Annotated in this window: 112 protein-coding genes, 1 tRNA gene and 1 riboswitch (2 of these 114 running past the window's edge); of the genes, 34 read left to right on the forward strand and 79 right to left on the reverse strand. The window is 64.3% G+C overall.

Features of this window, described 5'->3' with window-relative positions; all coding sequences use genetic code 11:
• The 12 genes from oppB to HUI96_RS06200 all read right to left on the reverse strand — a co-directional run.
• Positions 1 to 373, reverse strand: the start of a protein-coding gene (gene oppB / locus HUI96_RS06145; protein ID WP_188253773.1) for an oligopeptide ABC transporter permease OppB. Its footprint begins 551 nt before the window's first position; the window shows 373 of its 924 coding nt (coding positions 1-373); the start codon lies at positions 371 to 373; its stop codon lies off the left edge, out of view.
• A gap of 69 nt (positions 374 to 442) precedes the next feature.
• Positions 443 to 2,041 (reverse strand): peptide ABC transporter substrate-binding protein, encoded by a 1,599-nt coding sequence (locus tag HUI96_RS06150; protein ID WP_188253774.1) that lies wholly within the window; start codon positions 2,039 to 2,041, stop codon positions 443 to 445.
• Between the two features lie 184 nt (positions 2,042 to 2,225).
• Positions 2,226 to 3,857: an alpha-glucosidase family protein gene (locus HUI96_RS06155; RefSeq protein ID WP_188253775.1), complete on the reverse strand. Its 1,632-nt coding sequence runs from the start codon at positions 3,855 to 3,857 to the stop codon at positions 2,226 to 2,228.
• A complete protein-coding gene (gene glgX / locus HUI96_RS06160) occupies positions 3,854 to 5,854 on the reverse strand; it encodes a glycogen debranching protein GlgX (protein WP_188253776.1) in 2,001 nt (666 codons plus the stop codon). Before glgX ends, HUI96_RS06155 begins: the two co-directional genes overlap by 4 nt.
• 167 nt (positions 5,855 to 6,021) lie before the next feature.
• A complete protein-coding gene (locus tag HUI96_RS06165; RefSeq protein WP_188253777.1) occupies positions 6,022 to 7,644 on the reverse strand; it encodes an alpha-D-glucose phosphate-specific phosphoglucomutase in 1,623 nt (540 codons plus the stop codon).
• Entirely contained in the window at positions 7,641 to 9,092 is a 1,452-nt protein-coding gene (glgA, locus tag HUI96_RS06170) for a glycogen synthase GlgA (protein WP_188253778.1), read from the reverse strand. Before glgA ends, HUI96_RS06165 begins: the two co-directional genes overlap by 4 nt.
• Before the next feature lie 80 nt (positions 9,093 to 9,172).
• A complete protein-coding gene (gene glgC, locus HUI96_RS06175; RefSeq protein ID WP_188253779.1) occupies positions 9,173 to 10,435 on the reverse strand; it encodes a glucose-1-phosphate adenylyltransferase in 1,263 nt (420 codons plus the stop codon).
• A 14-nt stretch (positions 10,436 to 10,449) separates the two neighbouring features.
• Positions 10,450 to 12,657 (reverse strand): 1,4-alpha-glucan branching protein GlgB, encoded by a 2,208-nt coding sequence (gene glgB, locus HUI96_RS06180; protein ID WP_188253780.1) that lies wholly within the window; start codon positions 12,655 to 12,657, stop codon positions 10,450 to 10,452.
• Positions 12,658 to 12,710: 53 nt separating this feature from the next.
• Entirely contained in the window at positions 12,711 to 15,167 is a 2,457-nt protein-coding gene (locus tag HUI96_RS06185) for a glycogen/starch/alpha-glucan phosphorylase (RefSeq protein ID WP_188253781.1), read from the reverse strand.
• Between the two features lie 134 nt (positions 15,168 to 15,301).
• A complete protein-coding gene (locus tag HUI96_RS06190; protein ID WP_188253782.1) occupies positions 15,302 to 16,084 on the reverse strand; it encodes an ATP-binding cassette domain-containing protein in 783 nt (260 codons plus the stop codon).
• Positions 16,081 to 17,169 (reverse strand): ABC transporter permease, encoded by a 1,089-nt coding sequence (locus tag HUI96_RS06195; protein WP_188253783.1) that lies wholly within the window; start codon positions 17,167 to 17,169, stop codon positions 16,081 to 16,083. The genes HUI96_RS06190 and HUI96_RS06195 overlap by 4 nt, the downstream gene beginning before the upstream one ends.
• Positions 17,170 to 17,259: 90 nt before the next feature.
• On the reverse strand, positions 17,260 to 18,291 hold the full coding sequence (locus HUI96_RS06200; protein WP_188253784.1) for a substrate-binding domain-containing protein: 1,032 nt from the start codon (positions 18,289 to 18,291) through the stop codon (positions 17,260 to 17,262).
• Between the two features lie 195 nt (positions 18,292 to 18,486).
• Here HUI96_RS06200 and HUI96_RS06205 point away from each other — a divergent pair, with 195 nt between their 5' ends.
• The 3 genes from HUI96_RS06205 to HUI96_RS06215 all read left to right on the forward strand — a co-directional run bounded on the left by HUI96_RS06205 (position 18,487) and on the right by HUI96_RS06215 (position 21,105).
• Complete coding sequence (locus HUI96_RS06205) at positions 18,487 to 19,713, forward strand: ROK family transcriptional regulator (RefSeq protein WP_188253785.1); 1,227 nt, start codon at positions 18,487 to 18,489, stop codon at positions 19,711 to 19,713.
• Between the two features lie 88 nt (positions 19,714 to 19,801).
• The gene (locus tag HUI96_RS06210) at positions 19,802 to 20,725 is read left to right on the forward strand and encodes a PfkB family carbohydrate kinase (protein WP_188253786.1); all 924 of its coding nucleotides are present in this window, start codon (positions 19,802 to 19,804) and stop codon (positions 20,723 to 20,725) included.
• A 95-nt stretch (positions 20,726 to 20,820) separates the two neighbouring features.
• Positions 20,821 to 21,105, forward strand: a complete 285-nt coding sequence (locus HUI96_RS06215; protein ID WP_188253787.1) for a hypothetical protein — start codon at positions 20,821 to 20,823, stop codon at positions 21,103 to 21,105.
• Between the two features lie 28 nt (positions 21,106 to 21,133).
• On the opposite strand, the gene HUI96_RS06220 is transcribed toward HUI96_RS06215, so the two are convergent.
• On the reverse strand, positions 21,134 to 22,231 hold the full coding sequence (locus HUI96_RS06220; RefSeq protein ID WP_188253788.1) for a right-handed parallel beta-helix repeat-containing protein: 1,098 nt from the start codon (positions 22,229 to 22,231) through the stop codon (positions 21,134 to 21,136).
• Between the two features lie 177 nt (positions 22,232 to 22,408).
• On the opposite strand from HUI96_RS06220, the gene HUI96_RS06225 reads away from it, so the two are divergent.
• Entirely contained in the window at positions 22,409 to 23,659 is a 1,251-nt protein-coding gene (locus HUI96_RS06225) for a glycosyltransferase family 87 protein (protein ID WP_188253789.1), read from the forward strand.
• A gap of 20 nt (positions 23,660 to 23,679) precedes the next feature.
• Here HUI96_RS06225 and HUI96_RS06230 read toward each other — a convergent pair.
• Both HUI96_RS06230 and HUI96_RS06235 read right to left on the reverse strand, forming a co-directional pair.
• A tRNA-Gln gene (locus tag HUI96_RS06230) sits at positions 23,680 to 23,754 on the reverse strand.
• Between the two features lie 262 nt (positions 23,755 to 24,016).
• Positions 24,017 to 24,361 (reverse strand): VOC family protein, encoded by a 345-nt coding sequence (locus HUI96_RS06235; protein ID WP_188253790.1) that lies wholly within the window; start codon positions 24,359 to 24,361, stop codon positions 24,017 to 24,019.
• Positions 24,362 to 24,542: 181 nt separating this feature from the next.
• Here HUI96_RS06235 and ppdK point away from each other — a divergent pair, with 181 nt between their 5' ends.
• Positions 24,543 to 27,206 (forward strand): pyruvate, phosphate dikinase, encoded by a 2,664-nt coding sequence (gene ppdK / locus HUI96_RS06240; protein ID WP_188253791.1) that lies wholly within the window; start codon positions 24,543 to 24,545, stop codon positions 27,204 to 27,206.
• A gap of 184 nt (positions 27,207 to 27,390) precedes the next feature.
• Here the strand turns inward: ppdK and HUI96_RS06245 are convergent, their stop codons facing one another.
• Both HUI96_RS06245 and HUI96_RS06250 read right to left on the reverse strand, forming a co-directional pair.
• Positions 27,391 to 27,759: a DUF427 domain-containing protein gene (locus tag HUI96_RS06245; RefSeq protein ID WP_188253792.1), complete on the reverse strand. Its 369-nt coding sequence runs from the start codon at positions 27,757 to 27,759 to the stop codon at positions 27,391 to 27,393.
• Positions 27,760 to 27,836: 77 nt separating this feature from the next.
• Positions 27,837 to 28,250 (reverse strand): hypothetical protein, encoded by a 414-nt coding sequence (locus HUI96_RS06250; protein WP_188253793.1) that lies wholly within the window; start codon positions 28,248 to 28,250, stop codon positions 27,837 to 27,839.
• Between the two features lie 331 nt (positions 28,251 to 28,581).
• Between HUI96_RS06250 and HUI96_RS06255 the strand changes: the two genes are divergently transcribed.
• Positions 28,582 to 29,373, forward strand: a complete 792-nt coding sequence (locus tag HUI96_RS06255) for a DUF1499 domain-containing protein (RefSeq protein WP_188253794.1) — start codon at positions 28,582 to 28,584, stop codon at positions 29,371 to 29,373.
• A gap of 3 nt (positions 29,374 to 29,376) precedes the next feature.
• On the opposite strand, the gene HUI96_RS06260 is transcribed toward HUI96_RS06255, so the two are convergent.
• Positions 29,377 to 30,282: an MBL fold metallo-hydrolase gene (locus HUI96_RS06260; RefSeq protein ID WP_188253795.1), complete on the reverse strand. Its 906-nt coding sequence runs from the start codon at positions 30,280 to 30,282 to the stop codon at positions 29,377 to 29,379.
• A gap of 104 nt (positions 30,283 to 30,386) precedes the next feature.
• Here HUI96_RS06260 and HUI96_RS06265 point away from each other — a divergent pair, with 104 nt between their 5' ends.
• Entirely contained in the window at positions 30,387 to 30,980 is a 594-nt protein-coding gene (locus HUI96_RS06265; RefSeq protein ID WP_188253796.1) for a biotin transporter BioY, read from the forward strand.
• 251 nt (positions 30,981 to 31,231) lie between these two features.
• On the opposite strand, the gene smc is transcribed toward HUI96_RS06265, so the two are convergent.
• From smc to HUI96_RS06285, 4 genes are all read right to left on the reverse strand, one after another.
• On the reverse strand, positions 31,232 to 34,690 hold the full coding sequence (gene smc, locus HUI96_RS06270; protein ID WP_188253797.1) for a chromosome segregation protein SMC: 3,459 nt from the start codon (positions 34,688 to 34,690) through the stop codon (positions 31,232 to 31,234).
• Between the two features lie 60 nt (positions 34,691 to 34,750).
• The gene (locus tag HUI96_RS06275) at positions 34,751 to 35,482 is read right to left on the reverse strand and encodes a DsbA family protein (protein WP_188253798.1); all 732 of its coding nucleotides are present in this window, start codon (positions 35,480 to 35,482) and stop codon (positions 34,751 to 34,753) included.
• A 130-nt stretch (positions 35,483 to 35,612) separates the two neighbouring features.
• Positions 35,613 to 36,113, reverse strand: a complete 501-nt coding sequence (locus tag HUI96_RS06280; RefSeq protein ID WP_188253799.1) for a DciA family protein — start codon at positions 36,111 to 36,113, stop codon at positions 35,613 to 35,615.
• The gene (locus HUI96_RS06285; RefSeq protein WP_188253800.1) at positions 36,110 to 36,565 is read right to left on the reverse strand and encodes a methyltransferase family protein; all 456 of its coding nucleotides are present in this window, start codon (positions 36,563 to 36,565) and stop codon (positions 36,110 to 36,112) included. Before HUI96_RS06285 ends, HUI96_RS06280 begins: the two co-directional genes overlap by 4 nt.
• Positions 36,566 to 36,618: 53 nt before the next feature.
• On the opposite strand from HUI96_RS06285, the gene mutY reads away from it, so the two are divergent.
• Both mutY and HUI96_RS06295 read left to right on the forward strand, forming a co-directional pair.
• A complete protein-coding gene (gene mutY, locus HUI96_RS06290) occupies positions 36,619 to 37,734 on the forward strand; it encodes an A/G-specific adenine glycosylase (protein ID WP_188253801.1) in 1,116 nt (371 codons plus the stop codon).
• 7 nt (positions 37,735 to 37,741) lie between these two features.
• The gene (locus tag HUI96_RS06295) at positions 37,742 to 38,353 is read left to right on the forward strand and encodes an HAD family hydrolase (protein ID WP_188253802.1); all 612 of its coding nucleotides are present in this window, start codon (positions 37,742 to 37,744) and stop codon (positions 38,351 to 38,353) included.
• Positions 38,354 to 38,745: 392 nt separating this feature from the next.
• Here HUI96_RS06295 and HUI96_RS06300 read toward each other — a convergent pair whose 3' ends face one another.
• Positions 38,746 to 39,876 carry a site-specific DNA-methyltransferase gene (locus HUI96_RS06300; protein ID WP_188253803.1) on the reverse strand — a complete coding sequence of 377 codons (1,131 nt, stop codon included), beginning with the start codon at positions 39,874 to 39,876 and terminating at the stop codon, positions 38,746 to 38,748.
• Between the two features lie 277 nt (positions 39,877 to 40,153).
• Between HUI96_RS06300 and HUI96_RS06305 the strand changes: the two genes are divergently transcribed.
• Positions 40,154 to 40,843, forward strand: coding sequence for an HAD family hydrolase (locus tag HUI96_RS06305; protein WP_188253804.1), 690 nt, complete (start codon positions 40,154 to 40,156; stop codon positions 40,841 to 40,843).
• Positions 40,844 to 40,853: 10 nt separating this feature from the next.
• Here the strand turns inward: HUI96_RS06305 and HUI96_RS06310 are convergent, their stop codons facing one another.
• Entirely contained in the window at positions 40,854 to 41,432 is a 579-nt protein-coding gene (locus tag HUI96_RS06310) for a hypothetical protein (RefSeq protein WP_237683993.1), read from the reverse strand.
• Between the two features lie 121 nt (positions 41,433 to 41,553).
• Here HUI96_RS06310 and thrC point away from each other — a divergent pair, with 121 nt between their 5' ends.
• Genes thrC through HUI96_RS06330 form a run of 4 tightly spaced genes read left to right on the forward strand, consistent with a single transcriptional unit; the run spans position 41,554 to position 47,774 of the window.
• Positions 41,554 to 42,957, forward strand: a complete 1,404-nt coding sequence (gene thrC, locus HUI96_RS06315; RefSeq protein WP_188253805.1) for a threonine synthase — start codon at positions 41,554 to 41,556, stop codon at positions 42,955 to 42,957.
• Between the two features lie 4 nt (positions 42,958 to 42,961).
• Positions 42,962 to 44,254, forward strand: a complete 1,293-nt coding sequence (locus HUI96_RS06320; RefSeq protein WP_188253806.1) for a M16 family metallopeptidase — start codon at positions 42,962 to 42,964, stop codon at positions 44,252 to 44,254.
• A gap of 38 nt (positions 44,255 to 44,292) precedes the next feature.
• The gene (locus tag HUI96_RS06325) at positions 44,293 to 44,889 is read left to right on the forward strand and encodes a GNAT family N-acetyltransferase (RefSeq protein WP_188253807.1); all 597 of its coding nucleotides are present in this window, start codon (positions 44,293 to 44,295) and stop codon (positions 44,887 to 44,889) included.
• Positions 44,890 to 44,912: 23 nt separating this feature from the next.
• Entirely contained in the window at positions 44,913 to 47,774 is a 2,862-nt protein-coding gene (locus HUI96_RS06330) for an EAL domain-containing protein (protein ID WP_425299204.1), read from the forward strand.
• Here HUI96_RS06330 and HUI96_RS06335 read toward each other — a convergent pair.
• Complete coding sequence (locus HUI96_RS06335) at positions 47,765 to 48,373, reverse strand: YqgE/AlgH family protein (RefSeq protein ID WP_188253808.1); 609 nt, start codon at positions 48,371 to 48,373, stop codon at positions 47,765 to 47,767. The genes HUI96_RS06330 and HUI96_RS06335 overlap by 10 nt on opposite strands.
• A 113-nt stretch (positions 48,374 to 48,486) precedes the next feature.
• Between HUI96_RS06335 and HUI96_RS06340 the strand changes: the two genes are divergently transcribed.
• Both HUI96_RS06340 and HUI96_RS06345 read left to right on the forward strand, forming a co-directional pair.
• The gene (locus HUI96_RS06340; RefSeq protein WP_237683995.1) at positions 48,487 to 49,326 is read left to right on the forward strand and encodes a protein-disulfide reductase DsbD domain-containing protein; all 840 of its coding nucleotides are present in this window, start codon (positions 48,487 to 48,489) and stop codon (positions 49,324 to 49,326) included.
• An 86-nt stretch (positions 49,327 to 49,412) separates the two neighbouring features.
• Positions 49,413 to 49,895, forward strand: coding sequence for a peroxiredoxin (locus tag HUI96_RS06345; RefSeq protein ID WP_188253809.1), 483 nt, complete (start codon positions 49,413 to 49,415; stop codon positions 49,893 to 49,895).
• Between the two features lie 195 nt (positions 49,896 to 50,090).
• Here the strand turns inward: HUI96_RS06345 and rnhA are convergent, their stop codons facing one another.
• From rnhA to coxB, 11 genes are all read right to left on the reverse strand, one after another.
• Complete coding sequence (rnhA, locus tag HUI96_RS06350) at positions 50,091 to 50,561, reverse strand: ribonuclease HI (protein ID WP_188253810.1); 471 nt, start codon at positions 50,559 to 50,561, stop codon at positions 50,091 to 50,093.
• Between the two features lie 2 nt (positions 50,562 to 50,563).
• A complete protein-coding gene (locus HUI96_RS06355; RefSeq protein ID WP_188253811.1) occupies positions 50,564 to 51,523 on the reverse strand; it encodes a homoserine kinase in 960 nt (319 codons plus the stop codon).
• Complete coding sequence (gene ispH, locus HUI96_RS06360) at positions 51,523 to 52,539, reverse strand: 4-hydroxy-3-methylbut-2-enyl diphosphate reductase (RefSeq protein WP_188253812.1); 1,017 nt, start codon at positions 52,537 to 52,539, stop codon at positions 51,523 to 51,525. The genes HUI96_RS06355 and ispH overlap by 1 nt, the downstream gene beginning before the upstream one ends.
• Positions 52,540 to 52,809: 270 nt before the next feature.
• Positions 52,810 to 53,562: an SURF1 family protein gene (locus HUI96_RS06365; RefSeq protein ID WP_188254160.1), complete on the reverse strand. Its 753-nt coding sequence runs from the start codon at positions 53,560 to 53,562 to the stop codon at positions 52,810 to 52,812.
• Positions 53,563 to 53,566: 4 nt separating this feature from the next.
• Positions 53,567 to 54,007 carry a DUF983 domain-containing protein gene (locus tag HUI96_RS06370; RefSeq protein WP_188253813.1) on the reverse strand — a complete coding sequence of 147 codons (441 nt, stop codon included), beginning with the start codon at positions 54,005 to 54,007 and terminating at the stop codon, positions 53,567 to 53,569.
• Between the two features lie 96 nt (positions 54,008 to 54,103).
• Positions 54,104 to 54,991 carry a cytochrome c oxidase subunit 3 gene (locus HUI96_RS06375; RefSeq protein ID WP_188253814.1) on the reverse strand — a complete coding sequence of 296 codons (888 nt, stop codon included), beginning with the start codon at positions 54,989 to 54,991 and terminating at the stop codon, positions 54,104 to 54,106.
• Positions 54,992 to 54,993: 2 nt separating this feature from the next.
• Complete coding sequence (locus HUI96_RS06380; protein WP_188253815.1) at positions 54,994 to 55,608, reverse strand: cytochrome c oxidase assembly protein; 615 nt, start codon at positions 55,606 to 55,608, stop codon at positions 54,994 to 54,996.
• Positions 55,609 to 55,611: 3 nt separating this feature from the next.
• The gene (locus HUI96_RS06385) at positions 55,612 to 55,767 is read right to left on the reverse strand and encodes a hypothetical protein (RefSeq protein WP_188253816.1); all 156 of its coding nucleotides are present in this window, start codon (positions 55,765 to 55,767) and stop codon (positions 55,612 to 55,614) included.
• A gap of 5 nt (positions 55,768 to 55,772) precedes the next feature.
• On the reverse strand, positions 55,773 to 56,717 hold the full coding sequence (locus HUI96_RS06390) for a heme o synthase (RefSeq protein WP_188253817.1): 945 nt from the start codon (positions 56,715 to 56,717) through the stop codon (positions 55,773 to 55,775).
• A gap of 70 nt (positions 56,718 to 56,787) precedes the next feature.
• The gene (ctaD, locus tag HUI96_RS06395) at positions 56,788 to 58,440 is read right to left on the reverse strand and encodes a cytochrome c oxidase subunit I (protein ID WP_188253818.1); all 1,653 of its coding nucleotides are present in this window, start codon (positions 58,438 to 58,440) and stop codon (positions 56,788 to 56,790) included.
• A 41-nt stretch (positions 58,441 to 58,481) separates the two neighbouring features.
• Positions 58,482 to 59,345 (reverse strand): cytochrome c oxidase subunit II, encoded by an 864-nt coding sequence (gene coxB / locus HUI96_RS06400; RefSeq protein WP_237683996.1) that lies wholly within the window; start codon positions 59,343 to 59,345, stop codon positions 58,482 to 58,484.
• A gap of 341 nt (positions 59,346 to 59,686) precedes the next feature.
• Between coxB and HUI96_RS06405 the strand changes: the two genes are divergently transcribed.
• Together HUI96_RS06405 and fae are read left to right on the forward strand one after the other, a co-directional pair.
• Positions 59,687 to 60,199: an invasion associated locus B family protein gene (locus tag HUI96_RS06405; RefSeq protein ID WP_188253820.1), complete on the forward strand. Its 513-nt coding sequence runs from the start codon at positions 59,687 to 59,689 to the stop codon at positions 60,197 to 60,199.
• A 103-nt stretch (positions 60,200 to 60,302) separates the two neighbouring features.
• The gene (gene fae, locus HUI96_RS06410) at positions 60,303 to 60,842 is read left to right on the forward strand and encodes a formaldehyde-activating enzyme (protein ID WP_188253821.1); all 540 of its coding nucleotides are present in this window, start codon (positions 60,303 to 60,305) and stop codon (positions 60,840 to 60,842) included.
• 31 nt (positions 60,843 to 60,873) lie between these two features.
• Here the strand turns inward: fae and HUI96_RS06415 are convergent, their stop codons facing one another.
• Together HUI96_RS06415 and HUI96_RS06420 are read right to left on the reverse strand one after the other, a co-directional pair.
• A complete protein-coding gene (locus tag HUI96_RS06415) occupies positions 60,874 to 61,155 on the reverse strand; it encodes a type II toxin-antitoxin system RelE family toxin (protein ID WP_188253822.1) in 282 nt (93 codons plus the stop codon).
• Positions 61,145 to 61,390, reverse strand: a complete 246-nt coding sequence (locus HUI96_RS06420) for a type II toxin-antitoxin system Phd/YefM family antitoxin (protein ID WP_188253823.1) — start codon at positions 61,388 to 61,390, stop codon at positions 61,145 to 61,147. The genes HUI96_RS06415 and HUI96_RS06420 overlap by 11 nt, the downstream gene beginning before the upstream one ends.
• 203 nt (positions 61,391 to 61,593) lie before the next feature.
• Between HUI96_RS06420 and tldD the strand changes: the two genes are divergently transcribed.
• Entirely contained in the window at positions 61,594 to 63,009 is a 1,416-nt protein-coding gene (gene tldD, locus HUI96_RS06425; protein ID WP_188253824.1) for a metalloprotease TldD, read from the forward strand.
• Positions 63,010 to 63,108: 99 nt separating this feature from the next.
• The gene (locus HUI96_RS06430; protein ID WP_188253825.1) at positions 63,109 to 63,993 is read left to right on the forward strand and encodes an MBL fold metallo-hydrolase; all 885 of its coding nucleotides are present in this window, start codon (positions 63,109 to 63,111) and stop codon (positions 63,991 to 63,993) included.
• A gap of 53 nt (positions 63,994 to 64,046) precedes the next feature.
• Here the strand turns inward: HUI96_RS06430 and HUI96_RS06435 are convergent, their stop codons facing one another.
• The 9 genes from HUI96_RS06435 to HUI96_RS06475 form a co-directional block, all read right to left on the reverse strand.
• Positions 64,047 to 65,285 (reverse strand): class I SAM-dependent RNA methyltransferase, encoded by a 1,239-nt coding sequence (locus tag HUI96_RS06435; protein ID WP_188253826.1) that lies wholly within the window; start codon positions 65,283 to 65,285, stop codon positions 64,047 to 64,049.
• Complete coding sequence (locus HUI96_RS06440; RefSeq protein WP_188253827.1) at positions 65,282 to 66,052, reverse strand: TlyA family RNA methyltransferase; 771 nt, start codon at positions 66,050 to 66,052, stop codon at positions 65,282 to 65,284. Before HUI96_RS06440 ends, HUI96_RS06435 begins: the two co-directional genes overlap by 4 nt.
• 79 nt (positions 66,053 to 66,131) lie before the next feature.
• Positions 66,132 to 68,051, reverse strand: coding sequence for a 1-deoxy-D-xylulose-5-phosphate synthase (gene dxs / locus HUI96_RS06445; RefSeq protein WP_188253828.1), 1,920 nt, complete (start codon positions 68,049 to 68,051; stop codon positions 66,132 to 66,134).
• 75 nt (positions 68,052 to 68,126) lie between these two features.
• Complete coding sequence (locus HUI96_RS06450) at positions 68,127 to 69,047, reverse strand: pirin family protein (RefSeq protein ID WP_188253829.1); 921 nt, start codon at positions 69,045 to 69,047, stop codon at positions 68,127 to 68,129.
• A gap of 47 nt (positions 69,048 to 69,094) precedes the next feature.
• Positions 69,095 to 69,370 (reverse strand): DUF2277 family protein, encoded by a 276-nt coding sequence (locus tag HUI96_RS29310; RefSeq protein ID WP_188253830.1) that lies wholly within the window; start codon positions 69,368 to 69,370, stop codon positions 69,095 to 69,097.
• A gap of 17 nt (positions 69,371 to 69,387) precedes the next feature.
• On the reverse strand, positions 69,388 to 69,597 hold the full coding sequence (locus tag HUI96_RS29315; protein WP_188253831.1) for a hypothetical protein: 210 nt from the start codon (positions 69,595 to 69,597) through the stop codon (positions 69,388 to 69,390).
• Positions 69,594 to 69,884: a plasmid mobilization protein gene (locus HUI96_RS06465; protein ID WP_188253832.1), complete on the reverse strand. Its 291-nt coding sequence runs from the start codon at positions 69,882 to 69,884 to the stop codon at positions 69,594 to 69,596. Before HUI96_RS06465 ends, HUI96_RS29315 begins: the two co-directional genes overlap by 4 nt.
• A gap of 74 nt (positions 69,885 to 69,958) precedes the next feature.
• Positions 69,959 to 70,210 (reverse strand): exodeoxyribonuclease VII small subunit, encoded by a 252-nt coding sequence (locus tag HUI96_RS06470; protein ID WP_188253833.1) that lies wholly within the window; start codon positions 70,208 to 70,210, stop codon positions 69,959 to 69,961.
• A 4-nt stretch (positions 70,211 to 70,214) separates the two neighbouring features.
• On the reverse strand, positions 70,215 to 71,141 hold the full coding sequence (locus tag HUI96_RS06475) for a histone deacetylase family protein (RefSeq protein WP_188253834.1): 927 nt from the start codon (positions 71,139 to 71,141) through the stop codon (positions 70,215 to 70,217).
• A 122-nt stretch (positions 71,142 to 71,263) separates the two neighbouring features.
• Positions 71,264 to 71,446: riboswitch (cobalamin riboswitch) on the forward strand.
• Between the two features lie 46 nt (positions 71,447 to 71,492).
• On the opposite strand from HUI96_RS06475, the gene bluB reads away from it, so the two are divergent.
• A complete protein-coding gene (bluB, locus tag HUI96_RS06480) occupies positions 71,493 to 72,233 on the forward strand; it encodes a 5,6-dimethylbenzimidazole synthase (RefSeq protein WP_188253835.1) in 741 nt (246 codons plus the stop codon).
• A 20-nt stretch (positions 72,234 to 72,253) separates the two neighbouring features.
• Here bluB and HUI96_RS06485 read toward each other — a convergent pair whose 3' ends face one another.
• The 3 genes from HUI96_RS06485 to aroC form a co-directional block, all read right to left on the reverse strand.
• Complete coding sequence (locus HUI96_RS06485) at positions 72,254 to 73,153, reverse strand: NAD(P)-dependent oxidoreductase (RefSeq protein ID WP_188253836.1); 900 nt, start codon at positions 73,151 to 73,153, stop codon at positions 72,254 to 72,256.
• A 58-nt stretch (positions 73,154 to 73,211) separates the two neighbouring features.
• Entirely contained in the window at positions 73,212 to 74,312 is a 1,101-nt protein-coding gene (gene ribB, locus HUI96_RS06490) for a 3,4-dihydroxy-2-butanone-4-phosphate synthase (protein WP_188253837.1), read from the reverse strand.
• Positions 74,313 to 74,433: 121 nt separating this feature from the next.
• A complete protein-coding gene (gene aroC / locus HUI96_RS06495; protein WP_188253838.1) occupies positions 74,434 to 75,525 on the reverse strand; it encodes a chorismate synthase in 1,092 nt (363 codons plus the stop codon).
• Positions 75,526 to 75,692: 167 nt separating this feature from the next.
• Here aroC and HUI96_RS06500 point away from each other — a divergent pair, with 167 nt between their 5' ends.
• The gene (locus tag HUI96_RS06500; RefSeq protein ID WP_188253839.1) at positions 75,693 to 75,941 is read left to right on the forward strand and encodes a DUF1344 domain-containing protein; all 249 of its coding nucleotides are present in this window, start codon (positions 75,693 to 75,695) and stop codon (positions 75,939 to 75,941) included.
• Between the two features lie 7 nt (positions 75,942 to 75,948).
• On the opposite strand, the gene HUI96_RS06505 is transcribed toward HUI96_RS06500, so the two are convergent.
• From HUI96_RS06505 to HUI96_RS06520, 4 genes are all read right to left on the reverse strand, one after another.
• Positions 75,949 to 76,536, reverse strand: a complete 588-nt coding sequence (locus tag HUI96_RS06505) for a histidine phosphatase family protein (RefSeq protein WP_188253840.1) — start codon at positions 76,534 to 76,536, stop codon at positions 75,949 to 75,951.
• Positions 76,537 to 76,570: 34 nt separating this feature from the next.
• A complete protein-coding gene (gene fabI, locus HUI96_RS06510; RefSeq protein ID WP_188253841.1) occupies positions 76,571 to 77,389 on the reverse strand; it encodes an enoyl-ACP reductase FabI in 819 nt (272 codons plus the stop codon).
• 108 nt (positions 77,390 to 77,497) lie between these two features.
• Positions 77,498 to 78,433, reverse strand: a complete 936-nt coding sequence (locus HUI96_RS06515) for a DnaJ C-terminal domain-containing protein (RefSeq protein ID WP_188253842.1) — start codon at positions 78,431 to 78,433, stop codon at positions 77,498 to 77,500.
• A gap of 94 nt (positions 78,434 to 78,527) precedes the next feature.
• A complete protein-coding gene (locus HUI96_RS06520; RefSeq protein WP_188253843.1) occupies positions 78,528 to 78,944 on the reverse strand; it encodes an RT0821/Lpp0805 family surface protein in 417 nt (138 codons plus the stop codon).
• An 84-nt stretch (positions 78,945 to 79,028) separates the two neighbouring features.
• Between HUI96_RS06520 and pdxH the strand changes: the two genes are divergently transcribed.
• Complete coding sequence (gene pdxH / locus HUI96_RS06525; RefSeq protein WP_188253844.1) at positions 79,029 to 79,643, forward strand: pyridoxamine 5'-phosphate oxidase; 615 nt, start codon at positions 79,029 to 79,031, stop codon at positions 79,641 to 79,643.
• 22 nt (positions 79,644 to 79,665) lie between these two features.
• On the opposite strand, the gene HUI96_RS06530 is transcribed toward pdxH, so the two are convergent.
• The 3 genes from HUI96_RS06530 to HUI96_RS06540 are packed head-to-tail and all read right to left on the reverse strand — an operon-like array spanning position 79,666 to position 83,208.
• Positions 79,666 to 80,607, reverse strand: a complete 942-nt coding sequence (locus HUI96_RS06530; RefSeq protein WP_188253845.1) for an adenylate/guanylate cyclase domain-containing protein — start codon at positions 80,605 to 80,607, stop codon at positions 79,666 to 79,668.
• Positions 80,608 to 80,666: 59 nt separating this feature from the next.
• The gene (locus HUI96_RS06535; RefSeq protein ID WP_188253846.1) at positions 80,667 to 81,422 is read right to left on the reverse strand and encodes a crotonase/enoyl-CoA hydratase family protein; all 756 of its coding nucleotides are present in this window, start codon (positions 81,420 to 81,422) and stop codon (positions 80,667 to 80,669) included.
• Positions 81,423 to 81,435: 13 nt separating this feature from the next.
• Positions 81,436 to 83,208 (reverse strand): acyl-CoA dehydrogenase, encoded by a 1,773-nt coding sequence (locus HUI96_RS06540; protein ID WP_188253847.1) that lies wholly within the window; start codon positions 83,206 to 83,208, stop codon positions 81,436 to 81,438.
• 116 nt (positions 83,209 to 83,324) lie between these two features.
• Between HUI96_RS06540 and HUI96_RS06545 the strand changes: the two genes are divergently transcribed.
• On the forward strand, positions 83,325 to 83,549 hold the full coding sequence (locus tag HUI96_RS06545) for a hypothetical protein (RefSeq protein WP_188253848.1): 225 nt from the start codon (positions 83,325 to 83,327) through the stop codon (positions 83,547 to 83,549).
• An 18-nt stretch (positions 83,550 to 83,567) separates the two neighbouring features.
• On the opposite strand, the gene purD is transcribed toward HUI96_RS06545, so the two are convergent.
• The 4 genes from purD to HUI96_RS06565 form a co-directional block, all read right to left on the reverse strand.
• A complete protein-coding gene (purD, locus tag HUI96_RS06550) occupies positions 83,568 to 84,851 on the reverse strand; it encodes a phosphoribosylamine--glycine ligase (protein WP_188253849.1) in 1,284 nt (427 codons plus the stop codon).
• 113 nt (positions 84,852 to 84,964) lie between these two features.
• Positions 84,965 to 85,237, reverse strand: coding sequence for a Txe/YoeB family addiction module toxin (locus HUI96_RS06555; protein WP_188253850.1), 273 nt, complete (start codon positions 85,235 to 85,237; stop codon positions 84,965 to 84,967).
• Complete coding sequence (locus HUI96_RS06560; protein ID WP_188253851.1) at positions 85,234 to 85,488, reverse strand: type II toxin-antitoxin system Phd/YefM family antitoxin; 255 nt, start codon at positions 85,486 to 85,488, stop codon at positions 85,234 to 85,236. Before HUI96_RS06560 ends, HUI96_RS06555 begins: the two co-directional genes overlap by 4 nt.
• 165 nt (positions 85,489 to 85,653) lie before the next feature.
• Entirely contained in the window at positions 85,654 to 85,884 is a 231-nt protein-coding gene (locus tag HUI96_RS06565; protein ID WP_188253852.1) for a hypothetical protein, read from the reverse strand.
• A 157-nt stretch (positions 85,885 to 86,041) separates the two neighbouring features.
• On the opposite strand from HUI96_RS06565, the gene ubiA reads away from it, so the two are divergent.
• On the forward strand, positions 86,042 to 87,031 hold the full coding sequence (gene ubiA, locus HUI96_RS06570) for a 4-hydroxybenzoate octaprenyltransferase (RefSeq protein WP_188253853.1): 990 nt from the start codon (positions 86,042 to 86,044) through the stop codon (positions 87,029 to 87,031).
• Positions 87,032 to 87,055: 24 nt separating this feature from the next.
• Here the strand turns inward: ubiA and HUI96_RS06575 are convergent, their stop codons facing one another.
• From HUI96_RS06575 to HUI96_RS06590, 4 genes are all read right to left on the reverse strand, one after another.
• On the reverse strand, positions 87,056 to 87,622 hold the full coding sequence (locus tag HUI96_RS06575) for a DUF6101 family protein (protein WP_188253854.1): 567 nt from the start codon (positions 87,620 to 87,622) through the stop codon (positions 87,056 to 87,058).
• A gap of 406 nt (positions 87,623 to 88,028) precedes the next feature.
• Positions 88,029 to 89,459, reverse strand: a complete 1,431-nt coding sequence (locus HUI96_RS06580; RefSeq protein ID WP_188253855.1) for an FAD-binding oxidoreductase — start codon at positions 89,457 to 89,459, stop codon at positions 88,029 to 88,031.
• 2 nt (positions 89,460 to 89,461) lie between these two features.
• Positions 89,462 to 90,433 (reverse strand): L-threonylcarbamoyladenylate synthase, encoded by a 972-nt coding sequence (locus HUI96_RS06585; RefSeq protein WP_188254161.1) that lies wholly within the window; start codon positions 90,431 to 90,433, stop codon positions 89,462 to 89,464.
• A 125-nt stretch (positions 90,434 to 90,558) separates the two neighbouring features.
• Entirely contained in the window at positions 90,559 to 91,002 is a 444-nt protein-coding gene (locus HUI96_RS06590) for a hypothetical protein (protein ID WP_188253856.1), read from the reverse strand.
• A gap of 283 nt (positions 91,003 to 91,285) precedes the next feature.
• On the opposite strand from HUI96_RS06590, the gene HUI96_RS06595 reads away from it, so the two are divergent.
• Positions 91,286 to 91,699 carry a hypothetical protein gene (locus HUI96_RS06595; protein ID WP_188253857.1) on the forward strand — a complete coding sequence of 138 codons (414 nt, stop codon included), beginning with the start codon at positions 91,286 to 91,288 and terminating at the stop codon, positions 91,697 to 91,699.
• 18 nt (positions 91,700 to 91,717) lie between these two features.
• Here the strand turns inward: HUI96_RS06595 and glyS are convergent, their stop codons facing one another.
• From glyS to HUI96_RS06625, 6 genes are all read right to left on the reverse strand, one after another.
• Entirely contained in the window at positions 91,718 to 94,126 is a 2,409-nt protein-coding gene (glyS, locus tag HUI96_RS06600; RefSeq protein ID WP_188253858.1) for a glycine--tRNA ligase subunit beta, read from the reverse strand.
• A gap of 91 nt (positions 94,127 to 94,217) precedes the next feature.
• Complete coding sequence (locus HUI96_RS06605; RefSeq protein WP_188254162.1) at positions 94,218 to 95,189, reverse strand: glycine--tRNA ligase subunit alpha; 972 nt, start codon at positions 95,187 to 95,189, stop codon at positions 94,218 to 94,220.
• A 155-nt stretch (positions 95,190 to 95,344) separates the two neighbouring features.
• Positions 95,345 to 95,806: an RES family NAD+ phosphorylase gene (locus tag HUI96_RS06610; protein WP_188253859.1), complete on the reverse strand. Its 462-nt coding sequence runs from the start codon at positions 95,804 to 95,806 to the stop codon at positions 95,345 to 95,347.
• A complete protein-coding gene (gene parS / locus HUI96_RS06615) occupies positions 95,806 to 96,249 on the reverse strand; it encodes a type II RES/Xre toxin-antitoxin system antitoxin (protein WP_188253860.1) in 444 nt (147 codons plus the stop codon). Before parS ends, HUI96_RS06610 begins: the two co-directional genes overlap by 1 nt.
• A 246-nt stretch (positions 96,250 to 96,495) precedes the next feature.
• Positions 96,496 to 98,268, reverse strand: coding sequence for a tetratricopeptide repeat protein (locus HUI96_RS06620; RefSeq protein WP_188253861.1), 1,773 nt, complete (start codon positions 98,266 to 98,268; stop codon positions 96,496 to 96,498).
• Positions 98,269 to 98,394: 126 nt separating this feature from the next.
• Complete coding sequence (locus tag HUI96_RS06625; protein ID WP_188253862.1) at positions 98,395 to 99,408, reverse strand: polyprenyl synthetase family protein; 1,014 nt, start codon at positions 99,406 to 99,408, stop codon at positions 98,395 to 98,397.
• 150 nt (positions 99,409 to 99,558) lie between these two features.
• Here HUI96_RS06625 and HUI96_RS06630 point away from each other — a divergent pair, with 150 nt between their 5' ends.
• The 6 genes from HUI96_RS06630 to moaB all read left to right on the forward strand — a co-directional run bounded on the left by HUI96_RS06630 (position 99,559) and on the right by moaB (position 103,303).
• Positions 99,559 to 99,783 carry a DUF2007 domain-containing protein gene (locus HUI96_RS06630; RefSeq protein WP_188253863.1) on the forward strand — a complete coding sequence of 75 codons (225 nt, stop codon included), beginning with the start codon at positions 99,559 to 99,561 and terminating at the stop codon, positions 99,781 to 99,783.
• A 14-nt stretch (positions 99,784 to 99,797) separates the two neighbouring features.
• The gene (locus HUI96_RS06635; RefSeq protein WP_188253864.1) at positions 99,798 to 100,598 is read left to right on the forward strand and encodes a tRNA1(Val) (adenine(37)-N6)-methyltransferase; all 801 of its coding nucleotides are present in this window, start codon (positions 99,798 to 99,800) and stop codon (positions 100,596 to 100,598) included.
• Between the two features lie 56 nt (positions 100,599 to 100,654).
• Positions 100,655 to 101,539, forward strand: coding sequence for a S49 family peptidase (locus tag HUI96_RS06640; protein WP_188253865.1), 885 nt, complete (start codon positions 100,655 to 100,657; stop codon positions 101,537 to 101,539).
• Between the two features lie 82 nt (positions 101,540 to 101,621).
• On the forward strand, positions 101,622 to 101,807 hold the full coding sequence (locus tag HUI96_RS06645) for a hypothetical protein (RefSeq protein ID WP_188253866.1): 186 nt from the start codon (positions 101,622 to 101,624) through the stop codon (positions 101,805 to 101,807).
• A gap of 10 nt (positions 101,808 to 101,817) precedes the next feature.
• Positions 101,818 to 102,720, forward strand: a complete 903-nt coding sequence (locus tag HUI96_RS06650; protein ID WP_188253867.1) for a 4-(cytidine 5'-diphospho)-2-C-methyl-D-erythritol kinase — start codon at positions 101,818 to 101,820, stop codon at positions 102,718 to 102,720.
• Between the two features lie 31 nt (positions 102,721 to 102,751).
• A complete protein-coding gene (moaB, locus tag HUI96_RS06655) occupies positions 102,752 to 103,303 on the forward strand; it encodes a molybdenum cofactor biosynthesis protein B (RefSeq protein WP_188253868.1) in 552 nt (183 codons plus the stop codon).
• Between the two features lie 30 nt (positions 103,304 to 103,333).
• Here the strand turns inward: moaB and HUI96_RS06660 are convergent, their stop codons facing one another.
• Positions 103,334 to 103,840 carry a glycosyltransferase gene (locus tag HUI96_RS06660; RefSeq protein WP_188254163.1) on the reverse strand — a complete coding sequence of 169 codons (507 nt, stop codon included), beginning with the start codon at positions 103,838 to 103,840 and terminating at the stop codon, positions 103,334 to 103,336.
• Between the two features lie 198 nt (positions 103,841 to 104,038).
• Between HUI96_RS06660 and HUI96_RS06665 the strand changes: the two genes are divergently transcribed.
• Together HUI96_RS06665 and HUI96_RS06670 are read left to right on the forward strand one after the other, a co-directional pair.
• Positions 104,039 to 105,190 (forward strand): PA0069 family radical SAM protein, encoded by a 1,152-nt coding sequence (locus HUI96_RS06665; protein ID WP_188254164.1) that lies wholly within the window; start codon positions 104,039 to 104,041, stop codon positions 105,188 to 105,190.
• A gap of 163 nt (positions 105,191 to 105,353) precedes the next feature.
• Complete coding sequence (locus HUI96_RS06670) at positions 105,354 to 106,052, forward strand: ribonuclease HII (RefSeq protein ID WP_188253869.1); 699 nt, start codon at positions 105,354 to 105,356, stop codon at positions 106,050 to 106,052.
• A gap of 187 nt (positions 106,053 to 106,239) precedes the next feature.
• Here the strand turns inward: HUI96_RS06670 and HUI96_RS06675 are convergent, their stop codons facing one another.
• From HUI96_RS06675 to der, 7 genes are all read right to left on the reverse strand, one after another.
• Positions 106,240 to 106,719: a F0F1 ATP synthase subunit B gene (locus HUI96_RS06675; protein WP_188253870.1), complete on the reverse strand. Its 480-nt coding sequence runs from the start codon at positions 106,717 to 106,719 to the stop codon at positions 106,240 to 106,242.
• 9 nt (positions 106,720 to 106,728) lie between these two features.
• Positions 106,729 to 107,394, reverse strand: a complete 666-nt coding sequence (locus HUI96_RS06680) for a F0F1 ATP synthase subunit B (RefSeq protein ID WP_188253871.1) — start codon at positions 107,392 to 107,394, stop codon at positions 106,729 to 106,731.
• Positions 107,395 to 107,456: 62 nt separating this feature from the next.
• Positions 107,457 to 107,681, reverse strand: coding sequence for a F0F1 ATP synthase subunit C (locus HUI96_RS06685; protein ID WP_188253872.1), 225 nt, complete (start codon positions 107,679 to 107,681; stop codon positions 107,457 to 107,459).
• A gap of 73 nt (positions 107,682 to 107,754) precedes the next feature.
• Positions 107,755 to 108,504, reverse strand: coding sequence for a F0F1 ATP synthase subunit A (locus HUI96_RS06690; RefSeq protein ID WP_188253873.1), 750 nt, complete (start codon positions 108,502 to 108,504; stop codon positions 107,755 to 107,757).
• A gap of 40 nt (positions 108,505 to 108,544) precedes the next feature.
• The gene (locus HUI96_RS06695; RefSeq protein ID WP_188253874.1) at positions 108,545 to 108,952 is read right to left on the reverse strand and encodes an AtpZ/AtpI family protein; all 408 of its coding nucleotides are present in this window, start codon (positions 108,950 to 108,952) and stop codon (positions 108,545 to 108,547) included.
• Between the two features lie 231 nt (positions 108,953 to 109,183).
• Positions 109,184 to 110,320, reverse strand: a complete 1,137-nt coding sequence (locus HUI96_RS06700) for a cell wall hydrolase (RefSeq protein WP_237684020.1) — start codon at positions 110,318 to 110,320, stop codon at positions 109,184 to 109,186.
• Positions 110,321 to 110,919: 599 nt separating this feature from the next.
• Positions 110,920 to 111,697: the 3' portion of a ribosome biogenesis GTPase Der gene (gene der / locus HUI96_RS06705; protein ID WP_188253876.1), read on the reverse strand. Its footprint extends 650 nt past the window's final position; only the last 778 of its 1,428 coding nucleotides appear in the window; its start codon lies beyond the right edge, outside the window; its stop codon occupies positions 110,920 to 110,922.

Raw genomic sequence — 111,697 nt, forward strand, 5'->3', positions numbered from 1 at the left:
GATTCTGGTTGAGCGCAGCGATCACGCCGAGCGTGCCGCCGACGATCAGGGCTAGGATCAGCGCCGAGGTGCCGATCTGTATCGAGACCGGCAGACCCTTCTCGAACAACTCGCGAACGGTGAAATCCGGCAGGTTGTAGCTCGGGCCGAAATCGCCTTTCAGCAGATTGCCGAGATAGCGGAGGTATTGCTCCCAGAGCGGATCATCGAGCCCGTAGGCCCTCTCGAGATTGGCCTTCACTTCCGGCGAAAGGCCGCGTTCCTGGTTGAACGGCCCGCCGGGCGCGACCCGGATCAGGAAGAAGGACAGGGTGATGATGACGAAAAGCGTCGGAATGGCCGTGAGCAGCCGCCGGACGACGAAAATCAGCATGATCGCAAGACCTTGGAATGAAGTCCGCAAGCCGCCCCGCGAGAGCGGGGCGGCGATGCTGCGGACATCCTATTCGGTCTTGCTGATGAAGCGCGAGGGGTGGACGTCCATGACGTTGTCCTCGAAGCCCACAAGCTTCGGCGAGACGATGTTGTGGAAGCTGTAGTAGAGCAACGGAATGTTGCCGACCTCGTCGATGAGGATGCGCTCGGCTTCGGACAGCAGCTTCAGCCGTTCTTCCGGATTGCCCCCGGCGGCAGCGGCCTTAGCCATTGCCTCCTCGTACTTCGGGCTGTCGTAGTTCGAATAGTTGTTGCCGCTTGCCTTCAGCGAAATGCCGAGGAAAGTCTCGGGATCCTGGTAGTCGGCGATCCAGCCGGCGCGAGCGACGTCGTAGTCGCCCTTCTGCTCAAGATGGCCGTAATGGGTCTTGGTGTCGGTGTTGAGCAGCGTCACTTCGATGCCGAGCGGCTTCAGTTGCTCCTGGATGGCGACCGCCGTGTTCTTGTGGTTCTCCGAGGTGTTGTAGCGGATTTCCATCTTCAGCGGCTTTTCCGGCGTGTAGCCGAGCTTCTCGAGAATCTTCTTGGCCTCGTCCTCGCGGTCGATCTGCGACATCTCGGCGAACTTGGCCATCGCCGGGGTGTAGCCCTCGATGCCCGGGGGCACCATGGAATAGCCAGGGAACATCGAATTGCCCCAGACCTTCTCGGCCAGGAAGTCGCGATCGATCGCTTCCGAAATGGCCGTCCGCAGTTCGACATTATCCCACGGCGCCTTGTCGGTCTTGATCGCGTAATAGTAGGTGCCAAGATAGGGCGCGACGCGAATCTGGTCGCCGAACTTGGCTTTCAAGTCTGAAAGCTGCTCGGTCGGCAGGTCGTCATAGCTGTCGAGTTCGCCAGCTTCGAAGCGCTTCATCGCCGAGGAACGGTCCTCGGTCGGGATGAAGTTGACCACGTCGATCTTGACGTTGTCCGCATCGTGGAATTTCGGGTTCTTGACCATCTTGATGTGGTCGTTCGGGACCCATTCGGCGAGCGTGTAGGCGCCGTTCGAAATCAGATTGCCGGGCTTGATCCAGTCGGCGCCCAGCTTCTCGATCGAGGCCTTGTTCACGGGGTAGGCCGCCTGGTGGGTGAGCATCTCCAGGAAATACGGCGTCGGAGCCTTGAGCGTGATCTCCAGCGTGTTGGCATCGACCGCCTTGACGCCCATGTCTTCCGGCTTGCCTTTGCCGGCGTTGACCTCCTCGGCGTTCACAATCGGATAGAGCATCGAGGCATATTCGGCGCCCGTGGCGGGATCCTCGAGGCGGCGGAAGGAATAGACGAAATCTTCCGCAGTCACCGGGCTGCCGTCAGACCAGGCAGCACCCTGCCGAATCTTGAAGATGTAGACCTTGCCGTCGTCCGAGACGGTCCAGCTCTCCGCGGCGCCGGGGATCAACTCGGCCTTGGCGTCCTGCATCACCAGGCCTTCGAACAGATCGCGCAGGACATGCGCTTCATAGACCGTCGAGGTCTTGTGCGGATCGACGGTTTCCGGCTCGGCGGCACTGCCGCGATTGTAAACGACTTCAGCCCAGGCCGGCGCAACGATGACGCCATTGGCCAATACAAGACCGGCCGCGAAGACCGATGCTTTCAGCAGGTTCCTGATTTGCATGCTGTTGAACTCCCATTTTTGCCAGAGCCCCCTCTGCCCCGGCGGTTTCCTCCGACGCTGGCATCTTTGCCTAGCGTTACCAATCTTCGCCGGTACTTGCCGGACGTTTTCGTGGCGCCGACAGTAACACCGACATATCTCATTTCAACTGCGACGAATCTAACGTTACGGAAACCGACTTCTTTCAGGGCGTGCAACCAGTTCGTCCGACGAAAACGCCCAGTCCCGCCAAGCTCAAGAGACCCGCCTCGACGCGCCCATGCGCGCCCGGAAGGGGCAGTGCCGCGATGCCTACGGCCTCCGCCGGGACTGCGAAATCCACAGGCGATTGCGAGAAGTTAAAGACGCAGAGCAGCCTCTCGTTCTCGAAGCTGCGCAGGAACATTAGAACGCCCTTGGGAGAGTCCAGCAGATGGATCGAACCCTTGACGAGCGGAAGTTCCTGCTTACGGAAAGCAAACACCTGCCGATAAAGCGAAAGCACGGAGTCCGGATCGCCGTCCTGCCGATCCACGGCGCGCGAGCGGTGCTGGTCCGGAACGGGCAGCCAAGGCAGCCCGCTCGTAAAGCCTGCGTGTCCGGCGCCGCTTTCCCACGGCATCGGCGTGCGGCAGCCGTCGCGCCCCTTAAACCCAGGCCAGAAGCGGATGCCGTAGGGATCACGCAGGTCCTCGAACGCCAGTTCCGCTTCCTCCAGCCCAAGTTCCTCGCCCTGGTAGATGCAGATCGAGCCGCGCAGGCAGGCGAGAAGCGCAATGGCGAACCTGGCGATTGCCTCCGGCGAGCCGCCCGGCTTGGTCCAGCGCGTCACGTGCCGGTTCACGTCGTGATTGGAGAAGGCCCAGCAGATCCAGCCATCCTTCACGATGGCTTCGAACGCCCTGATGCGCTTCGCCACGAACTCGGCGGAGAAATCCGGTCCAAGCATGTCGAAGGTGTAGCACATGTGGAGCTTGTCGCCCCCGGAAGTGTAAGCGGCCACCGTCTTCAGCGAACGCCTGCCGTCGCCCACCTCCCCCACCGACGTGCGGTCCTCATACTCGTCGAGCAGAGCGCGGAAGCGCCTGAGGAAGGCGAGGTTCTCCGGTCGGGTCTTGTCGTAGAGGTGGTTCTGGTACTCGTAGGGGTTGGTCTGCCGCGCCTTCTGCGCGTCGGTCATGCGGAGGGGCGGATTGTCGCGAAGCCGCCGGTCGTGAACGTAGAAGTTCACCGTGTCCAGCCTGAACCCGTCTACCCCGCGGTCCAGCCAGAACCGCACGGTGTCGAGCAGCGCCTCCTGGACCTTCGGATTGTGGAAGTTGAGGTCCGGCTGCGAGGTCAGGAAATTGTGCAGATAGTACTGCTTGCGTACCGAGTCCCATTCCCAAGCCGGCCCTCCGAAGTTCGACAGCCAGTTGTTCGGCGCCCCGCCGTCAGGCTTCGGGTCGGCCCAGACGAACCAGTCAGCCTTCGGGTTGGTGCGGCTGGCGCGGCTTTCGACGAACCAGGGATGCCGGTCGGAGGTGTGGGACAGCACCTGGTCGATGATGATCTTCAGGCCAAGCCTGTGTGCTTGCGCGACCATCTCGTCGAAGTCGTCCAGCGTGCCGAACATCGGATCGACGGCGCAATAGTCGGACACGTCATAGCCCATGTCCGCCATCGGCGACTTGAAGAAGGGCGACAGCCAGATCGCCTCTACGCCGAGCGACGCGATGTGCGGGAGTCGCCGCGAGATGCCCTTGAGATCGCCCAGCCCGTCGCCATTGGTGTCCTGATAGGATCTTGGATAGACCTGATAGATTGCGGCGCCCCGCCACCAATCCGGATCGCTCATTCGGCCTCCTCGATCAGGCAGTAGACGGTCCGGCCCTGCGCGAGGAAGGGTTTTTCCGAATGCCGCTCACAATCCGGCAACAGGTTCTTCCAGACAAAACCCGGCCGCTCCGGCAGGCCCATCACCGACGCGCGCCGGTCGCCATTGATGACCACGGCGACACGCCGTCCATCATCGTCGGCAAGCAGCATGGTGACCCGGCGCCGGTCCGGATCGTGCCAGTCCGCCACGGTCAGCGGCGCGCCGGTTTCCTTCAGCCATTCCACGTCCGGGAATTGCGGACTGCCCGCCTCTCCGGTCAGGAGAGCGCAACTGCTAAGGACAGGCAGCGCGTTTCGTATCTCGGCAAGCCGCGCGACGAAGGCTTCGAGTTCCCGGTCCCGCCCAGCCCAATCGAGCCAGATGGTCTCGTTGTCCTGGGCGTAGGCGTTGTTGTTGCCGTGCTGGGTGCGGCCGAATTCGTCGCCAGCGCTCAGCATGATGGTGCCGCGCGAGAAGAACAGGGTTGCCAGCAGCGCGTGCAAATCCTTGCGACGTTCCCCTGCAATCCTATCGTTGTTGGTCCCGCCCTCAATGCCGTTGTTCCACGCGATCTCGTGGCTGTGGCCGTCGCGGTTCATCTCGCCGTTGGGCTCGTTGTGCTTGCTGGCGTAGCTCACGAGGTCGGCGAGCGAAAAACCGTCATGGGCCGCGACGAAGTTGACCGTGCGCGTAGAGGCTTCCCTGAAGATGTCGAATGAGCCGGCGAGCCGCGTCGCCAGCGTGCCGACCGTTCCATCATCGCCCCGCCAGAAGCGACGGACATCGTCGCGAAAACGGTCGTTCCATTCGAGGAACGGCGGAGGAAACCGACCAAGCTGGTAGCCGCCCGGCCCAGGATCCCACGGCTCGGCAATCAGCACGCGGTCCTTCAGCACCGGATCCTCGGCAATCAGGCGCAGAAGCGGCGCGTCTGGCGCAAAACCCGCTGCCGACCGTCCCAGCACCGGCGCGAGGTCGAAGCGGAAGCCACCCACCCCTGCGTGGCGCACGAAGTGGCGGAGCGTGTCGAGCACGAGGCGCATGACAGCCGGCTGGCCACAGGCGAGCGTATTGCCGGTGCAGGTATCGTTGACCAGGCGCGCCGGTTCGCCCGGCTCATGGCGGTAGTAGGCGCGGTTATCGAGGCCGCGCAGGCTCAGCGTCGGCCCCTTCTCGTCGCTCTCGCCGGTGTGGTTGAAGACCACGTCGAGGATGACGCCGATGCCCTCGCGCCGCAGCGCGGCCACTAGGTCCCGCAGTTCCTGGAATCCCCCCGGCGCGACGCGCGGATCGAGCGCCATGAAGGAGACGGGATTGTAGCCCCAGGCGTTCCTCAAGCCCAACGGCGGCAGGTGCCGTTCGTCGATCCAGGCAGCGATCGGCATCAGTTCGATCGCGCTGACCTTAAGCTTCTTCAGATGCCTTATCACCGCCGGCTGCGCGATTGCGACCAGCGTCCCCCGCAGGTGCTCCGGCACCTCCGGGTGCAGCTTTGTGAAACCTCTTGGCAAGACTTCATAGACGAGGCCGCCGGGTCGGAAGATCGGCGGCTCAGGCGCGACCGGTTCGGCAAGCGCCGTGACAATGGCCTTGGGCATCAATGGCGCAGTGTCGACGGCTGAACCTCGCGGCAACGCCAAACGCGAATCGTAGGCATATTGCCGGTCGATCGCCAGCGCGTACGGGTCCATCAGGATCTTGTCGGGATCGAACCACAGCCCCTGCTCGGGCGCATATGGGCCGTCCGCGCGGAACCCATACCGCGTCCCTGTTCCGATACCCGGGACTTCGACCGCAAAGACCCCGCCCTCCCCTCGCGCCATCTCGAAGCGCGCGGTCTCTGCCTCTCCTTGCTCATCGAAGAGGCAGAGCCACATGCGCTCCGCAGCGCCCGACCAGACGGAGAAGCGAACGCCCGAGCCGGTGGGGACGGCACCGAGGGGGTAACTTTCGGACTGGGTAAAGAAGCTGGGCACGGAGACTTAGACGTGGGGTAGAGGCAGCGCGCCAGGCTCGCGGCCGGCGCTTCCTCTCCCCCGTCGATCTGGGGAGAGGTGGTCGGCGAAGCCGACCGAAGTGGGGGTCGAACCCAAATGCAATTGACCTGCCCCACCAGGGGGAAGATTCGCCGTCACTGCCATCCTCACGTAATCACGCTCGGCTTGTCCCTGCCGGTATGCCGCCGGATGCCGGCGATCTCGTCGGCCGCCCGAACGAGATCCGCCAGCGCCTCCTGCGTATCGAGGTCGAGACGCGAGCCCTCGTAACGCTCCACATAGAGGCGCAGCGTCGCTCCCGCCGTGCCAGTGCCGGAGAGACGGATGACGACGCGCGAGCCGCCTTCGAACATCACGCGGATACCCTGATTCTTGCTGACCGAGCCGTCGACCGGGTCGCGATAGGAGAAGTCGTCGGCGTTCTCGATCCTGAGGCCCGCTACTTCGGTGCCGGGCAGCGAGGGCAGCCGCTCCCGCAGCTGGCTCACCAGCCGGTTGGCGGCGTCCGAGTCCACTTCCTCATAGTCGTGGCGCGAGTAGTAGTTGCGCCCAAAAGTCTGCCAGTGCTTTGTGACGATCTCCTTCGCGCTCTCCTTCCGCACAGCAAGGATGTTGAGCCAGAGCAGCACGGCCCACAGCCCGTCCTTCTCGCGCACGTGGTCGGAGCCGGTGCCGGCGCTCTCCTCGCCGCAGATCGTCGCCATGCCGGCATCGAGCAGGTTACCGAAGAACTTCCAGCCGGTAGGGGTCTCGTACATGCCGATGCCGAGCTTTTCCGCCACGCGGTCGGCCGCGGCACTGGTCGGCATGGAGCGGGCGATGCCCTTCAGCCCGCCCTTGTACCCCGGCGCCAGATGCGCATTGGCGGCGAGCACCGCGAGCGAGTCCGAGGGCGTCACGAAGATGCCGCGGCCGATGATCAGGTTGCGGTCGCCGTCGCCATCCGATGCGGCGCCGAAATCGGGCGCATCGGCACCCATCATCTCGTCGTAGAGATGCTTTGCATGGACAAGGTTCGGGTCGGGGTGGTGGCCGCCGAAGTCCGGCAACGGCACACATTTGCGCGCGGTGCCGGCCGGGGCACCCAGCCGGTTCTCCAGGATCTCCTTGGCGTAGGGACCGGTGACCGCGTGCATGGCGTCGAAGGCCATGCGGAACCCTCTCCTGAACAACGCGCGGATTGCGTCGAAGTCGAAGAGGCTCTCCATCAGCTCGGCATAGTCCTTCACCGGATCGACGACCTCGACGGTCATTCCACCCGCCTCGAAGGTACCGATCTGGTCCAGGTCTACCTCGCCGATGTCGGCTATTCTGTAGCTGGAGATCGTCTTCGAGCGGGCGAAGATCGCGTCGGTGATCTTCTCGGGCGCCGGGCCGCCGTTGCCGATATTGTACTTGATGCCGAAATCCTCGTTCGGCCCGCCGGGATTGTGGCTCGCCGACAGGATGAGCCCGCCGAAAGCCTTGTACTTGCGGATGATGTTGGAGGCTGCCGGCGTCGACAGGATGCCGCCCTGACCGACGATCACCTTGCCGAAACCGTTGGCCGCAGCCATCGCGACCGCCTTCTGGATCACCTCGCGATTGTAGTAGCGGCCGTCCCCGCCGATCACCAGCGTCTGGCCGGAAAACCCCGCCAGCGCGTCGAACACCGACTGGATGAAGTTCTCGGCATAGTTCGCCTGCTGGAAAACCGGCACCTTCTTGCGCAGGCCGGACGTCCCCGGCTTCTGGTCCGAATACGGCGTGGTTTCCACGGTTCTGATCATGCGCTGTCAGCCTTGTTTGCGAGCAATGATTTGTAGAGTTCGGCGTATTTCGCGGCGCTGCCTTCCCACGAAACGTCGGACTTCATGCCTTGTTTCTGGATCGTCGACCACACCGCCTTGTTGGCGTGGAGCTGGCACATGCGCCTGACGGCGTGAAGCAGCGCCGCGCCGCTCTCGGGCGAGAACTGCAGGCCGGTTGCCACCCCTGCCGAAACCGCGGCCTGGTTGGCGTCGATGACTGTATCGGCGAGCCCGCCGGTACGGGCGACGATCGGCACGCAGCCATAGCGTAGCCCATAGAGCTGCGTCAGGCCACAAGGCTCGAAGCGCGACGGCACCACGATCGCGTCGCAGCCGCCCTGCATAAGGTGGGACAGCGCCTCGTCATAGCCGATGACGACGCCGAGGCGGCCCCGGTGCCGCGCCGCGCCTGCCAGCAGCACACCCTCTATCCCCGCATCGCCGGTGCCGAGGATGGCGATCCTGACGCCTGCGTCGACGATCTGGTCGACGACGCTGGCAAGCACGTCGATGCCCTTCTGCCAGGTGAGCCGGCTGACCACGCAGATCAGCGGTCCGCCGTCGGGAGCAAGGTCGAAGCGCTCCTCTACCGCACGACGGTTCGGTTTGCGGGCCTTCAGGTTTCCGCGAGCGTAGTTCGACACCAGATAGGGATCGGTTTCCGGATTCCAGACCTCGACGTCGATGCCGTTGACGATCCCGTGCAGATCGGCTTCCCGCCCATTGAGCAAGCCGTCCAGTCCCATGCCGAACTCCGGCGTCCTGATCTCCTGAGCATAGGTCGGACTGACCGTGGTGATGGCCGTGGCCGCTTGCAGGCCGGCCTTCAGGAAACCGACCCCGCCAAAATACTCGACGCCGTCCAGCGCCATCGCCTCCGGCGGCAGGCCCAGACCCGGAAAGATGGAGGCGCTGAACTGGCCCTGGTAGGCCAGGTTGTGAACGGTGATGAGGGAGGGCACGGATCGCGCCTGGCCGTAGCGCATATAGGCCAATGCCAGCGCCGCCTGCCAGTCGTGTACGTGCAGCAGGTCCGGTGCGTAGGCCGGTATTGCCCCTCCGGCTACATCGGCACCCACCCGGCTCAGGGCGGCAAAACGCTGCCAGTTGTCCGGCCAGTCCCTTCCGCCCGCATCGCCGTAGGGACCGCCGATGCGATCGAAGAGATGCGGCGCATCGAGGACCAGAAGGTCGAGTTCGCCGACCTGCGCCACATGGACCGCAGCCGGCCCGCCATACAGATCATCGTACTGATGGAGCGGCCGCTTCTTTCTGAAGGCCGTCATCACGCCGGGATAGCCGGGCACCAGCGTCCGCACGCTGACCCCATGCTCGGCGAGCGCGATCGGCAGGGCGCCGGTCACATCCGCCAGCCCCCCGGTCTTGATCAGCGGATAGATTTCCGGCGTGACCGCTAGCACCTGCATCGATGGGCGCCCCCTTTCCCTTCAAATCCGATTTCCTCCCCTCACCCAGGTGAGGGGGGACCTAAATTCATTCGTGAGGATCAAGCCAGCCTGTCGATCATAGGCTGGGTGATCAGGCACACGCCTTTCTCCGAGACCCGGAACCGCTTGGCGTCCAGCTTCGGATCCTCTCCAACGACCAGCCCCTCAGGAATTATCACGCCGTGGTCGAGGACCGCCCGTCGCAGCCGGGCGCTCCGGCCGATCACGCAATCGGGCAGCATCACGACTTCCTCGAGCTCGGCATAGGAGTGGATGCGGGCGCCGGTAAAGAGAAGGCTGCGCCGCAGCGATCCGCCCGAAATGATGCAGTCGCCGGAAACCAGCGATGACACCGCCATGCCGCGCCGGCCCTCTTCGTCATGCACGAATTTCGCCGGCGGCTTCAGTTCGGAATAGGTCCAGATCGGCCAGTCCCGATCGTAGAGGTCGAGCTCCGGGGTGACGTCCGTGAGGTCGATGTTGGCTTCCCAATAGGCGTCGATCGTACCGACGTCGCGCCAATAGGCCTCGTTCTCTGCGGTCGAGCGCACACAGGATTTGGTGAACCTGTGGGCGACGGCTTTGCCGTGTGTAACGATATAGGGAATGATGTCCGTGCCGAAGTCGCGGCTGGAATTTGGGTCGACCGCATCTCGCCGCAACTGGTCCATCAGGAATTTTGTCCTGAAGACGTAGATGCCCATCGAGGCCAGCGCCATCTCGGGGTTGCCGGGTATTCCCGGCGGATCGACGGGCTTTTCCACGAAGGCGACGATGTTATCCTTGTCGTCGACATGCATGACGCCGAAGCCCGACGCCTCCATGCGAGGCACTTCCAGGCAGCCGACGGTTACGTCCGCCTCGGCCTCGCAGTGCTGGCGCAGCATCAGCTCGTAGTCCATCTTGTAGACGTGGTCTCCCGCGAGAATCACCATGTACTCGGGGTTGTATGACTCAATGATGTCGATGTTCTGATAGACGGCGTCGGCCGTCCCCTCATACCACTGCGTCTCGGAGACGCGCTGGCTGGCGGGCAGGATGTCGAAGCTCTCGTTGCGCTCCGGCCTCAGGAAATTCCAGCCCCGCTGCAGGTGGCGGATCAGCGAGTGCGCCTTGTACTGCGTCGCCACCGCCAGCCTGCGGATGCCGGAGTTCAAGGCGTTGGACAGCGCGAAGTCGATGATGCGGGTCTTGCCCCCGAAATAGACCGCGGGCTTGGCCCGCCGGTCGGTCAGTTCCTTCAATCGGCTGCCGCGTCCTCCCGCCAGCACATAGGCCATGGCGTCGCGCGCCAGTGGCTGATTCCTCCTCGGCTCGAGCATCACTTCCTCCCTGTCTATTCCCCTACGAACTCCAGCAGGACCGTCGACAACGGCGGCACGACCATGGTCGCGACGGGTCCGTGTTCCTCCTCCAACGCGGACACCTCGCCTCCATTTCCCATGCCCGAGCCGCCATATTGCACGGCATCCGTGTTGATGATCTCGCGCCACCTGCCGGCCTTCGGCATCGGCACACGGTAGTCCGGGCGCGGCACCGGCGTGAAGTTGCTGATGACCACGATCGGCTCGTGGCCGGGCGCGACGCGATACCAGGCGAAGACTGAATTCTCGCGGTCGTCCACGACCAGCCACTTGAAGCCCTCCGGCTCGCAGTCGCGCGCATGCAGCGATGGCTTCTCGCGGTAGACGCGGTTGAGGTCGCGGATCACCTCCTGCACGCCACGATGCGCACCATGCTCGAGCAGGAACCAGTCGAGGCCCCTTGCTTCACTCCACTCACGCCGCTGGGCAAACTCCTGCCCCATGAACAGCAGCTTCTTGCCGGGATAGCCCCACATGAAGGCGTAGTAGGCGCGTAGCGTCGCGAATTTCTGCCAGTCGTCGCCGGCCATCTTGGAGATGAGCGAGCCCTTCCCGTGCACCACCTCGTCGTGGCTGAGCGGCAGCACGAAATTCTCACTGAAGGCGTAGACGAGGCCGAAGGTGATCTGGTCGTGATGGTGCTTCCTGTGCACCGGCTCCTTGGACAGGTACTCCAGCGTGTCGTGCATGAAGCCCATGTTCCACTTGAAGCCGAAGCCGAGCCCGCCCTCATAGACGGGCTGCGAGACTTTTGGCCAGGAGGTGGACTCCTCGGCGATCGTGACGACACCCGGATGGTGGGCGTAGACGGCCGCATTCATCCTCTGTAGGAAGCTAACGGCCTCCAGGTTCTCGCGCCCTCCCCGCTCGTTGGGGATCCACTCGCCCTCGCGGCGCGAATAGTCGAGGTAGAGCATCGAGGCCACGGCATCGACCCTCAGCCCGTCGATGTGGAATTTTTCCGCCCAGTAGAGCGCGTTGTTGACCAGGAAGGACACGACCTCGCGGCGGCCGAAATTGTAGATCGCCGTGTTCCAGTCAGGATGAAAGCCTTTCCGCGGATCGGCATGCTCGTAAAGCGCAGTGCCATCGAACCAGGCGAGACCATGCGCGTCGACGGGAAAATGCGCCGGAACCCAGTCGAGGATGACGCCGATGCCGGCCCGGTGCGCGCCATCGACGAAGCGGGCAAAGCCTTCTTGGTCGCCGAAGCGGGCGGTCGGGGAATAGAGGCCCGTCGTCTGATAACCCCACGACGGATCGTAGGGATGCTCGGTGATCGGCAGGAACTCGATATGCGTGAAGCCGGTGTCGACGACATAGGGGATCAGTCGATCGGCCAGTTCGTCCCATGAAAGGAAGCCGCCGTCGGCGGGGCGCTGCCATGAGCCGGCATGGACCTCGTAGATCGACATCGGCTGGCGGCGCACGTCCGCCTTCCGCCAGAACGCGCGATGCGCCTCGTCGCCCCACTCGTGGCTGAGCGGGGCCGTGGTCACCGAGGCGGTCGCTGGCCGCAGTTCGGAATGGAAGGCAAAGGGGTCCGCCTTGAGCGGAAGCGCTTGGCCCTTCGGCCCGATGATCTCGTATTTGTAGGGTCTTCCGGGCCCGATATCCGGCAGGAAAATCTCCCAGATGCCGGTGTCCTGACGCAGACGCATCGGATGGCGCCGCCCATCCCAAGCATTGAAGTCGCCGACTACCGACACGCGCCGCGCATTCGGCGCCCAGACCGCGAACTGGACGCCCGTGGCGCCCTCATGATCGATCAGATGCGCGCCGAGCTTGTCGAAGAGCCTGAGGTGCGAGCCTTCCGCGATGTAGTAATCGTCCATCGGCCCGAGCACCGGACCGAAGGAGAAGGGATCGGTCACCCACCAGTCGCCACCCTGATTGCGCGCATGATATTTGATCGGCTGCCGTTTGCTGATGGAGATCGGCCCCTCGAAAAGGCCCTCCGCGCGCCGGCGCGCGAGGTCGCCTATGAAGGCTCCGTCCAGGGTGAAGGCCGCGACCTCCTCTGCGTTCGGGATGAAGCAGCGGGCGACGAAGCCGGTATCGGACTGCTGCACCCCGAGGACTGCGAAGGGATCGCGATGGCTGCCGGCAAGAATGGCGGAAACGTCCCTATCAGGGGCCGAGCCGGCCTTCCTGGTCGTCACGGCTGAGGGGCGTGTCATCGTCCGTTGGTTCCTCCCAGCTACGCTTCTCGCCGGCCTTTCGGTCGATCTCTTTAGACCGGCACTCCCCAGATTTCCTCAGCATACTGCCTGATTGTGCGATCGGACGAGAACCATCCGACGCGCGCCACGTTGTGGATCGCCTTGCGGTGCCACTCCGGGCTGTTACGCCACAACGCATCGACCTGCCTCTGCGTTTCGGCAAAGCTGTCGAAATCCGCCGCCACCATGAACCAGTCGTGCTGGTAAAGCCCATCGATCAGCCCGCGATAGCGCTCCGGCTCGTCGGGCGAAAAGACGCCGGACGAGATCGCCGCCAGCGCCTGCCTGAGCTCATGCGACCGTTCGATCACCTGGCGCGGCTCGTAGCCCTGGCTGCGGTGCCTGGCGACTTCCTCGGCGGCCAATCCGAAGATGAAGATGTTGTCGTCGCCGACGCACTGCTTGATCTCGACATTGGCGCCGTCGAGCGTGCCGATGGTGAGCGCCCCATTCAGCGCGAACTTCATGTTGCCAGTGCCGGAGGCCTCCATGCCCGCGGTCGAGATCTGTTCCGACAGATCGGCCGCCGGTATCATCACCTCGGCAAGGCTGACATTGTAGTTCGGCATGAACACGACCTTGAGCAGGCCCCGGACAGCCGGATCGCGATTGATGACCCGCGCTACGTCGTTGGCGAGCTTAATGATCAGCTTGGCGTTGTGGTAGCTGGGCGCTGCCTTGCCGCCGAGGAATTTGACGCGTGGCACCCAGTCCCGCTCGGGATGTGAGCGGATCTGATCGTACAGCGCCACGGCCTCGATGATGTTGAGAAGCTGGCGCTTGTATTCGTGGATGCGCTTGATCTGGATGTCGAACATGGCCGACGGGTCGAGGCGGATGCCGAGCCGCTCGGCCGTCAGTGCCGCAAGCCGCTCCTTGTTCGCCCGCTTCACCGCCGCGAATTTTTCGCGGAACGACGCATCGTCGGCAAAGGCGTCGAGGTCCTTCAGCGCCGCCGCATCGTCCATGAACCTGTCGCCGATGGCCTCGCGGATAAGACCCGTCAGTCCCGGGTTGCTCTGGAACAGCCAGCGGCGCGGCGTGATCCCGTTTGTCTTGTTGTTGATGCGACCGGGATAGAGCCTGTGCAGGTCGGCGAACACCGTCTCCTTCATGAGGTCGGTGTGCAGCGCCGAGACGCCGTTCACGCTGTGCGATCCGACGAAGGCGAGATTGCCCATGCGCACACGCCGCCCGCCCTCCTCATGGATCAGCGAGATGCGGCGTATCTGCTGGTCGTTGAAATTGCCGGTGGCGCGGGCCTCGAGCAGGAACTCGGCGTTGATCGCGTAGATGATCTGCATGTGCCGCGGCAGCAGCCGCTCGAACAGTTGCACCGGCCAAGTCTCGAGCGCCTCCGGCAGCAGCGTATGGTTGGTGTAGGCGAAGGTGCCGCGGGTCAGGCGCCAGGCCTTGTCGAAGTCCATGCCGTGGACGTCCATCAACAGCCGCATCAGTTCCGGGATGGCGATCGCCGGGTGCGTGTCGTTCAGATGGATCGCCACCCTGTCGGGCAGCGACGACAGATCGCCGTGCGAGCTGATGTGCCGCTGCAGGATGTCCTGGAGCGACGCGGCCGAGAAGAAATATTCCTGCCGCAGCCGCAGTTCCTGACCCGCCTCGCTCGAATCCGCTGGGTAGAGCACGCGCGACAGCGCATCCGCCTTGTTGCTCTCGCGGAGGGCGCCGATGTGGTCGCCGGCGTTGAAGGCGTCGAGCAGGATCGGGTCGACCGGATGGCCGGACCAGAGCCGCAGGGTGTTGACGCGATTGCCGCGCCAGCCGACCACCGGGGTGTCGTATGCCACGGCGAGGAGACGCTCCTGCGGCTTCCAGACGTGCCGCTCCAGCCGCCCGGCCTTGTCGGTGATCGATTCCACCGAGCCGCCGAAGCCGATCTCGAAGGCCCGCTCGCGCCGCTCGAACTCCCACGGATTGCCGTGCTCCAGCCAGGTCTCCGGAAGCTCGACTTGCCAGCCGTCGTGGATCTCCTGGCGGAACATGCCGTTCTTGTAGCGGATGCCGTAGCCGTGCGCGGGGATGCCGACAGTCGCCATGCTCTCCATGAAGCAGGCCGCCAGCCGACCCAGGCCGCCATTGCCGAGCGCCGCGTCCGGCTCGAGCGTCGCGATGAGGTCGATGTCAACGCCGAGCGTCGCGAGCGCGGCCCGCATGTCCTCCATCAGGCCCATGTTCGAAAAAGCGTCGCGCATGAGCCTTCCGATCAGGAACTCGAGCGACAGGTAGTAGACCCGCTTCTCGTCCTGCTCGTAGGTCTCCTTCGTAGACTCGATCCACTGGTCGATGATGCGGTCGCGCACCGCCTTGATCGACGCCGCAAGCCAGTCATAGGGCGTTGCGACGGTCGGGTCTTTGCCCGACCGGTATCGCAGCGCACTCAGTATATCCGCGGCTAGCGACTGGGGATCGGTCTTTAGCTCGAAAGGATTTTGCAGTTCCGTGGTCATCGCTCAAGTCTACCGTCAAGCGCTCGACCCCAAGCGCTGGTTGATCTGCCCTCTTCCCTATTCTCAATGCTAGCCGAAACGGAAGGATGCACAATCGTTCGAACGATTGGCGTCGCGCACGGGAGCGCCCTTGGCTATGCGGCCAGCACATTCTCCGGCGGCCGCTTCGCGCCCGTCATGAAGGCGACGGCGTCCGACATGCTGTATTCCTTCGGGTCGATCACCACGAGCCGCCGTCCCAGCCGGTGGATGTGTATCCGGTCGGCCACCTCGAACACATGCGGCATGTTGTGCGAGATCAGCACGATCGGCAGGCCGCGGCGCTTCACGTCGAGGATGAGCTCCAGCACGCGCCGGGATTCCTTGACGCCCAGTGCAGCGGTCGGCTCGTCCATAATGATGACTTTCGAGCCGAAGGCGGCGGCGCGCGCCACCGCCACGCCCTGGCGCTGCCCGCCCGAAAGCGTCTCCACCGCCTGGCCGATGTTCTGGATCGTCATCAGCCCGAGTTCGGTGAGTTTTTGGCGGGCCCGCCGCTCCATGGCGGTGCGGTCGAGCAGCCGGAGCCATCGGCCGAGCGCGCCGGTCTTACGTATCTCCCGCCCAAGGAACATGTTGTCGGCGATCGACAGCGCCGGCGACAGCGCAAGGTTCTGGTAGACGGTCTCGATGCCTGCCTCCCGCGCCTCCATCGGCGACTTGAAGTGGACCGGCCTGCCGTCGAGCAGGATTTCGCCGCCATCCGGAATGACGGCGCCGCAGAGCGCCTTGATCAGCGTCGACTTGCCGGCGCCGTTGTCGCCGATCACCGCCAGGATCTCGTTCGGCATCAGCTGGAAATCGGCGTGGTCGAGAGCCACGACCCGGCCGTAGCGCTTGGTGAGGCCTCTCGCCTCCAGGACAGGAACGACGCTCATGCCGATATCTTCCTTATCCACTGGTCGATGGTGACCGCGATGATGATCAGGGCGCCGACCGCGAACTCCTGCCACAGGACCTCGACGCCCGACAGCGCCAGCCCGTTGCGGAAGGTACCGACGATGAGCGCGCCGACCAGCGTCCCGATGATCGAGCCGCGCCCGCCGAACAGCGAAGTGCCGCCGATCACCACAGCGGTGATGGCATCGAGGTTGGCGTTCTGGCCGGCGAGCGGGCTGACGGCACCGATGCGCCCGATGGTCACCCAGCCGGCGATCGCGCAGATCAGTCCCGCCGCCGTATAGGTGGCTATCAGCGTCCGCTTGGTGTTGATGCCGGCAAGCCGTGCCGATTCCGAATCGTCGCCGGTCGCGTAGACGTGGCGACCGAACGCCGTGCGGTTGAGGACGTACCAGATCAGCACCGCGAGCAGGATCATCAGCACCGATCCATAGGTGATGATGGCCGTGCCCCAGCCAGGGATCGGTACCTTGAAGGAGGACCCCAGCCATTGCAGCAGCGGCGCGGCGGCGGCGACGTCCTGCTGGCGAAGCGTTTCCGAACGCGAGACGAAGATCACCATCGCGCCGTACATTGACCAGGTGCCGAGCGTCACGATGAAGGGCGGCAGCCGCACCAGCGCGACGAGCAGGCCGTTTATGAGACCGCAGATCAGGCCTGTCAGAAGTCCGAGCAGGAAGGCGAGTTCCGGCGGAACGCCATAGACGACCGCGAGCCGGCCCATGACGATCGAGGACAGGATCATGATCGCGCCGACGGAAAGGTCGATGCCGGCGGTGAGGATGATCATGGTCTGCGCGATGCCGAGCACCGCGATGATCGTCACCTGCTGCAGCACCAGCGACAGGTTAAGGATCGCGAAGAAGCGCGAGCCGGCCGCCACAGAGAAGATCAGGACGCCGATCAGCAGGACGATGAAGGGAACCGTCGTCGGATACTTATGAAGGAAGTGCTGAAGCTGTCGGAGCGGACCGCGGTGATCGACCTCGAAGCTCGCCACATCGGCGCCGCCGCCAACAAATCCACGCTCGGCCGCCTTGACGCCTACAACATCGTCGCTCATTCATCCCCTCCCAAGGATGGGGGAGACGCGCCAGCGGTGCGTCTCCCGCTTCAGTCGACTTTATACCTGCAGGATCAGGTCAGGAAGAGATCAGCCCCAGCAGAGCTTGGCGCCCTCTTCCGAAGTGATCGACTCCACGCCCTTCACCGGCTTGTCGGTGATCAGCGTCGCGCCGGTATCGAGGAAGCCGAGCTTGGGATCGACCTGCGGCTTCGTGCCGTCCTTGGCGAATTTCGCGATCGCTTCCATCGCCATCGCGGCCATCTTCAGCGGATATTGCTGGGAGGTCGCGCCGATCACGCCGGCCTTCACGTTGGCCACGCCCGGGCAGCCGCCGTCGATCGAGGTGACCAGCACAGAGCCGTCATCCTTGCCGAGGGCCTTCAGGGCCTCGTAGGCGCCGGCAGCCGCCGGCTCGTTGATGGTGTAGACGACGTTGATGTCCGGGCACTTCTGGAGCAGCGTCTCCATCGCGGTGCGGCCGCCGTCTTCCGCGCCGCCGGTCATTTCGTGGCCGCAGATGCGGGCGTCGTCTTCGTCGCCGTAGCGCTTGGGATCCTTGATGTCGATGCCGAAGCCCTTCATGAAGCCCTGGTCGCGCAGGTAGTCGACCGTCGGCTGGTTTGCCGCGAGATCGAGGAAGGCGATCTTGGCGTCGGCGGCCTTGTCGCCCAGCGTGTCCTTGGCCCAGGTGCCGATCAACTCGCCGGCCTTGAAGTTGTCGGTGGCGAAGGTCGCGTCGGCCGCATCCATTGGATCGAGCGGCGTGTCGAGCACGATCACCAGCAAGCCGGCGTCGCGGGCCTTCTTGATGGTCGGGACAATAGCGCTGGAATCCGAAGGAACGATCGCAAAGCCCTTCGCACCGGCCGAGATCAGGTTCTCGATAGCCGCGACCTGGCTGTCATTGTCGCCGTCGAACTTGCCGGCAGCGGTCCGGAGCTCAAGGCCAAGCTCCTGGGCTTTCGTCTGCGCGCCCTCGCGCATCTTGACGAAGAAGGGGTTGCCTTCGGTCTTGGTGATCAGCCCGACGATCTCGGCGGCGTGAGCCGGAGCGACGAAAGCGACGAAAGCCGCAGCCGCGGCGGCGAAGACGGACGTCCTCAGTGTTGTCCTTTTCACGGTAACCTCCCAGTGGAACACCACGAACCCACTCTCCCAGCGGGCCGAGATCGAGGCACCTCCCGCCTCCAAATCTCACCCGAGCAAATCAGGATCGATGCAGGCTGTCAATAATTAAATCAGTCTGATTTATTATTGACTCTGTCTGCGACCATGGACAATCATACCGGGAAAAGCATGTCTCAGGAGGAAATATTGGAGACTGGCAGCGCCAGGCAGAACGCGCCCGAGGCTTCAGCAAATCTCCTGCAACTCGGCACCAACCAGAGCGGGATGCGGGCCCAAAACGAGCGCCTGGTGCTTTCGCTCGTCCGCCAGCATGGCAGCCTCTCCAAATCCGACATCGCGCGCATGACCAAGCTGTCGGCGCAGACCATCTCGGTGATCATGCGCGAATTGGAGCAGGACGGGCTGCTGCTCAAGCAGGAGCCCGTCCGCGGCAAGATCGGCCAACCCTCGGTGCCGATATCGCTCAATCCCGACGGCGCATTCTTCCTCGGCCTAAAGATCGGACGCCGCAGCGCCGAGCTGGTGCTCATCGACTTCGTCGGCGAAGTCCGTGGAATGCTCCAAAGCTCCTACCTCTATCCGGCCACCGAAAGGACTGTCGCATTCGCCCGCGACGGCATCGAGACGCTGCGCAGCCGCCTGACCCCGGACCAGCAACGCCGCATTGCCGGGCTCGGCATCGCCATGCCGTTTCAGCTCTGGAACTGGGCGGACGCGATCGGCGCGCCGCGCGACGACATGGAGGAGTGGCGGCGGCTGGACATCCGCGGAAAGCTGCAGGCGGACCTCGACTTCCCCGTCTATCTGCAGAACGACGCCACCTCGGCCTGCGGCGCCGAACTGGTGTTCGGCCGCGGCAGCCCGATGCGGAACTTCGTCTATTTCTACATCGGCGCCTTCGCCGGCGGCGGCGTGGTGCTCAATGGCAAGCTCTATGTCGGGCCGACCGGCAATGCCGGCGCGCTCGGTTCGATGCCGGTCCCCGGACCGCGCGGCAAGCCGGCGCAACTGATCGACGTCGCCTCCATTGCCGTGCTCGAATCGACCCTCACGGCAGGAGGCACCAACGCCTCGTTCCTGTGGACCTCTCCGGAGAATTGGGGCGACATCGGACCGGAGCTCGACCGCTGGATCGAACAGGCGGCAGGGGCACTGGCCTATGCCATCGTCGCAGCCTCGGCGGTCATCGACTTCGAGACGGCCGTGATCGACGGCTGGATGCCGGCCGAGGTGAAGTCTCGCCTGGTCGAGAGCGTGGCGGCCGCCTTGACGTCGATCGACATCGAAGGCCTCGAGATCCCGAAAGTGCGGGAGGGGACGGTCGGCATCCATGCCCGCGCGCTGGGCGGCGCAAGCCTCGCCCTTTCGGAGCGCTTCCTGGTGGGTGGGGCGATGCCGGCCAGGGAGGCATAGGGGGTGTCGGCCGGCACTTTGCGCTAGCCCGTCCTTCCGCGCCATCGCCCGGGATGCTAAGCGCGCGGCGGGAAGCTGGAGAACAAATGTGATTGTCTGCTGCGGCGAAGCGCTGATCGACATGCTGCCGAGACTGAGCATGGCGGGCGAGTCCTGCTTCGCTCCCTATGTCGGCGGGGCCGTGTTCAACACGGCGGTCGCGCTCGGCCGCCTCGACGTCCCGGTCGGCTTCTTCACCGGCATCTCCACCGACTTCTACGGCGACATGCTGCGGGACGCGCTGGTCGCGAGCAAGGTCAAGCTGGATCATGTGCGGTTTTCGGACAGTCCGACCACGCTTGCCTTTGTGCGCCTTTCCGGCGGGCACGCCAGCTATCTCTTCTACGACGAGAACACGGCGGGCCGCATGCTCACCGAGGCCGACCTGCCCACCATCGGCGACGACGTCGAGGCGATGCATTTCAGCTGCATCAGCCTGATCGCGGAGCCCTGCGGCTCGACCTACGAGGCGCTCATGCGCCGCGAGCACGAAAAGCGCGTGATGATGTTCGATCCGAACATCCGCGAGAACTTCATCAAGGACAAGGCCGTGCATCTGGCGCGCATGAAGCGCATGCTGGCCATGGCCGACATCGTGAAGCTGTCGGACGAGGATCTTGCCTGGTTCGGCGAGGGCGTGAACACGCAAGAGGTCGCGGCGCGGTGGCTGGAGCTCGGGCCAAAGCTGATCGTGGTGACCAGGGGCGGCCAGGGTGCCGTCGCCTACTCGAAGCGGCATTCGGTGTCGGTGCCGGCGGAGCGCGTCGAGGTGGTCGACACGGTCGGCGCCGGCGACACCATCAACGCCGGGATCCTCGCCTACCTGCGCGAGCAGCGGCTGCTCGACAAAAGGTCTATCGCCTCGTTGAGCGAGGAACAGATCCGGGCGGTGCTCACGTTCAGCGGCAGGGCCGCGGCGATCACCGTCTCGCGCGCCGGCGCCAATCCACCCTGGCGCCACGAGATGGGGTAGTCCCGACGACTTGGGCCAGCGCAGATTCCCGGCTGCGATGTTCTTGTTTTGTTTCTTTCGTTGACGGGATAGGTATAGGTTCCTAGACCGGAACCATGACTCGGACGATCGACACGCTCGGCAAGGCGGCCCGCCACGGCATGATCCTGCGGGCTGAGTGCGGCTGCGGCAATCTCCGCTACTACCGCTGCAGCGATCTGGCCTCGGTGCTCGGCGGCGGCCGCGACCCGCGCTCGGTAAAATTCCGCTGTGAGGCGTGCCGGCCGAAGGTGAAGGTAACCGTGCTGGAACTCGACCGCGACCGCATGCCGAAGATCACGGTCTGGAAGCCGGACACGGCCGGTGGCAACCTGAAGTGGCGGCCGGAACAGCTGAAGTAGCAGACTGGGCTAGGCCGGACCGCGCCGGTCACGGCTGCGCCGCGACCTGTTTGTTGCCGGATATCACCGTGTCCGCTTCGCTCGTCCTGATCGCATCGTCAGGTTTCCGGCCGACGAAGCGGTTGTTCACCACGCGGTTGCGCGTCGCGTGATCGAGGTCATCGATGCCGCTTCCGAGTTGGATAGAACTGTCCTGCCCGCAATAGCTGCGCCGGCCCTGCCTCGAGCCGATCCAAATGGCAGGTTGTGCAAAAAACCAGCCGCCCTTCTCGAAGACGTTCTCCGCGATCAGATTGTCGCTCGGGGTCTGGTGCCGCGCCAATCCACCCTCCCCGCAATTGCGGTAGACGAACACACCGCCCTTGCCCCGGTCGGAGAAGCGGTTGCCGACGATCCGATTGTTTGCCGAACCGTCGATCGCCAGTTGTTCGCGTTTCGTCGTTTCGACCTCGATCCGGTTATTCTCGATCGCGTTCCCTGCCGATTCGGCATCGAGATAGATGCCAGGCCCGTTCGACACCCCTGAGATCCTGGATCCGGACAGCGAGACCCGCGTCGCTCCCACCGCCACGTAGAACGGCACACGCCCCTGGCCGACGATCTCCATCTTCTCGAAGCGGATGTCGCGAGGCGCCGCCGCCTGCGCCCGCTCGGTATAGCTTTTGGACCGGGACCATTCGCGAAGGTTTTCATCCTGCCCATTAACCCCGGCGCCTTTGATCCGAACCGACCCGAGCACGCGGCAGCCGGTGACCGTGACCCCGGCCGGCACCGACCACTCGGCCCGGTCGCCCTTCGGCGGCAAGGAGCCAACGACGATCATGTCGCGCCCCTTGTTGGGCGTGCCGTCGCGGCCGTCCAGCGTCGCGCCGTTGCAGGCAAGCGTGGCACCGCTCGCCTGGGCGCCGACCAATTGAAGGCTTTTGGTGACGACGTCGCCCGGTTTCAGCGTCAGATCGCAGTCGATCCGGACCGACCGGTCCTGCTTGGTAGCGGGCGCAAGCACCTTGCGGATAAGCGCGGGGGTGCAGGCTTTCTGCTCGGCGGCGAGCGCCGGCTGGAAGGAAAGCCCTGCTAAGGACAATGTAACAAGGCCCAAGCTGCCCAGAGTCTTCAAACCGACCATTGCCTGACATCCAAACCATTCTGATTTTGTGACTCACCGCCCGCAACCAATGCCTCTCGAAATGAAAGAGACACAGGTCAAGGGCAGATTCGTCGCCGCCCCGGCAAGAGCATATCCTAGGCTTTTCTTGACAATCATGGAGTAGGCGTCTTGCAAAGGCGTTTGCAGGAGGGCTGCTTGAGCTTTGTCACGGATGTTTCCGATGCAAGTCGGCTAGCCTGGATTGGCTGGATTAACCACACATTGCTGTTATTGGCCTCGCTTGCCAGTGCTGTATTCTCAATTGATGCTCTTTGGATGGCCTATGTAGAGGCCGATGGTTTTTTTATCGGGCCACACCAGCCATTCGGCGGGGATTTCATCAATCTATGGACGACGGCGCGGATGATGCTTGAGGGTAAGGTCGGCGATATATATCGCCACGAAGCCTTCATGGCCTACCAGCACGGATTTCTCGACCAGCATATTGGGCTGAGGCTTTGGGCTTATCCGCCGCATTCCCTATTCATGGCATGGCCAGCCGGCTTGGCTGGCTATTTCGTTTCCTTCACGGTCTTCTCGCTATTTGGGTTGATGATTCTCGCTGCTGGCGCGCGCTGGTTCGGCTTCTCTTGGGGCGAGACGCTGATGCTTGTTTGCTCGCCGGCCGCCATGACTTGCTTAACGCTCGGTCAAACAGGAAGTATAGCATGTGGACTGCTCCTTATTGCGCTGTCACCGCGTAGATCCAATGCAAGCGGTCTAACGATAGCGTCGGCTACGATACTGACCATAAAGCCGCAAATTGGAGTGCTTTTGCCACTGCTGTGGCTGATCCAGCGGCGTTGGTTGTCGATAGGAGCGACGGCTGTCACCGTGCTGCTTATTGTTGGCTTGTCGGCCGCTGCATTCGGCTGGCAAGCAGGGCGGGACTATCTTGGCAATACACTGGTTGCCTTGTCGGCCCTTGAGCATCGAGGAACTGGACCGTTCCTTGGCATGATACCTAGCGTGTTCGTCGCAATGCGGCTCGTTGGCTTTGATGGACAGACGGCTTCGCTGATCCATCTCGCTTTTGCTCTCGCAATAATTCCTGTCCTGATCTGGCGGTTAGTTGCAGCGCAAACGGCCATGCAGCAGGCTGCGTTGGTTCTTATCGCCACTTGTTTGGTTGCGCCGTATTTGCATGTTTACGACCTAACTATCTTGCTCTCCGGCGTGCTTGCTGTTGCCCGCCTCGACAAATCGACCGATCCTGTGCGGCAAGCATTAGTAAAATTGGCCGTGTGGGCAGGATGGGGATTACCTCTTTTACTTATGCCAATGAACATGAGCGGCATGCCGCTGGCGCCTGTGTTTATTGGTCTGATTTTCATCACAGCGTGCAGAGTGCAACTATTCGCCGGGCGCCCCAGCAATGGGCGCACCTATCTACAGACGAGTGATTGAAACATAAGAAAAAAGGAGGCTGGCTGGGGCGCCAGGATTCGAACCTGGGAATGGCGGTACCAAAAACCGCTGCCTTACCGCTTGGCTACGCCCCACCACTCCGGCGCGACGGCCGGCGAGGCCGCCTTATAGGCAGAACCGAGGCGTGAGCGCAATCCGGTTATGTCGTCCAAGAAGGCGCGATCTGCTTGCTCCAGCGTAATCCCTTCGATCGAGCGAGCCCTTCCGCAGGGCAATTTCATTTAGACGCCTTGGCGAACTTAGCCGGTGAATATGAAGCGCCGCGTTCCTCCCCCTCCGTCCTGCCGGACGTCTCGCCCCTCAGGGGGAGATTGGCAGGTTCGGCCGTCACGCTTCCTACTCTCCCCAGACCGCCAGCTCATTCCCGGCTGGATCGATGAAGTGAAAACGCCGGCCGCCGGGAAAGGAGAAGATCGGCCTGACGATCTTTCCGCCCCCCTCCTCGACGGCGGCAAGGGTCTCCTCCAGCGCCTCCGAGTAGAGCACCGGCAGCGGCTTCGCCGGCGCTTCCGCGCCGTCCGCCTGGAAACCGCCCTCTAGTCCTTCGTCGAAGGCCGCGTAGGTCGGGCCGTAGTCGGTGAACGACCACCCGAAGGCCGCGCTGTAGAACGCCTTGGCGCTGTCGAGCGTGCCGCCCACGGCGGGCAGTTCCAGATAGTCGAGCTTGCCAGTGAGTCGCATCTCGGACCCTCCAATGTTCCTGAAACGTTCTACATCCGGATGACGCTTCCGGACAAGTCCCTTCGAGCCGGGAACTTGTAATCGATTGTATAGGTTTGTTGGCCCGCTGCGCATCTTGTTTTCCGCAATGCAGCACCATAACGCTGCCTTGCGCGGCGGGAGTTTTCCTAAGGGAGATCGCATGACCAAGTGGGTCTACACGTTCGGTGACGGCTCGGCAGAGGGCCGGGCCGGGGACAAAAGCCTTCTCGGCGGCAAGGGTGCCAACCTCGCCGAAATGTGCAACCTGGGCCTGCCGGTGCCGCCGGGGTTCACGATCACGACCGAGGCCTGCAACTGGTATTACGCCAACGGCAAGACCTATCCGGACGACCTGCGCGAGCAGGTGGAGGCCGCGCTCGGCCACATCGCCCGCATCACCGGGCGGCGCTTCGGCGATCCGGAGAGATTGCTGCTGGTCTCGGTGCGCTCCGGCGCGCGTGCCTCGATGCCAGGCATGATGGACACGGTGCTCAATCTCGGCCTCAACGACGTCACCGTCGAGGCGCTGGCGCGCGATTCCGGCGACGAGCGCTTCGCCTATGACAGCTACCGGCGCTTCATCCAGATGTACTCCAACGTCGTGCTCGGGCTGGACCACGAGATGTTCGAGGAGATCCTCGAGGAGGAGAAGGCCCGCATGGGCTACGAACTCGACACCGAGTTCTCGGCCGGCGACTGGCGGGTCGTCGTCGATTCCTACAAGGCGCGCATCGAGGAGGAACTGCCGGACGGCTTCCCGCAGCAGCCCGAGGAGCAACTGTGGGGCGCGATCGGCGCCGTGTTCTCGAGCTGGATGAACGCGCGGGCAATCACCTATCGTCGGCTTCACGACATCCCCGAGAGTTGGGGCACGGCGGTTAACGTCCAGGCGATGGTATTCGGCAATATGGGCGACACCTCGGCCACCGGCGTCGCCTTCACCCGCAATCCGTCCACCGGCGAGAAGGCGCTCTACGGCGAGTTCCTCGTCAATGCCCAGGGCGAGGACGTGGTGGCCGGCATCCGCACGCCGCAGAACATCACCGAAAGGGCTCGTATCGACGCGGGCTCGGACAAGCCGTCACTGCAGAAGCTGATGCCACAGGTCTTCTCGGACTTCGTCGGCATCTGCGAGCGGCTGGAAAAACACTACCGCGACATGCAGGACGTCGAATTCACCATCGAGCGCGGCAAGCTCTGGATGCTGCAGACGCGTTCGGGAAAGCGCACGGCCCGCGCCGCCTTGAAGATCGCGGTGGACATGGCCAATGAGGAACTGATCAGCCAGGAGGAAGCGGTCGCGCGGATCGATCCGGCCTCGCTCGACCAGTTGCTGCATCCGACCATCGACCCGAAGGCGAAGCGCGACGTTATCGGCGTTGGCCTGCCCGCCTCCCCCGGAGCCGCCACCGGCGAGATCGTATTCACTTCCGAGGAAGCGGAGGACGCCCGGCAGTCGGGGCGCAAGGTCATCTTGGTCCGGGTGGAGACCAGCCCGGAGGACATCCACGGCATGCATGCGGCCGAGGGCATCCTCACCACGCGTGGCGGCATGACCAGCCACGCTGCCGTCGTTGCTCGCGGCATGGGCAAGCCCTGCGTGTCCGGCGCTGGGTCGCTTCGGGTCGACTATCGCTCTGAAACACTCATCGCGGCCGGCCGCACGTTGAAGAAGGGCGACATCATCACCATCGACGGCGGCAACGGGCAGGTGCTCGCCGGCGCGGTCGACATGCTCCAGCCGGAGCTCTCCGGCGACTTCGCCGCGATCATGGAGTGGGCCGACAAGGCGCGGCGCATGAAGGTGCGCGCCAATGCCGAGACGCCGGCCGACGCGCGCATGGCGCGCTCCTTCGGAGCCGAGGGCATCGGGCTCTGCCGCACCGAGCACATGTTCTTTGAGGGCGACCGCATCATCGCCATGCGCGAGATGATTCTTGCTGCGGACGAGAAGGGACGGCGCGCCGCGCTCGCCAAGCTCCTGCCCATGCAGCGCTCCGACTTCGTCGAGCTTTTCGAGATCATGGCCGGCCTGCCGGTGACGATCCGGCTTCTCGACCCGCCGCTGCACGAGTTCCTGCCCAAGACCGAGAAGGAATTCGAGGAAGTCGCCCATGTGCTCGGCGTTCCCGCCGAGACATTGCGCCACCGCAGCGAGGCGCTGCACGAATTCAACCCGATGCTCGGCCACCGCGGCTGCCGCCTCGCCGTCTCCTATCCCGAGATCGCGGAGATGCAGGCGCGCGCCATCTTCGAGGCGGCGGTGCAGGCAGGCAGGGACACCGGAAAGCCCGTGGTGCCGGAGGTCATGGTGCCGCTGGTCGGGCTGAAGACCGAACTGGATTTCGTGAAGGCCCGCATCGACGAGGTCGCCAGGAACGTCATGGAAGAGACCGGCGAGACAATCGAGTACCTCACCGGCACGATGATCGAGCTGCCGCGCGCGGCCGTTCGCGCCCATGTGATCGCCGAGAGCGCGGAGTTCTTCTCCTTCGGCACCAACGACCTCACCCAGACGACGTTCGGCATTTCACGCGACGACGCGGCGATGTTCCTAGAGACCTACCGCAAGAAGGGCATGCTGGAGCAGGATCCGTTCGTCTCGATCGACGTGGACGGCGTCGGCGAACTCGTCCGGATGGCTACGGAGAAAGGGCGAACCACCAGGCCTGCCATAAAACTCGGCATCTGCGGCGAACACGGCGGCGATCCGGCATCGATTCGCTTTTGCGAAGAGGTCGGGCTCGACTACGTGTCCTGCTCGCCCTTCCGGGTGCCGATCGCGCGGCTCGCGGCGGCGCAGGCGGCTGTCGGGAAGGGATAGTTTTAGATTCGGAAGTCCGTTTCGGTCGACTATGAAAATGGCCCCCCAACCCTACCCTCTCCCCTCGGACCCCGGGGAGAGGGGGGTCGGCAGGATGAGGGGCAACTCGGCCCCCAGTAGACGTTGAGCACCCGACCTCGCTCGTCCCAGCGTGGCGCCTGTGGGGCGGTAATTTGACGTAACCCTACGCCGCGCTGATCGTTACCCGACCTGGATAGAAGGCGCCGTGGTCCTTGATCGCGGCGACCTGCTCAAAAGGCTGCAGATAGGCCCACATCGCATTCTGCCCCACTTCTCCGGCGTGATCCGCGCTCCAATAGCTGGCGTCCCCCTTGTAGGGACAATGAGTGGAATGCTCGGTCGCGCTCAGCCGGCTGAAGTCGATGTCGGCGAAGGGGATGTAGAAGACCGGCGGATAGGGCGTTTCCGAAAGCACCTTGGCGCGCGTGGAGCGAGCGATCTCCACGTCGCCGGTGCTCACGACCACCTCTCCCTCATAGGGTTCGACGGTGATGACTTTTGTCGGCTTGTGGCCGGGGGCTGGATCGGTCATGGCTGCATCCTCGTGATGCCTCAACCGATCGCCGGCCGAGCAATAGGCCCGCCGCACGGGAGTTGAAGCAACGCAAGTTATGCAGCGTCGTCGAGCTTCTCGGCAATACCGGCGTAAGACGCCGCGATCTTGGCGACCGGATTGGCGCTCTCCGCCGCCTCCTCGACCTGAAGCTCGCCGCCTTCCAGGGGCATGGAGAGGATGAGGAAATGCTGGTCGTCCCCCTCCCCCACGGCCGCAGCGGCGACATGCTCCCCGCCCGGCTCTCCGTCTATCCGCATCTTGAAGAGCATCTTGCCGCCGACGGTGTCGAGGGTCTCGCTCACCATCTGCTCGAATCGGCCCTCGCTCACTGACTCCAACTCGGCGGGAGCGGCCTCCGCCTCAGCGGCTGCGACCTGCTCGTCCGACGAATTCAGCAGTTTCTCTGCTTTTTCCGAATCGTCGCGCGCGACGTCACTCGCTTTGGTGCCTCGCTTCTTCGCGCCCATGACAACCTCTTTAGGTATTGCAAAACCGCCCACCCCGCCGCGGTTTTGCATCGAGATTGGCCGGGAATGTGGCGTGCCGCGCGCGGCAAGATCAAGCTCTGGACAGCAAGTCGCACCGGTCTCAATGTGGGGTTGAGGCGCGTCACCACCTGGGAGGGAAATCATGCTTGGACGGCACGTCAAAGGGTGGCTGCCGGAAGACGCGGCCGGCAAGATTCAGAAGAGAAGGCTGCGGGAGCAGTTCCGGGACTACCGCCTGGCTACGGATGTTTGATCTGCCTGCCCTCCTGTGAGATGGCTCCGACCGATATATGATCTGGTTCGCTAGACGATGGCTGCTGTACTGACGACGAGGCGAGAGACACATGCCGCACCATGGGCGCGGCGCGCGGGGGCTTTGTCCGTCGCCCTGCTGATCACGGCCGGCCTTTCGCATCGCTACGGACTGCTCGACACGCCGGGCCTCCTTGCCGTGCTTGCGGTCGTCCCCGCCTTCTCGATACTGGCGCTCATTCTCGCGGCGCTCGCCTTCCGCCGGGTGTGGGAGTACGACGATTACGGCGCCGGCGACCTTGCCGTCGGAGCAATGCTCGCCCTGCTTTCGCTCGCCCCCTATTTCGCCGGCGGATTCTTCTATGCGACCCGTCCGATGCTGGTCGACGTTGCGACTGACACGGACAATCCGCCTCCGATGCCCAAGGCGGCCAAAGAGCGAACCCCGGGCATGAACCCGCTCGTGCCGATTTCGGCCGCCAGTGCGGCCAGCCAGGCCCAAGCCTATCCGTTAGTGGCGGGTCGTAGCTACGACCTGCCGCTCGATCAGACGCTGGAGACGGTCCGCACCCTGCTCGACGAGAGAGGCTGGGAGATACGGGCGGAGAATGTGGGCGTGCCGAGCAACGAGGTGACCATCGAAGCACGGGCGAGGACCCGGGTCTTGTCGCTGCCGGTCGACATCGGAATCAGGTTGATCGAGGACGATGGCTCCACCTTCGTCGACATGCGCTCCGCCTGGCTCTATGGGCGTCATGATCTCGGCGATAACGCCGCGCGGATAGCCAACTTCCTCACCGAGCTCGATGCGGCGGTGCTGCGCAGGTCCTCCGCCGCCCCGTCCGGGTGAGGCTCAGGCCGGTCGGAACTCGCCTTCCAGCGAAGGCAGCCCGTCCGTGGCGACCGAACCCTTCGAGACAAGGTCCTCCAGATGGGCGAGCACCGAGAGGCTGGCAGCGCCGAACAGGCGCGGATCGGTGTCGCGGTAGATGGCCGCGACCATCTCGGAAATCGTCCGGTCTCCCTGCGCGATGCGCTCCAGGATCGCCCGCTCGCGCATCTTGCGATGAGCCTTCAGGCCCCGCACGAAGGCGGCAGGATTGTCGATCGTTCCGCCATGGCCGGGAAGGTAGAGCCGGTCCTCGCGCTCCTGCAGCTTGTCCAGCGAAGCCATATAGTCCGTCATCGAGCCGTCCGGCGGCGCCACGACCGTAGTCGACCACCCCATGACGTGGTCTCCGGAAAACAGGATGTCCGTCCCCTCCAATGCCAGGGCGGCGTGATTTGCCGCATGGCCCGGCGTGAGGACAGCGCGCAAAGCCCACCCTTCCCCTTCCACCAATTCTAGGTCTGCCAGGGCCTGGTCAGGCCGGAACTCCATATCGTTGCTGGCGTCGAGGCGGGCCATCTCATCCAGATTGACGGCGCGAGCCGGCCGGTGCGGCCCTTCGGCCACGACAATCGCGCCGGTCGCTTCGGCCAGCGGGCGCGCCAGCGGCGAATGATCGCGATGGGTGTGCGTCACGAAGATGTGGCTGACTGGCCGCCCGCCGATCGCGCGCAGCAGCGCCGCCAGATGCGATTCGTCGGCGGGACCGGGATCGATCACAGCCAGCCGGTGCTCGCCCACGACATAGCTGTTGGTGCCATGAAAGGTGAACGGGCTCGGATTGGGCGCCGTGATCCGCAAAACGCCTTTGGCGAGATCTACCGCTTCGCCGTACTTGGGGTCGAAGTTCGTATCCAATTCCAGCGTCATTGGGTTAGGCCATAGGTCGGGGAGCCCCCGAAGAGCGGGTTGCCGCTTAGCACGGAAGCCCATATAGCGGAAGCCGAACCGACCTCCTGGAGAATGGGATAGCCATGGCAACCGAAATCACAGCCCGTCCGCTCGTCGAACTGACACTGCCCGAAAACCGCGCGATGAGGCTGGTGACACAAGCATTCCTGGCCGTCGCCGGAACGGTATTCCTCGCGATGTCGGCCAAGACCAAGGTGGTGCTCGGCCCCGTCGACATGTCGCTCCAGACGCTTGCGGTCTTCCTGCTTGCCGCAGCCTACGGAAGCCGGCTCGCCGTCGCCACCGTGCTGCTTTACCTCGCCGAAGGAGCCTTCGGCCTGCCGATCTTCCAGAGCACGCCCGAGAAGGGCATCGGCCTTGCCTACATGCTCGGCACGACGGGCGGCTATCTCGCCGGCTTCGTGGCCATGGCCGCGATCGTCGGCTACGCGGCAGACCGCGGCTGGGACCGCAGCTTCTTCAAGATGCTCGGCGCAGTCCTCGTGGCGGAAGTCGTGATGACGGCCATGGGCTTCGCCTGGCTCGCCTACCTGATCGGAGCCGAGAAGGCCTGGCAGTTCGGCGTCGTGCCCTTCATCGTGCCGGACCTGATCAAGGTCTTGCTCGCCGCCGCAATCGCCCCGGCGGCCTGGTCGCTGCTGCCGAAGCACCGCTGATATATCCAGGCCCCCGCCGCGCGCCCCGCGCGGCGGGCTTCTACGCCTCCGTCATCCTAGAGCGGAGGAGCCGCGAAGCGGCGTCGCGGAGACCGTGGGATCCATGCGGTGACGACACGGCAATGCTCCTGCGATGCAGAATCGGCTTTGGGCTCATACCGAAGGCAAAACAGCGCTGGCACTCGGCCGAGCTGTTCCGGCATGGATCCTCGGGTCAAGCCCGAGGATGACGAATGCCCGGCAGCGAAACCCTACCCCGCCTCGCGCATCCGTTCCGCCGCCTGCAGATCGACCGAGACGAGCGTGCTGACGCCCTGCTCGGCCATCGTCACCCCGAACAGCCGGTCCATGCGCGCCATGGTGATCGGGTTGTGGGTGATGATGACGAAACGCGTCTCGGTGGTGCGCGCCATCTCGTCCATCAGGTTGCAGAAGCGCTCGACATTGTGATCGTCGAGCGGGGCGTCCACCTCGTCGAGCACGCAGATCGGCGCAGGATTGGTCAGGAACACCGCGAAGATCAGCGCCATCGCGGTCAGCGCCTGCTCGCCGCCTGACAGCAGCGTCATAGTCTGCGGCTTCTTGCCTGGCGGGCGCGCCAGGATCTCCAGGCCGGCCTGCAGCGGATCGTCCGATTCGATCAGTTGCAGTTCGGCCGTGCCGCCACCGAAGAGATGCGTGAACAGCCGCTTGAACTCGGCGTTCACGACATCGAAGGCGGCGAGCAGCCGTTCGCGCCCCTCTCGGTTGAGGCTCTGGATCGCCTGCCGCAGCTTGCGGATCGCCTCGAGCACGTCCTCGCGCTCCGAGACGATCGTCTCCAGCCGATCCGAAAGCTCCTTCTGCTCCTCCTCCGCGCGCAGGTTGACGGCGCCGAGGCGCTCGCGCTCCGACTTGGCCCGCTCAAGCTGGCGCTCGACCTCGGCGATCTCCGGCAGTTTCGCGCCGGGCTCCGACTCGATCATCCGAGCCACGAGATGCGGCTCGATATTGAGCGCCTCGCGGATACGCGCCTCCACCTCGCGGCGGCGATCATCCGCAGCGGTCAGGCGCTCCTCGGCGCGCCCCCGCTCCTCGCGGGAAGCGGCCAGCGCCTGGATCGCCTCGGTCGCGGCCTTGTCCAGCGTGACCTGGCGGCTCTCGGCGTGCTGGAGGGCGTCGGCGGCCTGCTTGCGCGCCTCGTCGGCCTTGCTCAGTTCGGACAGAAGCGAGCGGCGGCGCTCCTCGATCTCGCCGGGAGCCTCGGCAACCTGCTGAAGCTCCGCATCCGTCTCGGCGCGCCGCTCGGCCAGCGAGGCGATCTGCGCTTCGGCGTTCTCGGCGCGGCTGATCCAGCTTTTTCGCTCCGCGGCGATCGTCTCGAGACGACGCGCACGGACCGCGGCTTCGCGCTTCAGCCCATCATGGCTCGCACGTGCATCGGAGACGGCGGCGCGATCCCTCGCCACGGTTCTTGCCGACTCGTCCAGCTTGGCCTGCAGCGCCGAGACAACAGGCAAGGCGGCTCGCCTCTCCCCCGCTTCGGTCAAGGCGTTTTCCGCCTCGGCGAGATCGGTGGAAATGCGGCTGCTGGTTTCGGCGATCGCGGCCCGGCGCGCCGACAGTTCGCCAGCCGCCCGCTCGGCGCGCACCAAGTCGTCGCGAGCGTCGGCAACCGCCTTCTGCGCGTTGCGCCACTTATCCCGCGCGTGTTTCTCCGACTCGACATTCGCCTTCACCGCGGCCTCCACCGCGGCCAGCGAGGACTCGGCGGCCTTGACCCGCTCGGCCGCTTGGTCGGCTTCGGCCTCGAGCTCCAGCAGTCGGTTCTTCTGGGCAAGCCGCTGGGCCGCCGCTGTGGGTGCGTCCGCCCCGGCGACAAAGCCGTCCCAACGCCACAAGGCCCCTTTGCGGGTGACGACGCGCTGGCCGGGCTTGAGAAGCCGCTGAATTCGAGCCCCTTCCGCCTCCTCGACGATGCCGATCTGGGCAAGGCGGCGGGCAAGCTGCGCCGGCGCTCGGACGAAGCCAGCGAGGCTCGCGATTCCTTCCGGCAAAGCGGGATCATTATCGGCGTCAGAACTCTCGCCCCAGTAGGCCGGCGCGCGCGAATCGAGCGGGATGTCGAGGTCCTCACCCAGCGCCGCGCCCAGAGCGGTCTCGTAGCCCCGATCGGCAGCGATCTGTTCCAGAACCGCCGGAAACTCTCCGCTGCTCGCTGCGCTCAGCACCTTCGCCAGGGTGCGCGCTTCAGTCTCGATGCGGGCGAACGCCGCGCGCGCTTCCTGCACCGGCGGCCGTGCCGCAGCTTCAGCGCCACGCGCCTTCGTCACTTCCGTCTCTGCGCCAATGACCGCCTCCTCCGCGGCCTCCGCCTCCTCGGCGGCGTACTCAGCGGCGGCGCGCTTCTCGGCCGGATCAGCGAGAGCACCGATCCGGGCTGCGACCTCGGTCTCCTCGCGCGCAACCTCAGCCAGCTGCCGCGCCAGCCGGTCGCGACGCTCCGTCGCCTCCCGCAGCGCCCGGTCGGCCTGTCCGATCGCGGCCACCGCCTCGGCGCGCTCGGAGGTGAGCGCCGAAAGCGCCGCCTCGCTCTCCGTCAGCGCCTCGGTCGCACGCTCCAGCGCCTCCTGGCGCTCCTCCTCGCGCTCGCTCGACCCATCCTCTTCCGCACGAAGGGTTTCTTCTTCGGCCGACAGCTTGGCGAGCACGTCGGCATTGTCGCGGACCATCTGGTCCTCGCGCGCAATGTCGGCCGCGAGTTGGGCGAGCCTGCGCTCCAGTTCCGCCATGCGGGCACCGATACGCTGCGCCTCCTCGTCCAACTGAGTCCTGGCGATCGACAGGCGCTGGTAGGTGGCGGAGGCGGCGGCCGAAGCGTCCCGCAGCGCCGGCAGGTGATGCGCGCCGACAGCCTGTGCCTTGGCGGCCTCCATCTGCGCGGCGGCGCACTCGGCAACGCGGGAGGTCGCGGCCGTCAGCGCGGACTGGGCCTCGGCCTCCTGCGCCTTGGCCGCGGTCCAGCGAAGATGCAGCAGGGTCGCCTCGGCCTTGCGGATCTCGGCCGACAAATTCTTGAAGCGCGTCGCCTGCCGTGCCTGCCGCCTCAGATTGTCGATCTGCGACTCGAGCTCCGCCACGACGTCATCGAGCCGTTCGAGATTCTGCTCGGCCGCGCGCAGCCGCAGTTCCGCTTCGTGCCGTCTGGTGTGCAGGCCCGAAATGCCGGCCGCCTCTTCGAGCAGGGCGCGCCTCGCCTGCGGCTTTGCCTGGATCAGCTCGCCGATGCGGCCCTGCCCCACCATGGAGGGCGAGCGTGCGCCGGTCGACTGGTCGGCGAAGAGCAGTTGGACGTCCCTCGCCCGCGCCTCCTTGCCGTTGATGCGGTAGACCGACCCCGCCTCCCGCTCGATGCGGCGCGACACCTGCAGTTCGTCGGCGTCGTTGAACGGCACCGGGGCCGTACGGTCCGTATTGTCGAGGAAGAGCGTGACTTCGGCAGTGTTGCGGGCGGGCCGCGTGCCGGAGCCGGAGAAGATCACGTCGTCCATGCCGGACGCGCGCATGTTCTTGTATGAGCTCTCGCCCATCACCCAGCGCAGCGCCTCGACGAGGTTCGATTTGCCGCAGCCATTCGGCCCGACGATCCCCGTCAGGCCGCGCTCGATGACGAATTCGCCGGGTTCGACGAAGGATTTGAAACCGAGCAGGCGCAGGCGGCTGAACTTCATTGGCGCCACCGCCCGCGCAAACGGGAACCCCGGCCGGCGTTGCGCGGCCGGACGCCGAGATCAGAGCATGCCGTCGATAATCGCCGACATTTCGTCAATCGACAGGGCCCCCTTGTATTGCTTTCCATTGATGAAGAAGGTCGGAGTCGAGTCGACCTTGAATTCCTGCTCTCCGCGCGTCCGTACGGCCCTGATGTCATCCAGAAGCTTCTGGTCGGTCAAGCAAGCTTCGAAGCTCTGCTGTGTAAAACCTGCGAGCTTTGCAATCTGCAGCAGCGCATCGCGGGCGTTTTCCGCCGAGGCCCAAGTCCTCTGCTGCTGGAACAGCACGTTCACCATCGGGAAGTAGTTGTCCTTGGAGCAGCGGGCCAGCATGAAGCCTGCCTCGGCGCGCGGATCGAACGGGAACTCGCGCAGGATCAACCGCGCCTTGCCGGTGTCGATATACTTGGTCTTCAACTCGGGCAGCGTGGTCTCATGGAAGTGGGCGCAGTGCGGGCAGGTCATCGAGGCATATTCGACGATGGTGACCGGCGCATCGGCCTTGCCGAGCATCATGTCGGGGATCGGCCCCGGCTCCAGCAACTTCGCCATGTCGACCGTGCCGGCTGCCTCGGGTGCCTTCGTGGCAGCGCCAGGAGCCGGTGTCGACTGCGCGGCAGGCTGCTCGGCCGGCGCAGGAGTTTCGGCGCTCGGCTGATCCCCTTCGTCGCTGCAGGCAGCGAGGATGCCGGCGGCGGAAACGACCGCGACGGTGGAAAGAAAATGTCTGCGCGACAGAGGCCGATACATGCGAATCACCTGCAACAACTCTGGATGATGGGATGGGTGCGAAACAGAAAGCGAGGGTTGTTGGCAATTAAGGCATCATTCATGGCATTCCAAGCGGCCTTGCAGCCGGGACTTTCACGAATGTGGGATTTCAGCGCTTCCTCGATCCGATCACGGACGCCCCGAGGCGCTCCAGGGCGGCGCGAAGATCATCATTCTCAATCGCACGGACCTTCGTCTGGATCGCGTTCTTCTCGGACGAGGTGAGTGGGCGAGGCGCGGGCCGAGCCGGGCGCACATTGGCGGCTATGGGCTTCTGCACGATGCGAATGCGATCCACCGCGTTGAAGCCGAGGAAGGAATTCACGCGCGCAATCACCTCGCCGGTCTCATGCTGGAGATGAAGCGCCGCGATGCCCTCGCAGGCGATCACGAGCGTCGCGGGACGGAACGGATCGTCGTCGCTGGCGCGACGCGGCCATTGCAGCTTCTCGGGCCGGGATTTCGTGGCGATGCGCGTCCCGACGATCTCCTCCCAGGACTGGACTAGACCGATCGATAGCCCGGCGCGCTTGCGCAGCACGGGGTCGAGCACGGCGGCCGCGAGATCACTAACGGGCTGCGCCCAATTGCCGCCTCGTCGTTGCGTCACAGCCACCTCCGCACCTCGCGCCGGAAACGCTCGAACTCATCGCCGAACAGTCGAGCCAGCGCCTCCTCCTCCGGCTCTATCTGGAACCGGTTCATATAGGGCACGAAGGCGAGCGCTATGACCAGCGCGGCCGGATGCCCGAGCAGGACCCCAAGACCCGCCAGAAAGAGCAAGAAGCCGAGATACATCGGGTTTCGCGTGAAGCGATAAATGCCGCTGCGCACAAGCGCCGATGCCTTGTCCGGCCGGGTCGGGTCCACCGTCGTTCCCGCGCGGCGGAACGCCAGCACTCCACCCGCGCAAACCGCGAGTCCGGCGAGGATGATCGCAGTTCCGGCCCATCGCAGTGCCGGCGCATCGAGCGAGATCGCAGGCGTTGCCATGGCTGCAGCGATCATGACACAAGCGAAGATCAGAGCGAGCAGAAGCGGCGGTATGCGGAGCGTGAGCATGAAAATTGGAACTGTCTCAAAAGCGTTCTGGGGTGGGTGGTACAACCCTTAGCATGCTTGCCGTGCTCGAAGAACAAGCCTCTCCTCCGACCGCATCCCCGGCGGCGGCTCGGCGACTGCTCGACTGGTACGACCGCCATCATCGCGACCTGCCGTGGCGCGTTTCCCCAGCCGATCTGGCGAAGGGTGTCAGGCCAGACCCATACCACGTCTGGCTGTCCGAGGTCATGCTGCAGCAGACCACGGTCGAGGCTGTAAAACCCTATTTCCTCGCTTTTCTCGCTCGCTGGCCCGCGGTGGAAGATTTGGCCGCCGCGCCTGCCGAGGAGGTGATGCGCGCCTGGGCAGGCCTTGGCTATTATTCGCGAGCGCGCAACCTGAAGGCCTGCGCAGACAAGGTCGCAAGCCTTCCCGACGGGTTCCCGGACACCGAGGACGGCCTGCGCGCACTGCCCGGCATCGGCGCCTACACCGCAGCCGCGATCGCGGCGATCGCTTTCGGACGGCCTGCCGCCGTGGTCGATGGCAATGTCGAGCGCGTGACGGCACGCCTGTTCGCCATCGAGACGCCCCTGCCCGAAGCGAAGCGGCCGATCCGGGCCGCGGTCGAGACGCTGGTTCCGATCGACCGGCCCGGTGATTTCGCGCAGGCCATGATGGATCTCGGCGCGACCATCTGCACGCCGAAGCGGCCGCGCTGCATGCTCTGTCCATTGAAGGCGGATTGCCGCGCAATTGTTACGGGAGATCCCGAACGCCTGCCGCTGCGCGCGCCCAAGGCGGAGCGGCCGAAGCGTACCGGCGTCGCCTTTGTCGCGGTCAGGCCGGACGGAGCCATCCTGCTTCGGACCCGCCCTGCGAAGGGCCTTCTCGGTGGAATGACCGAGGTGCCGAACTTCGGATGGAGCAAGGTGCCGCGCAACGTTTCGCGTTCACCCGAGCCGCCGCTGCCGGCGGAGTGGCGAAGAGCGGGTTCGATCTCCCACGTCTTCACCCATTTCGCGCTTGAACTCGAAGTTCTTCGGGCCGATGTAGAAGCCGCGGCCACGCTTCCGGATCATCGCTGGGTCGCGGCGGTGGATATCCCCGGCGAGGCCCTTCCGACCGTCATGAAAAAGGCCATCGAGGCCGCCATTCCCGGCGCCACCAAGCGCCGTCCGATCAATTGAGGTCTTCATGAGCGAAATCCGCCACATCGTCTTCGACATCGGCAAGGTGCTGATCCATTACGACCCGGACCTGCCGTTCAGCCGGCTGATACCGGACGAAGCGGAGCGTAGATGGTTCTTCGAGAACATCTGCACCCATGACTGGAACATCGAGCAGGATCGAGGACGCAGTTGGGAAGACGCCGAGGCCGAGCTCATCGCGCTTCATCCGACGCATGAGGAGAACATCCGCAACTTCCGCCGGCACTGGCACGAGATGGTGCCGCACGCCTATGAGGACTCGGTCGCCGTGTTCGAAGGGCTGATCGAGTCGGGCCACGACGTCACCATGCTGACCAACTGGGCCAAGGACACTTTTGTCGAGGCGCGCGAGCGCTTCCAGTTCCTCAACCGCCCACGAGGCGTGACCGTGTCGGGAGATGTCGGGTTGATCAAGCCGCAGCGCGCGATCTACGATCTCCACGCCTCCAGCTTCGGTCTGGATCCGCGCGTCACGCTGTTCATTGACGACAGCCGGAACAACGTCCAGGGCGCGATCGACGCCGGTTGGCAGGCAGTCCTGTTTACCGGTGCTGAGACGCTCAGGGGGGATCTCAACGCGCGGGGCATCGAGGCGTGAGCAATCCCTTCGATATGATGGGCACAGGACGCATGACGCGCGCTGATTGACTGTGCGTCCTTCGAGGCTCGCGCATCTAGCGCCTCATTTGACTGTTTGAGTTTGAAGAGCGCTCGCACCTCAGGATGAGGACCGTTGGTGCCATCGCTAACCTTAAAGGTTATGCGATGCGCGGGGACGCCCGCCGGCGTTCGTTATCCCTGGGGTGAGGACCGTTGGTGGCATAGCTAACCTTCAAGGTTGTGCGATGCGTGAGGACGCGCACCGATCTCCCTCATCCTGAGGTGCGAGCCCTCTTTGACATTGGAAAGTGCGCGTAGAATTTCGCGGGCGAGCCTTGAAGGACGCACCGCAAAGCAGCGCGTCCCGAACTCAATGCAGGCGCTAACCCCTCAGGCCCCTGCCCGCTCCACGCCCAGCCGCGCTATGCGCCGCAACTCGTCGATTGGAGTCAATCCGCCGCTCCGCTCGTAGTGCCAAAAAGTCCAGCCGTTGCAGGCATCGAGCCCCTGCACCATCGCCCCGACCTTGTGGATCGAGCCGATGCGGTCGCCGGCCGCGATCGTGCCGTCGGCCCGCACCTTCGCGACCCAGCGCTTCTTCGCGTCGTAGAGGAAGGTTCCAGGGCGAAGGATGCCGCCGTCGATCAGGCTGACGAAGGCGATGCGCGGCTCGGCGCGCTTGCCCGTCAGAATGGAGAGGTCCACCGAAGGAAGCGGAACGACCGCGTCGATACGCTCGTGCGCCGCGTCGATATAGGCCTGCTCGCGCTCGATGCCGACAAAGTTGCGGCCGAGGCGCTTGGCCACCGCCCCCGTCGTGCCGGAGCCGAAGAAGGGATCGAGGATCACGTCGCCCGGACGCGTCGAGGCCAGCATGACGCGCGCCAGCAAGGCCTCCGGCTTTTGCGTCGGGTGCACTTTGTTACCGGCGTCGTCCTTCAGCCGCTCCCCGCCGGTGCAGATCGGGAAAAGCCAGTCCGAGCGCATCTGTACGTCGTCATTGGCCGCCTTCAGGTTTTCGTAGTTGAAGGTGTAGCCCTTGGCGTTCGCGTTGCGCGAGGCCCAGATCAAGGTCTCATGGGCGTTCTGGAAGCGGCGCCCCCGGAAATTCGGCATCGGGTTGGTCTTGCGCCAGACGATGTCGTTCAGGATCCAGTAGCCGAGGTCCTGCATCGCCGCGCCCACCCGAAAAATGTTGTGGTAGGAGCCGATTACCCAGATCGTGCCGTTCGGCTTCAACACGCGACGTGCGGCAAGCAGCCATGCGCGGGTGAAGGCATCGTATGCGGAAAAGCTCTCGAACTGGTCCCAGTGGTCGTCCACCGCGTCCACCATCGACTGGTCCGGTCGGCGCAGATCGCCATTGAGCTGCAGGTTGTAGGGCGGATCGGCGAAGATCGCGTCGACGGATTTTTCCGGCAGCCGCTCGAGCGCGGCGATGCAGTCGCCCTTGATGATCGAATTCAGCCAAGGGGCTTCGGACACATAGTCCGACAGGGCGAGGGAGGAAGACGCTTTCATCGGCGGTACTCGGCAAACGCTCACTGTTTACTGGGCGTTATGGTTACCGGTTCTAGTAAATTTTTAATGAAGCGCGGCGCCGTTCAATCTGCCTGCGCGCCCTGGATGCTAGCATGCAGGTCGTTCGGGCGACAGCATCCGGCACAATCGCGCTGGAATCTCCATTACGCCCATGCCGGCACGCAGCAGGCCAATTTGCCCGTTTCGGCCGCTTCGTGTATTGGCGCGGGAAATCGCCGTCCCCGCGCGAACTCCTCCCCTCCCATCGACGGACGCCATGAACCAGCCAGCACTCGTCATCTTCGATTTCGACGGAACGCTCGTCGATTCAGAAATCATCGCCGCGCGCGTCGAAGCCGATCTTTTGACCCGTGCCGGCTTTCCGATAACCGCTGGGGAACTTGCGGAACGCTATGCCGGCCTCACCTTCAAAGATATCATGCTGAAGATCGAGGAGGAGGCGAATATTCCCCTCCAGGCTTCGCTGATCGGCGAAGCCGAAACGCTGGTCGACCGCCACCTGCGCTCGGAAGTGCGCATCATCGAAGGCGCGCGAGCCGCCGTTTCAGCAGTTCAGACGCCGAAGTGCATCTGCTCCAACTCGCGCACCGAGCGCATCCGCTTCATGATGGAGAAGACCGGCCTGGAGGCCTTCTTCCGCAAGGAGGACGTGTTTTCCGCGCTCGACACGCCGAGCGGCAAGCCGAAGCCCGCGCCGGACGTCTTTCTCTACGCGGCCAAGCACTATGGGGTCGACCCTGCTGACACATTCGTGATCGAGGACTCTGTCCATGGCGTCCACGGCGCCAAGGCGGCAGGCATGCGCGTCATCGGCTTTACCGGCGCCTCGCATTCCTATCCCGGTCATGCCGACATGGTGACCGACGCTGGCGCGGAGACGGTGATCCACCGCTGGAGCGATTTCCGAAGCGTGCTGGCCGCCGTTTCGGAATGGTCCGACGCCTGAGCGGCCGGAATTATTCGGTCGAAGCGCGCTTCTTCGGCGGACCTTCGTCGAAGCCGGCGAAAATCTGGACGTTCGCAGCGCTCGGCTCGGGCACGGAAATGCTGGCTTCGTTAACGATGAACTGCCCCGCAGCCCCCCCACCGGCCAGTTGCACTTGATGCTTCTTGAGCTCGGAATAGGTCACGTTGCCGCCCTCCAGCACCGCCACCCTGATCGGCAGGGTGATGTTCGCCGGCGCGCCGGCCGGCCCGGGAACAACGCGGCCGGCCACCGCCACGGTGATGTTGAGCATGCCGTTCGAACGCGAGCAGGAGCGCGTCACGTCGCTGATCGAGGCCTGGTATTGTAGCTTGGAGGGATCGTCCTGGCCGCCCTTGGCGTAGGAATTGACATAGTTGGTGCCCTCTCGGAGGCTCACGCGCGGACAGTAGCCGCGCAACTCGCTCTCCAGCACCTTGCCTTCCGGCGGCTTCGTGTCCGTACCGGCGCTGCCGGGAGAAGGGCTGCCGCCAGTGCCGGACTGGCAGCCGGCCACGACAAGAATAAGCCCGGACACGATCAGCCCAGGCAGGATACGACGATCAGCCAAACCAAACTCCCTCTGCCGCACTTCCCAGCCCCGAAGGACATGCTCTATAGCAACCAGGCGAGCGAATTGCGACCAGCAGCGCGGCGATTTGCACAAACCGGCATCGCGGGGAGCCAGTGAAATGAGATATGTCAGCACGCGCGGAAACGCCCCTCACCTCGGCTTCAGCGATGCGGTGCTGAGGGGGCTGGCGCGCGACGGCGGGCTTTATGTCCCGGACGAGTGGCCCACACTGTCCACGGCCGAGATACGGGCGCTGCGCGGACTTCCATATACCGAGATCGCGATCAGGCTGCTGACGCCGTATCTCGGCGGCGAGATCGAGGAAAAGACCTTCGCCGCGATCGTACGGGAAGCTTATGCTACCTTCCGCCACGAAGCCGTCTGCCCGCTTGTGCAGACCGGCCCGGACACTTTCATGCTAGAGCTTTTCCACGGGCCGACGCTCGCCTTCAAGGACGTGGCGATGCAGTTGATCTCGCGGCTGATGGACCACATCCTGGCCGAACGCGGTGAGCGCGCCACGATCACGGCGGCGACGTCCGGCGATACCGGCGGAGCGGCGATCGAAGCTTTCGCCGGGCGCGAACGCACGGACATGTTCGTGCTCTTCCCGCACGGGCGCGTATCGCCCGTCCAGCAACGGCAGATGACCACCTCAACGGCGCCGAACGTCCATGCGCTGTCGATCGAGGGCAATTTCGACGATTGCCAGGCGCTGGTGAAGGAGATGTTCAACGACCACCGCTTCCGCGACGCGGTCTCGCTGTCGGGCGTGAACTCGATCAACTGGGCCCGCATCATGGCCCAGATCGTCTACTACTTCACCTCGGCGCTATCGCTCGGCGCGCCCGACCGGCCCGTCTCCTTCACGGTGCCAACGGGCAATTTCGGCGACATCTTCGCCGGCTATGCCGCCAAGCGCATGGGCCTGCCGATCGATCGGCTCATCATTGCCACCAATGACAACGACATCCTGGCGCGCACGCTGTCGTCGGGCGAATACCGCATGCACGGCGTGGTCGCCACGACCTCGCCGTCGATGGATATCCAGGTGTCGTCCAATTTCGAGCGCCTGCTGTTCGAGGCGTCAAGCCGGCAGAGTAGCGAGGTCGTCCTATACATGAACGGCCTCAGGCAGTCCGGCGCCTTCACCATAGGCGAGCGCACGCTCTCTTCGATCAGAAAGGATTTTGACGCTGGCCGCGCCTCGATGGAGGAAACCGCGCTAACTATCTCGCGGACGCTCGAAGGCAGCGGCTATCTGCTCGACCCCCACACCGCGACGGCGGTTCATGTCGCCGCGCAGCACGAGACCGACAGCCCGATGATCGTTCTCGGAACCGCGCATCCCGCCAAATTCCCGCAGGCCGTTAGGGACGCGTCCGGCGTGACGCCTGCCTTGCCAGCATGGCTGTCGGGACTGATGGAATCGCAAGAGCGGTACACGGTACTTCCCTCGGATTTGAAAATGGTGGAAGAATACATTAGTCGTCGCGCCCGGGCGGCGCGCCAAGGAGTGTGACTACATGGGTGTTGAGGTAAGCCGTCTGTCGAACGGCTTGACAGTCGCGACCGAAACGCTTCCCAGCATTGAAACCGTAGCCCTCGGCATTTGGGTCAAGTCTGGTGCGCGCAACGAGCGCGAACACGAGCACGGCATGGCCCATCTGCTCGAGCACATGGCCTTCAAGGGCACGAGCAGGCGAAGCGCCTTCCAGATCGCAGCCGAGATCGAAAACGTCGGCGGCGAGATCAACGCGGCGACCAGCGTGGAGACGACTTCCTTCTACGCCCGCGTGTTGGGCGACGATGTTCCGCTCGCCATCGATATCCTTGCCGACATACTGCAGGATTCCACCTTCGATCCCGACGAGTTGGAGCGTGAGCAGAACGTCATCCTCCAGGAGATCGGCGCCGCTCACGACACGCCCGACGACATCGTTTTCGATCGCTTCACCGAGACGGCGTTCCACAACCAGACCATCGGCCGCTCGATCCTGGGCACGCCCGATACGGTCCGGTCCTTCACCTCCAAGCAGCTTCACGATTTCATGGAGCGCCAGTACGGGGCGGAGGACATGGTCGTGGTCGCAGCCGGAGGCGTCAGCCACGATGCGATCGTGCGTGAAGTCGAGCGCAAGCTCGGCTCCTTCCGATCGAAGTCGCAGAGCAACATCCCGCAGCCGGCACAATACATCGGCGGCGACTACCGGGAGGAACGTGACCTGATGGATGCGCAGGTAGTGCTCGGCTTCGAGGGCCGGGCCTATCATGTGCGCGATTTCTACGCCTCCCAGGTCCTGTCGATGATCCTCGGCGGCGGCATGTCCTCCCGTCTCTTCCAGGAAGTGCGCGAGCGGCGCGGCCTCTGCTACTCTGTCTACGCCTTCCATTGGGGCTTTTCGGACACCGGCGTGTTCGGGATCCACGCCGCCACTGGCATGAACGACATTGGCAAGCTGGTCCCAGTCATCATAGAGGAATTGAAACGCGCCGGAGATGGCATCGAGCAGGCCGAACTCGATCGCGCCAGAGCGCAATACCGGGCAGGTCTGATCATGTCCGGCGAGAGCGCGGCCAGCCGCGCCTCGCAGATCGCAAGGCAGATCCTGCTGTTCGGCAGGGCCATCCCCAAGGAAGAGTTGATGGAGCGCCTCTCAGCGCTGACGATCGAGCGGCTGACGGACCTCTCCGAACGCTTGTTCTCGACCACTCCGACCCTGACCGGTATCGGTCCGATCGGTACGCTGACCGCCTATCCGTCGCTTCGGAATTCCCTCGGCAGGCCGAATCCTGCCGCCCATAAGCTGGCCGTCTGATCTGAATGCCTCGATGTAACCTCATCTCGCACTGATGCATGATCGCGCTCCCGTTCTTCCGCCGCGACCTGCCGTCGCTGAAAGGTGAACGCGTAGCCCTGAGGACGCCGGTCCCCGGCGACTATCGCGAGTGGGCGTCATTGCGGGCCGAGAGCCGCAAGTTCCTCGAGCCTTGGGAGCCGAGATGGCTGCCTGATGAACTGGAATGGAGCGCTTTTCGCCATCGCCTGAACCGCTATCGGGAGGATTTCAGTCAGGGGACCGGCGCGGCCTTCTTCATTTTCCAGAACTCATCCGGCAAACTCGTTGGGGGAATCACGATCGGCAACATCCGCTATGGTGTCGCGCAGACCGGTCAGATCGGCTACTGGATCGGCGAGCGCTATTCGGGCAAGGGGTATATGTCGGAGGCACTGCAGCTTGTTGCGCGTTACGCATTCGACACGCTGCGACTGCACCGGGTGGAGGCGGCCTGCATACCGAAAAACGTCCGCTCGGTGCGCGTGCTTGAAAAAGCCGGATTCCAGCGTGAGGGGCTGTTGCGGTCCTATTTGAGGATCAACGGCGCCTGGCAGGACCATTACCTTTATGCCTTGATCGCCGACGATCGGGGCGTCGCTACCGCGAAGGATTGAGTTTGCAGTTCAGGTTCCGCCTTCTGCCGGCGCTGCTCGCCGGACTGTTGCTCAGTCTGGTTCTGGCGAGCACCGCCTATGCGATCGAGCCGATCAAAATTTCCGAGGACGACGTGGCCCTCGACCTCTCGGGTGCGGTGCAGATCTTCCGCGGCCAGGGCAAGACTTTTCAGGTCTCGACAGCTCCCGGGCCGGACGGGATCGTGCGCCGCATCGAGATCGAGGCCAAGAATGCGCAGTCGAGCGGCGACTGGGGCGTTTTCGCGCTCGCCAACACGACAGACCGGCAGATCGACCGGCTCATCGTGGCCCCGCATTTCCGGCTGGTGAACTCCGGCATCTTCTGGCCCGACCTCGGCTCCAGCCGAATCGCGGCGATCACCCCGAGCGAAGGCTTCGCGCTCGACCGGCAGGTCAGTCCCGACGCCGACGTCTTCCAGGTGACGCTCGACCCCGGCGCGGTGGTCACCTTCGTCGCGGAACTTTCATCGCCGACGCTGCCCCAGGTCTATCTGTGGGCTCCCGAGGCCTACAAGGATTCGGTGAACTCCTACACCCTCTACCGCGGCATCGTCATCGGCATCGCCGGCCTCCTGGCGCTGTTCCTGACCATCCTATTCGTCGTGAAGGGAACGTCCATGTTCCCCGCCACGGCGGCGCTCTCCTGGGCCGTTCTGGCCTATATCTGCGTGGACTTCGGCTTTGTGAACGAGATCATCGAGATCGCGCCCGGAAACCAGCAGATCTGGCGGGCAGGCACCGAAGTAGGACTTGCCGCGACCTTCGTTGTCTTTCTTTTCGCGTATCTCAACCTCAACCGCTGGCACGGACACTTCAGCTACGGCGCCCTCGTGTGGATGGCAGGGCTTGCCCTGATCGCTGGCGTTGCGGTCATTGATCCGGCCGTCGCCGCCGGCATCGCGCGGGTCTCGTTCGCGGCAACCGCGATCGTCGGACTCGGCCTCATCATACTCCTCGGCCTGCGCGGCTATGACCGGGCTATCATGCTGGTGCCGAGTTGGGTGATGGTGCTCGCCTGGTTGGCGGCGTGCTGGATGGCGATCACAGGCGTACTCAACAACGACATGGTCCAGCCGGCCCTCAGCGGCGGCCTCGTCCTGATCATCCTTCTCATCGGCTTCACGGTCATCCAGCATGCCTTCGCGGGCGGCGCGCTGCACCAGGGCCTGTTCAGCGATCTTGAGCGACAGGCGCTTGCCATCGCTGGCTCCGGGGACATCGTGTGGGACTGGGACGTGCTGCGCGACCGCGTGACGACACGCCCGGATGTGAGCGTGCAACTCGGGCTTTCCGTCAACACGCTGGGGGGACCGGCCCGCAACTGGCTACCGATCCTGCACGGCGACGACCGAGATTCCTTCCGAACCACCCTCGACGTCGTCCTGGAGCACCGGCGCGGCAAGGTCTCGCAGAGCTTCCGCCTGCGCGGCGCCGATGGCCACTATCACTGGTTCGCGCTCAAGGCTCGGCCGGTAGTCGGCTCCGACGGCGAGGTCATCCGCTGCGTCGGCACGCTGGTTGACGTCACCGAGCAAAAGAAGTCGGAAGAGCGGCTGCTCCACGACGCCGTCCATGACAACCTGACCGGGCTGCCCAATCGCGAGCTCTTCCTCACGCGACTGGAGACGGTCATCTCGATCGCCAAGACCGGGGAAGCGGTGCGGCCCACCGTGATCGTCATCGACCTCGATCGCTTCAAGAAGATCAACGACAGTCTGGGCATTTCGGCCGGCGACACGATCCTGCTGACGATCGCACGGCGGCTCCACCGTCTTCTGAAACCCTCCGACGCGCTGTCGCGCTTCTCGGGCGACCAGTTCGTCTTCATGCTGCTTTCCGAGCAGGACCCGGCCCGCATCGCGGAATTCGCGGATTCCATCAAGCAGGCGATCCGCGCGCCGATCAACTTCGCCAAGCAGGAGATCGTGCTCACCGGCTCGATTGGCCTGGTCACCTGGACCGGGGCACAGGGTTTGGCGGCCGATATGGTGAAGGATGCGGAGCTTGCCATGCAGCAGGCCAAGCGTTTCGGCGGCGACCGGATCGAACCGTTCCGTCCCGCATTCCGCTCCGTCGGCACGGACCGCCTGCAGATCGAGGCCGACCTGCAGCGGGCCATAGAACGCAACGAACTGAGCCTAGTCTATCAGCCGATCGTACGGCTGGAGGACCGCTCGATTGCTGGTTTCGAGGCGCTCCTGCGGTGGGACCATCCACGCCGAGGCGCCATTCCTCCTAGCGATTTTATCCCGGTCGCGGAAAATTGCGGGCTCATCGTCCAGCTTGGCATGTTCTCCATGCAGAGGGCGGCCGAGGACCTGGCTGGCTGGCAGCAGCAGTTGGGCGACGTCCCGCTGTCGATCTCGGTCAACCTCTCAAGCCATCAGTTGTTGCGCCGCGACCTGATCAACGACGTACGAACGATCGTCGCGCGGACCGGCATCAAGCCGATCTGGTTCCGCCTGGAACTCACCGAGTCGCTGGTTATGGACAACCCGGAGCAGAGCGCCCACGTGCTCGGCAAGCTCAAGAAGATCGGTGTGGGACTATCCATCGACGATTTTGGCACGGGCTATTCGTCGCTCTCCTACCTCACGCGCTTCCCGTTCGATACGATCAAGATCGACAAGAGCTTCCTCGACGATCCGTCGCCGAAGCGTGCGGTCCTGCTGAAATCCATGGTCAACATGGCTCACGAGTTGGGGATGTCGGTGGTGGCCGAGGGCATCTCGGACGAGCGCGACGCCCTCGAGCTTCGTCAGATGGGTTGCGAATTCGGGCAAAGCTTCATGTTCGGCCCGCCGATGCATGCCGACGCGGCGCTGCGCATCCTCAAGGAGCAGAACCAGAAGGCTCAGGCGTGACCGGCGACCGAACTGAGATGCGCGAGGTCAATGCCTAGCGACGCGACCACGCGGTCGTACTTGCGCTCCATGTCGCCGTCGAAGAGAAGGTCGGGAAGAGCCGGGCAGGTCAGCCAGCCGTTCTCCTGTATCTCCTTCTCGAGTTGGCCTGCGCCCCAGCCGGAATAGCCGAGCGCCATGAGCGCCTTGCGCGGTCCCCTGCCCTTCGAGATGGCCCGCAGGATGTCGATCGTCGCCGTCAGGCAGATCTCCTGGGAGACAGGTAGCGACGACTCTACCCGGTAGTCTCCGGTGTGAAGCACGAAGCCGCGGCTGCGATCGACAGGGCCGCCGTTGCGGATGACGAAATTTCGCGCCGAATCCGGCAGCCGGATGACTTCCTTCTCCTCGATGATGCCGAGTTGGACGAGGAGGTCGGGAAACTGCATCTGCTGGGCCTGATTAATGATCAGTCCCATCGCGCCTTCTTCGCTATGGGCGCAGACATAGATCACCGCGCGGGCGAAGCGGTCGTCCTTCATGCCCGGCATCGCGATCAGGAACTGCCCGTCGAGGAATCCGTGCCTTCCTGCGGAAGGTTTGTTCTTCAATAAATCCATGCCACAAAGTTAGCGTTTTTCCAGTGATTTTGAAAGACCACGGGGATTCAGGCCCGCCCCTAGGGAAGTCTCAGTCTCACACAAAAATGACTTAGGTTTTGGATAACCCAGCGTTGCAAATCGGTCTGTCGGGCGTCAAATCGCAGCCCATGAAGTTCATGCGATTGGCATTTGCTTTGGGACTGGCCGCCTGCGGCTATGCCACGGATTCCCACGCGTCCTCCAGCGACTGGGTGATGATGCAGGGCGGGCGCGTCCGCTTGGTCACTGCGGGCGAGCCTGACGGAAGCGGCACGCTTCGTGGCGTGCTCCACATCGAACTCGCCCCGGGTTGGAAGACCTATTGGCGCGACCCCGGTGACGCCGGCGTACCGCCCAGCGTCGACCTATCGGCGAGCCGCAACATCTCCCTCGCAGGACTCGACTTCCCGCCTCCGGAGCGGCACCGCGACGGGGAATTCGCATGGGCTGGGTATGATCGTCCGGTAGCGCTGCCGATCACGTTCCATGTGAAGGACCCGGGGCGCCCGGTCACCATCTCTGCCGCGATCTTCCTCGGCATCTGCGAATCGATCTGCGTCCCCGTCCACGCCGAATTGAAGGTTGATCCGGCGAGCGATCCTCATAATCCCGACGACACCTCGCTGGTGAACGCGGCACTATCGGCGCTGCCGGAGCCCGCGACCGACGAGTTCGGTCTAAAGACGGTGGAGGCGAGCGAGGACCACCTGCTGGTCGAGGCCGTGCTGCCGCAAGGCGCCACCGACGCTGACGTGTTCATCGCCTCCGACGATGGCTACGCCTTCCGCGAACCCAAGAAGGTGAACCGAGAGGGCGACTTGCTCTTCAGGATCCCCGTCATCAAGCCGGCCCAGCGCCCTTCCGGTGCCGGTCTTCACTACACGCTGGTCACGGACGCCGGAGCCGTAAGCGGGACCATCCCCTATTTCTGATCGGATGCTCCGGTCAAAGGCCGGTTGCGCGGGGACCGGTTAGCTCGTAATCCGGGAGAGAAACCAGCAACCTAACCGAGGAAGCCATGACGATCTCCATCGGAGACAAACTGCCCGCCGCCTCATTCAAGGTGATGACGGATGACGGAGCCAAGACGCTAACCACAGACGACATCTTCGCCGGCAAGAAGGTCGTGCTGTTCGGCGTGCCCGGCGCCTTCACGCCCACCTGCAGCAACAACCACCTGCCGGGCTATCTCGAGAACCACGACGCAATCCGGGCGCGGGGCGTCGACACGATCGCGGTCCTCTCGGTTAACGACCAACACGTCATGGCCGCGTGGGCGCGCTTCACCGGCGCGGAAGGCAAGATCCTGTTCCTCGCCGACGGTAGCGGTGAATTCGCGAAGAATATCGGCCTCGACATCGACTTGAGCGGAGCCGGAATGGGCGTTCGTTCCAAGCGCTTCTCGATGATCCTGGACGATGGCAAGGTGACTGCGCTCAACATCGAGACCCAGCCCGGCGTGAACGAATCCGGCGCCGCGAAGATCTTGGAGCAGCTTTAGGATCGGCTGGAAGCTTTCCTCCTTTCCATAGGCTGATACAGAAGCGCCGCGTTCATTCCAGGAACGCGGCGCTTCAGACTCAACCTATCAAGTTGCCCAAGCGTCCCTCAGATAAGAGTGGATTGCGTAGCGAACCGGTGGGGGGCTTCAACCAGGGTGTCACTCGGCTAAAAGGCCCAGCAATTCCAAAACCGCCTACAGACCTGGCCCCGCCCGCCCCTTCTTTCGCGCCAGCTTGAACGGCGCCATGCCCATGCGTGCGAGTTCGTCGGCGCGTTCGTTCTCGGGATGGCCGGCATGACCCCGAACCCAGTGCCAGGTCACCTTGTGGCGGCGGGTGGCCTCGTCGAGTTGCTGCCACAACTCGGCGTTCTTCACCGGCTGCTTGGACGCCGTCTTCCAGCCGTTCTTCTTCCAGCCGTGGATCCAGCCGGAAATGCCGTCGCGCACATAGTTGCTGTCCGTATAGAGGTCGACGGCGCACGGTTCCTTGAGGGCGCCTAGCGCGCTGATCGCCGCCATCAACTCCATGCGGTTGTTTGTGGTGTCGGCCTCGCCGCCCGACAGTTCCTTGACCTGGCCGTTGTAGCGCAGGATCGCGCCCCAGCCGCCGGGTCCGGGATTGCCCGAGCAGGCGCCGTCGGTGAACACCTCGATCTGCTTCATCGTCAAAGCCCGTACTCCGCCGTCGAACGGATTCTCCGATGGAAGCGCAGACGGCGGATGAACTCGTGCGGATCGCGCTTGAGCACGAGTTCCCCGTCGGGGATCGTCAGCCAGTCATAGAGCCGGGTCAGCATGAATCGCAGCGCCGCACCGCGGGCGAGAAGCGGCAGCGCCTCGGCCTCGGCGTCGCTCAACGGCCGCACTGAACGATAGCCGGAGAGCAGCGCCGCGCTCTTGGTGAGATTGTAGGACTGGTCCTTCTCGAAGCACCAGGCGTTAAGGCAGATCGCCAGGTCGTAGGCATAGAAGTCGTTGCAGGCGAAATAGAAGTCGATCAGGCCAGACAGCTCGTTTCCGAGAAAGAAAACGTTGTCCGGGAACAGGTCGGCATGGATGATCCCGCCCGGGAGGTCGGTGGGCCAGTCGCGCTCCAACTCGGCGAATTCGCGGTCGATCTCGGCCACCAGGCCCGGCTCGACCTCATCGGCCCGGTCGCGGGCTCCGGCCCAGAGTTTTCGCCAGCCCTCGATCTGCAGCGCATTGGGCCGCGACATCGGGAAGTCTGCCCCTGCCAGATGCAGCCCCGCCAAAGCCCTCCCGACCTCGCGGCACTGGGTGGCGTTGGGCTTGCGAATCCAAACACCTTCGAGGAAGGTGATCAGTGCCGCCGCGCGGTCTGCCAGCGTTCCTATGAGTTGACCATCCCTCCGCTGCACCGGCAGGGGACAGACGATCCCCTTCTTAGCCAGATGCTCCATCAGGCCGAGGAAGAACGGCAGGTCCTGGCGTTCCACGCGCTTCTCGTAGAGCGTCAGGATGTAGGCGCCCTTGGTCGTATGAAGCATGTAATTGGAGTTTTCGGAGCCTTCCGCGATGCCCTTGTAGGAGAGCAGGTCGCCGACCTGGTACTCCTTCAGGAACGCTTCGAGCTCTCCTTCCGAAACGTCGGTATAGACCGCCATCAGTGATTACCGTTCACGAATGCCATGTCGGCGGCCGTCAGTTCCACGTCGCGCAATGCTCGCATCACCGGAAAATTCTCGAGTTCCTGGGCCGTGATCGCCAGATCGAGGCTGACCTCGAACCGGGCGCGGAAGGCTTCAATGATTTCGTCGACGATGATCTCGGGAGCTGAGGCCCCTGCCGAAAGGCCCAGCGTCGATATGTCCCCGACCTCGTCCCAGGGAATCTCCGAGGCGCGCTGGACGAGCAGCGACCTGCCGGCGCCTGCCCTTTCCGCCACTTCCACGAGGCGTTTGGAGTTGGACGAGTTCGGCGCACCGACCACGAGGAACAGGTCGGCCCCCGGCGCGGCCATGCGGACGGCTTCCTGCCTGTTGGTCGTCGCGTAGCAGATCGACTCGGCCGCAGCCGCCTGCACCTGCGGGAAATGTTCCTCGAGTGCGCGGATCAGGCCGGCGGTGTCGTCGACAGAGAGCGTCGTCTGGGTGACATAGCCGAGTGCTGACGGGTCCTCCGGCTGCAGGCGCTCGATATCGGCCACGGTCTCGATCAGCGTCACCGCGCCCGGCGGGAGTTGTCCCATCGTGCCGATCACCTCCGGATGGCCGGCATGGCCGATGAGGAGCACGTGACGGCCGAGGCGGTGATGGCGCATCGCCTGCTTGTGAACCTTCGAGACCAGCGGGCAGGTCGCATCGAGATAGAAGAGATTGCGGCGTACCGCGTCCTCCGGAACGGCCTTCGGCACGCCGTGGGCTGAGAAGACCACGGGCGCGTTCTTGTGCTCCTCCGGGATCTCGTCCAGTTCCTCCACGAACACGGCGCCCAGTTGCTGCAGGCCCTCCACTACGTAGCGGTTATGAACGATCTCGTGGCGTACGAAGACCGGCGCGCCGTATTTCTTCAGCGCCAGCACCACGATCTGGATGGCGCGGTCCACGCCCGCGCAGAAGCCGCGCGGCTCGCAGAGCCGTATCGTCAGCGGTGGTTTGGTGATCTGAGCGTGTATCGTCATGGTTCGCGCCGGTTTGAAGCTTCGTGATCCGGCCGTCAAGCGCGTTGAGAAGTGGGCGGTGCAAAGCCCCTTCGCAATGACTGCCAAGGATATCCGATATCATGCCCCCTCACCCGGCTTGCTTCGCAAGCCATCCTCCCTCCGGCGGGGAGAGAAAGGAACCGGCCGCGCCGCCGCGCTCTTCTCCCCAGCGTGGAGAAGGTGGCCCGAAGGGCCCGATGAGGGGAGAACACGCGTGCCAACGAGGGCTCGCACCCGAGCACGAGATGCTCACTCGTCAGTCCGCTTTCCCCGGCCGACAAGCCAGACCAACATCACGCCCGCAAGCGCAGCCGCCAGACCGAACCAGGTGAACGCATATTGTAGGTGGTTATTGGGGAAGTTGATGATGGTCACGCCGCCAATGGGAAGGCCGCCTTCATTGGGCGTGGCATCCGCGTCGATCGAGAACGGCAGGATCACCGAACGCAGAGGAAGGTAGATGCCGCCAGCCATGGCGTTGAGATCCTTCCAGTAGAAAATGTTTTTGGCCGGATCGTTATCCGGCACGAGCATGGACGGCTTTTGCAGCACCGGGTTGCGGGCAAGACCCTTGACGACCGCCTCTCCGGTAGGCTGCGACATTGGGCGCGTGGCCGGGTCCTTGTTCTCATATGGCACGAAACCGCGATTGACGAAGACGTACCTCCCCCAAGTGAGGCGCAGCGGCGTGTAGACGTAGAAGCCTGAACGCCCTTCGTGGGTCGCGAAGAAATACCTCTCATATTCGTGCAGGAACGTTCCATGGACCTCGACGGGCCAGTAGTCGACATCTCCGCTTCTGGCATAGCGGGCATCGACCGAGTCGATGGAGATCGGCGGTGAGGCGATCCGCTCGTGAATGGTCGCGAGCAGGCCCTCCTTCCAGCGCAGACGATCCATCTGCCAGTTGCCGAGCCCGAGCAGGACGGCAAAGACGACCACGGCCATCGCGACCAGCAGCCATGGGAAGGGCTTGGAACTGGCTGGTGTCTGGGCTGCCATGTGTTCACGCAGGCCGGTCAATCCGCCCCTCCGCAGCCTTGTTGCGGTACTGAAGCGTGACCAGGACACCCTTGATCAGCCGCAGCGCAGTGAGAGCTAGGACAAGCGTAAACGGTATCCAGATCAGGAGATGAAGCCAGAGCGGCGGATTGAGGGAAACCTCCATCCAAAGGGCCAGGCCGACGACGATGAAGCCGATGATCAAGATGACGAAAACGGCCGGTCCGTCGCCCGCTTCGGCAAAGGAATAGTCCAGCCGGCAGACGCCGCACTGTGGGGCCAGTTCGAGATAGCCTCTGAACAGCTTGCCCTCACCGCAGCGGGGACAGCGTCCCTTCAGGCCCGCGCGGAACGGGCCAACCGGTGGCCAGTGCGCCTTGTCTTCGCCCGCCACCGATGCCGCCTCAGCCGGCCCGCACCCACCATGTTCTTCAATATCGCTCATGGAATTCCAGCGGTCCACGACCGCCGCCTATCCTATCAACGCATAAGGGCGGCCATGTCGCCATGGCCGCCCCCCCAAAAAACTCTCTTCCCCCGCTCAGTGGCCGGCGGCGATAGGTGCTCCCGCCGATGCCCACACATAAATGCAGGCGAAGAGGAAGAGCCAGACCACGTCGACGAAGTGCCAGTACCAGGCGGCCGCCTCAAAGCCGAAATGCTGCTTCGGCGTGAAGTCGCCGCGCATCGCTCGGAGCAGGCAGACCAGCAGGAAGATCGTGCCGATGAACACGTGGAAGCCATGGAAGCCCGTCGCCATGAAGAAGGTGGCGCCGTAGATCGAGTCCTTGAAGCCGAACGGAGCGTGAATGTACTCGTAGGCCTGCACGAACGAGAACAGCACGCCCAATCCGACCGTCAGCGTCAGGCCATTGACGAGGCCGCGGCGGTCATTGTGCAGCAGCGCGTGGTGCGCCCAGGTCACGGTCGTGCCCGACAGCAGCAGGATGATTGTGTTGTAGAGCGGAAGGTGGAAGGGATCGAGGACCTCGATGCCCTTGGGCGGCCACACACCCCCGGTGTACTCGGCGCGGGCGACCTGATGCACCTCATTGGGGAAGAGGCTGGCATCGAAGAAGGCCCAGAACCAGGCGACGAAGAACATCACCTCGGAGGCGATGAACATGATCATGCCGTAGCGCAGGTGCAGCGACACCACACGCGTATGATGGCCCTCATGCGCTTCTTTGACGGTGTCCGACCACCAGGCGTACATGGTGTAGAGGATCACCAGTATGCCGATGGCGAAGATGAAGTAGCGCGCGTGCGCGAAGTCGATGCCGAAAAGCGGCAGGCTGCCACCCTTCATGTACTGCATCCAGGCAATGCCGCCGAGCGCGGCGACGAACGCGCCGACCGAGCCGATGAACGGCCAAGGACTAGGGTCGATGATGTGGTAATCGTGGTTCTTGGCGTGAGCGTCTGCCATTCTCATCCCCCGAGCTTGTCGTCGGCAATCTTGTCGGTATTGGCGGTTGTCGCCGTCTCCTTCCCCTCAATCGGGAAGAAGGTATAGGAAAGCGTGATGGTCTTCATATGCTTCAGTTCCGGCACTTCGTCGATAGCTGGATCGACGTAGAAGACGACCGGCATGTCCAGGCTCTCGCCCGGCTTCAGGGTCGTGTCGGTGAAGCAGAAGCATTCGACCTTGTTGAAATAGCCACCGGCCAGTTCCGGCTGAACGTTGAACGTCGCACGCCCCGACGTGGGCCGGTCGAAAATATTGACCGCTTTGTAGGCGATCTGCACGGTCTCGCCCGCCTTGAACGTCACTTCGCGCTGTTCCGGCTTGAACTCCCAGGGAAGTCCACCCGACACGTTGGCGTCGAAGCGTACGGTCACGACGCGGTCACTGACCCGGTCCGAGTACTGGGTAACCCGCTGCGTTGTACCGCCATATCCGGTGACCCGGCAGAACATGTCGTAGAGCGGTACCGCCGCATAGGACATGCCGACCATGCCGGCAAAGAAGGCGACGCAGACCCCTGCGACGACCTTATTCGATCGCCCCTTCCCAGCCGAATGATTTGTGCTGACCTCGGGCATCGCTCAGAAGCTCCGATCGAGAATAGCCGGGCCGATACGGACGACGCTGACGACGTAGACGATCACGACGAAGGCTGCCAGCGCCAGGGCGATCGCGATAGAGCGGCTACGCTGTGCCTTGAGTTGCTTTTCAGTGGGCTTCACGGTCTGAAGGTCCATGCCACTCACACTCCTGCGAGGCCCAGAGCCCGCTCGGCCACCGAGTCGACCAGGTATGCAGCGAAGATCGCAAAGAGGTAGAGCAGGGAGTAGGCAAAAAGCGACTTGGCCGGGCGCATGACCTTGTCATCGTCGGCCATGCGCAGCACCTGCCAGCCATGCCAGACGAAGCCTGCACCAAGCAGCGCAGCTACCACGCCGTAGGCATATCCGACGTAACCGAGCCACCACGGCGCGACGCCCGCTACCGCGAGGATGACCGAGTAGACGAAAATCTGACGGCGTGTGGAGGGAATGCCCGCGACGTTCGGCATCATCGGTACGCCCGCACGACCGTACTCATCGGCCTTGAACAGTGCCAGCGCCCAGAAGTGCGGCGGCGTCCACAGGAAGATGATCAGGAACAGGATGATGCTTTCCAGGCTGACGGTGCCCGTCGCCGCTGCCCAGCCCACGACCGGCGGCAAAGCCCCGGCCGCGCCACCGATCACGATGTTCTGCGGCGTCCAGCGCTTCAGCCACATCGTGTAGATGACGGCATAGAAGAAGATGGTGAAGGCCAGCAGCGAGGCGGCCACCCAGTCCACCAGCACGCCCAGCGCCATAACGGACAAGGCAGACAGGACCAGCCCAAAGGCCAGCGCTTCGCGAGGCCGCACGCGCCCAGCGGGTACGGGACGCCCGGCCGTCCGCTTCATCACCGCATCGATATCCGCGTCGTACCACATGTTCAGCGCACCGGATGCGCCCGCTCCGATCGCAATCGCAAGGATGGCCGTCGCCGCGATGATCGGGTTGAGCGGCACCCGCGCCGCCATCATGCCGACGAACGCGGTGAAGACGACCAGCGACATCACGCGCGGCTTGAGCAGCGCGAAGAAGTCGCCGGCAGTCGCTTCCGACATACCGGCGTCGCTCTCGCCCAAAACGGTTCTATCCAAGAATGCCATGCTATCGCGATCGGTTTCTCGTCTTGCACTCGCCGCCGGCTAGCCGGCGGCGAAAGCTTGGAGGGAATGCTTACCGGATCTTCGGCAGCTCTTCCCACTGGTGGTAGGGCGGCGGCGAGGACAGCTGCCATTCCAGTGTCGTCGCGCCTTCACCCCAGGGATTGGCACCGGCCACGCGCTTCTTCGAGAACGCCTCGAACAGGCCGAACAGGAAGATCAGCACGCCAATCGCCGACAGATAAGCGCCGTAGGACGATACCATGTTCCAGCCGGCATAGGCATCCGGATAGTCGATGTAGCGCCGCGGCATGCCGGCCAGGCCGAGGAAGTGCTGCGGGAAGAACACCAGGTTCACGCCGATGAAGGTGACCCAGAAGTGCGTCCGCGCGATCAGCGGGGAATACATGTAGCCGGTCATCTTCGGGAACCAGTAGTACCAGGCCGCAAAGATGGCGAAGACGGCCCCCAGCGACAGCACGTAGTGGAAGTGCGCCACGACGTAGTAGGTGTCGTGGAACGAGCGGTCGAGACCGGCATTGGCAAGCTGCACGCCTGTGACGCCGCCCACCGTGAACAGGAAGATGAAGCCGATCGCCCACAGCATCGGAGTTCGCATGCTGATGGAGCCGCCCCACATGGTGGCGACCCACGAGAACACCTTGATGCCGGTCGGAACCGCGATCACCATCGTCGCAAAGGTGAAGTAGCGCTGCGTGTCGAGCGAGATACCGCTCGTGTACATGTGGTGCGCCCACACCACGAACCCGACCACGCCGATAGCCACCATCGCGTAGGCCATGCCGAGGTAGCCGAAGATCGGCTTGCGCGAGAAGGTCGAGATGATGTGGCTGACGATGCCGAAGCCCGGCAGGATCAGGATGTACACTTCCGGATGACCGAAGAACCAGAACAGGTGCTGGAACAGGACCGGGTCACCACCCCCCTCGGGCGCGAAGAAGGCGGTCCCAAAGTTGCGGTCGGTGAGCAGCATGGTGATGCCGCCAGCGAGCACCGGCAGCGACAGGAGCAGCAGGAACGCAGTGATCAGCACCGACCAGGCAAACAGCGGCATCTTGTGCAGCGTCATGCCAGGGGCGCGCATATTGAAGATGGTGGTGATGAAGTTGATCGCGCCGAGGATCGACGAGGCGCCGGCCACGTGCAGCGACAGGATCACGAAATCCATGGCCGGACCAGGCTGACCCGAGGTCGAGAACGGCGGATAGATCGTCCAGCCGCCACCTGCGCCAAATCCACCGGCAGGACCGGGGACGAACATCGAGATCAGCAGCAGCAGGAACGCCGGCGGCAGCAGCCAGAACGAGATGTTGTTCATGCGCGGGAACGCCATGTCGGGCGCGCCGATCATGATCGGCACCATCCAGTTGGCGAAGCCGCCGATCAGCGCAGGCATGACCATGAAGAAGATCATGACCAGCGCATGCGCCGTCGTGAACACGTTGTACATGTGCTTGCCGCCATCGATCGCGGCATCGCCCTCGAAGCCGTAGACGATCTGGGCCAGACCGGTGAAGATCTGGACGCCCGGCTCGGCGAGTTCCCAGCGCATCATAACGGACAGCAGGAAGCCGATGAGACCCGCAATGATCGCGAAGATCAGGTAAAGCGTCCCGATGTCCTTGTGGTTGGTCGAATAGACCCAGCGAACCCAGCCACGCGGCTTGTGTTCGTGATGGGCGTCGTGGGCTGCAGCGCCTGCCATGTCCCGCTCCGTTCCTCGTTCTTTTCCTTAGCCCAGATCCGTCAGTTTCCGGCGACCTTGACCGCCCCGTCCACGGCGGCCATCAGCGCCTTGTTCGCACCGGGAAGATCGGTGCGGGCAGCGGCGAGCCAGGTATCATATTGCTCCTGGGTCACGACGCGGAAGGCGATCGGCATATAGGCGTGATCCTTGCCGCAGAGCTCGGAGCACTGGCCGTAGAAAAGGCCCTCCTTCCTGGCGTTGAACCAGGTCTCGTTGATGCGCCCAGGCACCGCGTCGGTCTTCACGCCGAATGCAGGCATCGCGAAGGCATGGATCACGTCCGAAGCCGTCACCAAAACCCGCACCGTGGTGTTGACCGGAACCACCACCTCGTTGTCGACGGCCAGCAGCCGCGGGTATCGCGCCATATCCTCCTTGCCCAAGGACGCACGGTCAGCTTCGGCGAGAATGGCGGAGTTGAAGGAGATCGGCTGTTCCAGCTGATACTCGTAATCCCAGTTCCACTGGTTGCCCGTGGCCTTGACCGTCAGTTGCGGCTCCTCCGGCGGCGTGTACTGAGCCGTGAGCAGTTGGAAGGAAGGAATGGCCAGACAGAGCAGAACGAGGACCGGAGCGACAGTCCAGATCACCTCGATCATCGTGTTATGGCTGGTGCGGGAGGGCACCGGGTTCGCGCTCGCGCGGAACCTCACGATGCAGTAGCCCAGCAGGACCAGCACCAGCAGCGTGATCGGAATGATGAACCACAGCGAGAAGGCTTCAAACCATTCGATCTGTTCCATGATCGGGGTGGCCGCCGCCTGGAAGCGCACCTGCCATGGCGTGGGCTGGTCCGCCAGAGCCGGCGCCAGCGCGCCGAGGATGAACGCCGCAGCGCCGCCGCCGGTGAGTATTCTCTTCATCGTCCTCTTCACTCCCGCTTCAATGCCGTATTGTCCCATGACGGCATGATCCGGCAGCCGGGAGGGAATCCCGGGCGTCCGTCCGGCTGGTTCAAACCATACTCTTTATCGGTCCGCAAGGAAGGACACCAACCCCGTGTGCGGCATTTTTGCGCGAGAGCCGGAGCTTTCGCGCCGAACCGATGCCATAATAAGGATGCCTATCGCGGGCCTTGAAAAGCCCGCGCTTTTCGACATGCTATGGCGCGCTCGATCCGAGGTAGTCGCTGGTTGTGGCGTGTCCTTGTTGTAACCTTGCCGTGTTTTCTGCAGAAAGCGCCCCGATTCGCGTTGGAGCCTCCATGAGATCCCGCCATTCCAAGATCATCGCCGCCCTTGTGGGCGCCGCCGCCGTCTGCGCCGCCCCGCTGGCAGGGGCGCAGCAGCCCGGGAAGGTGAAGGAAACGCATGGCGCCTGGTCGATCATCTGCGATACGCCCGCCGGCGCCACTGCCGAGCAGTGCGTGATGATGCAGAACGTCGTCGCGGAAGACCGGCCGGAGATGGGCCTGTCCGTCGTCGTGCTGCGCACTGCCGATAACAAGGCGGAGATCCTGCGCGTGCTGGCGCCGCTCGGCGTGCTGCTGCCCAACGGCCTTGGCCTCAACATCGACGGCAAGGATATCGGTCGCGCCTATTTCGTCCGCTGCTTCGCCGATGGCTGCTATGCCGAGGTCATCCTGGAGAAGCAGTTGATGGAGACGCTGAAGAACGGCAAGTCGGCCACCTTCATCGTCTTCCAGACGCCGGAAGAAGGCATCGGCATCCCGGTCGACCTTACCGGCTTCGGCGAGGGCTTTTCCGCGCTACCCTGAAGACAGCGCTCGCTGCTTCAGCGTAGTCTAAATCATCGGCGGCCCGCAAAGGGCACGCCCGCCCTGTTTCAACCGTGACGTCAACCACAAGAGAGGGATAATCATGACTGACATTTGGCTTCGTACGGGTGAGGCGACCGTTCTGGCGGCGGAAGGTCAGGCGACCGACGCGATGCCCGAGGTGGTGATCGGCTCGATCAGGGGTCCGGTCGGCCAGGCATTCGCCGGCATGATGGGACAGGTGAAGGGGCACACGCGCATGTTCGTCGTGCGCGACCTCAATCAGGCGGTCAAGCCTGCGACGATGATGACGACCAAGGTCACCATCAAGAACATGGCCTACGCCGAACTGCTCGGCGGGGTGGTGCAGGCAGCGATGGGCGATGCGATCGTCGACTGCTTGGCGGAAGACATCCTCCCTCGCGACCAGGCCGACGAACTGTGCATGATCATCACCGTCTGGCTCGATCCGCGCTGCGCCGAGGACGAGAATCTAAACCGCAAGGATCTCTACCGGACCAACTACGAGGCCACCAAGCTCGCGATCTCGCGCGCCATGAAGGGTGAGCCGACGGTCGACCAGCTCATCGCCAACCGCAAGACGGTGAAGCATTACGCCCTGGACGGCGTGATCGACTACTGAGGCTTTCGACCCTTCGGGCAGGGCGGCAGACTCAACGCCGCCTTGCCACATCATACACCTTACCGTGGTCCCGTCTGCCGAATGTAACCACGGTAACCGTTACAGTTCGATCCGAAACTCGGTAGACCAGCCGGTAGCCGGACTGACGCAGCTTGATCTTGTAATGATCCGGCATTCCTTGAAGAGCGGCGGCAGCAATGCGCGGCTGTTCGAGGCGCCCGCGCAATTTTTTCACCAATTGTTGGCGGACCGTGGCTCCGAGCTTGTCCCATTCCTTCCGCGCAGAGGGCAGGAACTCCAGCCTATAGGTCATCTATGTGGACCGGCACGCCCTCTTCATGGGCGCGTTCCTTGGCGATCTCGATGAGCGCGAGATCATCCAACCGGTCGAGCATGGCCTCATAGACGTCAGCCGGCACCATGTAAGCCATGATACGGTTGTGGTTGAGGATTGCGACAGGTTCTCCCTGTGCAGACTCGATCACGGACGATGGGCTCTTTCTCAGGTCCGAGATCGATACGCTCAATGCGGCTTCCACACGCTGCATGCGATAGGCCTCCAGTGTACGCAGAATTGTAACATATAAAGTACGAAATTCCCTACATAGCTATCCAGAGTCCCCGTTGCTTGGACCGCGCGGCAGTGCATTTGGCTCTGAGACGTCATCGATCGTTGGGAATCCGACCATCCCTCCCCTATCTCTGCAGGGCGTGCTACGCACAATCCGAACCGAGTTTACGGAACATAGCCATGCAAGACAGTCTGCTCAGCCGCTTCGACGTAGGCGAGGATCAGGTCAAATCGCTTGTCGCAGATACGATCCACGGCGCGGACGATGGAGAGCTCTTCCTCGAGTACAGCGAGTCGGAAGCGCTGATGTTCGACAACGGCCGGCTGAAGACGGCCAATTTCAACACCGAGCAGGGCTTTGGCCTTCGCGCTGTTGCCGGCGAGGCGACCGGCTATGCCCATTCGAGCGAGTTGTCGCATTCGGCGCTGCTGCGCGCTTCAGACGCCGTGTCGACGGTCAAGAGCGGCTATTCCGGCACGCTCGCCGAGGCCCCTCCCCGCACCAACCGGCATCTTTACGGCGAGGAGAACCCGACCGGGTCCCCCAGCTTCGAGGCAAAGGCCAAGCTGCTGCAGGAGATCGACGCCTGGGTGCGCGCCGAGGACCCGCGCGTGCGCCAGGTGACAGCATCCCTGGTCTCGTCGTGGCAGCAGGTGGAGATCATCCGCGCCGACGGCCAGACCGTGCGCGACGTGCGGCCGCTGGTCCGGATGAGCATTTCCGTGGTGGTCGGCGACGGCGACCGCCAGGAGACCGGGACCTATGGCGCCGGCGGCCGCAAGGGGTTTGGCGAGTTCCTGGTCGAGGACAGTTGGAAGCAGGCAGCCCACGAGGCGCTGCGCCAGGCGCTGGTCAACCTCGAGGCGGTGCCGGCCCCGGCTGGGACCTTCGACATCGTGCTGTCCTCCGGCTGGCCGGGCGTGATGCTGCATGAAGCGGTGGGCCACGGCCTCGAAGGCGACTTCAACCGCAAGAAGACCTCCGCCTTCGCCGGCCTCATGGGCCAGCAGGTGGCCGCCAAGGGCGTTACCGTGGTCGATGACGGGACCATCGCGGAGCGGCGCGGCTCGATCTCCGTAGACGACGAGGGCACGCCTTCAAACCGCAACGTCCTGATCGAGGACGGCAAGCTGGTCGGCTACATGCAGGACCGGCAGAACGCCCGCCTGATGGGCATGAAGGCCACCGGCAACGGCCGTCGCGAGTCCTACGCGCACCAGCCGATGCCGCGCATGACCAACACCTATATGACCGCCGGCGAGTACACGCCCGAGGAGATCACCGCCTCGGTGAAGCACGGGGTCTATGCCGTCTCATTCGGCGGCGGGCAGGTCGATATCACCTCCGGAAAGTTCGTGTTCGGATGCACCGAGGCGTACATGATCGAGGACGGCAAGGTGACCCAGCCGATCAAGGGCGCCATGCTGATCGGCAACGGCCCCGACGCCATGCACCGCGTCACCATGGTCGGCAACGACATGAAGCTCGATCCGGGCATCGGCATGTGCGGCAAGGCCGGACAGGGCGTTCCGGTCGGCGTCGGCCAACCGCATCTTAGGATGAACCAGATGACGCTGGGCGGAACGCGGGTCTAGGCCAAGGAACCCGCAGGCGCCTCCCCTTCAGTCTTGCAATCACCTTCAGGCGCCTGTCTGATACGAACGGGCAGCCCATGCGGCCCGCCGGATCGGAGGATGGCGATGCACAAGCCGCTGGTGAAGGGGTTCTTCGACAAGCGCACCTGTTCGATCCAATACGTCGTAGCGGATCCCGAAACCGCCTGTTGCGCGATCATCGATCCGGTGCTGGACTACGACGAGAAGTCGGGTGCGACGGCCACCCGCAATGCGGACGCCATTCTCGGCTATATTCAGGAGAATGGCCTCACCGTGGAGTGGATCCTCGACACGCACCCGCATGCGGACCACTTCTCGGCCGCGCGATACCTGAAGGACAAGACTGGCGCGCCCACCGCGATCGGCGAGAAGGTCACCGAGGTCCAGGAACTGTGGAAGAGCTTCTACAACTGGCCGGATTTCCCCGCCGACGGCTCGCAATGGGACAAGCTCTTTGCCGAAGGTGAGACATTCAGCGTCGGCTCCATTCCAGCCAAGGTGCTTTTCTCGCCCGGCCATACGCTTGCTTCGATCACCTATGTGATCGGCGATGCCGCCTTCGTGCACGATACGCTGTTCATGCCCGACAGCGGCACCGCGCGCACTGATTTTCCGGGCGGCAATGCCGGCCAGCTCTGGCGCTCAATTGAGGAAATCCTGTCGCTGCCGGACGATACGCGCGTCTTCACCGGCCACGACTATCAGCCGGGTGGCCGCGAGCCCCTGTGGGAATCGACGGTGGCCGAGCAGAAGGCGAAGAACTCCCACATCTCGAAATGCAGGAACGAGGCCGAGTTCGTCGCCCTGCGGCAGGCCCGCGACAAGACGCTGGCGATGCCCAGGCTGATTTTGCATGCGCTCCAGGTGAACATAAACGGAGGGCGGCTGCCGGAACCGGAGGGCAACGGCCGGCGCTACCTCAAGATCCCGCTCGACCTTCTTGAAGGCGCGGCCTGGGACTGAGCAAACGCCGCCCTTTTCACCGGACCCCGCGCTGGCGGGGCCTAGATGCGCCGTCAGCGCCGCTTCCGCGGTTTCTCGAGCAACGCCGCCACTTCCACATGCGGCGACCAGAGGAACTGGTCGACCGGCGTCACCTGCTTCACGGCATAGCCGCCGTCGATCAGGATGCGCAGGTCGCGGGCAAGTGTCGCCGGGTTGCAGGAGATAGCCGCCACGTAGGGAACGTCAGATCGCGCAATCTGCTTCGACTGATCCTCGGCGCCCGCCCGGGGCGGATCGAAGACTACGCCCTCGAATGCATTCAGTTCCTTGAAGGTCAGCGGCCGCCGGAACAGGTCGCGCTTCTCGACGGTGATGCGCCTCAGGCCGGGGGTGCCGCGGAAGGCGCGGTCGAGTGCCGCGAGCGCGGCCGCATCCGCCTCGACCGCATGAACTTCGGATCGCGATGCCAGCCTGAGCGCGAAGGCTCCTGCCCCGGCGAACAGATCCGCCACCTTCTTCGCCCGTTTCAGGTGCCCTGCGACGATCCCGTCCATCGCCTCCTCGGCAGCCGCAACTGCCTGCAGGAAGCCGCCGGGCGGCAGCACGGCGGCCGCCGATCCGAATTGGACCATCGGTTTTCGCGGCTCGATGATGATCTCGCCATCCACCGAGAGCCGGGCAAGGCCATTGCGGAGGGCGAAGTCTGACACTTCGCGACGGCTCTTTTCAGTGAGTTTCCCCGAGCCGGTTGCGGCGACGTCGAGGCCTGATGCCGTCGAGGTCACGGTGAGGTGGAAGGAATCGCGCGTCACGGCAATAAGCGTTGCCAGCGATCGCAGCATCGGCAGACTCGCTTCAATCTCCGGAAGAACGGCGAAACATTCTTCGATGTCCACGATCGCGTGCGAGGCGGCCCGGTTGTAGCCAAGCACAATACCGGCCTCGGTTTTTCGCGCAGAAAATACGGCGCGGCGCCGCGACCGTGCCGTGCCCGCAACGATCTCCGAGACCTCCGCGTCTATCCCCCGCGCGGCGAGCGCCTGGACGACCCTGTCGCGTTTCCAGGCCCGGTATTGTACTGGGTCGAGATGCTGCAGCGCGCAGCCGCCGCAATCGGCGAAGTGCCTGCAGACCGGCTCCACCCTCATTGGGGAAGCTTCGAGAACGGCCATGAGCGTGCCTCGGCTGCCCTCGACCGCGGCATTGACCCGCTCACCGGGCAGCGCGAACGGAACGTAGACAGGCCCGTCCAGCGTGTCGGCGACGCCGTCACCCTGCGCTCCGAGGCGATCGATGAGGAGTGTCGTCATGCGCGGTCCTTGATTGCGCCGAGCAGAAACTCGCGATTGCCGTCGCCACCCTCGATCGGCGAAGGATGCAGACCGAGTACGCGCCAACCTGGGACCGTCTCCAGCCACTCGGCAAGTGTGCGCGCAATTGCAGGCCCGACGTTGGGGTCCTTCAGCAGTCCGCCCTTGCCGATCGCCTCACGTCCCGCCTCGAACTGCGGTTTCACCAGAAACACCCCACGCGCGCCCGGCGCGGCGAGCGCAAGAGCGGGCGGAAGCGCCAGCTTCAGCGAGATGAAGCTGACATCGCAGACCAGAAGGTCCGGCGCCTGGCCATCCAGGTCGGCCAGCAAGAGGTCTCGGGCATTGAGCCCCTCGCGCAGAACGATGCGGGGGTCGGAGCGCAGCGAGGAATCGAACTGGCCGTGGCCGACGTCGATGGCAAAAACCTTTGTTGCACCGCGTTCGAGCAGCACCTGCGTAAAACCGCCGGTGGAGGCGCCGATGTCGAGCGCCATCCTACCCTCGGGATCGACGCCGAACGCGTCAAGTCCGGCGATCAGCTTCAGCGCGCTGCGCGCCACATAGCGGGCCGCCGGGTCCTCAACCGTGATCTCGACCCCCTCCCCCACAGGAACACCAGGTTTGGTCACGGGAACGCCAGCGACGCGCACGACGCCACGCGCAACCGCATCCCGCGCACGCGAGCGGCTCTGGTAGAATCCGCGGGTGACCAAAAGTTCATCCAGCCGAAGACGGGACGGTGCTGTTTTTGCCTCGGCGTTCATGCGCGCTTACTTGGCCATTGCCGCGCTGTCTGGCAAGCGCTCAGACGTATTGGGGAACGCGACGATGTATGGCGCAGTACTACGCCCGCGCCGGCCGCACAGTCTCGGAACGACCGAGCGCCGCGAAGACGGCGCGCACAATGCCCGCATTGTCCAGCCCGGCATCGACATACATCTTCTCGGGCTTAGCGTGGTCGACGAAGGAATCCGGCAGAACGAGCGGGCGCGCCTTCAGTCCGTTCTCGAGCAGGCCCTGATGTGCCAGGAAATGTAGCACCTGGGCCGCAAAGCCGCCGATCGCATTCTCCTCGACGGTGATCAGCACCTCGTGCTCGCTCGCGAGCCGTCGCACCAGATCCTCGTCGAGCGGCTTGGCGAACCGCGCATCGGCAACCGTCGTCGACAGACCGGCTGCATTGAGTTCCTCGGCGGCGAGCAGGCAGTCGGCCAGCCGCGTGCCGAAGGAAAGCAGCGCCACCTTGGTGCCTTCGCGCAGGATGCGGCCCTTGCCGATCTCGAGGATCGAGCCGCGCTCGGGCATCTCCACGCCGATGCCGTTGCCGCGCGGATAGCGGAAGGCAATCGGGCCCTCGTCATATGCCGCCGCGGTCCTGACCATATGACGAAGCTCGGCCTCGTCGGCCGCCGCCATCACCACGAAGCCCGGCAGGCTGGCGAGGTAGGTGGTGTCGAAAGCGCCGCAGTGGGTCGGACCGTCGGCGCCGACGAAGCCGGCGCGGTCGATAGGAAACCGTACCGGCAGCTTCTGGATGGCAATATCATGCACGACCTGGTCGTAGGCGCGCTGCAGGAAGGTGGAGTATATCGCGACGAAGGGTTTTAGACCTTCCGTCGCCAGGCCACCGGCGAAGGTCACAGCGTGCTGCTCGGCGATGCCGACATCGAAGGTGCGTGAAGGGAATGCCTCGCCGAAAAGGTCGAGGCCGGTGCCGGACGGCATCGCAGCGGTGATCGCCACGATCCTGTCGTCCTCGCGCGCCTCTTGGATCAGGCTCTCGGCGAACACCTTTGTGTAGCTCGGCGCGTTCGAGGGCGCCTTCGCCTGCGCGCCGGTGATGACGTCGAACTTGTTGACGCCGTGATACTTGTCGCTTGCAGCTTCGGCAGGGGCGTAGCCCTTGCCCTTCTTCGTAACGACATGGATGAGGACTGGCCCCTCGCAATTGTCGCGAACGTTCTTCAACACCGGGACCAGGTGCTCGAGGTTGTGCCCGTCGATCGGCCCGATGTGGTAGAAGCCGAGTTCCTCGAACATGGTGCCGCCGGTCACGTAGCCGCGCGCATGCTCCACCGCGCGGGTGACGGCGCGGTCGACCTTTTCGCCGAGATAGGAGGTCAGTTTCTTCCCGAGCTCGCGAAATTCCATGTAGGTGCGGCCCGAGGCGAGCCGCGCGAGGTAGGCGCTCATCGCCCCGGACGGCGGGGCAATCGACATGTCGTTGTCGTTGAGGATGACGATCAGCCGCGCATTGAGCGCGCCCGCATTGTTCATGGCCTCGTAGGCCATGCCCGCCGACATGGCTCCGTCGCCGATGACGGCGATGACATTGTTGCGGCCGCCCTTCAGGTCCCGCGCCACGGCCATGCCGAGGCCGGCGGAGATCGAGGTCGAGGAATGGGCCGCGCCGAACGGGTCGTACTCGCTTTCGGTGCGCTTGGTGAAGCCGGAAAGTCCCCCTTCCATGCGCAGCGTACGGATGCGGTCGCGGCGGCCGGTCAGGATCTTGTGCGGATAGGCCTGGTGGCCGACATCCCAGATCAGGCGATCGTCAGGCGTGTTGAACACATAATGCAGCGCAATGGTCAGTTCCACGACGCCCAGCCCGGCGCCCAGATGACCGCCCGTGCGCGAAACCGCATCGATCAGTTCGGCGCGAAGCTCCTCGGCGAACTGTGGGAGCTCGCTTTCAGGCAGAGCGCGCAGATCGGCAGGGATTCGTACCTTATCCAGAAGCGGTGTTTGCGGTAGCTTATTCAATCGTCTGGCCTGGGTCGGGGGGAATCGCACAACCAGATAGGGTGTCGGGCCTGCCATGTAAATGGATGACGTGCCTCAGCCCTCCGGTAGCGGGATGAACTCAGCCTCGTCACCCGGGACGATGTCGAAGCGCCCGGTGCGCCATTCCTCCTTGGCCTGCTCAATCCGCTCCTTCGAGGAGGAAACGAAATTCCACCAGATGTAGCGAGGCGAACCGAGCGAGGCGCCGCCGAACAGCATGAAATGCGCCCCAGCTACTGAGCTCACGACGATCTCGTCGCCCGGCCGGAACACCAGGAGCCGATCGGAAGGGAAGCGGTCTCCGAGAATTTCCACCGAGCCATCGAGGACGTAGATGGCCCGCTCTTCGCTATCAGCCGGAATGGCGATGCGCCCGCCGCGCTGTAGCGAGACATCCACGTAGAGGGTGTCGCTTGCAGTAGGCACCGGCGAGTGCAGGCCGGAGAAGTTCCCTACCACTAGACGCCCTGAGGCCCCGTCCGCTTCGAAGGTCGGCAACACCTCACGCAACGTATGCTCGAAGGCTGGTGCATGCTCCTCATGCGATTCCGGTAGGGCGATCCAGGTCTGCAGGCCCGACATCGACATCGGCGAGCCGCGCAGTTCTTCCGGCGTACGCTCGGAATGGACGATGCCGCGCCCCGCCGTCATCAGGTTCACGTCGCCGGGCTCGATCACCATCTCGGTCCCGAGCGAGTCCCGGTGCCTTATCTTGCCATCGAAGAGATAGGTCAGCGTGGCAAGGCCGATATGCGGATGCGGCCGGACGTCCATGGCCTTGCCGGGCCGCAGGATGGCCGGCCCCATCCGATCGAAGAAGATGAACGGTCCGATCAGGCGCCGCCTGGCGGTCGGCAGCGCCCGCCGCACCTCGAAACCGCCGATGTCCTTGGCATTCGGAATCACCATCAGTTCGATGGCGTCGCAGGCGAATTTATCGCCGGGAAGCGGGTCGTTTGCGGGGAAGAAGCTCATCGCAGTCTCCAAAAGAGTCGCGAGATCACCGCGGGCGGTCGCCTTTGCTAGCCCTGATGGGCAAAGCGCAGCGCGGATTTGGCCCGCGCTTTGACGGCTTCTTCCTCGCGATTGCGCGGATACTGACTGGTCTCGAGCGAATGCAGCAGATCGTGGGCTGCCTCCGCGATACGTTCGACCGCAAGGTTGAAGGCGGCCTCGTTGCGCTTCGAAGGCTTGTTGGATCCGCTCACCTTGCGCACGAATTGCAGTGACGCGTCGCGAATTTCCTCATGCGTCGCCGGCGGGTCAAAATTGAACAGGTTCTTGATATTGCGGCACACGGGGCTTTCTCCCTTGCCTAGGCCTTGTTCTCCGGATCTCGCGCGATGCGGAGCGTTGCACCGTCGGAGCGCGTCACCTCGATGATCGTTTCGACACGCACTAGCCGGCGATCGACTTCGTTCAAGTCCATCGCAAGTCTGTCGAGCTTGCCGGTCAGTGTCTCGACCTTCCCGGTAAGTTCCATGACGGTCCTGAGGCCTGCCATGATGTCGCCGAGCGCGCTCATGCGCCCCGCCGCTTGCTGAAATGATCGAGAGTGGCCTGCACCTGAGCATTGGCGCGATCGACGGCGGCAGACGCTCTCTCGGCGCTCTCCCGAAACGCACGAGCCAAATTAGCCAACTGCTCGAGCTGTTCTATTTCGTTCGGATCGTAGGCCTCGACCGATCGCCTGACGAACTCTCCGATGGAAATATTTGCCTTCCTGGCCTTGCTCTCCAGCCGGGACTTTTCGGCCGGCGTCATCAAGGTGATGACTCTCGCAGTGGCGGCTTCCGATGCAATTTCCATCATCGCAGACCTTACTATGCACAGGACATGTACATAGCATCGTCAGTCCATTTTTTCAATCGCGGCTACAGAAGCCCTCACTCCCCGTCCAGCGGCTCCAGCCCGGCAGGCTTGCCTTCACGCGACAGGCGGATTTTCTCGACCTTGTCCTCGGCCGCCTTCAGCAGCCGGTCGCAATGCGACTTCAGCGCCTCGCCGCGCTCATAGATTCGAATCGACTGGTCGAGCGGTACGTCACCGCGTTCCAGATCGTCGACGATGCGCTCCAGCGCCTCGAGCGCCTGTTCGAAGCTCATCGCCTTGACGTCGGCGTTCGGTTCCTCGGTCATCAATTCAACCTCTCATCATGCGCCGGATATGCGCCGCCACGGAGGTCGACAGCCCTTCCAGGTCATATCCCCCCTCCAGCACGCTCACCAGCCGGTTGCCAGCAAAACGCCCAGCCCTCTCGAGCAACTGCCCAGTCGCCCAATCGAAATCCGCCTCGGTCAGATAGATTTCGGCGAGCGGATCGCGATGATGGGCATCGAAGCCCGCCGAAATGATGATCAGGTCGGGCGAGAAACTGTCGATCGCCGGCAGCACACGCGACCGGAACGCCTCCCGAAACAGATCGCCGCCGGTGCGCGGCGACAGCGGAGCGTTCACGATGTTTCCGGCGCCGGTTTCGTTGAGCGCGCCGGTTCCGGGGTAGAGCGGCATCTGATGCGTGGAGCAATAGAGTACGCTCGGGTCGTCCCAGAAGATGTCCTGCGTGCCGTTGCCGTGATGGACGTCCCAATCCATGATGGCGACGCGTTCGGCGCCGTGCTTCTCCTGTGCGTAGCGCGCCGCGATCGCGGCCGTGTTGAACAGGCAGAAGCCCATGGCCTTCGTCTTCTCGGCGTGGTGGCCCGGTGGCCTCGCCGCGACGAAAACGTTGTCGGCCGTCCCGGTAAAGACGTCGTCCACGGCGGCATTCGCAGCGCCGACGGCGCGGATCGCGGCCTCCCAACTCTTCGGGCTCGCCGAAGTGTCGGCGTCGATCGAGCGGATGCCCTCCTCGGGAATCGCTTTGCGCACTGCCTCCACGTGCCGCTCCGGGTGGGCGAGCAGAAGGACGCCTTCATCCGCCTCCGGCGCCTCGACGCGGTCAAGCAGCGCGAACACCTCGTCTTCCAGCGCGTGATGAACGGCGCGAAGCCGATCCGGCCGCTCGGGATGGCCGGGCAGGGTCAGGTGCTCGAGGAAGACCGGGTGGGTGTACAGACGTGTAGTCATCGGTTCACTCTACCAGCGCATGCCCGGTGATGGCCATGCGATCGCTGCAGGTGACTGGGGAAAAGGCGTCCTGGCGGTGGCTCCATGCCAAAAGCAGATGTCTTGCGCTTCCACATAGGATAGGTTGCCTGCCGCTGCCAGGTGCCCGCCGAGAGGCGGGAGAATCGGGAACACGGTGCAATTCCGTGGCGTGCCCAACGCTGTGAGAGGGACTGCTTCGGCATAGGTCACTGTTCTTCGGAACGGGAAGACGTCGAAACGGGATGATCTCGAGTCAGAAGACCGGCCCGGCAGAGATAGGCTTTCGCATGGTCAGGCGGGAGTTCACTTCCATTCGCGAGGGGAAAAGCGATGGCAAGGAACGCCGCTCAAGCGATTTGCGACAATTCGTTCGAAGCCGCCGCACGTGCGGCGGTCTACCGGGCGATCTTCACCCGGCGAGACGTCCGCAGCCACTTCGTACCAGAACCGCTGAACGACAGCGTGCTGGCGCGACTCCTGCTGGCGGCCCACCACGCTCCGTCGGTCGGCTATATGCAGCCATGGAAATTCATCATCATCCGCGACGAGGAGCGACGGCGCGCGGTGTGCGAGATCTTCGTGAAGGCCAGGCAGCAGGAACTGCCGCAGATGTCCGAGGATCGGCAGGCGCTCTACCGCAGCCTGAAACTGCAGGGCATCTGCGAGAGCGCACTGAATATTTGCATCACCTGCGACCGCCGGCGCGCGGAGGGCTCACCTCTGGGTCGCTGGCACAATCCGGAGATGGATCTCTACAGCACCGTCTGCGCCGTTCAGAATTTCTGGCTGGCAGCGCGGGCCGAAGGCATCGGCGTCGGCTGGGTCAGCATCATCGACAGCCGGGCGCTCAAGCAGCTTCTGGACATCCCCGACCAGGCGGTCCCGGTCGCCTATCTCTGCGTGGGGCGGGTATCGGGATTCCAGGACCGGCCGGACCTCGAATCGAAGGGCTGGGCAAGCCGGCTGCCGCTTTCCGAACTGATCATGAGCGAGAGTTTTGGCGGTGCGGGAGAAGGCGAACTGAAGTCCGCCGTCGATGGCCTGACGCCGCCAGGGCTGCAAACCCCATAGTGGGGCGCGAACGCCAGCCCCTATTCGAGCCGCGCCGGGAAACCAGGGGCGCGCAGGTCTGTGCCGAGCGCATCCTCCAGGAGACGCACCACCGCGGTAGACTGCTCGCTTCCCCCATAGGCCGCGCGGGCTCGCTCGAAAGTCTGCAGCGTCAGGCCGGCGAGGTCCAGCGGCACGCCGAAGTCGCGCCCGAAGACGGCCGCGAAGCCGAGATCCTTCAGCGCCAGGTCCATAGTGAAGCCGACATCGTAACTTCCGCTGAGGATGAGTTGGCCTTCAGTCTCGTGCACGAAGCTGTTGCCGGAACTGGCGCGGATCGCCTCCCACGCCTTCGCAAGATCGAGCCCACCACGCTTCGCCAGCATCAGCGCCTCGCCGTCGGCAACGAGGTGGATGAAGGCCAGCATGTTGGTGATGACCTTGATCACGGCTGCGGAACCCAGCGGCCCCATGTGGAACAGCCTGCCGCCTATCGCATCGAGGGCGGGCTGATGGCGCGCGATGATCTCGGCATCGCCGCCAGCCAGGAGGGTGATCTCACCGCGGGCTGCCAGATGCACGCCGCCGGTGACCGGCAGTTCGAGCGTATCGACTCCGTATTCATTTGCGACCGCCGCAAGGCGGAGGATGTCGTCTCGTCCCAGTGTCGACATTTCGATCCACGTCGAGCCTTTTGCGAGGGAGGGCAGAAGCGCGCGCAGCAGGCGCTCGGACACGACGGGCGAAGGCAGACAGGTGATCACCGCATCGGACGCAGCGGCAAGGCTCGCCAGAGAGTCCGCCCATTCCGCCCCGGCTGTCAGATGCGGGGCAGCATTCGCCCTATCGAGATCGTGGACGACGACCCGAAAGCCGGCGCGCACCAGATTGAGTGCCAACGAACCGCCCAGGCTTCCCAGCCCTATAAAGCCATAGCGCATGCGCTCCCCCCTTGCGCAAGGCTCCGCCTTCGCGCCGCGAAGCGCCAGAAAGTGGAGCCTATAAAAGCGTGGTCCTGAGGATCCTTATCCCGAACCCTTCAAGGCCGACATAGTGCCGCTCACGTGACGCGATCAGTTCGATCGACTGCACGCCCAAATCCTTGAGAATCTGTGCGCCCAGTCCGATCTCGCGCCATTCGGCTTCACGGCGGCGGGCCTCCTCGTGGCCTTCGCGATCCTCGCTGACCGGCCTGTTGCGCCCGCTGTGCGCAACGCCGACCGAGCCTTCGCGCAGGTAGACGATCACACCGCGGCTCCGCTTGCCGAGAGCATCGAGCACATCCTTGAGCGATGTTCCCGTCCCGAAGACGTCGCTCACCACGTCCTCCGAATGGAACCGTACCGGCACGTCCTCGCCGTCGCGAATGTCTCCGAATACCACCGCCAGGTGATGCATCACGTCCCACGGCACGGAGTAGGTGAAGACCTGCGCCTTGCCGCCGGCGGTCTCGACCTCCGTCGATGCCAGCCGCTCCACCAGCGTCTCCTGGCGCTGACGATAGGCAATGAGATCTGCCACCGAGACCTGCTTCAGGCTGTTCGCCTCAGCGAAGGCCGCCACCTGCGGCCCGCGCATCACCGTGCCGTCGTCATTGACGAGTTCGGAGATGACGCCGACCGGGGGCAGGTTCGCGAGCTTGCAGAGATCGACCGCAGCCTCGGTATGGCCGGAGCGCATCAGCACCCCGCCCTCGCGCGCGATCAGCGGAAAGATGTGGCCAGGCCGCACGAAGTCGGAGGCACCGGCGTTGCCGTTGGCGAGATTGCGGACGGTCAGGTTGCGGTCTTCGGCGGAGATGCCGGTGGTCGTGCCGTGCTTGAAGTCGACGCTGACGGTGAAGGCGGTCGTATGGGCCGAGTCGTTATCGGCCACCATCGGCGCCAGGTTGAGGCGCCGCGCATCCTCCCGCGTCATCGGGGTGCAGACGATGCCGGAGGTGTGGCGCACAATGAAGGCCATCTTCTCCGGCGTGCAGTGCACCGCCGCGACGATCAGATCGCCCTCGTTCTCGCGATCATCGTCATCGGTCACCACGACGATCTCGCCGCGCTCGAAGGCGCGGATGGCTTCGACGACTCGCTTCTGATCGTAGGACATGGCTGTTCGTTTCACTCCAGATAGGGGAGTAGGGCAGTAGGGGAATAGGGAAGAGTTTCGAAAATCGTGCCGGGTGGGGCCGAAAACCCCTACTGCCCTATTCCCTTACCGCTCTAGTCCCCTAACGTCCCGTCTGCCCCCGATGGCGCAGATAATGGTCCGCAATGGCGCAGGCAACCATCGCCTCGCCCACGGGGACCGCGCGGATCCCGACGCATGGATCGTGGCGGCCCTTGGTGAGAACTTCGACCTCGCGCCCGTCCGCGTCGATGGAGCGGCGCGGGTTGAGGATCGACGAGGTCGGCTTCACCGCAAAGCGCGCCACCACCGGCTGACCGGTCGAGATTCCGCCGAGGATGCCGCCGGCATGGTTGGAGAGGAAGACAGGGCGGCCGTCATTGCCCATGCGCATCTCGTCGGCGTTCTCTTCGCCGCTCAGCCGCGCGGCGCCAAAACCCTCGCCGATCTCGACGCCCTTCACGGCATTGATGGACATGAGGTTGGCGGCGATGTCCTGGTCGAGCTTGGCGTAGATCGGCGCGCCGAGCCCCGCCGGGACGCCCTCGGCCACGATTTCGACCACTGCGCCGACAGACGAACCTGCCTTACGGATTCCGTCGAGATAGTCGGCGAAGACGGAGACGGAACTGCGATCCGGCGTGAAAAAGGGATTTTCGCCATCGTGGACGAAATCCCAGTCCCAGTTGGCGCGGTCGATCTCGTTCTCGCCGATCGCGACCAGCGCGCCGCGCACCACCATCCCGGGCACCACCTTGCGGGCCAACGCGCCTGCCGCGACGCGAGCGGCGGTTTCGCGCGCCGATGATCGGCCGCCGCCGCGGAAATCCCGGACGCCATACTTGACGTCATAGGTGTAGTCGGCGTGCCCCGGCCGGTACTGCCGGGCGATATCGCCATAGTCCTTGGAGCGCTGGTCCACGTTCTCGATCAGCATCGAGATCGGCGTTCCGGTCGTCACCAGCGCGTCGCCGTCCTCGATCACGCCGGACAGGATCTTCACCTCGTCCGGCTCGCGCCGCTGGGTGACGAAGCGAGACTGGCCCGGACGGCGCCGATCGAGATCGGCCTGGATGTCCTCGCGCGTGAAGCGGATGCCGGGCGGACAGCCGTCGATCACGCAGCCGAGCGCCGGGCCGTGGCTTTCGCCCCAGGTGGTGACGCGGAAAAGATGGCCAAAAGTGTTGTGCGACATGAGGCACCGCCCAGGAGTTGGTGGGCGTTCTATGGACGTTTCAGCGGCCGGTCAAATCCCCGGGGACGGACCAGAAATAGTTTTGACATATTCGGGCTGTTTCTGGTGACTTGGGTCACGGGGGAACGCCGCAGAAGGCGGACGACGAATATAAGAGAGGATTCGCCATGCGAACCGTGATCGGATTTCTTTGCGCTGCGTTGCTGACGTCGGGAGCGGCGCTTGCCGCAGAGGCCGAAGGCCACATCAAGTCGATCGACCAGGAGAAGCTGACGATCACGCTCGACGACGGCAAATCGTACAAGCTGCCCGGCGAGTTCGACATGGAGTCGATCAAGGAAGGCATGGACGTGATCCTGGCCTATGACGAGATCGGTGGCCAGAAACTGATCACCGACATGCAGCTTCCGGACTAATTCGCGCCTAAAGCCACTCCAGCGCGCCGTCTTCCAGGCGCAGCACCCGGTCCTGGAAGATCTCCAGCGAGGCCACGCGCCGGGGTGGTATGTCGGTCAGCATGCGGAACACCGTCCGCATGACACCGCCGTGGGTGACGCAGACGGTCGGCCTAACGATCCCTTCGAACCAGGGACGTACCCGCTCCAGCAGCATCTGGTAGCTTTCCGCCTCTTCGCCGGGCGGCACGAAATGCCACTTGTCGCCTGAGCGGGCGGCCGTGCTGCCCGGTCTCGCGGCCTCGAGTTCTGGCACCGTATGGCCTTGCCAGTCTCCGAAATTGACCTCGACGAGGCGGTCGTCCGTCCGGTAGTCCTCGGGCGGCAGGCCCATGGCCTTGCGGATCCGCTCCATCGTCTCGCGGGTACGCCGCATAGGGCTCGCCACGAAGTCGAAATCGTTCGGATGCTCGATCAGTTCGCCGAGCCTGGCGCCGTTGCGGTCCGCCTGGCGCTTGCCGAGTTCGTTGATGTCGTTCTCGGCCTGCCCCTGGAAACGTCCCTCGATGTTCCAGGCCGTCTGCCCATGACGAACGAAATAGATCAGCGGGCGCATCAGCGCTTCCGTCCGGGTCGTGTGCGGATAGCCGCTATTCCTTGACGACGCTGATATCCGGCGCGTCGACGGCCTTCATGCCGACGACGTGATAGCCCGAATCGACGTGGTGGACCTCGCCGGTCACCCCGCGGGACAGGTCCGACAGGAAATACATCCCTGCGTCGCCCACCTCTTCCGGCGTGACGGTACGCTTCAGCGGCGCATTGTATTCGTTCCACTTCAGGATGTAGCGGAAGTCGCCAATGCCCGACGCGGCTAGCGTCTTCATCGGCCCGGCGGAGATCGCGTTGACGCGTATGCCCTTTCCGCCGAGATCCACCGCCAGATATCGCACGCTCGCTTCCAGAGCGGCCTTGGCCACGCCCATGACGTTGTAGTGCGGCATGACCTTCTCGGCGCCGTAATAGGTGAGCGTGAGCAGCGAGCCGCCGTCCGGCATCAGAGCCTCGGCGCGCTTTGCCACATCGGTGAAGGAGAAGACCGAGATTTCCATCGTCTTCTGGAAATTGCCGCGCGTCGTGTCGACATAGCGGCCGTCCAGTTCTTCCTTGTCGGAGAAGGCGATGGCGTGGACGACGAAATCGATTTTGCCCCACAGCTTCGCGACCGCGGCGAAAACATCGTCCAGCGTCGCCGGATCGGTCACGTCGCAATGGCCGACTATGTGGGCGCCAAGTTCCTGGGCCAGCGGCTCCACGCGCTTCTTGAATGCTTCGCCCTGATAGGTGAGCGCGATCCCCGCTCCCTGATCAGCACAAGCCTTGGCGATTCCATAGGCGATCGACCTGTTGTTCGCCACGCCCATGATCAGGCCGCGCTTGCCGGCCATCAGGCCCTGTCCACCCGCCATAGCGACGACTCCCCGTGAGGTTGTGCCCGCCCTATCGCATAGGCCCATCCCGCCATCAAGCATAGAGGCCGGTCAGGCTATGCGATAGGGCGGTGACATCCTTACGGGTCAGTTGCGCCGCTTGCGGGCGAGGGCCTCCAGTTCGGCATCGGGCTTTTGTGGAAGCATCACCCGCACATGGACGTACAGATCGGCGTGCCCGCCGGTCTTGACCGGCAGTCCCCTGCCCCTGAGGCGCAGCACCTTGTCGGAGCTGGACCAGGCCGGCACCGTCACCGCGACCTTGCCGGTCGGCGTATCGATCGCGACCTTCTCGCCGAGGACGGCGTCTTCCCAGGGAACCAGTTCGTCGACATGAAGGTCGCGCCCCTCGACGCGGTAGCGAGGATGATTGCGGATCCGGATCTTCACCAGCGCGTCGCCGGCGCCCCCCGGCCCCTGCTCGCCTTGGCCCTTCAGCCGAATCGTCTGACCGTCCTCCACATAGGTCGGCAGTTTGACCGCGAGCCTGCGCCCGTCCGGAAACACGGCATGCACCTTGGCGGCCTTGGCCACGTCCTCGACGCTCACGTCCAGCGCGGCATTCAGGTCCTCGCCGACCCGCATGCCGCGTGCACTTGTTCTGCCGCCGAAGGGATTCGGACCGCCACCAAAACCCCCGCCTCCATAGGACTGACCGAAAATCTCGCTGAAAATGTCGGCCGCATCCCCGCCACTCCGGAACTCGAAGTGCGTGCCGCCCGCGCCTTGGCCTTGGCCTTGGCGACGGAACCCGGCGAAAGGATCGGCGCCAGCGTGTGCCTCGAAGCCCTGGAACTTCGGCTTGCCTTCGGCATCTATCTCGCCGCGGTCATAGGCAGCCCGCTTCTTCTCGTCGCCGATGATGTCATAGGCCTGGGCAGCCGCGGCGAATCGCTCCTTCGCCTTCGGATCGTCCGGGTTCTGGTCCGGGTGATGCTTCTTGGCGAGCTTGCGATAGGCCGACTTGATTTCCTTGGCCGTCGCGGATTTCGCAACGCCCAACACCTCGTAGGGATCGCGCATTCTGACTGCCTGCGAAAATGGTTAGGTCGACTTCTATATGCGGTGCGATAGGAACAAATTCCAGAGGCGCATCCGCAGCATAGACCAAATCCGGCTAGACGGCGCCAAATTTCTCCAGCCGCCACGCGCCGGGCCCGACCATGCAGGCCTGACCTTCGAACAGAGCAACGCCGTCGAAGCTTTCGCGCGAGGTCGTGAAGCGGCGACAGACTGTGCCAGGACCTTTCTCCTCAACAAGGCTGTTGATCGTGCCGCGGGAGCCCGTTTCTGCATTGGCCCAGGGAATCTGCGATCCCTCGAGCGATTCGACGTCCGCCGACGAAACGGCGTTCCTGATCGTCATCTCGTCGGAGCGCTGGCTAGGGTCGGCAGCAACCGCCGCCGGGCTTGCGACCGAGCCGGTCAGTATGGTGGGATCGGCTTCGGCCTGCTTGAGGCTGAAGCCGCCGGCGCAACCCGAAAGCAAGAGCCCCGAAACGAGGCATGCCCAGGGCGCGGCCTGCCGCACCATCCGGGAACAAGGCCCCCGAGAGGCTTGCGCACCTCGCCGCAATAGGCAATCTCCCGTCTCGAAGCACCAAATCGGATACGGATCATGGGCGAAACGAAGTTAACATCAGGTGACTTCACCGAGAGCACCGAGCCCTTCCGGCTGTTCGCGGAATGGTTCGAAGATGCCGCGAAAAGCGAGATCAACGATCATAATGGGGTGGCGCTGGCGACAGTCGATCCGGACGGATTGCCCGATGTCCGCATGGTGCTTTTGAAGGGTTTCGACGAGCGCGGCTTCGTCTTCTACACCAATTTCGAGAGCGCCAAGGGCCGGCAGATCCTGGCCACTCCCAAGGCCGCGATGTGCTTCCACTGGAAGTCGCTGCGGCGCCAGGTGCGGGTGCGCGGCCCGGTCGAGATCGTCTCCGAGGCCGAGGCCGACGAGTACTACGCCTCGCGCCCGCGCGGCAGCCGCATAGGCGCCTGGGCGTCGAAGCAGTCCAGGCCGCTAGAAAGCCGTTTTGCGCTGGAGAAGGCGGTCGCAGAATACACGGCGAAGTTCGCGATCGGCGAGATCCCCCGCCCGAAGCACTGGTCGGGCTTCCGCATCGTGCCTTCCTCGATCGAATTCTGGCACGACCGGCCGTTCCGTCTGCACGACCGCGTGCTTTTCACGCGCAAAGGCGACGGCTGGGAGAAGACTCGGCTCTATCCGTGAGCAAGCGACGGTTCTGGACGATCTACGCCCTCTTCCAAAGAAGCCAGCGCGCCGCCGCGACAGTCGTTATCCCCAGCAGCGGCCATCGCGCCCAGAACTGCCCCTCCCAACTGAAGAGATTGACGCTCACAACGACGGCTGCGGCTATTCCCAACCCACCCAGAACCGGGTCCACGCGTTGTGAGCGCCGCAGCCACCCAATCGCGGCGGCGGCGGCAAAACCCAGAATCGGCCAACGCGCCCAAAAGCTGTCCGGGCTTGTAGCAAGATTGACGACGACCATCAGCACACCCAACCCGGCAAGAACTGCCAGTCGCCGGTCGATCTGGTACCCAGCTACGACAAGAGTGTCGGCGATGGCTGGCTCAGGGCCTCTAACAGGTCGCGCTGGTGGTGTCTCGGCGGCTGGTGGAGGGGCCGCGCTCCGCCTGGCCTGCGCCTCGCTGCCAATCCGCACGGCGTAGCTCGGCACCGCGTCATCGATATTCTTCACCGACAAATTGCCGAGAAACTCGAAGCCGACCGTCATCTTGTTGCGGACCTGATCGTAGACCGTGCTCGAGATCAGGATGCCGCCGGGCTCTGCCTCCGCCTGGAGCCGGGCTGCGATATTGACGCCATCACCATAGATATCGTCTCCATCGACGATCACGTCACCTAGATTGATGCCGACCCTGAAGAGCATCTGCCGCCCGTCCGGCCGGTTCTCGTTCTTGCGTGCCAGTTCGTTCTGGATGTCGACAGCGGCGCGAACCGCCCCCACGACGCTCCCGAATTCGGCGATCAGCCCGTCGCCCCAGGTGTTCACGACACGCCCGCCATGTGCCTCGATCAGCCGTGCCATTGCGTCCCGATAACTCTTGAGGGTGGCAAACGTGCCCTCCTCGTCCGCCTCCATAAGACGGGAGTATCCCTGAACGTCGGCGGAGAAGATGGTCGTCAGCTTGCGATTGGCCGTTGCCATCGATTCTCTCTTGTGATGGTCGGATTGCTGTTTTCGAGCCTATGCGCCAAGCTGCCTGGTCAACCCGGCTTCTTTCGCTCCAGAAAGGCGGCGAAGGCCGCCCTCGCCTCCTCGGACTTGAGACGGCCGCGGAAATGCTCGGCCTCTTCGCCTATGCGTGCGAAAACGGCATCGCGCGGGCCGCGCAAGAGATCGCGGGCTATCCGCAGCGCCTCCGGCGGCTTGGACGCCAGCCGCTCGGCTGCGGCGATCGTTTCATCCTCGAGCCTCTCCTCCGCAACCATCTTGTAGATGAGCCCGGCAGCTAGAGCCTTTTGGGCCGTCAGCGGCTCGCCCAGGGCTAGCAGCGCGAAAGCGCGCTGGTGGCCAAGGATCGCGGGCGCCAGCAGGCTCGACGCCGCTTCCGGCACGAGACCAAGGTCGACGAAAGGCGTGTGGAAGGTGGTCCTCGGCGTGGCGATGGTCAGATCGCAGTGAAGGTTCAGGGTCGCGCCGATGCCAACCGCGATACCGTCCACGCCCGACACCAGCGGCTTCCTGGCTCCGGCCAGCGCCATCATGAAATCCCAAACCTCGTTTCCGGTCTCACCGCCCATCGCGACCGCCATGAAGTCGGCGAGATCGTTGCCGGCCGAAAATGCCCCGGGTCCGCCGAGGAAGACGTGGACGCGCACCGCCGGATCGGCGTCGCCAGCAGTCAGGGCAGCCGACATCGCCGCATACATGGCGCGGGTGATCGCGTTCTTCTTGTCCGGCCGATTCATGCGGATCAGCTGGATTGCCCCGCGCCGCTCTATAAGAACATGGTCCGTCATCGTGCTCTCCTCGTCAGCCGTGCAGGGCTTCCCCTGCAGCCAACAGGCTCATCCCGCCTTCGATGACGGCTTGCCTCAGCGAAGCGGTCTCGCCGATGAGATTTTCGGCATAGAAGCGGCAAAGCGCCGTCCGCTCGGCATCGCCGTCGGCCACCGCAGCGCGGGCCAGCAGCGCCCCGCCCAGGCCAAGCGCGAAAAGACGCAGGTAGGGCGTGGCGCCGGCTAGCGCCTCCTCGGTCCGCCCCTCCTGCAGCATGACAAGGAGCGCCTCGGTGGCCGCCTCGAGGTCATCCACGGCAGCTTCGATGCGGTCAACCGACTGGGCTGCCCCTTCACTGTTCGAAGTGCGCAGCCTTTCAGCATCTTCGCGAAGTTCGGCGATGAAGGCACGGACATGCCCGCCGTCCGACTGCGGCAGTTTGCGCGTGGCGAGATCGATCGCCTGGATACCGTTGGTGCCTTCATAGATCGGCGCGATCCTGGCATCCCGAAGCAGGGTAGCCGCGCCGGTCTCCTCGATGTAGCCCATGCCGCCATGCACCTGCACACCGAGCGAGGCGACCTCAACGCCGACGTCCGTCGAGAATGCCTTGGCGACCGGCGTCAGCAGATTGGCCCGCTCCTGCCAGAAGCCCGCCTGCCCGCCTCCGGCCTTCGCCATGTCGATGGCATGCGCGCAGGAATAGCTGATCGCGCGGGCGATCCAGGTCAGCGCCTTCATGGTGAGCAGGCTGCGCTGCACGTCGGGATGATAGACGATCGGCGCCATTCCCTCGCCGCCATAGCCGGGAGCACGGCCCTGGCGGCGCTCTCGGGCATAGGCAAACGCCTTCTGGTAAGCGGCTTCGGCCACCGCCACACCCTGGATGCCGACCGCGAGGCGGGCATTGTTCATCATGGTGAACATGCAGGCCAGCCCACGGTTCTCCTCGCCGACCAGCCAGCCGACCGCGCCCGGCTCGCGATCCCCAGCAAAGCCATCTCCATAGATCATCGTGCAGGTCGGCGAGGCGTGGATGCCCATCTTGTGCTCGATTGAGGCGCAGAACACGTCGTTGCGGACGCCGGGCGAGCCATCGGGATTCGGCAGGAATTTGGGTACTAAAAAGAGGGAGATTCCCTTCGTCCCCGCAGGCGCGTCGGGCAGACGGGCGAGCACCAAGTGCACGATGTTGCCCGAGAAATCGTGCTCGCCATAGGTGATAAAAATCTTCTGGCCGAAGAGGCGATAGGTGCCGTCGCCCGCCCGTTCGGCGCGGGTGCGTAGGGCGCCGACGTCGGAGCCCGCCTGCGGCTCGGTCAGGTTCATCGTGCCCATCCACTCGCCGGAGACCAGTTTTGGCAGATACGTCGCCTTCAGTTCCTCGGAGGCGTGTGCGTGCAGCGCCTCGACCGCGCCCATAGTCAGCGTCGGGCCGATGCCGAAGGCCATGGACCCGGAGTTCCACATCTCCAGGACCGCGACCGAGAGCATGGCAGGCAGCCCCTGCCCGCCATACTCGACCGGACCGGACAGCGCGTTCCAGCCGCCTTCCCGCCAGCGACGGTAAAGATCCTTCCAGCCGTCTGGCATGCAGACCGCGGCGTTCTCGAGGACAGCGCCCTGCCGGTCGCCGATCTCGCGCAGCGGCGCGACCTCCTCGCTGGCGAAGCGGCCGGCCTCCTCGAGGATGGCGTCGGCCAGATCCTCGCTGAGATCCCCGAGCGCGCCGGTCTCCAGCGCCGCCCCCATGCCGGCGACGTGCTTCAGCGTGAAGGCGATCTCGGCAACGGGCGCGCGATACATTGCAAAAGCCTCCTCGGCGGCAGCTTTGGGTCGCAGCCATGGGTAGGTTCTTCTGACGTTAACGTCAATTGCGCTAAGGGATGGCCCTAGCTCATGACCACCCCCTGAGGCCTCGTATGCTCGCCAGACCCGAAACGCGCCGCTGCATCGAATGTGGACTGCCGTTCGGCATGCCCAACTTCAGCTATTACCACGGCCAGATCGACAACGGGCCGGCCTATTGGAGCGATCGCGGCATCCTGTGTTCGCCTGCCTGCTCGCTCACGCATTTCCGGCGCCGGGAGGAGGAAGGAACGCTGCCGACGGCACCGGCGAGCAATCCGTTCGAAGTCGGCGGCTGACGCGCGGCTTTCCCGGCCTTAGGCGCCCCGCTCCGACTTCTCCCGCTCCACCGCGCGAAAACCGATGTCGCGACGGCAAAACCCCTCGGGCCAATCGATCGTGTCGATCGCGGCATAAGCCCGCGCCTGCGCTTCCGTTACGGTGCGGCCCGTCGCGGTAACGCTGAGCACACGCCCGCCATTGGCGACGATACGGCCATCCCTCTCGGAGGTGCCCGCATGGAAGAGTTCGACGCCTTCCGGGACGCGGTCCAACCCGCCGATCACACTGCCGCGCTCGACCGCACCCGGATAGCCCTTCGCAGCCATCACCACGGTGAGCGCCGCCTCGGCGTACCATCGCGCCGACATGTGGGCGAGTTGCCCATCGGCGGCCGCATTGAGCAGAATCAGCAGATCGTCCTTCAGCCGCATCATCAGGACCTGGCACTCGGGATCGCCAAAACGGACGTTGTATTCGATGAGTTTTGGACCGTCGGCCGTGATCATCAGCCCGGCGAAGAGGACTCCCGAGAAGGGAGAGCCCAGTTCGGCCATGCCGCGCATCGTCGGCTCGACGATCTCCCGCATCACCCGCTCGGACATCGCCGGGGTCATCACCGGGGCCGGCGAATAGGCGCCCATGCCTCCGGTGTTGGGGCCGGTGTCGCCGTCGCCGACGCGCTTGTGGTCCTGGGCGCTGCCGAAGGGGAGAGCGGTCCTGCCGTCGCAGAGGCAGAAGAAGCTGACCTCCTCCCCGGTCAGGAATTCCTCGACCACCACCTCGGCTCCGGCGCCGCCGAAAGCGCCGTCGAAACAGGCGTCGATCGCGGCCAGCGCTTCATCGAGCGTCGTCGCCACGGTGACACCCTTGCCGGCCGCCAAACCGTCCGCCTTGACGACGATCGGTGCGCCTCGGGCGCGGGCATAATCCTTGGCGTCCTCGGCGTTCTGAAACCGGCCATAGGCGGCGGTCGGAATGGCGAAACGGGCGCAGAGATCTTTTGTGAAGCCTTTGGACCCCTCCAGCCTGGCGGCTGCCTGCGAGGGGCCGAAGACGCGAATTCCGGCCGCCCTGAGGTGATCCGACAGACCGGCCACAAGCGGCGCCTCGGGACCGACCACGACCAGTCCGATGTCCTTCTCCTTGCAGAAGCTCGCGACTGCGCCGTGATCCTCGGCGTCCAGGGCGGCGATTTCGGCTTCCCTGGCGATGCCGGGGTTGCCCGGGGCAGCATAGAGCTTTCCAAGCAGGGGCGAGGCTGACAGCTTCCAGGCCAGCGCATGCTCGCGGCCGCCGGAGCCAATCAGAAGAACGTTCATTGCGAAACCTCGCTGAAGCTGCCTGAGCCGTGCCGCTATTGTCTGAACCTCAGATGGTCAAGCGGATGCGGCTACAAAAGCTTCGTTGCGGGCAAGCGCCGTTCGGGGGCAGCCTATTTCCTGTAATGAAGGCGGCAGGCGGAGATTTCGATCGCCTGCTGGTCGCCCTTGCCCGTGACCCGGTAGACAAGCCGATGCTCGTGGTCGATGCGCCGGGACCACCAGCCCGAAAGTTCGCTGCGGAGCGGCTCCGGCCGGCCGATCCCCACAAAAGGGTGCCGTGAGATCTCCTTGATGAGTTCGTTGATCCTGGCGGCGATTGCGGGATCAGCGGCTTGCCAATGCGTGTAGTCGGTCCAGGAACGAGACGAGAAGATGATCCTCACGGATCGATGAGGTCGTGCTCGACCCCCTTGCCTGCATCCAGTTCAGCGATCGACGCGAGCAAGCGCTCCGCGTTGACGGGTGAGCTAAGCAGATGGAGGGTCTCCTTCATCCCTTCCCAGTCGGCGAGCGATACGATCACCGCCGGCTCGTGCCCCTGGCGGGTCACGATCAATTCGGCGCGGTCCTGCTCGACCTTGTCGAGATGAGAGGCGAGGTTATTCCGCAGATCTGTGAAGGTGACATAGGACATGGGAGGCCCTCCGATTAAGTTGTACATATACCTGTACATCGGTTGCAAGACAAGCCTCTGGGGCGACCAGCGGTCTCGGCATGATCGTCAGAGTGTCACAGCCTGCCCAGTCCAGCGTCGGCGAGGCTGCATCGCTTAAGCGCGATGCAGCCTCCCAAGAAGCACTCAGAGCTGTTGCGAAGTGTCCGGCCCGTCTAGATGCTCGCATCCGATCTTGACGTACTCGTTCGGGCGCCGGCCGATGTTCGCGGTGCTCGCCAGGACGGCCTGGCCCTGCATGGCGCAAGAGAACACGCTGTTGACCTGCGGTCCGCTGATCAGGTCGAGGGCGGTTTCGCGCTGACAGTCCTGCGGCGATACCTGCGACGAACATATGAGTATGAGGATGCGAAGCATCTATCTAGTCTCCGAACGAGGTGGCCTCCCTAGCTCGGGGACTACGACACTGCTGCAAGGCAATCTGAGGGCTATGCTGCAAAAGATACGGTATCACCGGCCGCCCGCCCAACGCCGCTTGCTTGACGGAAGTTCCGCACGCTGCCACTCAGATTCCATGGAAACCATACAATCCCGCACCGGCCAGGGTCGCGTCGCAGATGCGCCGAGCCGCCATTGGGCCTATCGGCTGCTTCCCCGATGGGCGTGGCCCTATGCGCAGCTTGCTCGCTGGGACCGGCCGATCGGCTGGCAACTCCTGCTCTGGCCCTGCTGGTGGTCGACGGCGCTGGCGGCGAGCGCCTATGCGCGACCCGGCGATTCATTTGCGGACCTCCTCCCCTCGCCGGTCACGCTGCTGCTCTTCCTCGTCGGCGCCATCGCGATGCGCGGGGCAGGCTGCACCTACAACGACCTCGTCGACGAGGGCATCGACGCCGAGGTGGAGCGCACGCGTTCCCGGCCCTTGCCTTCCGGCCAGGTGAGTCGGCGCCAGGCCTGGCTGTTCCTTGCGCTGCAGGCTCTGGTCGGGCTCGCCGGCCTGCTGCAGTTCGATGGTTTCGCGATCGGCCTGGGAATGTCCTCGCTCTTCGTTGTCGCTGCATACCCCTTCATGAAGCGTATCACCGACTGGCCGCAGTTCGTTCTGGGCCTTGCCTTCTCCTGGGGTGCGCTGATGGGCTGGGCGGTCGAATTCGGCGATATCGAAGGCCCGGCGATCCTGCTCTATATCGGATCGGTCCTCTGGGTTATCGGCTACGACACGATTTACGCCCACCAGGACAAGGAGGACGACGCTCTGGTCGGCGTGCGCTCGACGGCGCGGCTGTTCGGCGAAAATACCAAGCTCTGGCTGACCGGCCTCTACACCGGAGCGCTCTGCCTGTTCGCGCTGGCATTCGACGCGGCGGAAGCGCCGCTTCCGGCCTTGGCCGGGCTGGTTGCCGCTGGCGCGCACATGGCGCGCCAGGTGCGCATGCTCGACATCGACGATCCCGACCAGTGCCTGGCACTGTTCAAGTCGAACAACGTGGTCGGCCTGCTCATCTTCCTGGGCCTCCTCGGCGGAGCCGTGTGGATGGCGATGAAGCCGGCGATTGCGGCTTAGCAAGCCACGCTGGGCGCTCCGCGCTCAGCAGTGCGCGATGATCTCCTGTCCCTCTACGATGAGGCGCAGGCCCAGATCGCCCATCCGGCGGCGCATCAGGAAACGCGGACGGCGCAGTTTCGTCGCCCGTCCATGTCGCCGCTCCTGAGGCGGCAGCTTCCTGATCGCGTTGCCAAGCGATTCCTCGAGTGTGCGGGCCACCCCGTCGGACTCGACCAGAAGCATCGGCAGGCCGAAGGCCTCGGACCAGGCGCGCCAGTCGGCCGCGATGTCCTCCAGATTGTCCGCGACCAGCAGCGGCACGGACAGCATCGGATCGCGATGCAGCAGTTCCAGCGTGACCGTCACGTTTCCTTCCGCGTCTTCGATCGCCCGTGCCGCCACGCCGCGGAAGGCGCGCGCCGGCAGCGCCACCGTGACCGGCAATTGGCTGCGGTCCAGGAACCGGCGCAGCACCGCGCCGCGATGATCGATCGTAAACGTCACGTCGCCAAGATCGTCGCGCGTGGCATAAGTCACCACCTGCGGCAGACGGGAAGGGTCCAGGCGCATGTTGCGCCCGGCCCAGACTGGCTTCAGTCCGGTGTTCATTCGACAGACTCTCCTGCAACTCTCGAGAGCCGGTGTTCCGGTCTCCCTGTCCCGGTTTTCCCGGGCTCTTTATGCTGAGGAGCCTAGCCGGCCCGCGTTACTGGCCGCCTTATGAACTGCGTTAAATTTTGCTGATCTCCGCGATGGTTATCGGAACGCAACCTACGGCAGGGATTCGGCAACATCTCCAAACGCTTAGTAAATCCTGCGCCGTGTCCTGCAGCGGAACAACACGGCCTGCAACGCGTTTGAGGCCGTGGAGGACCGCCAATGTTTTCGATGCCGCCCCGCCCGTTCCCCGAGCCCGATCCGGCGCCGGATCCAGTGCCGCCGGCACCGCCGCCGCACCCGATCCCGGTGCCGCCCGCGCGCGTCTGTGACTAGCAGCCTTTGGAGTAGCTCCGGCTCAGATCACCTTGCCCGGATTCATGATTCCGGCCGGATCGAAGGCCGCTTTGATCCGGCGCATCAGATCCAGAGCGATCGGCGGCGCCGTGGCGGCGAGTTCGTCGCGCTTCAGTTGGCCGATGCCGTGCTCGGCGGAGATCGAGCCGTTCAGCGCGCGCACGACGTCGTGCACCGACTTGTTCATCGGCCGGTACAGCGCCTTGAACTCTTCGGGGTCGCCGCCTGCCGGCTGCGAGATGTTGTAGTGCAGGTTGCCGTCGCCCATGTGGCCGAAGCAGACGACGCGCGCGTCCTTGCACACCGACGCGACGGCCTCTCCGGCTCTCTCGATGAAGACCGGAATTGAAGCTACAGGCACCGAGATGTCGTGCTTTATGGAAAAGCCTTCATATCGCTGGGCCTCAGATACGCCTTCCCGCAGCTTCCAGAAGGCGTCCGCATGGGTCAGGTTTTCCGCGATCGCCGCGTCCCCGATCAGGCCGGCTTCCAGCGCCTCGCCCAGGATCTCCTCGATGCTCTCCCGTGCATCCTCGGCCGAGCGCCCGGAAGAGATCTCCATCAGCACGTACCAGGGCCAATCGCCCGCCAGCGGACTGATCGCGTCCGGAACGTGCTTCAGCATGAATTCGACCGGCCGCCTGCCGATCAGTTCGAAACCGGTAAGCCCGGTCCCGGCGCGGTCCAGCGCCCGGTTTAGGAGGTCGAGCGCGGCCGAGGGCGAATCCAGGCCGACGAAGGCCACCTCTCGCCCGCGGGGCTTCGGCAGCAGTTTTAGGACCATCGCCGTGATCACGCCCAGTGTTCCCTCCGCACCGATGAACAGGTTCTTCAGGTCGTAGCCGGTGTTGTCCTTCTTGAGCTTGCGAAGATCGTCCAGCACCTCGCCTGTAGGGAGCACGACCTCCACTCCAAGGCAAAGCTCGCGCGCATTGCCGTAGGCGAGCACAGCCGTTCCACCGGCATTGGTGGAGAGATTTCCGCCGATCTGGCAGGAGCCCTGCGAGGCAAGCGAGAGCGGAAAATAGCGGTCCGCACCATCCGCCGCCTCGTGCAGCGCCTGCAGGGTCAGGCCGGCCTCCACGGTGATGGTGTTGGAGAGAGGATCGATCTCGCGGACGCGATCGAGCCGCGACAGCGAAAGCACGATCTGGCGGCCGGAACGGTCCGGCATCCCGCCGCCGACCAGCCCGGTATTACCGCCCTGCGGCACGATGACCGTGCCGGTCTCGCTCGCGAGCTTGAGGATGCGGCTCACCTCATCGACGCTGCCGGGGCGCAGCACCATGGCGGCAACTCCTGGCCACAGGCCCCGGCGCTCGCTCACGAAGGGCGCCATGTCGGCGCTGTCTCTCAGGGCATGGCGATCGCCGACGATGGCGGCGAAGCGCTCGAGGAGGGCGTTGAAGCTCGGGTCGTCCGAAACGGTCATACTCACGTCCTGTCGAGGTCGCGCGGCGCGGCGGCGCGCATCAGCCTGTCATTGATCGCCTCGCCCAGGCCCGCAATCGGAACCGGCTCCACGGCGATCGTGCCGGCGCCAGCCCGATCCAGTTCGTCGAGATAGGAGAACAGGTTGGCCGCCGCCTCTCGGAGATCGCCGCGCTCCGAGAGATTGCGCACGGCAATCGCTTTTCCAGCGCCCGCCGCACGATTAGGTCCGAATGCCAACAATGCTTCGCCAGGACGCACATTCGCTGCATTGAGCCTGACCGAAGCGTGCGGGGCATAATGCGAAGTCATCATGCCCGGCGCCTCGATCGTGCCTTTGCCCGTCTGGCGCAGCACCGGTGCACCGATGAGCGCCTCGATCTCCTCGGCCGAGATGCCGCCGGGACGAAGAATACGGACCTGTCCGTCCTCAACCTTGACGATCGTCGACTCAACCCCGACAGGCGCCGGCCCGCCATCGACGACCAGGCGTATCCGGTCGCCGAGGTCGTCGGCCACCGCCGCCGCGGTCGTCGGGCTGATGCGGCCCGAGCGGTTGGCGCTGGGTGCTGCCAGCGGCCTGCCGAATCGGCCGATGAGTTCGCGGGCAAAGCCGTCGGGCATGCGCACCGCCACTGTGTCCAGCCCGGCCGTCGCGAGCGGATGCACTTTTGAGCCTGCGCGCAGTGGCAGGACGATCGTGATCGGTCCGGGCCAGAAGGCCTCGGCCAATTTGCGGGAGAGCGGATCGAAACTGGCGATCTCCTCGGCCATCGCAATCGACGCGACGTGAGCGATCAGCGGATTGAAACGGGGTCGCCCCTTCGCCTCAAAGATGCGGGCCACCGCCGCCCCGTTGGTCGCGTCGCCGGCCAGCCCGTAGACCGTCTCGGTCGGCATGGCCACGAGATCGCCAGCCTCGAGCAGCGCGACAGCCGGCTCAAGAGCCACGGATGCAGGCACCACCTCAACCACCAATGATTAACCCTCTTGGGAGAAACTCATGCTCGATCATAGCTTCGCCGGCCTCGTGAGGCTTTCCTCAATGACCTTGCTTTACCATGCGCGCCAGTCAGGCATCGACTTCGACGCGCGCAAAGTCAATTGCAGGATTTCTCGGGAGCGGCATTTTTGCGGCTGATCGTTTGGACATCTGCACTTCTCGCCCTGTCGACAGGGGGCGCCAGCGCGTCGTCTTTCGTCAGCGTCGCGCCGCCGAAGAGCAGCCCGTCGATCATCACGCTGCGCGGCGCACCGCGGCCACCGGAGAATGTCGCACTGCTGGCGTATCCGCCGCCGGACCTGCTGGCGCCTGACGGACGCGAGGCAGCACCCGTATCCCGGCCGATTCCGGCAAAGCTCGTTTCGATCAGCCCTTCGGTCATCGCGTACCAGGGGCTTGAGCCCAGCGTGACCAGCGAAAAGGTGGCAGCCGTAAAGCAGCCGACCCGGCCGTTCGTTCCCTCGACCCCTATGGTCATTCGCGGCGGTATCGTCGGCGATCCGTTCGGCACGGCGAAGCCGCCCGTTGCCGAGGCCGCCAAGACTCCAGCCGGACCTGACGGAAAGCCTCATCCCGTTCAGGCCAATGCACCAGGACCAAAGGGCACCAGTGGCGGGACGGGGCAGCAATCCGGAACCGGCAAACCGGCGGCAGACCAGCCATCCCCGGATCAGGCGCCTCCGACGCCCGCACCGTCGTCGCGGGTCATAAGGCCGGAATAGGCGGCAGAAGCCAAGCAATCCACGCGTGCATTGCGTGACCAGCTTGACGCCGGCCGGTTCGGTCGTCACCTTTCGGCAGGCTCCAATGGGGATGGACGGACAGTGGAATTCGCGAAGTTTTTGCACTTTCTCGGGCTGATGCTCGGCGCGGGCGCCGGCTTCGCCTCGATGGCCGTGGCCCGGCAGATCAGGCGCAGCGCCGGAGAGTCGACCACGCAACTTGCGGCACTGCGCCCCGCCCTCGCCCGCATGGCGCTTGGCGGCATCATCCTCCTGTGGCTTTCAGGGCTCTGGCTCTATCTCGGCTACTACTCCGGGACCAACCTCGGCTGGGCGTTCCACGCCAAGCTCGGCGTGGCGGCGTTGCTGCTTCTGGTGGCCGCGGCGATCAACTTCATCAATGCGCGGTCGCGGACCCGCGGTGTCGCGCCGCCCGCCTGGCTGCCCATGCTGGGGATGAGCACGTCAGTCCTCACGCTGCTTGCGGTGGGGCTGGCGGTCTATGTGTTCAGTTGAGCTGGCCCGAAACAGCCCCTACCCCGCGATCCTCGAGAAATCCGCAACCTGGCCGGTGGCGGCGCGGATGCGGGCGAGCAGCGCCAAGCGGTTGGCGCGGATCGCCGGATCCTCGTCGTTCACCAGGACACGGTCGAAGAACGAGTCGACGGGCGCGCGCAGCGCGCTGAGCGCGCGCATGGCGGCCGAAAAGTCTTCGTCCTGGATGGCCTGCCCCGCTTTGCTCTCGGCGAGGTTCACGGCCTCGTAGAGCGCCATCTCGGCGTCCTCGCGGAACAGCGCAGGGTCGACCGCTTCGGCAATGCGCGTATCCTTCTTCTCTTCGGCAGCAAGGATGTTGGCGGCGCGCTTGGTGCCGGCCAGAAGGTTTTTGCCGTCCTCGGTGTCGAGGAAGGTGCCCAGCGCCTCCACGCGGCGGACGATGGTGAGGAGGTCGTCGTTGGACCCGCCACTCGCCAGCACCGCATCGATCAGGTCATAGCGCGCGCCCTGGTCGCGGAGGTAAACTTTCAGGCGGTCGTGGAAGAAGGAGAGGAGGTCAGAAACGATCTCGCGCCTTGGTTTCCATTCCAGCCGATCACTTCCCAAAGCGTCCTGCGTGATGGCGAACTCACCCCTCTCGAGGCCATCGTGAATTAGAGTTCGGCTAAAAGCGAAACTGGGATGCTCTTCAGCAAGGATGCGATCCCTCGACCTCTTAAGGGTGATAGAGCCATCGGGATTGCGATGGGCAATGGCGGCCCGCCCAGCGTCAGCGATCTGGCAGGCGAACTCTTCAATCGCCGTATCTGTTCTGCCGGAAAGGCTCAGCCTCACCCCATTCTCGACCACGATCCTGATCACCCCCAGCGCCGCCCTTCTTAGCGCATAAGGGTCTTTGCTCCCCGTGGGCTTCTCGTCGATCGCCCAGAAACCCACCAGCGTGTCGAGCTTGTCGGCGAGCGCCACCGAGATCGATACCGGGTCGGTCGGAACGCGGTCGGACGGCCCCTGCGGTTTGTAGTGCTCCTCGATCGCCGCGGCGACCGAAGGGGGCTCGCCCTGGAGAGCAGCATATTTGCGGCCCATGCCGCCCTGAAGCTCAGGGAATTCGCCAACCACCTCGGTCTGCAGATCGGCCTTGGCCAGCACCGACGCCCGCTCGGCGAGGTCGGGATCGGCGCCGACGATCGGCGCGATCTCGCGCGCCAGCCGGCGGATGCGCTCCACGCGCTCGCCTTGCGTGCCCAGCTTGGCGTGGAAGGTGACGTTGAGATGGTCGAGCCGGGCCATGCGCTGGTCGAGCGGCTTTTCGAGGTCGAGCCCAAACTTTTCGACCGAGACCTTCAGTTCGCCGAGGTCTGGCAGGTCGTGCTGGTCGGTCTTCCAGAAATAGAGCGCATCGGAAAGCCGCGCGCGCACCACCTTGCCGTTGCCATGGGCGATCTCAGCCCCGCCATCCTTGGCTTCGATATTGGCCGTGAGGATGAAGCGGTTGGAGAGCGCCCCCTCAACCCTTGAGGGGGAGGTGGAGGCGCAGACAAAACACTTCTGGTTGGCCCTGATGGTCAGCCGAATGACCTCCGGCGGGATCTCCAAAAAATCCTCGTCGAATCCGCCCATCAGCACGACCGGCCACTCGACCAGCCCGGAGACCTCTTCCAGCAGCCCCTCGTCCTCGACCAGATCGAGGCCGTTGGCGAAGGCGAGGTTGCGGGCGTCCGCCAGGATGATCTCCTTGCGGCGATCGGCGTCGACGATCACCTTCGCGGCCTCCAGCCGCGCCGCGTAGTCGTCGAAGCGGCGGACCGTAATGGCGTCGGGCGCATGGAAGCGGTGGCCGTAGGTGACGTTGCCGGAGCGGATGCCGTCCACCTCGAAATCGACCACGACCGGGTCCTCGGTCTCGGGGCCAAAAGTGCAGACGATCGACTGCAGCGGGCGCACCCATCGCAGCGTGTCGCCGCCCCTGCCCTCGATGTTGCCATAGCGGATGCCCTTCGGGCCAGACGCCGCGCCCCAGCGCATCGACTTCGGCCAGGGAAAGGCGCGGACGACCGCTGGAACCAGCTCGGCGATGATCTCCTCGGCCGCCCGGCCCTGCTTGACGATGCGGGCGACATAAAAATCCCCCTTCTTCGGATCGGACTGGATCTCCGCCTGCGAGATGTCGGTCAGCCCGGCCGATCGCAGAAAACCCTGGATGGCCTGCTCGGGCGCCTTGGTGCTCGGCCCCTTGCGCTCCTCGCGAACGTCCTTCGAGCGAGGCGTGACGCCGCGAACGTCGAGCGCAAGGCGGCGCGACGTCCAGTATTCGCGCGCCGCCTCATAGGTGAGACCGGCCTCGACCAGACCGTCGGTGATCATCTTCCTGAGGTCGCCGGCAGCCTTGCGCTGCATGCGGGCGGGAATTTCCTCGGAGCGGAGTTCGAGAAGTAGGTCGGGCATCGGTGGGTTCCTTACCCTCCCCTCGATGGGGAGGACATCGTGGTACGGAGTCGGCGCACGGTCTCGATGTTGATGCGGTTTAGCTTCGGGATCACACGACCGCCGAAACACTCCCACCCGCGTCTACGGCGCGACCTGCCCCATCCATGGAGAGGTAAGTCGCGCCGCCCGCTTCGGTCCGCAGGAACGCCTCGCCGCAGGCCTTCGCCAGTTCGCGTACACGCAGGATGTAGCTCTGGCGCTCGGTCACGGAGATGACGCCGCGCGCATCGAGCAGGTTGAAGGTGTGGGAAGCCTTGATCGCCTGGTCGTAGGCCGGGAAGACGAGCCGGTGGAACTCTCCCTGACTGGGCGCTCCAGCCTTCAGCAGCGCCCGGCACTCCTTCTCGGCGTCGTCGAAGTGACGCAGCAGCATGGCGGTGTCGGCGTACTCGAAGTTGTGGCGCGAATATTCCTGCTCGGCCTGCAGGAAGACGTCGCCGTAGGTGACCTTCTCCGCCCCCTCGCGGCCGTTGAAGTTGAGGTCGTAGACGTTGTCCACGCCCTGCACATACATGGCGAGCCGCTCCAGCCCGTAGGTGAGTTCGCCCGAGACCGGCGCACATTCGATGCCGCAGACCTGCTGGAAATAGGTGAACTGCGAAACTTCCATGCCGTCGCACCAGCATTCCCAGCCGAGCCCCCAGGCGCCGAGGGTGGGGCTCTCCCAGTCGTCCTCGACGAAGCGGATGTCGTGGAGCAGCGGGTCGACGCCGATCGCCTGCAGCGAGCCGAGATAGAGCTCCTGCAGGTTCGGCGGGTTCGGCTTCAGGATGACCTGATACTGATAGTAATGCTGCAGCCGGTTAGGGTTCTCGCCGTAGCGGCCATCCTTAGGACGTCGGGAAGGCTGGACATAGGCAGCGTTCCAGGGCTTTGGCCCCAGCGCGCGCAGTGTCGTGGCGGGGTGAAAGGTACCCGCGCCGACCTCCATGTCATAGGGCTGGAGCACCACGCAGCCATAGGAGGCCCAGTACTCGTGCAGGGTCAGGATGAGCCCCTGGAATGAGCGGGTCGGATGCATATGGTCGGGCAGTTTCGGGGCCACGGAGTTGTCCTCGGCAGGGGACGGAAAAGACGGTCCGTCCTAGTGGCGCAGCGCTGGAGCGTCAAGTTTGGCGGCGAATTGCGCCGCCGGGCGAAGGTGGCTCCCAGGACCAGTCGTAGACTTGTCGCGGACTACAGCAGCCGAACATCCAGTCCGAAAGGCTCGATGCGCTTGATCGTGATTAGCGCAGCCGCGGGGTGGCGGTGGTTGACGATCGCGTTCTGATCCGGACTGCCGGAAATGGGGACGACCGCCGAGGGAACGAACAGGATCGCGGCCTCGAGCCCGGCCAGCCACTCGTCGCCCATGCGCTGCGTTTCAGCCTCCCGGCGTCGCCAGTCTGCGGGAAGCTCGTCGACGTTGCGGCGCGTGAACGGAACGTCGTCCGCTACCTCATAGGCGACCATCGCAAGCGAGGGCATAAGGTCGGGATCCTCGACATGAACGAGCTTCTCGAGCACGCAGAGCGATGGCGAGGTCGCGGCGTATGTCACGGGGCGACCCACAGTATTCCATCTTCCATCGAAGCGCAGGCCATAGCCGCCGTCGAATGCATCCGCGAACTGTAAAGTGGAAAGCCGCCACAGCCGCATCAGGCCGCGGCACCCCAGGCAATCTTTCCAAGGATGGTTTCAATTACCCGCGCGCCGGCCTCGGTCTCAGCCGTCGTGAGCGGCGCCTCGCCGCCCAGTTCAGCGAGGCCCTTGCGCAGCCAGCGGTTTGCCTTCTCGGTGTCGCCGAAGGCCTCTTCCGCCAGAGACAGGATGCGGACGAGCCGGACGGCCCGATCGGATTCCTCAACCGTTAGCGGCTGGTTCTTCTCCGCGCGGTGCCTGCGGGTGCGTTGCGGGATGACGAAGCGCTCGATCTCCTGCTCGCTTATACCGGCGGCGGAAAGGCCCCTCAGGGCAGACAGCGGTAGCCGCCGCCTGACCAGCATGGCTAGATCGGCCTGCGAGCGAACATCAGCGCCGAGCACAGCGGGCCCACCCAGCTTGCGTGCGACCTTTTCAAATACTGCTACAGAAGTGGCCATACTCTCTTCCGGCAATCTGCCGAAGAATATAGGGCAAATTGCCGGAAACGCAATGCAGCCGGGCAGTACCCTTCGGCGTCATTCCGGCCGACGGAAGCGATGCGGAGGGAGAGCCGGAATTCATTCCGTAACGGTTCAGGACGCGCAGCGGCGCGCCAACCGCAAAGATTCCGGAATGGAATCCCGGGTCTACGCAGTCGCTTACGCTCCTGCTTCGACCGGGAGGACGTGCTTCCCGCCCCTTTCTTACCCCTTTGGCTCGGCCGCCTTTGGCTGAGGCTTCGCCGAATCCAGGGCGGTCTTGCCTTCGATCGGCGGGAGCCCTTCCGCCAGCTTCTTCTGGACGCTGAGAAGCACGTCCGGCTCCGGCTTCAGATCGCGGGCGTGGCGCCACTGGAAGGTCGCCTCGAGCTTGCGGCCGGCGCGCCAGTAGGCATCGCCGAGATGGTCGTTGAGGACCGGGTCGTCCGGCTTCAGCGAAACGGCCCGCTCCAGTTCGACCACCGCTTCCTCGAACCGGTTCAGGCGGTAGTAGGCCCAGCCCAGCGAGTCGACGATGTAGCCGTCGCCCGGCCGGAGATCGACCGCCCTACGGATCAGATCGAGGGCTTCCTCGAGGTTGAGGTTCATGTCGACCCAGGAATAGCCGAGATAGTTCATCACCTGAGGCTGGTTCGGGAACAGCTGGAGCGCCTTCTTGAAGTTCGGCTCGGCTTTGGCCCACTGCTTCAGCCGCTCATAGGCGATGCCGCGCTGATAGAAGATATTCCAGTTCGACGCGGTCGGCTCCTTCAGCCGCTCCACCGCCCGGTCATAAACCTCGGCAGCCGATTTGTAGTCCTCCTTCGAAGCATACACGCCGCCGAGCGCCAGATAGGCCCGCATGTCGTCTGGTTCGGCGTCGAGCAGGATCTTCAGATGCATGATCGCCTCGTCGTGCCGCTTGAGGTCGGCAAGATTGAGGCCCAGTTGCAGTTCCGCCGCGCGCCTGATCGGAGACGCCGCCGGGATCTTCTCGTAGTAGGCGATCGCTTCCTCGGAATTGTTCTGCTGTTCGGCGAGCGATGCCAGTTGGAGCAGGACGGCGTCGCTGTCGGGCCGCAGCGCCAACGCGAGTTGCAGGTACATCTTGACGAAGGGCTCGCCGCCGCCGCGGTTGAGCGCCGCTCCGAGGTCAAGCAGGACCTCGCTGGCGCCATCCGAGACGGTCGCGATGACGGGGTCCACCTTCTCGCCCGCCTCGATCTTCTTGCGCAGTGCCTGCAGCGGAAGACGCCCGGACGAGAACTCGTCGGCCCTGCTGAGGACATCCAGCGCGCCCTGCTTGTCGCCCCTGCGGACGAGGAAACCGGCATAGGCCTCGGCTGCGCGCAGCCAGGTCTCCGGCGCGGCTCCGCCCGCAGCCACATTGTCCATCGCAGCCTGGTAGGCAGCATCCGCCTCCTCCGGCATGCCGGCCATTTCGGCAACCAAGCCTCGATGCAGGGCGACGAAGAGCTCGAACCACTCCGGACCCTGCAGGCTCTCGAGCCCGGCGAGCGCATCAGCCCCGTCGTTGCGGCCAACCTGGGTCCAGGCCGTCATCAGGCCGGTGATCAACCGGTCGAGATCGGACTCGACGGTGAGCTTCAGCCAGTCGCCTGCCTCGCGGTACTGGTTCTTGCGGATGGCATCGACCGCCAGCGCAACACGGGAGAAGCGCTCAACCTCGGGTACCGTCTTCAGCTTCTCGGCGAGAGGAAGCGCGTCGTCGAACCGGCCGGAGGAGATGAGAACCAGCATCAGGCTTTGCTGAAGCTGCTGGTTGTTCGGATCGAAGTCGAGTGCGCGGCGATAGTAGGCGATCGCCGAATCCATGTCGTTGTCGACTTCGGCGACCCGGGCGGCCAGATAGGCGCCTGTGAAAGAGCCGATATTGACGGATTCGGGGGCGCGCTTTGCGATAGCCTGCGGGCCCACCAGGAGTGCGGTGGTCAGCGCCGACACGCTGGCAAGCCAGATCATTCGCTTAAGCATCATCGTCCTTTCCGGCGCGTCCTGCTCAGGGGATAGTCCAGAGGTCAATCCTACAAGCATGGCCATTTTGCGGTGTCGCATCACTTCACCGCGACCGGCCCGGTTCGCGACCGTCGAGGCGTCAGCCGATCAGACCACGCGACTTATGCAGAAATCGATAACATCGATCAGCGCCGATTTATAGGTCGTCGCCGGGAGCGGGGCCAGCGCATCGCGCGCGATCTCGCCGAAGTGACGCGCGCGGCCGATCGTGTCGGTTATCGCTCCATGGCGGGCCATCAACGCCATCGCTTTCTCCAGCGCCGCATCATCCGCGATGTTGTCCTCGATCGCCTGCTTCCAGAAGGCGCGCTCCTCGGAGGAACCGCGGCGGTAGCAGAGGATCACCGGAAGCGTGACCTTCCCCTCGCGGAAATCGTCGCCGACATTCTTGCCGAGCTTCTTGGTGTCCCCGCCATAATCCAGTGCATCGTCAATCAACTGGAAGGCCAGTCCGAGATTCATGCCGTAGGAACGCAGCGCCGCGCGGTCGTTGCGGGAGGCGCCCGCGATCACCGGACCGACCTCGGCGGCTGCCGAGAACAGCGCCGCGGTCTTGGCCTTGATCACCGAAAAGTATTCGTCCTCGGTGGTCTCCAGGTTCTTGGCCGCGGCAAGCTGCATGACTTCGCCCTCGGCGATGATAGACGCCGCCGTGGACAGAATGTCGAGCGCATCGAGCGAGCCGACCTCGACCATCATCCGGAAGGCCTGGCCGAGCAGGAAATCTCCGACGAGCACGCTCGCCTGATTCCCCCAAATGGTGCGCGCCGTCTTGCGACCGCGCCGCATGTCGCTCTCGTCGACCACGTCGTCATGCAGGAGGGTCGCCGTGTGCATGAACTCGACACTGGTCGCGAGTTTCACGTGACCGTCGCCGCTGTAGCCGAACATCTCCGCCGAGGCCAAGGTCACCATGGGCCGCAGACGCTTGCCGCCCGAGGAGATCAGGTGGTTGGCGATTTCCGGGATCATCTCGACGTCTGATCCGGCCTTGGACAGGATCAGCTTGTTCACCTCGCCCAAGCCGGCCGCCGTGAGGTCGATCAGTTTCCTGATCGAGGGTTCGCGCTTTCCGTCTTCGAGATTGAGAACGACGCCCAACACATTCACTCCCCGTCACAGGTCGCCGAAGGCGGCCTTTGTCCGGCCGAGGTTTAGTGCCTCCCGCCCCTCCGACTCAAGTGTTGATTCGCACAGACCTCCCTGCGCCCCCGGTTTACTTGGCACCATTTAGCTGCGACTCTCATTTCCATGATCGAGCTTCTTCGCACGAATGACGCCGTCGTCCTGTCTTTCGCCCAAGCGCTGCTCAGGGACGCGGGAATCGACTGCCTTGTCGCCGACCAGAACATGAGCATTGCCGACGGCTCGCTGGGAATCCTGCCGCGCCGGCTGCTCGTGGCAGAGGAGGATGCAGACGCCGCAAGGCGCCTCTTCGTCGACGCGGGGATCGGCCACGAGATCCGAAAAGGCTGAGCCGCCGTGGCTCCATGCTGACGAGCAGTGATCCTAGCGACGAGCCTTTGACGGACCGCACCGTCGACGGCTTCCATCGCGGCCGCTTCTTCCTGGTCCAGCCCGCCAAGGGCGGGCACCGGGCCGGCATGGACGCGCTGGTGCTTGCCGCGGCCACGCCCTCGGGTTTTGCGGGGATGGCGGTGGATTTCGGGGCGGGCGCTGGCGCGGTCGGGTTCGCCGTGGCGGCCCGCTGTCCGGCGGCGCGCGTCCTTCTCGTCGAGCGCTCGCCCGAGATGGTGTCATTCGCCAGGCTGTCGCTCGCCAACGCGGGGAATTCCCATCTCGCCTCCCGCATCGACATACTGCAGACCGACGTGTCGCTCGCCGGCAGAGCACGAGAGGCGGCGGGGCTGAGGGACCGCTCGGCGGACTTCGTGCTGATGAACCCGCCCTTCAACGAGCCGATCGACCGCTCCACGCCAAACGAACTGCGGCGCGAGGCGCATGTCGGCAGCGGGTCGGTCTTCGCCGACTGGCTGCGCAGCGCCGCCGCCGTCCTGAAGCCGCGCGGCAAGGTCGCCCTGATCGCCCGCCCTTCCTCGCTGGCAGACATTCTCACAGCCCTCTCGGGCCGGTTCGGCGGCGCCGAGATCCTGCCCGTTTATGCGACGCTCTCCCGCCCGGCGATCCGGATCGTCGTGCGCGCGATCCGCGGCGCGCGTGGTGCCCCGTCGATCATGCCGCCGCTTGTCCTCCACCGGGAGGAGGACCAAAGTTTCACTGCTGAAGCCGACGCAATCCTGTCCGGAGAGTCCTCGCTGTTCGACGATTGATCACCGGCATTGCGCGGAACGCGTCAATTCCTACATGCGTGGTGCCATCAACAACAATGGAGCGCTCCAGCGTGACGTCCTTCTTCCGCCGCCTCCTGCCCAAGTCCATGCGGTCGGACGGGGTCACCATTCCTGTCGTTCGCCTAAACGGAACGATCATGGCTGGCGGAGGGCAGTTCCGGCAGAACCTGTCCTTAGCCACGGTCGCCGGGCTGCTGGAAAAGGCCTTCGCCCTCAAGGATGCTCCAGCCGTGGCGATCTCGATCAATTCGCCCGGCGGCTCGGCGGTCCAGTCGCGGCTGATCTTTACGCGCATCCGCGATCTCGCCCAGGAGAAGAACAAGAAGGTCTTCGTCTTCGTCGAGGACGTGGCGGCCTCGGGCGGATACATGATCGCAGTCGCGGGCGACGAGATCATCGCGGACCCCTCCTCGATCGTCGGCTCGATCGGAGTGATCACCGCCTCCTTCGGCTTTCCGGAACTCCTGAAGAAGCTCGGCATCGAGCGGCGCGTCCATACGGCCGGCAGCAACAAGTCGATTCTCGACCCGTTCCGCCCGGAGCGGGAAGAGGACATCGAAACGCTCAAGGCATTGCAGCTGCAGGTTCACGACACATTCATCGACCTCGTCAAGGAACGCCGCGGCGATAACCTGGCCGATGACCCGGATCTGTTCACCGGAATGTTCTGGAGCGGAAAGAAGGCGCTGGCACTCGGTCTGGTGGACGGCCTCGGCGACATGCGCGGCTTCCTCAAGAACCGCTATGGCGACAAGACCCAGCTGAAGCTGATCGCTCCGCCGCGCGGGCTGTTCGGGCGCCGGCTCGCCCTGTTCGGATCACAGTCCGAGGGGCGGATCGCGGAGGCAGCCGGCAGCGTCGCCACGGGTCTCGTGGAGGTGATGGAAGAGCGCGCCCTGTGGAGCCGATTCGGGCTTTGATGGCCCACGCGATTACGATTATCATGTCATCCAGCCGATCTGACCGCTCGCGCCGGATGGTCGGCTCAAGGGAGAAATGGTCATGCCGCAGCTCATCTTCTTCGCCGCGGTCGGCGCCGCCGCCTATCTGGGCTATAGGGCATTCGTCCGCGAAGCGGAGCGCGTGACCGCCAAGATCAAGCGTCACGAGAAGCAGGCGAAAACCGGGGCCTGCGGCACCCTGGTCTTGGACCCCAAGACCGGCGAATACCGTCCCGCCAACGACTGACCGCCCGCACATGACCTCAGCTACGAGGGCCGTCTCCGAAGCGGCACCCGCCAAGATCAATCTTGCCCTACATGTGGTTGGGCGGCGGCCCGATGGTTACCATCTGATCGAGAGCCTTTCCGTCTTCACGGCCTACGGCGACCAGGTCGCGGTCGCTCCGGCGCCGCATGACGCTTTTAGCCTCGCTGGACCCTTCGCAGGCGATGCGCCGGACGGAAGGGAGAACCTGGCCGTCAGGGCGCGCGAGGCGCTGCGAGAGGTGGCCGGCTATGAGAACACCCCGCCGGTTTTGATCTTCCTGGAGAAGAACATCCCCGCCATGGCCGGCCTGGGCGGAGGATCGAGCGACGCGGCCGCGGTGCTGCGGGCGCTGACGCGGCTATGGAAGCTCGACCTCGACGGCGCCCAGCTGTCCAGGATCGGGGCATCCCTCGGCGCTGACGTGCCCATGTGCGTGCGCGGCCGGCCCCTGATCGCTCGTGGTATCGGCGAGCAGATCGAGGAACGTGCCGGTTTCCCGGTGCTGCGCATGGTCCTGGTCAATCCGCGCGTGCCGGTCTCGACCCCGGCCGTGTTCGGCGCGCTGAAGAGCCACGACAACGCGCCATTGCCGCCGCTCCCGCAGAAGGCAAACGACGCGGTCCTGATCGAATGGCTGCAGGCCACCCGCAACGACCTGTCGGAACCGGCGGCCGGTCTTGCGCCTGTCATCGGAGAAGCGCTCGCCGCCCTCCGCGTCAGTGGCGCCAGCTTGGCGCGGATGTCCGGCTCGGGCGCGACCTGCTTCGGCCTGTTTCCCAGCGCCGCAGCGGCCGAACGCGCTGCGGCTATCATCTCGAAGCAACAGCACGACTGGTTCGTGATCGCGACGGAAACCGGCGGGTCGGGTGGTCCGGTCGGTGTAGCCGGCTGATCGCTAAAGGGTCGTCATCGGGAGAGCGTCAATGTCCGCCACAGCCAGAGAGTTCATTCCAGTCCGCATCGCCGTGTTGACCGTCTCGGATACGCGCACGCTGGCCGACGACAAGTCAGGGCAGACGCTCGCCGACCGCATCATCGAAGCCGGGCACATCCTTGCAGACCGCGCCGTCGTCAGCGACGACGTCGAGAAGATCCGGGAGAAGGTGCTGGCATGGACGGAAGACGATGGCGTCGATGTGGTGATCACCACCGGCGGCACCGGCTTCACCGGCCGCGATGTGACCCCGGATGCGCTGGAGCCGATCTTCGAGAAGAAGATGGACGGGTTTTCGGAAGTCTTTCACCGTATCTCCTACGACAAGATCGGCACCTCGACGATCCAGTCGCGGGCGACCGGCGGCGTCGTCAACGCCACCTTCGTCTTCGCGCTGCCCGGTTCGCCCGGGGCATGCAAGGACGCCTGGGACGGCATCCTGAAGCAGCAACTCGACTACCGCCACATGCCCTGCAACTTCGTGGAGATCATGCCGCGCCTCGACGAGCACCTGAGGCGCGGAAGCGGTGGCTCGGCTTGATCGAAGGTCAAGTCCGGCCAAGACGACCGATTATCGCGGCGGCGCCGGTGACAGCTCTGCCCTGAGCCGTTTCGCACTCACCGCCTGTGCGATTGCCTCCGCGCTTTCAGCCCTCTTTGAGAGCACGACTGCCTGGCCCTTCCTGATCAGCAATGCTTCGGCCAAAGGCCTCCTGCGCGAGAACAAACGCGCGAGAAACGAGCCGCGTTCGCCCGAGGCACAGGTGAACCGGGCGGGGGTGGACGCCTCTGCTGTGTGAGCAATCACGTCATCGGTCCAGCCTTCCCCCAGTCTCGCACCCGGTTCCAGCAGGAGCAGCCACTCCCCCTTCGCCTTCCGGATTCCAGCGGCGATCCCGCCTCCGGCGAGGAACTGGCAACCTGCATGGTCAGCCACCTGACGGGTCTGGTCGGTCGAACCGCCATCGCAGACGATCACATCCCGCACAACGCCCTCGACCGCTGCGCCCACCAGCGAGGCGAGCGTGCGCGCCAGCCCCTCCTCGTCGTTCTTAGTCTCGATCAGCACGGAGAGCATGCCCACCAAATACCGAAGTTTGCGGCGTAGCACCAGTTTTGCGGTGCAGCATACTAGCCGAGAGCTCGCTGACACGTGACGTCGGTGGCCTAAAAGGGAACCGATTGGTTCTTGATTTGTTCTCTTTCGCAAAATAGGAATAGTTTCATGGTCATCGCGATTCGACAGCCAGCAGAGACGCCGTGGCAGCGCGCCAGAATGGAGCAGGTGGTGCGCGCCGACATCGCCGCTTTCGGCGAAGGCCGGGCGGAGATGGCGAATGCCGTGATCGAAGAAAGTGGCGTGAGGATCGGCGACGACCGCCGGCGTGGCCGCGGCGCGGGCGTGAACCCGACTGGCCGCTACGAGCCGATCACTCGGCATGTCTTCGACGATGGTTGGGAAACGCTCGAGGAACTGCCCGCATTCAAGACCGAAGTGCAGGTCGAGCGGCCGCGCAACATCATCACCCGCAACAACTCGCCTGACATCTCCTTCGACCGGTCGATTAATCCTTATCGTGGCTGCGAGCACGGCTGCGTCTACTGCTTTGCCCGGCCGAGCCACAGCTATATGGGGCTTTCCCCGGGCCTAGACTTCGAGTCAAAGCTGTTCGCCAAGCCAGATGCGGCGCGGCTCCTCGACAACGAGCTCTCGAAGAAGGGCTATCAGCCGCGCACGATTGCCATCGGCACCAACACCGACCCGTATCAGCCGATCGAGAAGAAGTATCGGATCATGCGCGAGATCCTCGAAGTGCTCGAGGCGCGGCAGCATCCGGTCGGCATCGTAACAAAATCGGCGCTGGTGGTTCGCGACATCGACATCCTCTCCAGGATGGCCGAGAAAGGGCTGGCCAAGGTCGCGCTCTCGGTGACGACGCTCGACCGCATGCTGGCCCGCACCATGGAGCCGCGCGCGTCCACGCCGGCCAAGCGGCTCGAGGCGATCCGGGCACTGAGCGAGGCCGGAGTGCCGGCTTCGGTGATGGTGGCGCCGGTGGTTCCCGGCCTCAACGACCATGAGATCGAGCGGATCCTCGATTCGGCTGCACATGCGGGCGCGCGGGAGGCGGGCTACGTCATCCTGCGCCTGCCCCTGGAGGTGAGCCCCATCTTCAAGGACTGGCTGCTGCGCAACTATCCGGACCGCTACCGGCACGTGATGTCGCTCATCCGCTCCATGCGCGACGGCAAGGACTACGATTCGGAGTGGGGCAAGCGAATGAAGGGCTCCGGGCCCTACGCCTGGCAGATCAGTCGCCGCATCGAGATCGCCGCCAAGCGCCTCGGCCTCAACCAGGAACGCACACAGCTCAGGACCGACCTTTTCAAGAGTGAGGAGAAGGATGAACAGTTGATGTTGTTATGAGGCAGTCGGCAATAGGCAGTCGGAAGAGCATCCCGCACGGTCTGCTGAAGCATGTCCCCGACGCCCTAATGCCGACTGTCGCGCTAACGCCTTCCCCGCCCGCAGCCCCGACGGCCGGGAAGGCCTTGCGGAGAATCGGAGCGGATGCGAGTGTCGCCGCCAAATGCCTCGCTCATTCTCCGATTCTCCGCCCCTCTTCGAGCTTACGTTCAGGCCCGACTTCTCCTATGAGAAGAAGGCGATGAAGCGGGGGCTGTGGCCGTTGGCCGGGCTGGACGAGGCTGGGCGCGGCCCACTCGCGGGGCCCGTCGTGGCGGCCGCCGTAATCCTCAATCCGAAGAAGATCCCCGACGGCCTGGACGATTCCAAGCGGCTGACGGCCGAGCGCCGGGACGAACTGTTCGCGGAAATATTGAAGAAGGCGTCCGCCGTCTCTGTCTCCTCGGTGAGCGCCGGCGGCATCGACCGCATCAACATCCTGCGGGCCAGCCTTGAAGCCATGCGGCGCGCGCTCTGCGGGCTCGCGATCAGGCCGCTTCATGCACTGATCGACGGGCGCGACGTCCCGCCCGGGCTGACCTGCGGTGCCGAGGCTCTGGTCAAGGGCGACCAGCGCTCGCAGTCGATCGCCGCGGCATCGATCGTCGCCAAGGTCATGCGGGACCGCATGATGCATAATTGCGGCCGCTCGCACGTCCATTACGGCTTCGAAAGCCATATGGGCTACGCCACCCAACGGCATCGTTCGGCCATCGATCTGCATGGCGCCGTGCCGCGCATCCACCGCACCAGCTTCTCGCCTTTCCGGATCGACGGCGAGGTGGTCGTGGAAGAGACGATCGAACTTCTGGTGGACGCCTGACAAAGCCCGCTAGGTTGAAGTGCGTCCTTCTAGGCTCCCCTTCGACTGCTCGCCACTACATGGCTCGCGCTCAGGGTCGCCTCGAAGGACGCATCTGGAGTTCCACCCCCCCCCAAGGACGCCCAACAAAAAAGCCGCCGTGAACGGCGGCTCTTTCCATGGATCGGGAGAAATCCTCGGCTCGTTCTCAGTTCAGCCGGGTCTTCAGGTCCCGTACCGAGGCGTTGAACAGGTCGGCGCTCACCTTGCCGTCTACCTTCCTGGCCAGCACGTTGCGCGCGGCCTCGACGGCGATATCCACCGCCTTCGCCCGCACTTCGTTGATGGCGTCGCGCTCGGCCTGACCGATCTTCTGCTCGGCGAGAGCGGTGCGCCGGCCAACATACTCTTCCGTCTTCTGCTTGGCCTCGGTGACCAGAAGACCGGCCTCGCGCTTGGCATGGTCGACGATGTCGGCCGCTTCCTTCTCGGCTTCCTTGCGCTTGCGCTGGTATTCGGCGAGCAGTTGCTGCGCTTCCTCGCGAAGGCGGCGCGCCTCCTCGAGCTCGGCGCGGATCTTATCCGCACGCGAGTCGAGCGACTTGCCGATCATTCCTGGCACCTTCATGTAGACGACGATCGCCAGGAATATGATGAGGCCTACGAAGGCCCAGAATGTCGCATCCATCTGCGTCTCCTAGCCCTGCGCCGCCTTGACGGCTGCCGCGACCTCGGCTCGGTCGACATTGCCGCCGACCAATTCGCGAACGATCGTCTCGGCGGTGTCTTCGGCGATAACCCCGACCTCGCCCATAGCCCGCGACTTGATCGTGGCGATCCTCGCCTCTGCTTCCTCGAGCTTGCGCTCGAGGTCTGCCTCGACACGCTTGCGCTCGGCATCGGCATCGACCCGAGCCTCGTCGCGTGCGCGCTGGCCGATCGCATTGGCATTGGCCTTGGCTTCCGCCAGTTCCTGCTCGTAGGCAGCGACCGCGGCGTCCGCCTCTTCCTTCATGCGAGCGGCCTGATCGAGGTCCTGGGCGATGCGATCGCGTCGCACCTCGAGGATACCGCCGATACGCGGCAGAACCACCCTTTTCAGGAACAGGTAGAAGAGACCGAAGGTGATCGCCAGCCACAGGATCTGCGACGGGAAATAGGTAGAATCGAACGGCGGGAAAGCACCACCGCCCTGCGCCTCCGGCCCCACCTCAGTGTGCCCATTGGTAGCAGGATGAGCCTCGCCCGCGGGGCTTGCACCTTCCGCCGGGGTCTGGCCTTCACCAGTGGGTTGCGCCCGGCCGGTGGGGCTTGCGCCCTCCACGGGAGCGGTTTCCTGAGCGTAGCCAGGTGTCACAAACATCTTCTTGTCCTGTCCATGACCGGCCGCAGGAGGCGGCCGGCTAAAGCTTCACGCGTAATAGATCAGGTGAAGAGGAGCAGGAGGGCGACGAGCAGCGAGAAGATGCCCAGCGCCTCGGTCACGGCGAAGCCGAAGATCAGGCGGCCGAACTGGCCGTCAGCAGCCGACGGGTTGCGCAGCGCGCCCGACAGATAGTTGCCGAAAATGGTGCCCAGGCCGATACCGGCGCCGCCCATGCCGAGGCAGGCGATACCTGCGCCGATGGCCTTAGCTGCATCTACTTCCATGTCAAACTCCTTGTGGATTCAAAATCCGTTGCAGAACTTAGGGTTTAGAGAGGCGGGCACCCGCCCCGGCCGCTTAGTGGCCAGGGTGCAGCGCGTCGTTGAGATACATGCAGGTCAGCACGGCGAACACGTAGGCCTGCAGGAAGGCGACCAGGAATTCCAGCGCGGTGATCGCCACCGTCATGGCGAGCGGCAGGATCGAGCCGACCACACCCACGGCGCCAAGCGCGCTGAGCGAAGTGACGAAGCCTGCGAAAACCTTGAGCGTGATGTGTCCGGCCAACATGTTGGCGAAGAGACGGACGGAGAGGCTGATCGGCCGGGAGAGGAAGGAGATCACCTCGATTAGCACCACCAGTGGCACCAGGATGCCGGGCACCCCCTGCGGCACGAACAGCTTCAGGAAGCCAAAACCGTGCTTCATGAAGCCGTAGACGATGACCGTGCCGATGACGAACAGGGCCAGCGCGAAGGTGACGATGATGTGGCTGGTGACGGTGAAGAAATAGGGGAAGAGGCCGATCAGGTTCGCAACCAGCACGAACATGAACAGCGAAAACACCATCGGGAAGAACCTCATCCCGGACGACCCCGCGGCGTCGCGCAGCATATTCGCGACGAACTCGTACGACATCTCCGAGATGGACTGCAGCCGGCTTGGCACGAGGCCACGGCTGGACGTGGTCAGGTAAAGGAAGGCGCCAGCCGCCGCCACGGTCGCAACCATGAAAAGCGAGGAGTTGGTGAAGGAGAAATCGAGTCCGCCGATGTTGATCGGAACGAGTTCCGTGAGGTGAAACTGGTGGATCGGATCGTTGGCCATTCGGCCCCCCTCGACTCACGGCGCTCGGCGCCGCTTGCATTCAGTTCCTGCCGCCGTTCTCGGGCGCCTTCGGCGCCTTTGCTCCGGCCTCTGCGATCAACCCCGCCGAGCGCATCACATTGAGCACCCCTGCGGCGAACCCGAGCAGAAGAAAGACGATCAGCCCCCAAGGCGAAGTCCCCGCCAGCCGATCGATGAACCAGCCCAGGCCAGCCCCGACCGCCACGCCGGCGATGAATTCGCTCGAAAGCTTGAGCGCCTGCCCATACCCGGCGACGCTCGACGTTCGGGCTTCGGTCCTCTCCTGGCTTGGTCCGTGGCCTCTGGCCGCGAGCGATGCTCCCAGCCTCTGCCGACGGCTATCCAGATCCTGGTCCGCAGCGCTCTGCCGATCCCTGGCTCCAGGCCCGGTTCTTCCGGTTTCGTCCGGCTTCTCGCCGCCAGCCACCGCAACCCCCTTGCCCGGACACGACCGTCGTCCGTCCGCTTCAAAGTCGCGGGCAACATAGTTTTGCCGCCCCTCCCCGTCAAGCCGAGGTCCGGCTTGACGCCAATTGTATTTTTATTCAGGATTTCAGTGGGTTAGGCAGGTGCGACATCCTGACCCGCGCGTCAGTGGTCCATTCGGTGCCGCGCAGACGCTCTTTGGCTGCAAAGCACGGAGCCTGAACCCACCCGCTCAGCTCCAGCCCCCACCATAGGTGCGGTAGAAGATGTGCAGGCCGATCTTGGTCATCTTCTCCATGGTCTTCGCCCAGCCTGGGCTGACGTACTGGGCGTAGTAGTGGGTCGAGGAGGCTACCTCGGGGATGAAGATCTTCCCGGCGGTGACCGCCATGGCGATCTCCTTGGCCCGCTTGTAGTGCGCCGGGCTATTGATCAGGTCCTTCTTGCCGTCGCAGGCGAAGGAGAACTGGCAACGGTTGAACCAGGAATCGTTCTGGTAGACGACGCCGCAGATGCTTTTGGGGTACGTCGGATTGCGGACCCTGTTGAGCACGACCTGCGCCACAGCCGCCTGGCCGCGCACCGATTCGCTGCGGGCTTCGAAGTAGATGGCATTCGCAAGGCAGGTCTGCTCTTTCTCGGAGAACACCGAGGCGGGAAGGGGATTCTGCATCCAGACATGGTCGCCCTCTTCTACCGGAGGAATGAAGCGGCCTTCGTCTGGATCAAGTCGCATTAGCGCCTCGAAGGGTGATTTCTTCGCGTAGTCGGGCTCCACCGGCGCGTAAGCCGTCGCCAGCACATCTGGCTGGTCGTTGTTGACGAGGCTGGCGAGATAGGCGGGCACGGCGGGATTGGGGTCCTCCTCCTTCATGTAGAATGCGGTGGCGATCTCGACCTCACGGCCTTTGATCTCCGGCTTGGCGAAGGCCATTTTCAACTCAGGACCGATCGCCGGCCTCAGCAGCATGGAGGTCCGCTCGAGGATAGAGCCGGCATTGAAGAATTTCGGCGGCAGAACCGGTGCGACGCTGACGATCCGGCCGCGTTTTTCGGCGCGGTTGATGCGATCTTCGTCGGGGGTAGAGGGTGCACCCGACTTGCCGCGGAACGCCACCGATCCGACGCCCCGCATCGAAATGCCCGAGCCGGAGATCGAGGCCGTGCTCGCAGTCGCATCGGCGAACGGCATCTCGGCCGAATGGACCGAGCCGGCGACGGCCTTCTCCACGAACCCTGCCCAACGGGGGCCGGAAGCCTCGCCCGTGACCAGGCTCGCGATGTCCTGATAGGCTGCGACGGTCGGGAACCCGATCCAGATACCCGTTGCGAGCAGCAACTGCGGAAGGAACGACGTGGTGGCTGACAGACGCGCGCCGCGACTTCGCGTCCTGGGTAGACGCGTCGCAATACTCGGCAAACCCAGCGCGGCCCTCGCGATCTCAGTGTGGACGCGCGGAATGGAATGAAGGGTGGCTAGAGAGGACGTCTTCTGAGCGAAGGCAACGGAAAACCGTCGCGACACGAGATGCCGGAACAACAAAGACTCCCCAGGACGCAACCGAAACCCACGACGACAAAAGTCGTGCATTAACCTTGATGGAGGGTTAACAGCTTGGCTCGACAGCGATGTGAGTGGATCGCCCATTCGGGCGAAGGGCCCGGTTCCCCTGCCCTGTGAGAACGCTTTAGCCGACCCGATGGGGCGGTAATGTGGCGTTAACGATTACCTTGCGGCAGGCATGGGGTTGATCGGAGGCGCGGCCGCTCTATTGGCGTTCCTCGCGCGTCATCCCGGAAGCCGCGAGGAGCGAAGCGACGAGCGACTATCCGGGATCCATTCCGGAAGGTAAAAGATGGGCCAACCAGCCGACGTCACGGAATGGATCCCGGCTCTTTCTTCGCTTCGTTCAGGTCGGCCGAGACGACGCGCATATGGGGCGGCCGCATTTCCCGAGGTGGAGCGAATCACCCCCGCTTCTTCGCCTTTCCCGCATACGGGTTTTCTGAAGCGCGCGGGGCGATGCGGATTGGGACGCCGGGCATGTCGAAGGATTCGCGCAGGCTGTTGGTGAGATAGCGCAGATAGGATTGCGGCATCGCCTCGGGGCGCGTCATCGACAAAACGAAGCCTGGAGGACGCGTCTTCACCTGGGTGACATATTTGACCTTCAGCCTGCGGCCGGCGACGGCGGGCGGCGGATGGTGCGCCAAAATGCCCTCCAGCCAGCGGTTCAGCCGCCCTGTCGAGATGCGCCTGTTCCAGACGCGGTGGGTCTCGATGATCGCTTCCATCAACTTGTCGAGGCCCCGCCCAGTCTCGGCCGAGATCGGCACCGCGCGGATGCCGCGCGCCTGCGGCAGGAGACGCTCGGTGGCCTCGCGAAGCTCGGCCAGCGTCTGCTGCGGCGTGTCGATCAGGTCCCATTTGTTGAAGGCGATGACCGGCGCCCTGCCCTCGCGGATGATCAGGTCTGCGATCTGCAGGTCCTGCTTCTCGAAGGGTATGGTGGAGTCAAGAACTACGACCACCACCTCGGCGAACTTGATGGCGCGCAGCCCGTCGGCGACCGAGAGTTTTTCGAGCTTCTCCTGCACCTTGGCCTTGCGGCGCATGCCGGCCGTGTCGAAGAGTTTTATGCGCCGCCCGCGCCAGTCCCAGTCGACGGAGATGGAGTCGCGGGTGATCCCGGCCTCGGGACCAGTGAGCAGCCGCTCCTCGCCGATCAGCGTGTTGATGAGCGTC

The organism is Pseudaminobacter soli (ex Zhang et al. 2022), from assembly GCF_014595955.1.
GTDB classification, from domain to species: Bacteria; Pseudomonadota; Alphaproteobacteria; order Rhizobiales; family Rhizobiaceae; genus Kumtagia; species Kumtagia pseudosoli.

Coding starts and splice junctions, on each gene's coding strand:
- HUI96_RS06220 (WP_188253788.1), bottom strand. CDS start 22,231: ATGGTCGGTTTGAAGACTCTGGGCAGCTTGGGCCTTGTTACATTGTCC.
- HUI96_RS06645 (WP_188253866.1), top strand. CDS start 101,622: ATGCCGCAGCTCATCTTCTTCGCCGCGGTCGGCGCCGCCGCCTATCTG.
- HUI96_RS06335 (WP_188253808.1), bottom strand. CDS start 48,373: ATGGATTTATTGAAGAACAAACCTTCCGCAGGAAGGCACGGATTCCTC.
- rnhA (WP_188253810.1), bottom strand. CDS start 50,561: ATGAAGCAGATCGAGGTGTTCACCGACGGCGCCTGCTCGGGCAATCCC.
- HUI96_RS29315 (WP_188253831.1), bottom strand. CDS start 69,597: ATGAGCGCGCTCGGCGACATCATGGCAGGCCTCAGGACCGTCATGGAA.
- HUI96_RS06630 (WP_188253863.1), top strand. CDS start 99,559: ATGATCGAGCTTCTTCGCACGAATGACGCCGTCGTCCTGTCTTTCGCC.
- HUI96_RS06675 (WP_188253870.1), bottom strand. CDS start 106,719: ATGGATGCGACATTCTGGGCCTTCGTAGGCCTCATCATATTCCTGGCG.
- HUI96_RS06575 (WP_188253854.1), bottom strand. CDS start 87,622: ATGAACACCGGACTGAAGCCAGTCTGGGCCGGGCGCAACATGCGCCTG.
- HUI96_RS06165 (WP_188253777.1), bottom strand. CDS start 7,644: ATGATCAGAACCGTGGAAACCACGCCGTATTCGGACCAGAAGCCGGGG.
- HUI96_RS06415 (WP_188253822.1), bottom strand. CDS start 61,155: ATGACCTATAGGCTGGAGTTCCTGCCCTCTGCGCGGAAGGAATGGGAC.
- HUI96_RS06680 (WP_188253871.1), bottom strand. CDS start 107,394: ATGTTTGTGACACCTGGCTACGCTCAGGAAACCGCTCCCGTGGAGGGC.
- pdxH (WP_188253844.1), top strand. CDS start 79,029: ATGGGCGAAACGAAGTTAACATCAGGTGACTTCACCGAGAGCACCGAG.
- mutY (WP_188253801.1), top strand. CDS start 36,619: ATGCTTGCCGTGCTCGAAGAACAAGCCTCTCCTCCGACCGCATCCCCG.
- HUI96_RS06390 (WP_188253817.1), bottom strand. CDS start 56,717: ATGGCATTCTTGGATAGAACCGTTTTGGGCGAGAGCGACGCCGGTATG.
- HUI96_RS06365 (WP_188254160.1), bottom strand. CDS start 53,562: ATGGCAGCCCAGACACCAGCCAGTTCCAAGCCCTTCCCATGGCTGCTG.
- HUI96_RS06300 (WP_188253803.1), bottom strand. CDS start 39,876: ATGAAAGCGTCTTCCTCCCTCGCCCTGTCGGACTATGTGTCCGAAGCC.
- glgC (WP_188253779.1), bottom strand. CDS start 10,435: ATGCTCGAGCCGAGGAGGAATCAGCCACTGGCGCGCGACGCCATGGCC.
- parS (WP_188253860.1), bottom strand. CDS start 96,249: ATGGCCACTTCTGTAGCAGTATTTGAAAAGGTCGCACGCAAGCTGGGT.
- HUI96_RS06470 (WP_188253833.1), bottom strand. CDS start 70,210: ATGACCGAGGAACCGAACGCCGACGTCAAGGCGATGAGCTTCGAACAG.
- HUI96_RS06650 (WP_188253867.1), top strand. CDS start 101,818: ATGACCTCAGCTACGAGGGCCGTCTCCGAAGCGGCACCCGCCAAGATC.
- HUI96_RS06155 (WP_188253775.1), bottom strand. CDS start 3,857: ATGAGCGATCCGGATTGGTGGCGGGGCGCCGCAATCTATCAGGTCTAT.
- HUI96_RS06530 (WP_188253845.1), bottom strand. CDS start 80,607: ATGGCAACGGCCAATCGCAAGCTGACGACCATCTTCTCCGCCGACGTT.
- ppdK (WP_188253791.1), top strand. CDS start 24,543: ATGACCAAGTGGGTCTACACGTTCGGTGACGGCTCGGCAGAGGGCCGG.
- HUI96_RS06500 (WP_188253839.1), top strand. CDS start 75,693: ATGCGAACCGTGATCGGATTTCTTTGCGCTGCGTTGCTGACGTCGGGA.
- HUI96_RS06295 (WP_188253802.1), top strand. CDS start 37,742: ATGAGCGAAATCCGCCACATCGTCTTCGACATCGGCAAGGTGCTGATC.
- HUI96_RS06325 (WP_188253807.1), top strand. CDS start 44,293: ATGATCGCGCTCCCGTTCTTCCGCCGCGACCTGCCGTCGCTGAAAGGT.
- HUI96_RS06215 (WP_188253787.1), top strand. CDS start 20,821: ATGACTCGGACGATCGACACGCTCGGCAAGGCGGCCCGCCACGGCATG.
- HUI96_RS06435 (WP_188253826.1), bottom strand. CDS start 65,285: ATGACGACACTCCTCATCGATCGCCTCGGAGCGCAGGGTGACGGCGTC.
- HUI96_RS06475 (WP_188253834.1), bottom strand. CDS start 71,141: ATGACTACACGTCTGTACACCCACCCGGTCTTCCTCGAGCACCTGACC.
- ctaD (WP_188253818.1), bottom strand. CDS start 58,440: ATGGCAGGCGCTGCAGCCCACGACGCCCATCACGAACACAAGCCGCGT.
- coxB (WP_237683996.1), bottom strand. CDS start 59,345: ATGAAGAGAATACTCACCGGCGGCGGCGCTGCGGCGTTCATCCTCGGC.
- aroC (WP_188253838.1), bottom strand. CDS start 75,525: ATGTCGCACAACACTTTTGGCCATCTTTTCCGCGTCACCACCTGGGGC.
- HUI96_RS06190 (WP_188253782.1), bottom strand. CDS start 16,084: ATGAGCGTCGTTCCTGTCCTGGAGGCGAGAGGCCTCACCAAGCGCTAC.
- ispH (WP_188253812.1), bottom strand. CDS start 52,539: ATGACGATACACGCTCAGATCACCAAACCACCGCTGACGATACGGCTC.
- HUI96_RS06520 (WP_188253843.1), bottom strand. CDS start 78,944: ATGGTGCGGCAGGCCGCGCCCTGGGCATGCCTCGTTTCGGGGCTCTTG.
- fae (WP_188253821.1), top strand. CDS start 60,303: ATGACTGACATTTGGCTTCGTACGGGTGAGGCGACCGTTCTGGCGGCG.
- glgB (WP_188253780.1), bottom strand. CDS start 12,657: ATGACACGCCCCTCAGCCGTGACGACCAGGAAGGCCGGCTCGGCCCCT.
- ubiA (WP_188253853.1), top strand. CDS start 86,042: ATGGAAACCATACAATCCCGCACCGGCCAGGGTCGCGTCGCAGATGCG.
- HUI96_RS06535 (WP_188253846.1), bottom strand. CDS start 81,422: ATGACGGACCATGTTCTTATAGAGCGGCGCGGGGCAATCCAGCTGATC.
- HUI96_RS06665 (WP_188254164.1), top strand. CDS start 104,039: ATGGAGCAGGTGGTGCGCGCCGACATCGCCGCTTTCGGCGAAGGCCGG.
- HUI96_RS06345 (WP_188253809.1), top strand. CDS start 49,413: ATGACGATCTCCATCGGAGACAAACTGCCCGCCGCCTCATTCAAGGTG.
- HUI96_RS06685 (WP_188253872.1), bottom strand. CDS start 107,681: ATGGAAGTAGATGCAGCTAAGGCCATCGGCGCAGGTATCGCCTGCCTC.
- HUI96_RS06565 (WP_188253852.1), bottom strand. CDS start 85,884: ATGCTTCGCATCCTCATACTCATATGTTCGTCGCAGGTATCGCCGCAG.
- moaB (WP_188253868.1), top strand. CDS start 102,752: ATGTCCGCCACAGCCAGAGAGTTCATTCCAGTCCGCATCGCCGTGTTG.
- HUI96_RS06545 (WP_188253848.1), top strand. CDS start 83,325: ATGCTCGCCAGACCCGAAACGCGCCGCTGCATCGAATGTGGACTGCCG.
- HUI96_RS06640 (WP_188253865.1), top strand. CDS start 100,655: ATGGAGCGCTCCAGCGTGACGTCCTTCTTCCGCCGCCTCCTGCCCAAG.
- HUI96_RS06670 (WP_188253869.1), top strand. CDS start 105,354: ATGCCTCGCTCATTCTCCGATTCTCCGCCCCTCTTCGAGCTTACGTTC.
- smc (WP_188253797.1), bottom strand. CDS start 34,690: ATGAAGTTCAGCCGCCTGCGCCTGCTCGGTTTCAAATCCTTCGTCGAA.
- HUI96_RS06605 (WP_188254162.1), bottom strand. CDS start 95,189: ATGCATCCGACCCGCTCATTCCAGGGGCTCATCCTGACCCTGCACGAG.
- HUI96_RS06610 (WP_188253859.1), bottom strand. CDS start 95,806: ATGCGGCTGTGGCGGCTTTCCACTTTACAGTTCGCGGATGCATTCGAC.
- glgA (WP_188253778.1), bottom strand. CDS start 9,092: ATGCAGGTGCTAGCGGTCACGCCGGAAATCTATCCGCTGATCAAGACC.
- HUI96_RS06370 (WP_188253813.1), bottom strand. CDS start 54,007: ATGAGCGATATTGAAGAACATGGTGGGTGCGGGCCGGCTGAGGCGGCA.
- HUI96_RS06260 (WP_188253795.1), bottom strand. CDS start 30,282: ATGACGCTGGAATTGGATACGAACTTCGACCCCAAGTACGGCGAAGCG.
- HUI96_RS06150 (WP_188253774.1), bottom strand. CDS start 2,041: ATGCAAATCAGGAACCTGCTGAAAGCATCGGTCTTCGCGGCCGGTCTT.
- bluB (WP_188253835.1), top strand. CDS start 71,493: ATGGCAAGGAACGCCGCTCAAGCGATTTGCGACAATTCGTTCGAAGCC.
- HUI96_RS06660 (WP_188254163.1), bottom strand. CDS start 103,840: ATGCTCTCCGTGCTGATCGAGACTAAGAACGACGAGGAGGGGCTGGCG.
- HUI96_RS06235 (WP_188253790.1), bottom strand. CDS start 24,361: ATGCGACTCACTGGCAAGCTCGACTATCTGGAACTGCCCGCCGTGGGC.
- HUI96_RS06265 (WP_188253796.1), top strand. CDS start 30,387: ATGGCAACCGAAATCACAGCCCGTCCGCTCGTCGAACTGACACTGCCC.
- HUI96_RS06430 (WP_188253825.1), top strand. CDS start 63,109: ATGGCGATGCACAAGCCGCTGGTGAAGGGGTTCTTCGACAAGCGCACC.
- thrC (WP_188253805.1), top strand. CDS start 41,554: ATGAGATATGTCAGCACGCGCGGAAACGCCCCTCACCTCGGCTTCAGC.
- HUI96_RS06185 (WP_188253781.1), bottom strand. CDS start 15,167: ATGACCACGGAACTGCAAAATCCTTTCGAGCTAAAGACCGATCCCCAG.
- HUI96_RS06620 (WP_188253861.1), bottom strand. CDS start 98,268: ATGATGCTTAAGCGAATGATCTGGCTTGCCAGCGTGTCGGCGCTGACC.
- HUI96_RS06580 (WP_188253855.1), bottom strand. CDS start 89,459: ATGACCGTTTCGGACGACCCGAGCTTCAACGCCCTCCTCGAGCGCTTC.
- HUI96_RS06440 (WP_188253827.1), bottom strand. CDS start 66,052: ATGAACGCCGAGGCAAAAACAGCACCGTCCCGTCTTCGGCTGGATGAA.
- HUI96_RS06405 (WP_188253820.1), top strand. CDS start 59,687: ATGAGATCCCGCCATTCCAAGATCATCGCCGCCCTTGTGGGCGCCGCC.
- HUI96_RS06255 (WP_188253794.1), top strand. CDS start 28,582: ATGGCTGCTGTACTGACGACGAGGCGAGAGACACATGCCGCACCATGG.
- HUI96_RS06505 (WP_188253840.1), bottom strand. CDS start 76,536: ATGCGCCCGCTGATCTATTTCGTTCGTCATGGGCAGACGGCCTGGAAC.
- HUI96_RS06385 (WP_188253816.1), bottom strand. CDS start 55,767: ATGGACCTTCAGACCGTGAAGCCCACTGAAAAGCAACTCAAGGCACAG.
- HUI96_RS06245 (WP_188253792.1), bottom strand. CDS start 27,759: ATGACCGATCCAGCCCCCGGCCACAAGCCGACAAAAGTCATCACCGTC.
- HUI96_RS06250 (WP_188253793.1), bottom strand. CDS start 28,250: ATGGGCGCGAAGAAGCGAGGCACCAAAGCGAGTGACGTCGCGCGCGAC.
- HUI96_RS06450 (WP_188253829.1), bottom strand. CDS start 69,047: ATGAGCTTCTTCCCCGCAAACGACCCGCTTCCCGGCGATAAATTCGCC.
- ribB (WP_188253837.1), bottom strand. CDS start 74,312: ATGTCCTACGATCAGAAGCGAGTCGTCGAAGCCATCCGCGCCTTCGAG.
- HUI96_RS06375 (WP_188253814.1), bottom strand. CDS start 54,991: ATGGCAGACGCTCACGCCAAGAACCACGATTACCACATCATCGACCCT.
- HUI96_RS06285 (WP_188253800.1), bottom strand. CDS start 36,565: ATGCTCACGCTCCGCATACCGCCGCTTCTGCTCGCTCTGATCTTCGCT.
- HUI96_RS06690 (WP_188253873.1), bottom strand. CDS start 108,504: ATGGCCAACGATCCGATCCACCAGTTTCACCTCACGGAACTCGTTCCG.
- HUI96_RS06515 (WP_188253842.1), bottom strand. CDS start 78,433: ATGCGCGATCCCTACGAGGTGTTGGGCGTTGCGAAATCCGCGACGGCC.
- HUI96_RS06275 (WP_188253798.1), bottom strand. CDS start 35,482: ATGTATCGGCCTCTGTCGCGCAGACATTTTCTTTCCACCGTCGCGGTC.
- HUI96_RS06305 (WP_188253804.1), top strand. CDS start 40,154: ATGAACCAGCCAGCACTCGTCATCTTCGATTTCGACGGAACGCTCGTC.
- purD (WP_188253849.1), bottom strand. CDS start 84,851: ATGAACGTTCTTCTGATTGGCTCCGGCGGCCGCGAGCATGCGCTGGCC.
- HUI96_RS06540 (WP_188253847.1), bottom strand. CDS start 83,208: ATGTATCGCGCGCCCGTTGCCGAGATCGCCTTCACGCTGAAGCACGTC.
- HUI96_RS06560 (WP_188253851.1), bottom strand. CDS start 85,488: ATGTCCTATGTCACCTTCACAGATCTGCGGAATAACCTCGCCTCTCAT.
- HUI96_RS06420 (WP_188253823.1), bottom strand. CDS start 61,390: ATGCAGCGTGTGGAAGCCGCATTGAGCGTATCGATCTCGGACCTGAGA.
- tldD (WP_188253824.1), top strand. CDS start 61,594: ATGCAAGACAGTCTGCTCAGCCGCTTCGACGTAGGCGAGGATCAGGTC.
- fabI (WP_188253841.1), bottom strand. CDS start 77,389: ATGGCGGGTGGACAGGGCCTGATGGCCGGCAAGCGCGGCCTGATCATG.
- HUI96_RS06465 (WP_188253832.1), bottom strand. CDS start 69,884: ATGATGGAAATTGCATCGGAAGCCGCCACTGCGAGAGTCATCACCTTG.
- HUI96_RS06320 (WP_188253806.1), top strand. CDS start 42,962: ATGGGTGTTGAGGTAAGCCGTCTGTCGAACGGCTTGACAGTCGCGACC.
- HUI96_RS06635 (WP_188253864.1), top strand. CDS start 99,798: ATGCTGACGAGCAGTGATCCTAGCGACGAGCCTTTGACGGACCGCACC.
- HUI96_RS06195 (WP_188253783.1), bottom strand. CDS start 17,169: ATGAGCGACGATGTTGTAGGCGTCAAGGCGGCCGAGCGTGGATTTGTT.
- HUI96_RS06485 (WP_188253836.1), bottom strand. CDS start 73,153: ATGCGCTATGGCTTTATAGGGCTGGGAAGCCTGGGCGGTTCGTTGGCA.
- glyS (WP_188253858.1), bottom strand. CDS start 94,126: ATGCCCGACCTACTTCTCGAACTCCGCTCCGAGGAAATTCCCGCCCGC.
- HUI96_RS06355 (WP_188253811.1), bottom strand. CDS start 51,523: ATGGCGGTCTATACCGACGTTTCGGAAGGAGAGCTCGAAGCGTTCCTG.
- HUI96_RS06380 (WP_188253815.1), bottom strand. CDS start 55,608: ATGCCCGAGGTCAGCACAAATCATTCGGCTGGGAAGGGGCGATCGAAT.